We start from the raw sequence: 111,479 nt of genomic DNA, 5'->3' as shown, positions 1-111,479 counted from the left end.
CGATGCCCGGTTCCAGTGCCGCGATGAACCCCCTGTCGGCGTCGTCCTGGTCCGCGGTGTCGGCGAACGGAAGTTCCTGCGCCGCCGCGACGTTCTGTTCGATGATGCGCGATGAGGGCTGGGTCTGCTCCATATCGCAATAGTACCCACAGGCCCCGCCGAGCGATCACGAAAGCCGTTATCCCTCAAACGAGTTCATGGAGCCAGGGTAACCGCCGTTACCAAAATCAGTCGAGGTCAACCCGGATGGTCAGCAGTTCGGTGCCCACGGCACGGACCACCGCGCTATTGGCCGTCGGCAGCTGCCGCAGCCGCGCGCGAGCGTCATCTTCGGGAAGCAGGTACGCGGTGCCGGTGCGCCATTGGTCGCGGATACGCAGCCGCACCGCTGGGTTGGCTTTGATGTTGCGCACATAGTCGGAGTGATCGCCATGTTCGGAGACCAACCAGAACTGGTCACCGACGAGGCGTCCGCCGATCGCGGTATGACGCGGCTGTCCGGATTTGCGGCCGGTGGTTTCCAGCATCGCGACCGGCAGCTTTCGCCCCACCGGGTTGACGAGGTACCGCTGCGCGCCCCGAACCACCAGCCGCTTGATGGAGTTGAAATCTGCCACGCCACGCAGTCTGCTCCCATTCCGCCGACGATGCGAGGCGGCAAGTCTCAGAGCTCCTTGAGACGAGCTTTGAGCAGGCAGAACTCGTTACCCTCGGGGTCGGCCAAGACATGCCATTGCTCCTGGCCGGTCTGACCGATGTCGGCCGGCCGGGCGCCGAGCTTCAGGAGGCGTTCGAGCTCGGCGTCCTGATCGCGGTCGGTGGGGTTCACGTCGATATGCAGCCGCGATTTCCCGGAGCGCGTCTCAGCACTGAAACTCAGGAACAGCGTCGGCTGCAGGCCGCCGAACCCTTCGCGGGGTCCGATCTCCAACGAGCCGTCCTCCTCACGACTCAGCACGACGAAGTCCAGAACCTCGCACCAGAACCGTGCCAGCGCCTCCGGGTCGCGACAATCGAGCACGAGCTCGCTGATACGACAAGCCATCGGCCAAACCTAGCTGTTGTTGGCGGCCGCCTTCGCCCGTGAGCGATTGCGCGCCCGGGTGTTGGCATCCAGGTCAACCTTGCGCACGCGCACGATTTCCGGGGTCACCTCGACACATTCGTCGGCCGCACAGAACTCCATGGCCTGCTCGAGGTCGAGCTCGATGGGCCGCGCCAGGGTCTCCATGACATCGGCGGTCGACGAGCGCATGTTCGTCAGCTTCTTCTCACGGGTGACGTTGACGTCAAGGTCCTCGGCTCGCGGGTTGATCCCGACGACCTGGCCCTCGTAGGTGTCTTCACCCGGCTCCACGAAGAACTGCCCGCGGTCGGCGAGCTGGATCATCGCGAACGGGGTGATGCTGCCGGTCCGGTCGGACACGAGCGATCCGGTGTGCCGCGCGCGGATCTCGCCCGCCCACGGGCGGTAGCCCTCGAAGACGGCGTTCGCGATACCGGTGCCGCGGGTCAGCGTCAGGAAGTCGGTGCGGAATCCGATGAGGCCACGCGACGGCACGATGAAGTCCATGCGGACCCATCCCGCGGCATGGTTGGCCATCTCCTCCATACGGCCCTTGCGGGCGGCCATCAGCTGGGTGATGGCACCCACGAATTCCTCGGGACAGTCGATGGTCATGGCCTCGAACGGCTCATGCAGCTTGCCGTCGATGTGCCGGGTGACCACCTGTGGCTTGCCGACGGTCAGTTCGAAGCCCTCACGGCGCATCTGCTCGACGAGGATGGCCAGCGCCAGTTCCCCACGGCCCTGCACCTCCCAGGCGTCCGGACGGCCGACGTCGACCACCTTGATGGACACGTTGCCGATGAGTTCGGAGTCCAGCCGTGACTTGACCATGCGTGCGGTCAGCTTGTGCCCGGACACCTTGCCCGCCAGCGGCGAGCTGTTGGTGCCGATGGTCACCGAGATGGCGGGCTCGTCGACGGTGATGCGCGGCAGTGCGTGCGCGTGATCGGGGTCGGCGAGCGTGTCGCCGATCATGATCTCGGACATGCCCGCGACGGCGACGATGTCACCGGCGACCGCCTCTTCGGTGGGGCTGCGGTCAACACCTTCGGTGGCGAGCAGCTCGGTGATCTTCGCGTTGGTGATGACGGGGTGGCCATCCACTTCGCGCATCCACGCGATCTGCTGCCCCTTGCGGATCCGCCCGTTGTAGATGCGGATCAGCGCGAGCCGGCCCAGGAATGCCGAGGCATCCAGGTTGGTGACCAGGGCCTGCAGCGGTGCTTCGGGGTCGCCCTTGGGCGGCGGGATGTGCTCGAGCAGGACGTCGAAGAGCGGGTCGAGGTTCTCACCGTCCGGGTTTTCGCCGTTCGGGGGCTCGGTGGTGCTGGCGATACCGGCGCGGCCCGATGCGTACAGCGTGGGCAGATCGAGCGCCTTCTCGGCGGCCGCCTGTGCTTCCTCGTCGAGGTCAGAGGCCACATCGAGCAGCAGGTCGTGGCTCTCCTCGACGACCTCGGCGATGCGCGCATCGGGGCGGTCGGTCTTATTGACGACGAGGATCACCGGCAGGTGCGCGGAAAGGGCCTTGCGCAGCACGAACCGGGTCTGTGGGAGGGGCCCCTCGGAGGCGTCCACCAGCAGCAGCACTCCGTCGACCATCGACAGGCCGCGCTCCACCTCGCCGCCGAAGTCGGCGTGGCCGGGGGTGTCGATGACGTTGATGACCGTCATGGAGCCATCCGCGTGGTGCCGGTGCACCGCGGTGTTCTTGGCCAGGATGGTGATGCCCTTTTCCTTCTCCAGGTCACCGGAGTCCATCAGGCGCTCGACGGCGTCATCACCTCGGTGCGTGAGCGCACCCGATTGTTTGAGCATCGCGTCGACCAGGGTTGTCTTGCCGTGGTCGACGTGCGCAACAATGGCTACGTTCCGGAAACTGTGGGTCACGTCTGCCAATTCTGGCAGTGAGGACCCCTGTTCACGAAACTGGCGTTATCACGTGTGACGCCCGACATAGACGCAAACACAGCCCAAGACACATTTAGACCCAGAAGTAGGACCCTCAGTGAAGGCCAGCAAGGTCGCACGACTCAAGCCCAAAAAGAAGTGCTGTAAGAGCAAACCGCGCTGCATGAAGTGCCCTCTTGTGGTGCACAAGATGCAAAAAGCCGAGCAGCACGGGCTCTCCGATAAGGAGCTCAAAAAGGTGCTACACCGGGCGCGCGCCCACTAGCGCCGCCCGCAGCGCGGGGATCCATCCCGCGTCCGCGGCGACCCATTCCACGGTGTCGAGTTCGTCGGCGGTGACCCAACGCAGGGCCAGATGCTCATGCGGATGAGGGATGCCGCCGTCGTGCGAGCGTGCGCGATAGGCACGCAGCACGAGGTTCCCGACAACGACGTCCTCGCCGATGCGGGTGCCAACCTCGACATCGATCCCGAGTTCCTCGCGTAGCTCCCGGGCAAGCGCCTGCGGCTCCGATTCGCCCTCGGCGACCTTGCCGCCCGGGAGCTCCCATTGCCCGGCCAAATCGGCAGGTTTGGATCGCTGCGCAATGAGCAGCTTGTCGCCATCGATCACCGCGCCCGCGACCACTATCGCCATGGTGGTCGACGCTATACGTTGAGTTGATGGCCCTGCTCACCGATGACCAGATCAACGCAGCGCTCGCCGAACTTCCCGGGTGGACCCGCGAGGGCGACTCGCTGCGCCGCGTCGTCACGTTCGACGCCTTTCTCGACGGAATCGACGCGGTGCGCCGCATTGCCGAGCACGCGGAAGCTGCAGATCACCACCCGGATATCGATATCCGATGGCGCACAGTGACGTTCGTGCTGTCCACGCATTCCGAAGGTGGTATCACCGACAAGGATCTGGCGCTGGCCGAAACCGTTGACGCGCAGACCAGCCGCTAGGTCCGTGCCACATCGGCCCTGCCCGCCTCTATGCGACAAAACGTGTTACCGGCTCTGCACTGCCCTAGTTGTCGCATAGACGCGGGCAACAGGACAGTGGATGCCGAGGAACTCGGGCGCCGCGCAGCCTTACAAGATCGCGGTGACGTTGCCATGCAGCATGACCCGGTCCTCGCAGTGCCAGGCAACCGCACGCGACAGCACCAGGCGTTCCACGTCGGAGCCGAGTCGGACCAGGTCTTCGACGGTGTGCGTGTGGTCGACCCGGATCACGTCCTGCTCGATGATCGGTCCCTCGTCCAGCTCCGCCGTTACGTAATGCGCCGTGGCACCGATCATTTTCACGCCGCGTTCCCGTGCACGTCGATACGGCATGGCGCCGGTGAACGCGGGAAGGAACGAATGGTGGATGTTGATCAGCGGGCAACTGATCTCGTTGAGAAAATCCGGCGACAGGATCTGCATGTATCGCGCCAGGACCACCAGGTCGACGTTTCCCTGCAGCAAGTCCAACTGCTTGCGTTCGGCTTCGGCGCGGTTCTCGCGAGTCGCCGGGATGTGCACGAAGGGCAGCCCAAACGAGCGCACCTGCTCGGCAAGGTCGGCGTGATTGGAGATCACCATCACGATCGACATGTCGAGCTCGCCGCGACGGTTGCGCCACAGCAGGTCCAGTAGACAGTGATCTGTACGTGACACCATGATCGCGACCCTCTTGGGCTTGGCAGCCTCACTGAATCGGTACTGGATGTCGAATTCTTCGGCGATGGAAGCGAATTGCTTCTCCATGTCTTCGCGCGCGGCGGTGAGTCCGGACCGGTGAAAGACGGTGCGCTGCATGAACCAGCCACCCTGCGGTTCCGTCGAATACTGCGCCAGCGAGATGATGCTCGCACCGGCATCGGCCAGGAACGCGCTGACGGCGGCGACCACACCGATCCGGTCCGGGCATTGCAGCAGCAGCCTGCCGATGTCCTTGGAGTGGAAGGCATCCGAGGATCCCGTGGGGTGGGCCCCTTGGGGAGATATGGGAAACATGCTCTATCTCACCTTCAGTCCGTGCATGCGCGCCAGGAACTTGAGGAACAGCCGAGCGGGCAGCAGCCGTTGTGCGGCCATGATGAGCGGAGCATTACTGCCCTTGGCGTACAAAGGCTTCGGATTCGGATTCAGTGCCACGTCCACAACCAGGCGCGCCAGCTCGTCGGTGGCCATGCCGTGCTGTTCCCGCGCCGCCATGGCCGCGTCGACCGTCTGGAACGCTTCACGATAGGCGGATCCCTCGGCCACGACACGGTTGCGCCGCGTCTCGATCCCTGTGGCGATGACGCCGGGTTCCACGGTGCTTACCGTGATCCCGAACGGCGCGACCTCGTACCGCAGGCAGTCGGCCACGGTGTGCAACGCCGATTTCGCCGAGCTGTAGGTGGACCGGAAGGGCACGTGCAGGGTGCCCGCCATCGACCCCACCATCACGATGGCGCCGCGGCGCCGTTCTCGCATCCCGGGTAGCACCGCCTTGGTAAGCGCCACGGGCCCAAAGACATTGGTGGTGTACAGCTTCTCGAAGTCATCGATGGAGATGTCTTCCAGCGCGCCGATCTGACTTTCTCCGGCGTTGTTGACCAGGATGTCCACCTCGCCCGCCTGCGCGACACATTCGGCGATGCTGGCCTTGTCGGTTTGGTCCAGCCGCAGATACTGCACCCCGGTGATGCGGTCGGTGATGGTGTCCAGATTACGGCTGGTACCGAAGACGCGGTGCCCGCGCTCGACGAAGATCCGGGCCGCGCTCGCGCCGATTCCGCTGGAGGCGCCGGTGACCAGGACGGTCCAGTGTTCAGACATGGCGCCACGGTAGCCGACCGCGCCGACCGCGCCGCACTGCGTCTAGGCGCTACGGATTCGCCGCCCCGTCACCGCCATCCAGGTCAACGTCGCCATTGCCGCCACAATGTCCACCAGCCCGGCCCATGCCAACGGCCAGGGCCGATCGATACGCCAGATGTCCGGTTGGGCGAAGCTAAGCAGCCAGGGCACCCCAACCAGCAAGAGCACCAGCCATCCGTACCCAAAGATCTTCGCGCCCAATTTTTCTCGCCAGGGCCCGTGGAGCAGCCACACCATGAACGGAACCATCCACACCCAATGGTGGGTCCACGAGATGGGCGAGATGAGCAGACCGAACATCTGCACCACGCAGATCCGCCCCAGCCTGTCGTCCACGGCCCGCCAGGCGAAAAAGGCCAGTACCGCTGTCACCAGGTACGCCGCCAGCACCAGTGCTCCCGAGCCCGCGTCGTGGCCGAGAATCCTGGAGATCCCACCCCGCCAGGACTGGTTGAACACGGTGGCGATCGGCCCGATCCGGTCCGGCTTACCCAACAGGTCGGTGAAGTAGTACCGGCCCTGCGCTCCGACGATCGCCACACCCACCAGCACGGTCAGCACAAAGACCACCGCGGCCCACATGGCGGTCGCCCAGCGACGCGCGCCCAGGAAGTAGAGGCCGGAGACCAAAGGGGTCAGCTTCACCCCGCTGGCGAGTCCCACCAGTGTTCCGGAAATCCACCAACGCGAGGAAGTCACCGCCAGCATGATCAGCAGCATCAACAACACATTGATTTGCCCGTAGTCCAGGGTCGAACGCACCGGCTCGGTCCACATGGTCACGGCCGTCCACACGGCGGCCCCGCGCGCGTCGTTGAATCCGAGTAACCGCTGACTCAGCCTGACCACCGCGTAGAGCGCGGCGATGGTGCCCAGAATCCAGCACACCCCGAGCAGGGTGAACGGAAGCAGGTGCAGCGGCCAGAACACCACGGCCGCAAACGGCGGATAGGTGAAGGGCAGCGGAAAGTCGGGCGTCTTGTCCGGATATGTGAACTCGTAGAGATTGCCGTGGCCCAGAGTTGCCGGACCGCTGACGTACACATGCAGGTCCACAAGGTCGGCGCCATGAGGAGTCAGGTACGCCCAGGCGAGGCGCACCGCGACGCTCAGCAAGAGCAGCCACGGACCCCATTCGCGGACACGCCGCCACGCCGACGCGCCGCGTGTCGAAACCTGGGGCTCGGCATTCGCCCTGGTCGGCTCTGTTCTCATCGGGGCTTCGATAACCTCGCTCACTCGTTTTGGTAACGGTTCCATCTACGCCACACGCGTCACTTGAGTAACACGCGTAACGGATTACCTTGGCTTTTAACACCAGTAATCACGTCTAGCGAAACAGCATTGGAGTTCAATATGTCACGGATCACCAACGTCTTCATGGGCGCGTCGATCGCGGCCTTCGCGTCGGCCGGCCTGGCGCTGGGCCTGGCGTCGACCGCCAGCGCTGACCCCATCCCCGCCCCGGGGCCGAACCCGACCAACCCCGCCGCGATCCTGGGCCAGGCAGCTTCGGGCTTCGGTAACGCCCCAGCAGCCGCACCGGTTGCTCCCGCGGCACCCGCCGCCATCGCCGCACCGGCCGCACCTGCACTGCCCGCCGTCGCTCCCGCGGCGCCGGCTGCTCAGGTTCCGGGCCTCGCTCCCGCGGCACCGGCCGCTCAGGTTCCGGGCCTGGCCCCCGCAGCACCGGCGCTGCCTCCGGCTGCCGCTCAGGCACTGACCCCTGCGGCCGCCCAGGCGCTGTCCCCGGCGTCTGTCCCCGCAACCAGCAGCGTGCCCGGCGTTTCGCAGATACCCGGTGCAGACGGTGTCACCCAGACCGTTGATCTGTGGGCCACCAACCTGCCCAAGCTGCTGCCCGCCGGCGTGCAGCAGACGCTGATTCCGCCGGCCCTGGTCAACGGAATCCCCGCCGCCGCAGCGGCTCCCGTCGCCGGGCTGCCCGCCGCCACCGCCCCCGGTGTTGGGGTGGTCCCGTCGGCACCGCTGTTCGCGGCGCTGCCGTAGTTCACGACACAAGCGAGGCGGTCAGGGCTTTATGCCTTGGCCGCCTTTGCTTTTGCCGCAGCCTTCATTTCCTTCTTATGGGCGCGCACCAGCCCGAGCGACTCGCCATCGACGACGTCCGCAACCGATAGGTGGGTGTCCTTCTCGCCATAGTTTCCGGCGGCCTTGCGCCAATCCTTGGGCTGAACTCCGTACTGCTTGCCAAGCAGCGCCACAAAGATCTTGGCCTTCTGCTCACCGAAGCCGGGCAGCGCCTTGAGCCGCTTGAGCAGCTCGGCCCCGTTCGGATCGCCGTTCTTCCAGATGTTCTCGGCGCGGCCGTCGTACTCATCGACGATCTCCTGCGCGAGCACCTGGACACGCTTGGCCATCGAGCCGGGAAAGCGATGGATCGCGGGCCGTTCGGAACATAAGGCCACAAATTTGTCGGGGTCGTACTCCGCAATCTGGTGCGCGTCGATACCGCCGATCCGGTCGGCGATCTTCTTGGGCCCCGCGAATGCGACTTCCATCGGAATCTGTTGATCGAGGAGCATGGCGATCAGAAGCGCTAGCGGATTCTCCTCCAGCAACTCATCGGCGGCCGGGTCTTGCGCAAGCTGCAATTTCGCCAATGTGACATTCCTTCCTTCTGAACTTTGACAACGCCAGCGGTGCTACGCTACGGCAACTTGGGCGACCAAGATCACAGTGTTCGGGGAGGCTGCCGCTGTCAGGCCAATTGGACGTTGATCTAGAGGCGTTGCGCAAGCTGTCGCCGGAATTACGAGAACAGGCCCACAAACTGTGCAGCCGGGCCGATAACCCCACGAGGGTCGAAGCAGGGGATGCTCCATCGCTGACGGCAGTCAGGCGACTGGTCACCGAAGTCATCCCCGAGCTACAGCGCATGTTCGCGGCTCGCTGCGTCAACATGGCCGACCTGTCCGAGCAAGCACAGACCCGGTTCGGGGATACCGAAGAGTACGTGCGCCAGACCATCCTTTCGGCCGCGTCCCTGTCGAGGCCGCGATGAAGTCGGATTACTCGGCCAGAAGGTTGTTGACCAACCATCCCGAACAGTCGATCGTGCCGTTGCGCCTGGCGATGCTGACCGCCACCGAGCTGCAACATCGCGCCCAGGACTACAAGCATTCGGTCGACATGCCCGGCGGCCTTCCGTGGGACGGTGAAACCGCGCGCGCGATCCAGGACACCGCGGCCAGCGACGAGAAAACGATCTACCTGGCCACCCAGATGCTGCTCGATGATGCCCCGAAGGCCTTGGTCACCTTGGAGTTCCAGTCGATCGAGTACCGCCGCGAGGCTGTCGACCTCTACAACGAGGCCAGCGACCATGGCTACACCGTCGCCGAGGACCTCACCGTCAGCTGGAACACGCAACCCCATGCCAGCGCCGAGGTCATCGAGAAGGCAAACCAAACCGCCGCCAAGTTCACGCGGATGATGCGCAAGGCGTACGACAAGTGGTGGGCCGCCGAACTGGAAGCCCAGCAGCAGATCGACGCCATCTGCGATGAGTTGGCGGCCTCGTTCAACCCCTTCTGCGGACTGACTCCCGCACAGGGAAATCTGGACGGGGAGCATTTCCAGGCGGACAACCAGCGAGATCAGAGCGTGTTGAGCAGGGTCAACGCGGCATCGCTCTTGGATGATCGGCAGCTCAAAGATCTCGCCGCGGGTAAGAGCGTCACCATCCCGTCCAACCAGCTGCAGTACCTGTACGAGTTCGCGCAGTCCTTCGATGGGAAGTCCGCCACCGAGATCGCCGCGATCAAAGCAGCGCTGCCCGAGGAATCGTGCGACGCGATGACGCGGGCATTCGATCTGGTTTCCAATAATCAGGTCAAGTCCGGCGTGCCGTTCACCGATGGCGCCCTGAAGAACTTCATCCCCGACGTCGGCTCCGAGCCGCGCCTGCCCGACGGCATCGTCAGTGAAACAATCCACCTGCCTCCGGTCGAGCCCACCGATGCGGAGAAGTTCTTGCGTGCGGTCAACCAGCAGTACGGGGATGAATCAGTACACCGGAGCGTGTGAGCCGCGACTCTTGTGGCTCGTCAGGTGAACACCTGACAAACCAGCGCCGGAAACCCCACCGCTGTGACTCAGCTCTCATTACACTCTCCCAGCACCCTTACAGGTACCCATAAGGAGCCAGCGTTGACCGCGATCGATCCTACCGAGCTGTCCACCGAACGAGCCCTGGAGATCCAGAGCAGCCCGGAATTTCAGGAGCTTCGGAAAACATTGCGCCGCTTTGTTTTTCCCATGACCGCATTCTTTCTCGCGTGGTACGGCCTGTACCTGGTGCTGGGTGCGTTCGCCCATGACTTCATGGCGATCAAACTCGTCGGCAACATCAACGTGGGACTCGTGCTGGGCCTTGGCCAGTTCCTCACGACCTTCGTCATCACCGGACTCTACGTACGGTTCGCCAACCGCGAGTTGGATCCGAAGGCCGCGGCGATCCGTGCCGAGGTGGAACAAGCATGACCACCACATCGACGCTGGCGGCTGAAACCGTCGGCAATCCGGCCACCAACATCGCGATCTTCACCGTCTTCGTCGCCGTCACCCTCTACCTCGTCATCCGGGCCAGCGGTAGCAACAAAACCGCGGAGGGCTTCTTCACCGGCGGCCGCGCCTTCTCCGGTCCGCAGAACGGCATCGCCATCGCCGGCGACTACCTTTCCGCCGCAAGCTTTCTCGGAATCGCCGGGGCCATCGCGGTGTACGGCTATGACGGCTTTCTATACTCCATCGGGTTCCTGGTGGCCTGGCTGGTGGCCTTGCTTCTCGTCGCCGAATTACTGCGCAACACAGGCAAGTTCACCATGGCCGATGTGCTGAGCTTCCGGCTCAGGCAGCGCCCGGTGCGACTGGCGGCGGCCACCTCCACCCTGACGGTATCGCTGTTCTACCTACTCGCGCAGATGGCAGGCGCCGGAGGCCTGGTGGCGCTCCTACTCAACATTCACAGTCGGTGGGGCCAATCGATAGTGATCGGCGTGGTTGGCGTGCTCATGATCGTCTACGTCTTGGTGGGCGGAATGAAGGGCACCACCTGGGTGCAGATCATCAAGGCGGTCTTGCTGATCAGCGGCGCCGCACTCATGACGGCCGCGGTGTTCGCCAAGTTCGGTTTCAACTTCTCCGACATCCTCGGCGCGGCGCAGCACGCCGTCTCCGACAGCCACACCAAAGATGTTGCGTCTCGCGATGTTCTGGCGCCAGGTGCCCAGTACGGCGGCTCGCTGACATCGAAGATCAACTTTCTGTCACTCGGACTCGCGCTGGTTCTGGGCACCGCCGGTCTCCCCCACGTCCTGATGCGCTTCTACACCGTGCCCACCGCCAAGGAAGCACGTCGGTCGGTGGTGTGGGCGATCGGACTGATTGGCGCCTTCTACCTATTCACCCTGGCACTGGGCTACGGAGCTGCGGCCCTCGTCGGACCCGATCGCATTCTGGCGGCGGCAGGTGGCCAGAACTCGGCCGCACCGCTGTTGGCCTTCGAACTCGGCGGCGTCATCCTGTTGGCGGTCATCTCGGCGGTGGCCTTCGCCACGATTCTCGCGGTGGTGGCCGGGTTGACGATCACCGCATCGGCATCCTTCGCGCATGACATCTACGCCTCGATCATCAAGGGCCACAACGTCTCTGAAGCCGAGCAGGTCCGCGTGTCACGGATCACCGCGGTGGTGCTGGGCGTCATCGCGATCGGGCTCGGCATCCTGGCCAACGGGCAGAACGTCGCGTTCCTGGTGGCACTGGCCTTCGCGGTCGCAGCGGCGGCCAACCTGCCGACCATCGTGTACTCGCTGTACTGGGCGCGGTTCAACACCCGTGGCGCGCTGTGGAGCATGTATGGCGGCCTGATCTCCACCATCGTGCTCATCGTCTTCTCCCCCGCCGTCTCCGGCGCGAAGACCGCGATGATCCCCGGGGCCGACTTCGCCTGGTTCCCGCTCGCCAATCCGGGCATCGTGTCGATTCCGCTGGCCTTCCTGCTCGGCATCATCGGGACGCTCACCTCCGACGACAAGGGCGATCCCGGGTTGAACGCCGAGATGGAAGTGCGCTCCCTGACAGGCATCGGCGCGGAAAAGGCGATTGCCCATTAATCGCGCCGGAATGAGATGGCCCGCCGCCGACTTACAGTGAGTTGTGATTGCTCGCTTGCGCCGCTCGGCCGCGTTCATCCTGCTGGCGTTCAGCTTCTCGGCAGTCATGATCGGCACCACAATGCCGACCCCCATGTACGCGTTGTACTCGCAGCAGATGCATTTTTCCGTACTCACCACGACGGTCGTCTACGCCACCTACGCCGCCGGCGTGCTGTTCGCGCTGCTGCTGTTCGGCGGCTGGTCCGATGTTCTCGGCCGTCGCCCTCTGTTGCTGACCGGTGCCGGATTCGCCATCCTCAGCTCGGTCATCTTCCTGTTCGTCGACTCGGTTCCGCTGCTGTTGATCGCCCGCATCGTCTCGGGACTGTCCGCAGGGTTCTTCACCGGCGCGGCTACCGTCGCCGTCATCGAAGCAGCACCCGAGCAATGGCGGGGACGGGCCGCCGCCGTGGCCACCATCGCCAATACCGGCGGCCTTGGACTGGGGCCCTTGGTGGCCGGCGTTCTCGTTCAGTACGCGCCCTGGCCCACACATCTGGCCTTCATCGTTCATATCGGACTTGTGTCGATCGCCGTGGTCGCCCTGCTCTTGGCACCCGAGACCGCACCGAGGCACGGAAAGCTTGGTGTGCAACGCCTTTCGCTGCCTCCCGAGGTCCGAGTGACATTCGCGGCAGCGGCGACGGCGGGATTCGCGGGATTCGCAGCGCTCGGATCCTTCACGGCAGTGGCACCCGGGTTCCTGTCCGGGGTGCTCGGCATCGACAACCACGCGGTGGCCGGGGCAAGTGTCTTCCTGACGTTCGGATCTTCTTGTGTGGCACAGATTCTGGTCCGGAAGGTGCCGGCGGCCAGGGCGCTGATCCTTGGCTGCGCAGTACTGCTGACCGGGATGCTGCTCGTTGTGGTGGCCCTACATACTTCGTCGCTGCCCTGGTATCTGGCCAGCGCTGTCGTGGTGGGCATCGGACAGGGCATCAGCTTCAGCCGCGGACTCGCCTCCATCGCCGACCGGACCCCCGAGGACAACCGTGCCGAGGTGACCTCCAGCTACTTCGTGGTTGCCTATGTGGGAATCGCCTTGCCGGTCATCGGCGAGGGTCTGGCCGCGCAAGCGTGGGGGCTGCGCACCGCGGGTGTCACGTTCGCACTCGCGGTGGCCGCCCTGGCCGCGCTGTGTCTGATCGCCGTCATCTGGCAAGAACGCCCGCGCCGGGTGAAACCGGCCGCACCGGTGAGCACCGGCTAATCAAGATCTGTTGCCGCCACACCCCATGACCACAGCTGCACCGCTGAAAAGGTTGGTAGCACAGCACAGTTCGCACACCCCCGCCTAGACACTCGGATCAGAAATCGTTCATACGATAGGGGTTGTCCGGGCTGTGGATCGGCGCTAAGTTGTCGGCGACCCCCGCCTACTTCGGGGTCGTTACCGGTCTTTTCAGAAGGAGTCGATGGGTCGTGCCTGAAGTCGTGCCGGATGAGGGCGAAGCCCCAGTCATTGTCAGCCTCGTCGATGCGGCGGTGCACATGTACGCCTCCGCCATCGACACCCTGCCCGAACCCAGCGACGCCGAGTACGGCGAACGCGTCGCCGTCGTCCTGAGCGGACTGCGCAAGCTTGAGGGCGCGATCTCGAAGGCCGCCGGCCGCAGCCGGGTGACGCCCTCGGTGATCGTCGCGCTGAGCGGGGTGCGCCATCGCTACGACGACCTGATGAAGGATGCGGCCAACAGCCCCAGCGCGACGCTGGGCCAGCGCCTCTACACCGCACGTCGGCGTGCCCGGCTCACCGCACAGGAAACCGCCAATGGCGCAGGGCTCAAGGTTGGCTTCCTGACGGCGGTCGAGTCCGAGGAACAGGTCACCGAGGACGAGGCCGCCAAGATCAAGGACCTCATCGCCGCGCTCGGCGGCTAGTCCTACGCGGCGGGCCCAGGGGAAACTACCTAGCGAGATCGCGTAGCGACGCGCTGTGTCGGCGATCGGCACTCGGCGACGCTAGGTGCATGACGATGACTCTGGGCCTGCCCACCGCCGATGAGGTGGGCGCCGCCACGGCGGCAACGCGCGACCGCGCACTTGACGTGATCCGGATCGTGTCGCTGGTCGGCGTGGTCCTCGGGCACACCGTCATGGCGGTGAGCGCCATCGACAACGGTGTGCTGCTGTGGGGCAACCTGCTCAACGGTCGCCCCGTTTTCCAGGCACTCACCTGGGTTTTTCAGATCATGCCGCTGTTCTTCTTCGCCGGGGTTGCCGCGAGCGTGGGCTCCTGGAAGCCGGGTACCAGCTGGGGATCCTGGCTCATGCATCGCTGCACCCGCCTGTACCGCCCGGTCTTTTACTACCTGGGCTTCTGGGCGGTGGCGCTGCTGATTCTTCGGCAAATCCTGCCGCTGCACGTATATGAGCCGGTCGCGGGGGTGAGCACCCAGCTCCTGTGGTTCCTGGGCGCCTACGTGCTGGTGCTGGCGGCGGTTCCGCTGCTTGCCCGCATCACGACCACGCGGAGCATGCTCGGCGCGCTGGCGGGGATCTATCTGGGTATCGCGGCAGTTGACGTGCTGCGGCTGGGGCTGGGGGCTCCCTCCGGCATCGGATACGTGAACTTCGTGGTGTGGCTGCTGCCGGCGGTTTTAGGCGTGGGGTACCGCCGGCAGCTGATCACCCAGAAGGCTGCGTTGATACTCGCCGCAGTCGTTTTCGCGATCAACATCGCGCTGGTGACGTTCGGCCCGTACACCATCAGCCTGGTCGGGGTGGCCGGCCAGAAGGTGCCGAACATGATCCCGCCGTCGCTGGTGTTGGCCGGGCACGCGATGGTCCTGTCGGCATTGGCCATCGCGGCTATGCCCGCCATCAATCGATGGGCTCAGCGCCCACGGGTCTGGTGGGCCGTGGCCATCGGCAACTCTGGCGCGATGACGCTGTACCTCTGGCACATGCCCGCACTGCTGGGCATGCACCTGGCGTTCGATTTCCTGGGATTCCCCCGATACGACACCACGGCAACGAATTTCGTCTTCTTGTCAGTGCTTCAGGTAGTGACGATGGCCATCCTGGTGACGGGGCTCTTCCTGGCCCTGCGACCGCTGGAGAACAACCCCTTGCCCGGCTGGGACGGCGGCTATGTCGCGCGCCCCGGTGTGCGCAGCGCGGCCGTCGGGATAGCGCTGATGGCCGCGGGCGGGTTCACCCTGGCTTCAGTGGTGTGGGGGCTCAAGGGCTTTGGCCTCGTGTGCTGGGTGGTGGTGCTGGCCGGGCTGATCATCGCCCGGTCACTGGCCAACCAGCGACGAGAGGCTTAACCGCTCTTACGGCGGAATTCGCGATGCGAGCCGGCCCGGCCATGTGCATGGGTCGGCTTGCTGGCGGTGTCCTTGTTGTCAGCGGCGGCGTTGGCCTTGTTGTTCTTGCGGTCAAGGGCCTCGCGGAACTTGCGCTTGGCATCATCCGCGGCCGAGTCTTCGCCCGCCTTCGATTCGGTCATACCGGTCAGCCTAACCAAGGGGCAGTCCTATCGTCGCCCCATTTCACTAGCATCAGCGTCATGACCGAGTCTGATGCTCTTCGCCCAAGTGGCTCATCGAGGATCAGCGGAGACAGCCTGGAGGGCGTCTCGGCTACCACCCTGTGGACGCTGCACAACCGCGGAACCGAAGCCAAGCGGGCGGACGGTGTGATCAAGGATCCGCTGGCCGCAGAACTCTTCGATGCCATCGAGTACGACTACCGCAAGTTCGGGCGCCCGTCACAGTCCCACGGGCTGCGGGCCCTGGCCTTCGACACGCAGGCACGTGTGTATCTCGCGACGCATCCGCGGGCGGCGATCGTCGCACTCGCCGAAGGCATGCAGACCAGCTTCTGGCGCCTCGGCGGGGCGGAATCCACGGCTCAATTCACTTGGTATTCAGTCGATCTGCCGCCTGTGATGGAACTGCGCAACACACTGCTGCCCGAGAACCAGCGGATCATCGGGCTCGCGCAGTCGGCCCTGGACTTGAGTTGGATGGATCGGGTCGATGCCTCTGAGGGCGCGTTCATCACGGCCGAAGGCCTACTCATGTACCTACAGCCGGAGGAATCTCTCGGGCTGATCGAGGCCTGTGCCAAGCGTTTTCCCGGCGGCCAGATGATGTTCGACAACATCCCGCACTGGTTCAGCAGGCGCACCCTGCAGGGGCTCAAGTTGTCGGACCGCTACGTGGCCCCGCCCATGCCGTTCGCGCTGACCCCCGACGAGGGCGAGGCACTCACCTCAGTTCCGGGAGTGGTGGCCGCCGTCGACATACCGTTGCAGCCGGGCCGTGGCCTCTGGAAGTTCGTCAACTCGAAGCGTCTTGATCGCGGGTTTCTGCGTCGGACGCGTCCTTCCATGACGCTGCTGCAGTTCGGATAGCCGTGACCAGATACGCCGCCCTGCTGCGCGGAGTGAACGTTGGTGGCATCACGATGAAGATGGCCGATGTCCGTGATGCCCTCACCGCTGATGGATTCGCGGGTGTGACAACAATTCTCGCCAGCGGCAATGTGCTGTTGGACTCCACCGAGACCGCCTTCGCGGTCAAGGAACGGCTGCAGCAGGTACTCGGCGATCGCTTCGGCTACGAGGCCTGGGTGCTGGTGTATGACCTGGACACGATCGGTCGCATCATCGATGCGTTCCCGTGGGAACCCGATATCGAGGACGTGCACTCCTACGTGATGTTCTGCAGCGACCCCGCGGTGCTCACCGAACTGGCGGCCCTCGATAGCGAGCTCGATGACAGCGAACGCATCGCTGCCGGTGACGGCGTGCTGTATTGGCAAGTGCCCAAGTCGCAGACCCTGGCCAGCCCCGTCGGTAAGACGATGGGCAAGAAGCGGTACAAGTCGACGACGACCACCCGCAACCTGCGGACCTTGCACAAACTCGTTCGCTAGTACTGTGGCTGGCATGGCTGCCATTGATGCCCGCCACCTCGACGGGGTGTCGGAGACCGCGCTCATCACGCTGAATCAGCGGGCCACCGAGGCGAACCGGCCCGACGGCGTTCTTGAGGACCCGATGGCTATCGTGCTGCGCGACAGCCTCGACTACGACTACCACCACTTCGGTCGCACCCACCAAGGAATTGCGCTGCGGGCGTTGACCTTTGACAACGTTTCCAACGACTATCTCGCGGATCACCCGCGTGCCACGGTGGTGGCGCTGGCCGAGGGACTGCAGACCAGTTTCTGGCGTATCGACAACGGCGAGTTGAACTGGTTGTCCGTCGATCTGGAACCCATCGTGCGGTTGCGCCAGCAGTTGCTTCCGCCCTCCGATCGGCTCCGCTACATCGCGCAGTCCGCACTCGAGCACTCCTGGATGGACCAGGTCGACGACTCCAACGGCGTCCTGATCACCGCCGAGGGTCTGTTTATGTACCTGGAACGCGATGTGGTGTTCGATCTCATCGCCGCCTGCGCTAAGCGCTTTCCCGGCGGGTGGATGGTCTTCGACACCATCCCCTGGTTGATGAGCGTCTACTCGCAGCGGCGCGGTTGGAAGCTCAGCGAGCACTACACGGTGCCGCCCATGCCGTTCTCCTTCACCGCCCACCAGTACGGGCAGCTGCGGGCCCTTGACGGTGTGCGCGCGGTGCGTGAGGTGCGGATGCCTCCCGGACGCGGAAACTTCCTGAGGCTGGCCACGCCCCTGTTCTACGACCTGCCGTTCTCCGACCGGATCAGGCCGGCGATGACGGTCGTCGAATTCGGTTGATCCGCGGGCGCTCCCAGCGCGTCTGCGCTACGCGGGTTTGACCGCGCGGCCGATCACGATCGACGAGGACGGCATCGGGATTCCGAATATCTTCAGCCAGTCGTCGCGCCGTTCCTCGATCTCGAATCCTGCCCGCTCGAGCGCCGCCAGCGTGTCGCGGTGCGTATGACAGTTCCCGAACAATCGGGGCCAGAACGTCGCGTCGACCGCGCGCTGAGCCACTCCGAGCGCACCCCCATGGGCGACGTGCTCGAAGAAACGCACCTCACCGCCGGGCTTGAGCACTTCGAATGCCTGCGCGGCGGCACGATCGGGGTCGCTGACCGAACACAACACCAGCGAGCACACCACCGCATCGAATCGGTCCTCGCCGGTGACGGTGAGATCCTCGAATACGCCTGCGGTCACCGTCACCGGGATCGCAGCGGCGGCGGCCGCATCCTCGGCCTGCGGACGCAGCCCGGATTCGGGTTCCAGGGCCGTTACCGAAGCCACGGTGTTCGGGTACAGCGAGAAGTTCGAGCCGGTGCCGGCACCCACCTCCAGGACGCGTCCGGTCAGGCCCCGCAGATTCTCGGCGCGCAGCTCCTTGATTTCTGGAGGTTCGCGCCGCGCGATGGCGGACCACGTTGCCGAGAAGAACCGGTTATCGAAGCTGACAGGCGTCGTCATGCCTCCAACCTAACCCCGCTGATGCAAACAGCACACGAACTCTGGAACACTGGACCCATGGCACAGATCACGTTGCGCGGAAACCCCATCAACACGGTCGGCGAGCTTCCCGCTGTCGGCTCTCCTGCCCCGGCATTTGAGCTGGTAGGCGCCGATCTCGGCCCTGTGACCAGCGATCAGTACCGGGATAAGCCGGTGATCCTCAACATCTTTCCTTCGATCGACACCCCCGTCTGCCAGACCAGCGTGCGGACCTTCAACCAGCGTGCCGCCGAAGCGGGCGCGCCGGTGCTGTGCGTGTCCAAGGACCTGCCGTTTGCCCAGAAGCGTTTCTGCGGCGCAGAGGGCATCGAGAACGTGGGCACCGCCTCGGCATTCCGTAGCGCATTCGGTGAGGACTTCGGCATCACCATCGCCGACGGTCCGATGACCGGGCTGCTGGGCCGCGCGATCGTCGTGATCGGCGCCGACGGCAATGTCGCCTACACCGAGCTGGTGCCCGAGATCGCTCAGGAGCCCGACTACGACGCGGTGCTCGGGGCACTGTCCTAAACCGGTGTCCAGCGCACCATTCGCCGACGAGCTGCTGGCGACCGTTCAGGCGTCGCCCGCAGCTGTCGGTGCACACGACAAGGACACCTGGGTCGGCCTCTTCGCCACCTATGGCCAGGTCAATGACCCGGTGGGTTCACGGCCTCATATCGGCGAGGCCGCGATCAGCAAGTTCTACGACACCTTCATCGCGCCCAACACCATCGTGTTCGAGGTCGAAAACGATGTGGTTGCCGGAATGTCGGTACTGCGCGATCTGACCATTCACACGACGATGTCGACCGGCGTCACCATGCACATCCCGATGCACCTGCGTTATGACGTGGTGGAGGACGGGCCCGCTGCATCGCTCAAGATCGACCGGTTGTTCGCGTTCTGGGAATTGCGTGCCATGATCGGCCAGCTGTTGGGCGCCGGTAGCGATGGGCTACTCGCAAGCGCAAAGCTGGGACCGCAACTGCTCAAGAACCAGGGACTCAACGGAGTGCTGGGGTTCATGCGCGGCCTCAATGGCGTTCGCGAGACAGGCAAGCAGCGCGTCCAGGAACTGGCGGGCGCCCTGGCTGCCCGGGACGTCCCGACGGTCACCCGGCTACTCTCCCCCGAGGCCTCCCTCTCCCTGGACGGCGTTGCCGACGCATCGCTGGCCGAGTTCGTCTCGGCAACAAGCTCATTGACCGTTGACAAGCTATTGGCCGCGGGCTCCTCGGTGTCGGCCACCGTGCATCTGGGTGATCGGCGCGGAGTCGGGCTCTTCGAGTTCTCCAACAACTCGGCGGCACCGGGCACATTGGCGTCGGTGCAGCTCTACTTCTGACGCGGCAGCACCGCGGTCAGGTCGACATCGCTGACCGCCTGCCCCAGGCAGGCCGCGCGTAATGCGTTGTCGGCGAACAGTTCCGCATCGCCCCACGGCAGATACGGTTTGGTGACCAACATCGAGGCCACCCCATGCGCTGCGGACCACAGCTGCAGACCCATTGCGACGGTGTCGCCGTCGGGGTAGAAACCTTCTTTCACGAGTTCTTGAACTCCCTTGTGCAAGTGCGCAAATGCCGCACTTACCAGCGTTTCGTCCAGTTCGCTGTCATCGCGGGGCGGCGCCGAGGTAGCCAGCCGGTACATCAGCGGGGTCGCGACAGCGAAGCGCACGTAGGCCATACCTTGCGCGTGCAGGCGCTCCAGCGTGGTCTGCTGATCAACGGCCGCCGCCACCATCTCATCGTCCAGCCGCTGGTAGTACTGCCCGCACACCGCGTCCATCAGCTCGTCCTTATCCGCGAAATGCAGATAGATCGACGGCGGGGTCACACCGATCTTGCGGGCCACCTCACGGATCGACGGCGCGCGCAGCTCCTTGGCCTCCAGGACAAGTTCAATCGCGGCGTCGATGATTTCGTCGCGCAGTTGGTCTCCTTCCCCGCGCGACGAACGCTGACGCTTAGTCACTGAATCCGATTCGGTCATGGAGTTTGACCAATGGCTTGGGAGCCCACCAGTTGAAGCGCCCGAGCATTCGCATGAACGAGGGCACCAGCAGCATCCGGATGATGGTGGCGTCGACCACGATCGCGATGGTCAGTCCGGTGCCGAACATACGCATGAAGGACACCTGCGCGGCCATCAGTGCGGCAAAAGCGATGGTCATGATCATCGCCGCGGCGGTGACCACCCGCCCGGTGCGGGCGACGCCGAGCGCCACGGATTCGTCGTTGTCGGCGCGGGTGCGTCCGGATGCCATCCAGTACTCGCGGATCCGGGAGATGAGGAACACCTCGTAGTCCATCGACAGTCCAAACGCGATACAGAACAACAGCATCGGCATGGTGGCGACGATCGTGCCGGTGACCTCGGTCCCGAATCCGCCCAGGTGTCCCTCCTGGAAAATCCAGATCAGCGCGCCAAAGGTCGCCGTCAGGGATAACACGTTGAGCACGAGCGCCTTCAGGGGCAGCACCACCGAGCCGGTCAGCAGGAAGAGGAGCGCAAAGGTGACGATCGCGATGATGGCCAGTACCAAGGGCAGCTTGTGCACGATGCCGTCGACGGCGTCGCGGTCCAGTTGAGCTCCCCCACCGATCTTCACCGTGGTCTCGCCCGGGCCGGGCAGGGCATGGATGGCGTCAAGCTGACGCTCCGCATCGGCCGTGTAGGGCTTGGCACCCGTTTGCACCGTGAAAAGCGCTGTGCCGTCTTTGATCCCGGTTGCACCCGAGGGTGGACCGACCTTCATGCCCCGGATGAAGGCGCCGGTGGGCGCGGCCACCTCCGTGACATCCTCGATCTTCGACAGATCCGTTGCGTACTGATCGATTCCCGACGGCGGCACCGCACCGATGCCCTCGGCGATCACGGACAGGTTGGTGGAGCTGTTGTTGTTGAAATTGCGGCGCATCTCGTTGCCGACCTGGTGGGCCGAGGCCGATGCGGGCAGCACCCGATCGTCCGGGAAGCCGAACTTGCCGTCGAGGAACGGTAGGCCGAGAACCACCAATGCCGTGACGATCACAACGGCGATCGGAATCGAGCGGGCCATAACGCGTTTGGTGTTCCGGTACCAGAACGTTTCGGTGACGTCCTTGGCCACGGGTTCTGGCCTGCCCAGGATCTTGCGGATGAGGCGGCGCACGTCGAGGGCGTCGATTCGATCGCCGAGCAGCGTGACCACCGCCGGCACGATGATGAGCGCCGCGATGGCTCCGACGAAGACCACAGCGACACCCGCGTAGCCGAATGACTTGAGGAAGTACATCGGGAACAAGATCAGCGCCACCAACGCGAGGGCGACCGTCAGCGCCGAGAACAGTACGGTGCGCCCCGCCGTCGTCATGGTGAGCACCAGCGCCTCGTCGCGAGGTTTACCGGCGTTCACCTCTTCGCGATAGCGGCTGATGATCAACAGCGAGTAGTCGATAGCAAGCGCCAATCCCATTGCGACGGCAAGGTTCAGCGCGAACACCGACACGTCGGTGACGTACGTCAGGCCCCGCAGGATCGACATCGCCCCGACGATCGAGAACACCCCGACCACCAGGGGCAGTAGCGCCGCGTAGAGACCGCCGAAGATCCAGACCAGCACCACGAAACTGATCGGAATCGCGATCGATTCCATGACCAGCAGGTCCTTCTCGGACTGCGTGACGATCTGGTTGTAGAGGGTGGCGACTCCTCCGGCCTTGACCGAGACTCCGTCGCGATCAACAGCGAGCGACTTGATGAGAGTGGCCGCGTGCTTCTGTGCGTCGTTCTCACCTCCGGTCAGTCCGGCGACGATCAGCCCGGACTTGCCATCCGTGCCGAGGAGGTCCTCGGCGACGGGAGGTGGGGCCGTCCACGCGGAGGTCAAGTTGAGCACCTCGCCGGATTCCTTGAGCTGGCGCTCCAGATCGCTTGCGACGGCATGCATCTGCGGGCTCTTTACGCCATGCTCACTGATGAGCATGAAGACCAGCGACTGATCGCTGATGCCGAACTTGTCGGCGAGAACCCGTGTCACATGGGCAGACTCGGAGTTGGGGTCCTGCTGCCCGCCCGCGGCGAGGTGCTTGGTTACCGGTACCCCGAAGATGGCGGCCGCTATGGCGACAAGTAGTGCCGCACCGAGTACGAGGCGCGGTGCCGCGATAACCGATCGAGCCAAACGTTCCAGCATCGCAACGCCTTCCTCCAGAGAATAACGGCGTTAAGTTATCAGCGATAAGTTAGGCGGTCAAGAGTCTGAGCGTCCCCGCCGACTGCATACCGCACGCAGGTCTTTCGGGCATTTCACCTGCGTACGGTATGCGCTCGGCGAAGGGGGCAGGGATCCCATATGCCCACTCGAGGCTCCCCCGGAAAAACATGGAACCAAACCAGCTCATCCGGCGTCAGAGGTATATGTAGGACAATCATGTCCGCTTGACCAGCGAGGGGAGCGTCCATGCCCGGAGAATCAGGGCTCGATATGAACGAGCTGCACCTGGCGCCCGGTGCCGCAACGAAGGTGTCACAGGAATTCAGTGCAGCGGTCGACAAGCTGGAAGCGCTGCGGAGGGACGCCGTCGGCAACTACCTGGATCTAGGCATGGGCTCGTGCGCCGAGGGCACCTCTTGGAACGAGGCGCTGAACGAGCTAGTAACTGCTGAATCAGACTCAGTCGTCGCTGTCATCGACGCGCACATCGAAACTGTGAAGACGTGGGCTGAGTGGGCCAAGGTTGCACAGAACGAGTACGACAGCACCGAACACCGGAACGCCGAGTCGTTCGAACAGCTCAGGGGTGACACCATCGACAGTAAAGGGCGGGGCGTCTACCCGCCACCCACCACCAGCTGACGCGTTAGGAATGCTCGAACAGATGAAGATGACATGGATCGCCGTTGTCGCCGCCTCGGCTGCGGTGGTCTCGGGGTGCGCACATGGCGGAATCCAAGGCACACCTACCCCAGGTTCCGTCTCCTCATCAAGTTCGTTTTCCTCATCCGCCAGTACGTCGTCTACGACAACAACAAGCACCAACAATCCTGCCCACGGGACCACCTTCGACGCGTGCACGGCCATCACCGATACAGATGTTGCGACTTGGGAGGTCAGCCCTACCAAGCGAGACGCCCATACCGCCGCTTTTGGTCAGAACGTTCGTGGATGCATTTGGGATGGACCCAAGTGGGGCGTCAAAATCTATGCGGTGGATGCGAACCTGGATCAGCTGGAACAACCTCAGAAGCGATTCGAACGTCAAGAGCGAGTTCAGGTCGGCTCACGATCCGGGTGGCTAGTCAAGACCAGTAACTCGATTGGTTGCGCGGTCGCTATCACTTCACAGCAATCCGTCGTAGCAGTCCAGGTTGATCTCAATCTGGACTTGACTCGCCAACGTTATGACCAATGCCCGCTGGCTCTGCAAATCATGAAGCAGATCGAGCCGAAAATACCTTAGAGCCAATAGTTTTCAGGAGGAGAAGACATGGGGAAGAAGCAGATCGAAAAGGAGCACTGGGAAGGCCACGACCACCAGTCCATCTACAACGCCGCCCAAGCGTTCCAAACGGGGAGCCCGCAGGCGGCCCAGGAGTCGATCAACAGCATCGCCGAACAACTGGGCGACATCATGCACACCCTCGGCGGCAAGGTGCAGGGCATGCTGGTCGAGGACTGGCGCGGCGCGGCCGCGAAATCCTTGCAGAACAACATGTCCGAGTACTTTCGGGCCTCAGAGCGAGGCATCATCAGCATTCGGCACGTGGCCGACAGGATGCCGCCCCTTGGCGACGCGATGAGCACCGCCAAACGGACCATCGAACCACCGATGTCCGACTCCCAGATCTCGCAGATGAAGAAGTCCGGATACTCCGACGCCGAGATCAAGCAGCGGAAAAACCAAGAACAGTTCTTCGCACGTATTCAGATGGTCGGCCTGTTCAGCGAGCCGGTTGTCCGCGAGGGCGACAACGTCACCGATGTCCAGCCACCGAAGGGCAACAACCCCGGCAACATCACGCTTCAGCAGCCCAGCAACGGAACCGAAACCGGTACCGGCGGTGGAGGTGGCGGCGGCCAGAACGGCGGCGGTGGCGGCCAAAGCCCCAACTCCTCAAACAATCTGGCGAACGGCCTCGCCGACAAAAACACCAAGCCCGCCTTCAGCGACGGTTCGGGCAACCAGAGCGGACAAGGCCAGGGCGCGGGTTCGGGCGGCGGCAGTGGCGCGGGCGGCGGCAGCCCCCAAAGCGGCTCCGGCGGTTCGGGTAGCGGCCTGGGCAACGCACTCAGCGGCCTCACGGGTGGCCTGGGCAAGGACGGCTCCGGCCTGGCACCCGGCAACACGACCGCAGCAGGTTTCGGCTCCCCCTCAGGCTCAGGATCGGGCTCGGGCACCGGAACCCTCAGCGGCCCAGGAGCATTGCGCGGTGGCGCGGGTGTACCCGGCCCGGGCGGCGCCGGAACCAACGCCGCCGGCATCGGCGGTGCCGGGGTCCGTGGTGGCGCAATGGGTATGGGCGGCATGGGCATGGCCCCCATGGGCGGCGCCCACGGCCGCGGCGGCAAGGGCGAAGACGACGACGAACACCAGACCCCGGAGTTCCTCATCAACTGGGACAACGGCAACGAGCTGTTCGGCGATCTACCCAAGGCATCCCCCGGCGTCATCGGCGACTGGTCCGAGCACGAACGTGCCGAGAAGCAGCGCCGCGAGTCGGAGAAACGCCGCTACAAGTCCATGGGCTGGAACGTCGACTTCGGCGACGAGAAGTAGCCGATATGCCCGACCGGCATCAAGCCATCGATGTGCTGGGACAGCTTGCGCCGCATGAAACTGCCCGCATGACAGGCGAATTAGCGCCCACAGTCGATGAGGCACACCCTCGACAACGTCTACCCCCTTCAACGACGTCGGCCTGGTCCCAGAACTACTCGCCCACCTGCAGCGCGTATTTCAGCCCCGCAACACCTTCGGCAAGCCGTAACTAGCCGTCGAGCATCGGCTGCAACCCGTCCGGCGCGTCCGTGATGTGAGTACGACGCTATGCCGCAGCGCCAAACCACCCACTCAGGAAGGTAGGCATTGAATGCCCACAACCCCACACAAACTAAGTGCGACCGTGACGGGCGTGCGTTGCGCGGACAGCCTGAGCCACATCAGCCGGATGATCGCAAGCATGCTTCTAGCGTTGGCTGTGGCGGCGACCGCAGGCAGCTGCACCGGGCATGAGGCGCCGCCCACCGCGACACACGAGGTGCAGTCCACCGCGCCGCCCGCCGTGACGGCATCTGCGCCGACAACGACCAGCCACGTTCAGATTGGCACCTTTCCGCAAGTGACCATTGCGCTGGCCACGGGGATCCAATGCGCTGTCAACGAAAGAGTCGCCGTGTGTACCGGCACTCGGCCGTTCACAGCCAAACGCTCCGGCGAGGCAGCCATGCAGACTCAGTTGGCAGTACTCGGAACCTACTCGCCTACTGCGGTGCTTGCCGGTGACCCAGTCGACATGAAGGGCATTCGGCCAGGCGACATCATCGAGAACTGGTCATCGGGGACGAGCCGTCTGCTCGTGGCCGTGGCGCCGGCACGGCTCCAGCCCGACTTTGATCTGAAGGTCGTCAACGACAGTGGTCGCATCGAAACGATCAAGGGGTCGATCGGAGCCCTTCGCCTACCTGTCGGACATCCGGTCAGTGACCTGGCAACGATCAACGACCCCAATGACGTACTCAGGGGATGGAAATTCACCGCATCCGAAGCCGGCGCAGTCGTGATCTCATCCGCCACTCGCTGGAGAACCGATGATCAGACCCTCACCATCAGCCTGCAAAGGTAACGACTTCGGCGACGACGACTAAGACCGGGACTGCGCTGCGGCCACCGCGTCCTTGGCGACGGCCACATCGAGTTTGCGCATGGTCATCATGGCCTGCATCGCGGCGTTACCGGTCACCGGATCGGAGTGGAAGATCAGGTCGATCAGCTCGCGCGAGACCACCTGCCAGGAGACCCCGAATTTGTCCTTGAGCCAACCGCATTGGGACTCTTCTCCCCCGTCCGCCGTCAGCGCCTCCCAGTAACGATCGACCTCGTCTTGAGACCCACAGTCGATCTGAAACGAGATCGCCTCATCAAATGTGAACTGGGGCCCACCGTTAAGCGCGGTGTACCGCTGCCCGTCGAGCTCGAACTCGACGGTGAGCACTGTGCCCTCCGGCATTGGGGTGTTCGGTCCGTAGTGGGTGACCTCGAGAATCCGGGAGTTCGGAAACACGGACACATAGAAGTTGGCGGCCTCTTCGGCGCGGGTATCGAACCAGAGGCATGGAGTAATCGTCGGCATATCTGTATCGACCCGCGCCGATGAGAAAACTCATCGCAACCGGACAGATACCTCGGTGAGCGCGTCGGCCAGTAGGTCTTCATAGTGATCGGCATCGGGCATCACCGCCGCACTGGTGTGCAGGCTCACCGTCACGGTGTCGCCGATGCCGTGCACTCCATGGGTCAGGCCCATCACCGGCGACAGCGCGGGGAATCCGGCGGTGAACACCACCCGCCCACCGCCTAACGTCAGGTCGGCGGCACCGCGCACCACGCTCGACACCACGGTGTTCCCCGCGACAGTGGGCGGCATCAGGTCGGTGTTGAAGGCGTTGACACCCGCCCACATCATCGGCGCGGGCAGTGCCGCACCTCCGGCACGTTGCGCAACCAGCACCGGGTGCACGGCGCGACGGCGCCTGCTCTCGATACCCTCCGCGATCTTCCGGGCCCGGGCGTGTAGATCCGTTTCGCCCCAGCACAGGTCAACGCCGACATTCCTGAAGTTATTGCGCGCCAATGATTCACCGGCGGCCGCGACGGTCACTTCCGCGCCCAGCCGCTCTGGAACCCACTGTCCGTGGTCACGCAGATACCGCGGCAACGCGATGCCGATAGCGGTGAGGACCGCGACGGTCACGCTCACATTGTCGGCGCGAAGTTCAGCGCGTGGCCGCACGATCATCCGGATCTCCCGATGCTCACCGGGCCGCGCATTCAGTGAAATCAGTGGGAATCCCTGCGGTTCCGGATCCAGCTCACCCGCCGCGACAAGCTCCTGCTGCTGACGGTAGGCCAGATACCCATCGCGGCTCGCGCTCAGCAGCCGACCCAGCTTCACGGGAAAGCCCGCCAACCCGCGCAGTGCGGCATACCCGGGCACTTCCGGCAGCGACCCGACCACCGCCCCCTCATCGCCGAACAATGCCCGTGCGGCTGCGGTGGCCCGCTGACCATCAGCCAACGCGTGCGACACCTGCAGTACCGCGACAAGGGCCGGACCCGCTGTACTCGGCGCGCCGTGCACCTCAGGGAAAAGATGAAGATGCCAAGGGCTTTCGCGGACATCGACGGTGCTCGTGAGTAGTGCGGCGATCGCGGATCGACAGTGCGTCCAGCCGGACTCCGGCAGCGTGTGCACCGTCAAAGGCACCTGGGATTCGTCACGCGGCGCCCAGTACGGGTAGTCGAGGTGTCCGGCGACATCGACCGCCCGCACCCGCAGATCCGCGATACGCCCTGCGCGCTCGGTGATCGTCTCCCGCAGGGCGGCAATATTCTGTGTCGGCGAATCGAAACAGAACAGCAGGAACTGATCATTCGGGATTCTGGTCGACATCCAGTACATCTGGGCGTCGCGGGGCGCCATCTGTTCGACGGATGAGCCGCCTACTTGTAGGTGCGCCACTGGTCCCATAGCTGTTGCCACGGCGCAATTCTGCCGTAGTAGCGGTAGACCTGTGTCTCGTCCTCACCGGGGGCGTGCAGCAGCTCGATTCGCTGCACCCCACGGAAGCCTTGGGCAAGTGCGGGATCCGGAGCATCCACACCGATGTACATCATGTCCGTCATGGATTCCGGCGGCGCCCCAAAGTAGTAGTACCCGCGGTGGAAGCTATAGGCACGGGAGACTCCCTCACGTCCGGCTTCGACGTCATAGGCGGCGGCCATGGGATAGATCTGCAGCACCAGAGCCGTACGGTCGCGCACGTCCGGCGGCATCGAATCGTAGGTGTCGCGGGCCACCTGGCGCAGGCCCTCCGTGGAGTGATCGCCGCCGGCAAGCATGGTGGGCCCCATCTCGCCCGCCCAGGAAAACCAGCGTGCGGCAGTGGTTTCGGCCACGATGGGCAGCCTGATGATCGCCATGAGCACCGATGCGGCCGTCACCACCCCGATGAGCCCGTAGACCACGTCCCGCACCGCGGCCCGGGACGGGCGCCACCGGGAAAGTCCCACCGCGCCCGCGGCGATCAGCAGGGCGTACAACCCCATGGCGTAATAGGCACGTCCATGCGAGGCGAACATGAACGCTCCTACCAGCACGGCGGCCACGCCCAGGTATCGATACGCGCGCAGTGACGGCGCGGCTAGCAGCGCCACGACCCCGGCCAGCAGCAGCACCAGGCCGATGAACACCGAACCGATGAGCATGCCCGCCAACAACGCCGCCCCGCGTTCGGACTCCGCAGCCACAATCCCGGCCATCCGCAGGTATGGCCAGCCGTGGGTGGCCTGCCAGATCAAGGTCGGGATGGTGGCCGCGACGGCCAAAGCCGCCCCGATCCACAATTGCCGACGACGCCACAGCACCCGCGGGCCGAGGACCGCCGCGCTCAGCAGCACCGCAAGCCACAGCGCCGGGATCAAGAATTTGGTCTGCATGCTGATCGCGGTGACGATTCCCGCCCACAGCAGCAGCCGATCATCGGGAAGCCGCTCCCGGAGACTGCGGGTCCAGCGCACCAGCAGCCAGCACACCACCGACCACAGCGCCGGATCGATGGCCGGTGTCTGCAGCCAGTGGGCCAGGATCTGGAACATCGCGGTGGCGTACGCGATGGCCGAGAGGGATTGCGTAAGGCGGCCACCGCCGAGCTCAGCGGCGATCAGCCCACACATCAACGTGCCGATTGCCACCGCAGCGGTCGCCGCCATGCGCAGCACCCATAAGGACCCGGGCGCGATGTTGTCGGCAATGCCCGCGATGAAGGGCACCAACGGGGGCTGGTCAAAATATCCCCACGACAAATGGTCGCGGCCCGCGACGACGAAGTAGGCCTCGTCGAAGAAGTACCCATACCCCCTGCTGGCCCACCCGAATACGAGAGCGGTGATCGCGGTGATCGCTGTCAGTTCGGCGCTCGCCACCCGCACGGACGGTATGCCGGGGATGTCGTTGCCGTCGTCATACCGGGAATGGACCGCCGCCATAGCGAATTCACCATAGCCCTCATGCCATAGACTTCCCGCGTGCCGAGCACCAAGCAGTACAGCGATCCGTTGACCCGCAACGATATTGGACTCTTGGTCCTGCGTGTCGCGGTGGGAGTGACGCTGTGCTGGAGTGGGCTGAACATCGTGTTCGCCTCCGAACAGTTCGCACAATTGGGCTCGTCTCCGATCCTCGCGCATCCCGATACGGCGGCTCGTGTGCTCGCGGGTATCTACAGCATCGGGGGCGCCATGCTGGTCGCCGGACTTCTCACTCCCTTTGGCGCCAGTGCCGTGCTGGGTTCGATGCTTTACGTCGCAACCCAGACCTATGTGGCGCGAAACGACCTGTTGCAATCAGGCACGGCCGTGCAGTTCCCCCTTGTGCTCGGCGCGGCAGCCATGGCGCTGCTGCTGCTGGGCCCGGGACGCGTCTCTGTGGACGGGCGTTTTGACCGTGACGAGTGGCCTTCTGCGGTCTCATCGGTGCTGCTCATCGCCGGAATCGGGGGCGCGATCGCCGCGTGGGTGCTTATTAAGGGCACCAACCCGTTTTCTTAAGAGTTCAGCAAGGTCGCTCATGGTCTATGACCTGGGCCGATGCGTCTAGCGAAAATTGCCAGACTTTTCCGATTCGTGACTCAATGATTTCTTAATAGTGACCCCTACTGTTCAGTACATGACGAACGAGGAATTCGGTGCCACGGTCATCGAGATCGACTTCGAAGCCATCTACAGCGGCGAGATGCTGGTTGAGGGCGACAACTCGGAGCAGACCGATGAGTGGTTCCCGCTAGCCGTATAACGGCAGGTAGGCGAACCCCATAGGGGGGACGCATCGGCGAGGCGCGTAGCGCATCGCATGCCGGGCCAAGTCCCGGATGTTTCTCACTCACCCATTCAGTTCTAGAGCGAGGGCAGTCACACCGACTGCCCTCGCTTTTTTATTGAGGATTGAGCCCCAGCGGGCTACTCAAGCTCTTCGGCCAGTTCCATCCACTGCACCTCGGCCGCGTCCTTCTCGGCGACGACGGCATTGAGCTCGGCGGTCAGCGTCACCACCCGGTCCGGGTCGGTGGCATGTTCGGCGAGCCGCTCATGCAACACAGCTTCTCGCTCCCCCAGCTTGGCAACGGATCGTTCGAGTCGTCCGAGCTCTTTTTGTGCAGCGCGCAGCGCCGCGCCATCACGACCACGATCGGGTGCCGGTTTGGTGGGGGCCGCGGCGGGTTGGACGTGCCGGCGCAGGTACTCCTCGATGCCGCCGGGCAGATTGGTCAGCTTGCCGTCACCGAACAGCGCCCACGTCGAATCACACACCCGCTCGATGAGATACCGGTCGTGGCTGACCACAACCAGGGTGCCCGCCCAGCCGTCCAGCAGGTCCTCGACCTGCTGCAGGGTTTCGATGTCCAGATCGTTGGTGGGCTCGTCGAGAAGAAGCACGTTCGGCTCGGCCATCAGCACCCGGGTCAGCTGCAGGCGGCGGCGCTCTCCACCGGAGAGGTCGGCGACCGGCGTGCGTTGACGTGCCGGGCTGAACCCGAGCATCTCGGCAACCTGCGAGGCGGAAAGCTCTTTGTCCCCCAAGATGATCCGCAACGCGATCGACTCGATCGCATCGAGCACCCGGATGTCACCGGGTAGGTCGTCGAGTTCCTGGCGCAGCCAGCCGATACTGACCGTCTTGCCTTCCTTGCGGTGTCCGGCCGCCAACGGCACCGCACCGGCAAGCACGCGCAGCAGGGTCGTCTTTCCGGATCCGTTGACGCCCACCAGACCGATGCGCTCACCCGGAGCCAGGCGCCAGGTCAGATCGTGCACCAGTTCCTCACCGGCGGGTGTCGTCACCGTCGCGTCCTCAAGCTCGATGACGATGCGCCCCAGACGACGACGCGCAAATGCGCTCAGCGCCACCGAGTCTCGCGGCGGCGGCACATCGGCGATCAAAGCCTCGGCCGCCTCGATCCGGTATCGGGGCTTGGACGTGCGCGCGGGTGGACCGCGCCGCAACCAGGCCAGCTCCTTGCGTGCAAGATTGCGGCGGCGCGCCTCCGCGGCGTCCGCCTGCCGTCCCCGTTCGGCACGGGCGAACGTCCAGTCGGCGTAACCACCTTCATACGATTCGACGCTGCCGTCGACAACCTCCCAGGTGCGGGTGGCCACGGTGTCCAGGAACCACCGATCGTGGGTCACGACCACCAGCGCGGTGCGCCGCGCCAGCAGATGCTCGGCGAGCCATTGGACGCCTTCGACGTCCAGGTGGTTCGTCGGCTCGTCGAGAATAAGCAGGTCCAGGTCACGAACAAGGGCGGCGGCCAGCCCCACGCGCCGCCGCTGGCCTCCTGACAGTTCATCCACGCGTCGATCGAGGCCGAGGGCCGCCACTCCAAGCCCTTCGAGGATCGAACGGATGCGCGCATCCCCGGCCCATTCGTGCTCGGCGACGCCCAGGGGCGCGATCACGACGTCGAACACCGTCGTGCCTTCAAGATCGTCGCGCTGGGTGACGACGGCTTGGCGCAGGTCACCGGTCCGACTCACTCTGCCCTGATCCGCCGGCTCGACACCGGCCAGCACCTCCAGCAGCGTGGTCTTGCCGCCACCGTTGAGGCCCACCACCCCGATGCGGTCTCCCGCTTGCACCCCCAGGCTGACGTTCGAGAGCAGCGGCTTGACGCCGTATGACTTCGAAACACTCTCGAGGTTGACGAGGTTGATGGGTTTAGCGGGGCTGGTCATGGCCTCCACAAACTACTCAGGCATTGGCAGCCTGCGCCACTTCCCTGCCCTGGTCCAGCAGACCTGCCCGCCGCAACGCGAACAGCGCCGCGGCGCACACCAGCCCGATCCCGGTCAGCGATACCCATAACAACGCCGGCTTGCCGTGCTGCTGGGTGTAGCCGAATATCGATCCGGTCAGCAGGTTTCCGGCCAAGATGCCGACGCCGACAATCGTGTTGTACAGGCCGTAGTGGGTGGCCACCAACCTGTTGCGCGCCAACCTGACCACGGTGTCCATCTCGAATGGGAACGTCGCGATGGTGCCTACGGCCAGCAGGGCCGCCGCCAGCAGTAGCGCGCCGACGGCAGCAAGTTGCCCTGCCGACGCCGCTGTGGGTAGCAGCATCAGCGGCACAAAGGCCGCCGCGATGACCAGCATTCCGAGCACCAGGCTGCGGCTAGGGCCGAATCGCGCGGAAAGCCAGCCGGTGAGTCGCACCTGCCCGGCGATGGCCACCAATCCGGACACCACGAAGATGCTTGTCACCAACACCGTTTCGGACTTCTTGTCGCCGGTCAGCAGGGCCGCCTGGAACGGCAGCGCGAGGTACACCTGGAATGTCAGTACGTAGGAGCCGATCATGGCGCCGGAGAACAGCAGGAAGGCCCTGTTGGACACCACCGAACGCCAGTCGGCGAGCACCGGCTGGCGTTCTGCCTCCTGCTCGACGCGGTTCGGCGGCAGCGCCATCAACTGGATCACCGTCAGGACCGCGAAAACCGCTGCGGCGACAGCGCAGGTGACCCGGAAGTCCCATGCCGTCAATGCCAGTCCGACGATCGGCCCGAACAGGATTCCCGCCTGGTAGAAGACGTTGAAGACGGCGAAGGCCTCCACCCGACGCTCCCCGGAATCTGCCGCCAGGTAGGCGCGCACCGCGGGGTTGAACAGAGCGCCCGCGAAACCCGTTGCCGCCGAGGCGATCAGTATCGCCGGCAAGGAGCCGACAAAGGCCAACATCAGAAATCCACCGGTACGCAACAGACATCCCGCCACGATCAGCGGCTTGTATCCGAACCTGTCGGCCAGGGTGCCACCGACCAGAAACATCCCCTGCTGAGAGAAGTTTCGGACGCCCAGCACCAGCCCCACCATCCACGCGGCCAAACCCAATGGCCCGGCCAGGTATCCGGCGAGGTAGGGCATCAGCATGTAGAAGCCGACGTTGATGGCGAATTGGTTCACCATCAGGATCTGGCTGGGCCGATCGAAAGACCGGAACTGGCGGAAGGTTTCGATCACGCCATTCTCCCGATCGGGTCGATCACGCGGGTCAGCCTGGTCCATCGATCCACCACCCGATCCGACGGATCGTCGATCACATCGGGATCCTGCGCCGGTGGGCGGTCCAACAGATCGTGGCTGCGGCAGTAGTCGTCATCGTAGATGGTGCCGTGGTAGCGCATCGGACCGTCGGGGAAGATCGCCGCGACACGCGATCCGGAAGCCGAGGTCCGTGCCACCCACCCCGCGACCAATGCCACCGCCCCGACGCTCCATCCGCCGCTGGCGTGGTACGCGGCGGCCAGGGTCCGAGCCGCCCAGACGGCCTCATTCGGTGCCACCCAATGCGCTTCGTCGAATGCGGCGTAGTCGACATTGCCCGGATAGATGCTCGAACCGAGGCCGCGCATCAGACGTGAGCTGGCGGGCTGCCCGAAAATCGTGGAGCCGATGGTGTCGACCCCTACCAGTCGCAGGTTCGGGTTGTGTTCCCGCAGTACACGTCCCACACCCGAGGAATGTCCGCCGGTTCCCACCGAGCAGACCAGGGTGTCCACGGTTCCCAGCTGGTCGATCAGTTCTTCCGCGAGCCCGCGGTAGGCATCGACGTTGTCGGGGTTCTGGTATTGGTCGGGGCACCACGAATCCGTTTCGGCGGCGAGTATTTCGGCGACACGATCCTTACGCGCCTGCTGCCACCCTCCGATCGGATGTGGTTCTGTGACGATCTCGACCCGAGCGCCGTAGGCGGTCAACATACTGCGCACGATGGGCTCCAGGCCCGGGTCGGTGACGAGGGTGACCGGGTGCCGGTAGATGATTCCGGCCAGGGCCAGTCCCAGCCCCAGCGTCCCGCTGGTTGATTCGACGATCATGGCACCGGGCTTGAGTTCTCCGCGCGCCCTGGCCTGTTCGATCATGTGCAGCGCGGGCCGGTCTTTCATGCCGTTGGGGTTATGACCTTCGAGCTTGGCCCAGAAGCCGGTGCCCGGCGTCGCGAACGGCTCCGATACCCACAGCACCGGGGTGTTGCCCACCAGCGTGTTGGGGTCGTGGAACTTAGGTCCTAGGTGTGTGCAGCTACGACGAGATGACAGAGCAATGCTGTTGTTCATTGAGAATCCCTGCGTGGGGGCCGCATGAGACGGCCGGGAAGCTGATGACGGCGTGCGGGCACGGCGGAATTCCGCTTTGCCCGAGGAGCCGATCAGCGCCGAATGACGCAGAGTTTGGTGAGAATGTCGCGGCCCGTTCGGGCCCCGTGATATCCGGCAGCACGTGGTGGACCGCGCGAGAGTTGGGCGGCCACGGGCCGGAACACCAGCATGGCGAGAGCAAACGCGGCCAGCACGAAGAGAATCCGCAATGGATTGAAACCCCGGGCCAGTGCGACCAGCCCGTCCGCGGTCTGACATGCCATCTCATGGATCGCGTTGTCGAGGTGTGCATGGGTAGCCGACGGCCCGTGCCCCTGGAGTGCGGCGTGCGTCGCCTTATGGTGCGGCGCCTCGCCGCCACCGTGACCGACGGACACGCAGTGCAAGATCGGCAGGGTCGCGACCGTTACGACGAGGACCGCGACCAGCCACAGCCGCCCACTGCGACTCGTGCGGCGCGCTCCGGTCAGCATGACGCGAGGTTAGCACGATTTAACATACCCTCATGGGGTATGTGACCTGATCGCTATCTAACCGTGGTCAGCACTCAACGCTGACATGCATGACCCGGTAGTCCAGCACCTGGACCAGCGGACTGGTGGGATCGGCCACACGGATGCGCTGCCAGCGGTACTCCGACCGACCCTCACGCACGGAGGTCGCAACACATTCGGTCAGCGGCGCGCTGCCGCGCCGATTGATGACGACCTTGTCTCCCCGGGCTTTCAGGGACGTGATGACAACGTCGGCGTTCCCATGGTTCTTCGGACCGGCGTCCGCACGCGGAGTGCCGACAGCCATGAGTGCACCAGCAGCGGCCGCGGCCACACAGAGGCCGCCGAAGCGGTGGAAGATGAGGCGTCCGTACATAACGATTCCCAACGTCTGCGCCACTTCGGTGTGGCGAGTCTTCACTGACAGCCGTATGCGGCAGAAAGATATATCCGCCGCAAGGAATTCATCAGCGCCGACTCACACAGATCTGCTGCAGACGGGCCCGGCCACCAACGACCGTGACACACGCACGACGACGCGGCGGCGCACGCGTGACCACCACCCGCAAATACAGTAGCGAAACAGCCAGGGTCACGACTAGCGCCGCCGCCCATAGCATTCGGAATGCGTTACCGGATCGGACTTTTCCAGCGATCACATCGAAGATCTGGCTGGTGAAGTCCTGGGCGGCCCGACCGATGTGTTGACCCACACCCGCAACCGCGTCGGACGCGGACGCAGCGAGCTGGTGCGAGACCACCGGGAGCGCCACATCGGCCATCACCGTGCAATGCAGTACCGGCAGCGCGGCGATCACGCCTGCGACAAGCATCGCAATCCATCGCGACCGCGACGGACCGCCGCTTTTCAGCACGTCGCCACGGCCAGCACACGGCCGCCCGACACGACGCGGACCCGCCACACCGGTTGCAGTTCACCACTGGACGGCAACACACCCCGACCGTAGCACGCAATTGGCTTTAAATACCCCTACGGGGTATACATACCATCATGACAACGGGCAATTCACCACTGCTTGGCCGCCGCGAGCTCCTCCGTCTGGGCATGACGGTGGCCGCAGCCGGGTTTCTCGCGTCCTGCACCAGGAGCCCCTCCGGAACCGCGACACCACAACGTGTTAACCCTGATTCAGCCCGAGTTGCCGCAGTGGAAGCGGCCCGGCGACCCCAGGGTGCCGCGGTCAGACAATTCGCTCTGAACGCCGGACCCACTCAGCTCGACCTCGCCGGAACCCAGGTGCAGACGTGGGCATACGGAGGGCGGGTACCCGGCCAGGAGATCCGTGTTCGCAAGGGTGAAATCCTGCGTGTGCAAACTGTCAACGACCTCCCGGCGCCCACCACCGTGCACTGGCACGGGCTCGCCCTGCGCAACGACATGGACGGCGTACCCGGCCTCACCCAGCCGGAAATACCGCCCACCGGAGTGTTCGATTACGAGTTCGCGGTGCCCCACTCGGGGACGTACTGGTTCCATCCCCATGTCGGTACGCAGATCGATCGCGGACTGTACGCGCCGCTGATCATCGAGGACCCCGATGAGCGCACCGAATACGACGAGGAGTTGGTGGTGGCGCTCGATGACTGGATCGACGGCACCGGCACCGATCCCGACCAGGTGCTGGAAGGCCTACGCGCCAAGGGCATGCCCCCGATGGATCATTCGATGATGGGCGGCATGGGAATGGACCCGACCGCGCCGCTGGGGATGGACGCCGGCGATGTGAAGTATCCCCACTATCTGATCAATGGACGGGTGGCCGCCGATCCGCAGGCCGTCACCTATCGCGCCAGACAGCGGGTGCGGTTGCGCATCGTCAATGCCGGCGGCGATACGGCGTTCCGGGTCAGCATTCCCGGCGTGCCGATGACGGTTACCCACACCGACGGCTTCCCGGTGCAACCCTTCAAGGCCGACACCATCCTGGTGACCATGGGCGAGCGGGTCGATGCCGTCGTCACCATCCCGGGTTCGTCGGTGCCGCTGGTCGCCGTACCGGAGGGCAAAGATGGCTTCGCCCAGCTGATTCTGCGTTCCGGCGATAGTCCGGTGCACGGGCGCGCCGACGATGCTGCGACGCTGATGAAGTCGCAGGTGCCGCTGGACACCGCGACGCTCAGCGCTGCCCCCGAGGTTCAACTGAGCCAGCGCAACGCGGACGTCATTCACGATGTCCGCTTGGCCGGTCCCGTCGGCAAGTACACCTGGACCATCAACGGCAAGACCTACGACCCACGCGACGGGCTGCCCGTGCGTGAGGGCCAACGGGCACGGCTACGTTTCGTCAACGACTCGATGATGTTCCACCCCATGCATCTCCACGGGCACACCTTCTCGGTCCGAGATGCGAAGGGGACGTACCGCGCCCGCAAGGACACGGTCCTCGTCGCACCCATGAAGACCGTCGAGGTGGACTTCGATGCCGACAACCCCGGGCAGTGGCTTACCCACTGCCACAACATCTATCACGGCGAAGCCGGAATGATGGCGGTCGTGTCCTACGTGCAGGATTAACGCGGCAGATTGTCCGACACACCACGAAGTGCCCAGGTTTGTGCGACAACTCCGGTTGGTCGGTCAACAATGAGCTGGTGACGAATCGTTGGATGGGGCTCACGATCGACTGTGCGGACCCTGCGCGGCTCTCGTCGTTCTGGGGTGCACTTCTGGCCCTCGCACCCACTGCCGAGCACGGTGACGATCCGGGATGGGCCACGCTGGGCACACGCACCGGCAATCAACCGCGACTCACCTTTCAGCGTGTACCGGAGGCGAAGACCTCGAAGGTGCGCCTTCATCTCGATGTTGAAGTCGACGACATCGATGTCGCACGCACTCAAGTCGAGCACCTCGGCGGATCGTGGTCAGGCGAGCGCCATGACTATGACGAGGGCGTGGTGCTCGTCATGCTCGATCCCGAGGGGAATGAGTTCTGCCTCGTCCAGTTCTACAGCTCACAGAAGGGCCGCCATGACTGACACGGATCTGCGAGGTGCGCTGGAAGCCCACTGGGCGGCCTCCGACACGAACGACTTCGACGCGGAGCATCGTGTCTATCGAGATGACGCGGTTCTCGAATACCCGCAGTCTGGTGAGCGAATTCGTGGGCGCGCCAACATTCAAGCCTCGCGTGAAGCTCAGCCGAACAAGAAACGTTTCACCGTGCGACGGATAACCGGTGGCGGCGATCTATGGGTCAGCGAGCTCGTCGCGACGTACGACGCGAAGCCGTTTCATGTTGTGAGCATCATGGAGTTCGAAGGCGGCGAGGTGATCCGCGAAACGCAGTACTTCGGTGAACCCTTCGAACCCGGACCATCTCGCGCTCAATGGGTTGAACCCATTGGGTGATCAGACGTCTGAGAACGTCAGAAGGTCCGCGACGTTGTCCGCTTCTCTCGTAGCGGCGCGGCGGGTCAAGACCGCCCACCTTGCTCTGCGTTCACTCACCCTTCAAGCGGTGACGGGTACCTGCCGACGCGCCCGTTTGTCCATGCCGTAATAGCCGACGAGAGATGTCGATAGATGTCCCAGTCGAAGGCGATTGCCGAATCCGGAACACCCTCATAGCCCCCGTACCCCGCTAGTTCCTCATCGTTGACGTGATGGATTGCATGGTTGAACTTGTCCCACAGCGGCGCTCCATTGAACAGAAACCAGAAGTAGGGAAAACTCGAGCGAACGGATGATGTTAGCTCTCGAAGATCTGCGGTTCCGGCATCAGTGACGTACTTCGGTGGCGCAGACTCGAAGAAACTTGCCACTTCGTCAAGAATTCCCGCAAGCAGATACGCAACATAAAGGGCTGACAATAGAATAGAGGCCTTTGTGTACTCCTGATCCATGCCGATTTCCGGCCGCCCGGCGTAATAGTTTGCCTTCTCGTGTAAGAGGCGAGCAGCATTATGTGTTGGATGAAGGAACTTTCCGAGGAAGGTGTAGTGCGCTTCAATGCGCGCAATAACGTTATCATCCGCAATCTCATTGAGCTCTAGACATTGCAGAAGTGCGTCATAGGACAAATAGAATCGGTATAGAGCCTCGGCATTCGCTCTTTGATCTTTCTGAACCCTTCTAGCCTCAGGTCCGGGTTTGTAGTACTCGAAATAGTCAGCATCTTTCAAACGCATCGTTTCAGGGTGGAACTCCTGGAAATGGAAGAAGTGCGCCGGTATGATGAATCCCTCGTCATCATTGCTCGAGAAGCCCTCGAAAACGTACATGAGATGCCGCTTACCGCGAGGATACTTTGCGATATAAAGGGCATCCGCGCTACCTGACTTCTTGTGCTCTACAAGATCTGTTTGCTGCTCAACCAGGTATCGAGCGAATTCTTCGGGAGTCTTGTCCTCAAGACTCTGCAGTCGAAAGTACTTCGTTCCACGACACATAAGTGTGAGCAGAAGATAGTTTTCCAGGAGTGATCGACTCAAGCCAAGGGAATCAGAGATTTTTCCATTTTCAATAAGACCTAAGCAGGAATCAGCGGTTTCGATGCGGAAATTGACGAACTCAATAATGTCGCTATAGACAGTATTGTGAGTACTGCCGAAGCTGATTTTGTCGTACCAATTAAGATACTCACCGACCATCTTACGGCTAAGGCTCAGCGCTTTCCTAATTTCATCGTAGATGTCAGACACACGCCTACTTTAATACGCAGACGGTTTAAGCCTGCCAATTTGGGCCGATAGACCGGTGCAATACCCCGAAAGGTCAGAGCCAAGGCGACCGATCAAGAGCCTAGTCCGCACTTGCTTTGTTTGCACCCACACTCAGTCATGCGAATTTGCCAGGATCTGATACACCGTTGCCCAACTTACCCCGAGCGCCGCAGCGATGGTCGACGCAACCTCCCCGCTCTCACACATCCGTTGCACCAAGGCGGCCTTGGCAGTGCCTTGGGCCGACCAAACGGACTGCCCATGCGCCCGCCGTGCGTCCCTTGATGCCGTGCGGCGTTCCTTGCCCTTCGCCGAGCGTCACGCTGAAGGCAGCTGGAAGGTTGTCGCAGACAGCTCTTAAGTCCACTGCGGACGGAGGGTCCCTAAATAACCATTGACCAGACGTTGAAGCGGAATTCGACGTCGTCGCAGCCGAACCTGATGCGCGAGACGGCATGATTACCGCCATGAGTGTCTTCGCTGCGATAGCCGCCGTTGTGGCCTTGATAATCAGTGTCGTCAATTTCGGGATGAGTTTCTACGACCGTAGACGGGCGACTGTACGGATCGACGACGCAGCAAGGCGCAGCGTGCGCATGGAGAACCGAAAGAAGCTGGACGCAGTACTCGAGCAAGCAAGGGAGGTTGTCGCCGAACTAAAGAAGGAGTTGGGAACGCCTGGCGCGCCGGTGCCGGAAGCCTTTCCTGAGCCCGATGAAGACAAGATGGATTCCGTGTCGGCGGGGTTCGCGGCTCACCAGACGGTGGTGAACCCCAATCTAACGGCACCGACAATCAACCTGCTTCATCCGCCTCTCTACCGTTTGAAGCGAGATTGGACGCGTGCTTGGACTGTTGCCCAGCGGGTCGGGCCGCATGAAACGAATTCGGATTGGGAGGAAGCGTCCGACAAGCTTCGCCAACGGTTAGGGACATGCAAGAAGGAGATAGACGACTTGCAGGTGTGGTTGGCCAGCATGGGCTAGGCAGTCGTCCGAGACCTGCCTACGCCTAGCCCTTCGATGTAGACGTTGATCCAAATCGGAATTCCAACAGGTCAGCGCCCATCGCGTAACCACCAGGCGTGGATCTGTCGTGCGAAATCGAGTTCCGCCAGAGCATTGTTCGACCGCAGACCGTAGTGACTGGCAAGTCGGCCAACGAGGCGCATGCTCAACTCCTCGGGGCCTGCATTGCCCTCCAACCACCCAAGGATCGGAACGACGAGGTCGTCGTATTCCTCGTCATCTGGCGGCGCCACATCACCCCGATATACGCCAAGTACGTCCCAGGCGCGGAGCATCTGCGCAAGGCGCAGACTCCGCTCGTCGAAGTCATCGCGCCGCCTGCGGCTCATTTTTCGATTGCGGCGCGCTACACGTTGAAGCGGAACTCCACGACGTCGCCGTCGACCATGACGTACTCCTTGCCTTCCATCCGGACCTTCCCGGCAGCCTTCGCCGCGGCCATCGAACCGGCTTCGACGAGGTCCTCGTAGGACACCACCTCGGCCTTGATGAAGCCCTTCTCGAAGTCGGTGTGGATGACCCCGGCCGCCTTGGGCGCGGTATCTCCCTGATGAATCGTCCACGCCCGCGCCTCTTTTGGCCCGGCGGTCAGGTAGGTCTGCAGCTTCAGCGTGTGGAAACCCGCATGCGCCAACGCATCCAGGCCCCGTTCGTTCTGCCCGATCGACTCCAGCAGCTCGGCAGCAGACTCCTCGTCCAGCTCCTGCAGCTCGGACTCGATCTTCGCGTCGAGGAACACCGCATCGGCGGGGGCAACCAGCTCCCGCAGCTGAGCGACCCGCGCGTCGTCACCGAGAACCGACTCGTCGGCGTTGAACACGTACAGGAAGGGCTTGGTGGTCATCAGGTTCAGCTCTCGCACCACCGACCAGTCCTGCCCGGTCGAGAACAGCGTCTTGCCGCTGTCGAGAACCTCCTGAGCGGCCTTGGCGGCGTCGGCCAGCGGCTGACGGTCCTTCTTGGTCTTGGCTTCCTTCTCCAGCCGCGGCACCGCCTTCTCCAGCGTCTGCATGTCGGCGAGAATCAGCTCGGTCTCGATCACCTCGATATCGGCGGCCGGATCGACCCGGCCATCGACGTGCACGACGTCGTCATCGGCGAACACCCGCACCACCTGACAGATGGCGTCGCATTCGCGGATGTTGGCCAGGAACTTGTTCCCGAGCCCCGCACCTTCCGAGGCGCCCTTGACGATTCCGGCGATGTCCACGAACGTCACGGTGGCGGGCAGGGTCCGCGCCGAGCCGAATACCTCCGCCAGCTTGTCCAGGCGCGGGTCCGGCAGCGGCACCACGCCCTCGTTCGGTTCGATGGTCGCAAACGGGTAGTTGGCCGCCAGCACGTTGTTGCGCGTTAGCGCGTTGAACAGCGTCGACTTTCCGACGTTCGGCAGACCAACGATTCCCAAGTTCAGGCTCACGAGATGGTGAGTCTACGGACCCCGGCAGATAAGAATGCTCAGGTGACCTTTTCCACCAAGCGGATCTACGAGACTCCCGACCCCTCGGACGGTTATCGCGTGCTGGTCGACCGGCTGTGGCCGCGCGGCGTGAGCAAGGCTGCCGCGCAGGTCGACCTCTGGTTCAAGGACATCGCACCGAGCCCCGACCTGCGGGTCCGCTGGCACCACGCCCCTGCTGAAGAGTGGAGCACCTACGCCGACGAGTACCGCGCCGAGCTGGCTACCAACCCGGCGGTGGAGACCGCGCATGAGCTTGAACGCGAACACGGCACCGTCACGCTGCTCTACGCCGCCAAGGACCCGGAGCACAATCACGCGATCGTGCTGCGGGATTTCCTCAGCACTTGATGTCGACGTTGACGACGCGATGCTGCAGCAGAATGCCACCCCAGGCCACTCCAGGGGTATTGACGACAGTCCCCGGATTGAGGAACCGGCCGGGGCGAACGGCAGTTGCCGTGCAATCGCTCATGGGACCGCTACCGACGCGGTTGACGACGACGATGTTGCCGCGCGCCTCCAAGTCGGCGATCACATCGGCGGCGCTCTCCCCATCGGGGCCTGCGTGCGCCGACGGCGCGGTGAGAAGTGTCGCTGCTACCGCCAGCGTGGGTACCGCAAAACGAGAAATCATGGATGCTCCTGTGTAGAACCGCGTTATCGCGGCATGACTGATACGGGGTCGGGTTAACCGACCCCCTCAGCACCGATTCACACAGCCTTTGAGTAGCACCACCCGGCCTGGTTGGCCGACAATCCGTTGCAGCACAGGCGATCCCCGTGTCGCGGTGAGTAACACGTAGCGCACCACTAACCCCAGCACCAGCACCAGCACCATCGCCCCTACGAGAACCCCGCGGCACATCTTGGCGATCTGCACCACCTGCGCGAAAGCATCGACCTGAGGTGCATCCGCCGGCGCCACACTCGCACCGTCCGAGTCGACGGCGTGCGTCATCGCCGTTGCCTGGCCCATGACACTTCCCGGATTCACTCCGACGAAGCACACGACACCCACGACAACGGCTAAGGCGATAACCCTTAGGGGGTAATCGTATGGCCGCATGTCCCGCACACTAGCTCATGATTTGCCCCTGTGCCGAGATCTATACACCCGGTGGTTACGAAAAATTAACTTAACGCCCGCCGCCGAGCTATTGCTCCCGTGGAATAAGCGCCCACAACACCAGGTAGGCCAGCACCTGCGGCCCGGGAAGCAGGATCGACGCGACCGTGAGCACCCGGACGATTGTCACGTTCCATCCGAAGCGCTGGGCGATTGCCGCGCACACCCCGCCGATCATCTTCCCCGCACGGGGACGTCGCAGTGCAGTAGTCATGAATTCACCGTAGACGGCCGAAACATCCAGGCGCATCAGGGAAGGCCCTGATCTTTCCCTGGTCTTCGCGGCTCAGCACGCCAGGTCCACGTAGTAGGTTCCGTGATCCAGCACCTTCTGAACCGACTTGCGGTGGGCGCCGACCGGATGCTCCTCTCGGTACACCGAAGTGCCCTGTCGCACCCCGGTCACCACGCAATCCTCCAATGGCCAAGTACCGGTTCGGTTCAGCATGACGTAATTTCCTTGTTCTTCAAGGGAACTGATCACGGTCTCGGGGTCGCCATAGTCCCGCGGGCGCGCCTGCGCGACGGCCGCCAGTGCCACCGCCGCAATCGGGAACATCACGAAGGCACCCAAAGCCTTTGTAAACAACACTGTTTTGGTCATACCCAACGCTATGGACCAAAGACCACGAAAGACATCAGGGATGGCCCCGATCTATCCCTGAACTTGAACAGACACTCGATGTACGACAGGGCGCCACAGCGGGGACCTAAGGTAACGCGCATGGCCACCTCGGTAGAGCCCCAGGACCTGACTCCCCCACCCGGCGTCGAGCTGCTGCGGACCGACCCCGACCTTCCGCCCGTCGGCGTGATCGACAACCGGGCACCCTCACCCACATCGCGCGTGGTGCTGGTGTTGGTGGCACTGCTGGGAGCCTTCGCCTGGACGATGATCGCGCTGTTGCGCGGGGAACACGTCAACGCGGTCTGGTTCGTGGTCGCCGCGATCTGCACCTACCTCATCGCCTACCGGTTCTACGCCAAGCTGATTGAACGCAAGCTCGTCAGGCCGCGCGACGACCGCGCCACCCCTGCCGAGACGCTCGACAACGGCAAGGACTTCGTCCCCACCGACCGGCGGGTGCTGTTCGGCCACCACTTCGCCGCCATCGCCGGAGCGGGCCCGCTGGTCGGCCCGGTACTGGCCGCGCAGATGGGGTATCTGCCCGGAATCATCTGGATTGTCGTCGGCGTCGTTCTGGCCGGGGCGGTCCAGGACTACCTGGTGCTGGTGATCTCCACCCGGCGCGGTGGTCGCAGTCTGGGCCAGATGGCCCGCGACGAGATGGGCACCGTCGGCGGTGTCGCCGCCATGGTGGCCATCTTCGTCATCATGATCATCCTGATCGCGGTGCTGGGCCTGGTCGTCGTCAACGCTCTCGGTGAAAGCCCCTGGGGCGTGTTCTCCATCGCGATGACCATCCCCATCGCATTGTTCATGGGCGTGTATCTGCGCTACCTGCGTCCAGGCAAGGTCAGTGAGGTGACCGTCATCGGTGTCGCACTGCTGCTCGCCGCGATCATCTCCGGTCGCTGGGTTGCCGAATCGGGCTGGGGCGAAACACTGTTCAGCCTCGACAAAACCACCATCGCCTGGCTGATGATGTTCTACGGGTTCGCCGCCTCGGTGTTGCCGGTGTGGCTGCTGCTCGCCCCCCGCGACTACCTGTCGACCTTCATGAAGGTCGGGACCATCGCGATGCTGGCCGTGGGCATCCTGATCGCCCGGCCGGTGGCACAACTGCCTGCGGTCAGCGAGTTCGCCTTCAACACCTCGGGCCCGGCCTTCGCCGGATCGCTGTTCCCGTTCCTGTTCATCACCATCGCCTGCGGAGCACTGTCGGGCTTTCATTCACTGATCGCCTCGGGGACCACACCCAAACTGCTGGAGAAGGAGAGCCAGGCCCGCTTCATCGGATACGGCGGCATGCTCACCGAGTCTTTCGTCGCCGTCATGGCGTTGGTCACCGCGGCGATCCTCAACCAGCACTTGTACTTTGCGATCAACGCACCCACCGCGGCCACGGGCGGCACAGCCGAAACCGCCGCCGCCTACGTCAATGCACTGCCGATCGGCGGTCCGGACATCACCGGTGCCCAGCTGACCCAAACCGCCAAGGACATCGGCGAGACGTCGATCGTCTCGCGCACCGGCGGCGCCCCCACCCTGGCCATCGGGATCTCGCACGTCATGTCGGATGTATTCGGCGGCAGCGGGTTCAAGGCGTTCTGGTACCACTTCGCGATCATGTTCGAGGCGCTGTTCATCCTCACCACCGTCGACGCCGGCACCCGGGTTGCCCGATTCATGCTGTCGGACTCCCTGGGGAACCTGGGTGGGCCGCTGCGCCGCTTCAAGGACGCCTCCTGGCGGCCCGGGGCGTGGATCTGCTCGGCGATCGTCGTCGGCGGCTGGGGTTCGATCCTGCTCATGGGCGTCACCGACCCCCTCGGCGGCATCAACACGCTGTTCCCGTTGTTCGGTATCGCCAACCAGCTGTTGGCTGCGATCGCCTTGACGGTGGTGTTGACGGTCGTCGTCAAACAGCGGCTCTACAAGTGGGCCTGGATTCCCGCCGTCCCACTGGCCTGGGACCTGATCGTCACCATGACCGCGTCCTGGCAGAAAATCTTCTCCTCGGATCCCGCGGTGGGCTACTGGACGCAGCACCAGCTGTACGCGGACGCCCGCGACGCGGGTCTGACGACGTTCAAGACCGCCAAGACGCCCGAGGCCATCGACGCCGTGATCCGAAACACGTTTGTGCAGGGGACACTCTCGGTTGTCTTCGCCTCATTGGTGTTGGTGGTCGTGGCGGCCGCAGCCTGGACGTGTCTGCGCGCGGTGCGGGCCGGAGGTCTGCCGACGACCGAAGACGACGATGTTCCGTCTCGGCTCTTCGCACCCAGCGGCTTCCTGCCCACCGATGTGGAGAAGGAAGTCGAGAAGCAATGGGCAGCACGTGAACTCGCCGGGACCCGGACATGAAGCTGATCAAGGGGCTGGTGTGGTGGTTCACCTCGGTCATGGGCGACCACGACTACCAGCGATATGTCGAGCACCTACGGCGCCGTCATCCGGGCGCTCCGGTGCCCACCGAAGCCGAATTTTGGCGCTCGCGGTACGCCGATGCGGACGCGAATCCGTCGGCGCGATGCTGCTGACACAAGCACGCTGACGGGCACCGTTACCGAACATCCGGCTCGGCACCGGTACCTTTCAACATGTGACAGGTCAACGCGCCCGCTCATCGGTGGAAGCCGATCACCGGTCGGCGCACCCCGATATCCCGGGTGTGCCATGGTGGGGCGCAATCCTGATCGCGGTCGCTGGAACCGCGCTTGGTTTCGCAATTGACGCGATGGTCAATGGTGAGAAGCTGACCGGCGCGTTCGCCGGCTGCTACGCAGCGGGATGCGTCCTGGCGGTTTTCGCGGTGCGGTATTCATCGATCTTCACCGCCATCGTGCAGCCGCCGCTGATCCTGTTCGCGAGCATCCCGATGGCCTACATGATCATGTCGAAGGGGCCGGCCGATGGCATCAGGAACATGGCCATCACCACCGGGTACCCGCTGATCGAACGCTTCCCGCTGATGATCAGCACCGCGTTGGGCGTGCTGATCATCGGAGTGGTGCGCTGGTACTGGGGAATGTTCACCAGTAAGCCCGCCAAAGAAAAGACGGCCAAGCCCAAGGCTGCGAAGACCACAAAGACCGCCAAGCCGAGGACGTCCTCACGGACCCGGGTACAGGCGCTGGTCGATGCCGAGGCCGACACCACGGGCAGGAGCGCAGGAAGCACCACCCGAACCCGCCGCCCCCGCCCCGACGAGGCCGCCGCGCGGACACGCCACGGAAGGCACGAGTCCGGCACGCGTCGCCGCCCCGCCCCCGATTCCGAACCCGTCTCGCGGCGGGCGTCGGCGGTCGGCACCCCGTGGGAGGACGAGCGCCCGATGCGGACCGAACGCCGTCCCGCACGACGGGCCCGCGACGAATACGACGACTACGGATACGAGCCGCGGCCCCGCTACCGGGAGCCCCGCGCGGAACCCACGCGTGAGCCGCACCGCCCTGCGGTCAGGTACAGAGATGAGCGTCCACCGGCTCCTCCACGGCGCCGTCCGGACCGATACGACGACGCCTGGGACTACGACCGCTAGCGCGAACTAGTGTCGCGCGGCCCGCAGTTCACGCGGCAGCGAGAACACCAACGTTTCATTGGCCGTGGTGACCGGCTGCACCTGCCCGTAGCCGTGCTCAGCGAGCCGCTCCAACACCCCGCGCACCAGCACCTCGGGCACCGAAGCACCCGATGTGACGCCGACCGTTGTCACGCCCTCAAGCCAGGCTGGGTCGATGTCCTCGGCGTAGTCGACCAGGTATGAGGCGTTGGAGCCGGCACCGAGGGCGACCTCGACCAACCGCACCGAGTTCGACGAGTTGCGCGAGCCGACGACGATCACCAATTCACATTCGGGGGCCATCGCCTTCACCGCGACCTGACGGTTCTGGGTGGCGTAGCAGATATCGTCGCTGGGCGGGTCCTGCAGCGTCGGGAAGCGCTCGCGCAGGCGCTGCACGGTCTCCATGGTCTCGTCGACGCTCAGCGTCGTCTGGGACAGCCAGATGACCTTCTTCTCGTCACGCACGGTGACCTTGTCCACCGAGCCCGGGCCGTCGACCAGCTGCACGTGGTCGGGGGCCTCACCGGCGGTACCGATGACCTCCTCGTGGCCCTCGTGACCGATGAGCAGGATGTCGAAGTCGTCGCGGGCGAACCGCTTGGCCTCCTGATGCACCTTGGTGACCAGCGGGCAGGTGGCATCGATGGTCTTCAGGTTGCGCGCCGCGGCGTCCTGGTGGACGGTCGGCGCGACACCGTGGGCGGAGAACACGACGATCGCCCCTTCGGGCACCTCGTCGGTCTCGTCGACGAAGATCGCACCCGCCTTGGCCAGCGTGTCCACCACATATCGGTTGTGCACGATCTCGTGACGCACGTAGACGGGGGCGCCGTGCTTCTCCAGCGCCCGCTCGACGGTCTCGACCGCACGATCGACACCAGCGCAGTAGCCGCGCGGCTCAGCCAGCAGCACGCGCTTGCTCGTCGCCGGGCCGACGACGGTGCTCACCATCCCCGGAGTGCCCATATCGACTGCAGCCATAGTCACCAGCTTACGGCCCAGCCTTTCGCTGCACGACCGACGTAAGGCAAGCTTGAACCTATGATTCGTCCTCCGTTCGGCGTCCGGTTGCTTCTTGGGGTCGCCGCCACCGTTCTTGAAGAGACCCGCAAGCTGCCGCAGGCGGTGCTGACCTATCCCATGACGGCCGCCAGCCAGACGGTGCAGAACTTCATGCGGTTCCAGCAGACAGTCACGGAATTGGCCATCAAGGGCGACGAGACCTGGGAAAACATCTTCCCGCCCACCGAGGAGCAGCCGGAGTGGGCGACCTTCGACGAGGACATCGACGAGCTCGATGCACCCGAACCCGACGAGTCGCAGGCCAACGCCGTCTACGAGGACGCGGCCGAACGGATGACCCAGGGACGGTTTGCGCTGTACTCCTCCGAACCCACAGCGCCGTCGGCTCCCGAACCCGAGGCGGCCGCACCGGCCCCCGAGGACACGCCCGTAGCCGCGAAGGCCGCGCCGCGTAAGGCGCCGGCGAAGAAGGCAGCCGCCAAGAAGGCCCCGGCCAAAAAGGCGGCGCCGGCGGCACCCGCGGAGCCTGCAGATCCGAACGCTCCCGATGTCGTCGTCGAGCTCGGCTACCACGACCTGACACTGGCGCAGCTGCGGGCGCGGCTGCAGTCGCTGTCCGTGAGCGAGCTCGAAGAGCTGCTGACCTACGAAGACGCTCACAAGGCACGCGCGCCGTATCAGACCTTGCTCGCGAACAGGATCACCCGCGCCGCTGCCCGTGGCTGATCCGGGGACAAGCCCCGAAAACCCGTGGCCGGTCCGGGCCGTTGCCACCCGGGTGGCCAAGTGGATCGACCGCCTGGGCCAGGTGTGGGTGGAAGGTCAGCTGACGCAGATCGATGTCCGGCCCGGCAGCAAGACCGTGTTCATGGTGCTGCGCGACCCGGCCGCCGACATGTCGCTGACCGTGACCTGCCCGCCCGACATGGTGCGCAACGCACCGGTAAAGCTGACCGAAGGCACCCAGGTGGTGGTGTGCGGTAAACCCACCTTCTACACGGTGCGTGGCTCATTTTCATTGCGGCTCAGCGAAATTCGCGCGGTAGGTATCGGCGAGCTGCTGGCCCGGATCGAGCGGCTGCGGCAGCTGCTGGCCGCCGAGGGACTGTTCGACGCGCGACTCAAGCGCCCGGTTCCATTCCTGCCGTCCCGCATCGGCCTGATCACGGGCCGGGCCAGCGCCGCCGAGCACGATGTGACGTCGGTGGCGTTGGCACGTTGGCCCGCAGTGCAATTCGCGGTGCGTAACACTCCCGTACAGGGCCCGCACGCGGTGGCCGAGATCGTCGCCGCGCTACAGGCGCTGGATGCCGACCCCTCAGTGGATGTGATCGCGCTGGCCCGCGGCGGTGGCAGCGTGGAGGATCTACTGCCGTTCTCCGATGAGACTCTGTGCCGCGCGATTTCGGCGTGCCGCACCCCGGTGGTCAGCGCCGTCGGGCATGAGCCGGACAACCCGCTCTCCGATCTGGTGGCGGACCTGCGCGCGGCGACACCCACCGACGCGGCCAAGAAACTGGTACCCGATGCGGCCGCCGAGCAGGCATTGATTATGGACCTGCGGCGGCGTTCGGCTCAGGCGTTGCGCAACTGGGTGCAGCGCGAGCAGCGCGGCCTGGACCAGGTACGCAGCCGGCCGGTGCTGGCCGATCCGCTCCGGATGGTCACCGTGCGCCAGGACGAAATCGGCATCGCGCGAACGGCATTGCGCCGCGATATGAGGCGACTGGTGGAATCCGAATCACAACGGGTAGGCCACTTATCGGCGCAGCTGGCCACACTGGGGCCGGCCGCTACCCTGGCCCGCGGGTACTCAGTGGTGCAGCGCGTGCGCGACGATGGCACGGTGGAGGTGCTGCGAACGGTGGGCGATGCACCCGCCGGGGCATCGCTGCGTGTGCGCGTTTCCGATGGTGCCGTAACCGCAACCGTGACAGGAGAATCGTCATGACCAATCCCGCCGAACTCGGTTACGAGCAGGCGCGCGCCGAGCTGATCGAGGTCGTGCAGCAGCTCGAACAGGGCGGCCTGGATCTGGACACTTCGCTGGCGCTCTGGGAACGCGGTGAGGCACTGGCCAAACGCTGCGAGGAGCATCTGGCGGGCGCACGCAAGCGCATCGAAGACGCCCTCTCGGAATAGGCGTCTGGCAAGGCCCTACGCGGTGTCCGACGCGGATGCGGGGGTGACCAGGCCCGCCAAAAGCTCGGAGAACATCGATTCGATCGTCGCTTCGATCGACACGGCCAGCGTGTCATGAACCGAACTGACGGAGTATGTGCGCAGTTTGACTAGCAGAGTGAGCAATTCGCGGATCTGTGCATCATCGAGCTGCTTCCCGCCCGATTCGAGGCGTGCCGTCACCATCTGCGCACCCGACTCCACCAGGATGCGACTGATCTCCTCGATATGCGGCAATACCTTTTCGTACACATCGATCTGCTGGCCCAACCCCATCCCGTACTGGCGGATGTCGTTGAAAGCCTCGATGAGTTTCGGACGGGTGATGGTGGCCGTGTCACCGGTGATGCGGATCAGCCCCAGCGCCGCCAGGCGCTTATGTGCCGCCGGGTCATCGACCAGTTGCTCGGCCTCGGCGCGCGACACCGTGCTAGGCCTCTCATCGGCCCAGGTACCGACGAGCGCGGTCTCGATGCCGAGGATGTCGCCGAGGTCCTTGCCCTGCTCCCAGGCGGTCAGCATCTCCTGCAGGTGGGCCAGGTTGTAGCCGCGATCGAGCATCGACGTGATGAGCCGCAGCCGCGCCAGGTGCGATTCGTTGTAGATGGCCAATCGCCCCACTCGCGCCGGCGCGGGCAGCAATCCCCTATCGCGATACACGCGGATATTGCGGGTGGTCGTACCGGCAGCGCGTGCCAGATCATCGATGCGGTACTCCTGCGGTGAGAGCGCGCTGACCGCACCCGGGTCAACGGGAGACTGCGCAATAGTCGTAAAAAGCTGTTCAACAACAGCTTTCACGGCATCTCGTGACTGCCGCCGGATCTGCCGCGGGGCGCGGCGCAGTCCGGCGAGTATCGACGTGATCGGTGTGGCCGGCCCCGCGTCACTACGCGGAGGCGCGGCGGAGCGTCGTGTCGGCATGGTGGACCTTGTCGGTGGGATGCGGTTCTTACGTGGCTATGTTCGCATTCGCCGCAGGAGTGCTGTGCGTGCGCCGCGCGGACGGATCAGCCGATGTCCGTGCTCGTCCGCGGAACGAGTAGTCATCGAGGTTGAATCGCCGACTGCGGATCGCCGATTCCAGCGTGGTGGTCGGACGCAACGGCACATCGCCGTTCTTGTCGAAGTAATAGCTGTTGGCGCTGGCACAGCTGTCTTGCCAGAAGATCTGGTTATGCCGTCTGCTCAGCATCTCCTGGAAGAAGCGATCGTTGGCCTCCTGGGTCACCTCGACACGCTCGGCGCCCACCTTGCGGGCGTGCGAAAGGACCCGAATGATGTGCGCGGTCTGCGCTTCGATGAGCGCGAAGTAGGACGATCCGTTGTACCCGTACGGGCCGAAGATGTTGAAGTGATTGGGGAATTGCGGTACCGAGACACCTTCATAGGCCTGCAGACGCTCATTCGACCACTTCTCCCGCAGGCTCAGGCCGCCGACACCGCGCAGCTCATAGGTGGGCATGTTTTCGGGGTCCATCACCTTGAAACCCGTAGCCAAGATCAGGACGTCGAGCCGATGCTGGGCCCCGTCCGAGGTGTGCACGGCATTGGCACCGATCTCGGTGATCGATGCCGTCTCCAGCAGGACGTTGGCGCGGTTGAAGGTGGCGAGGTAGCCGTTGTGGAAACTGGGCCGCTTGCACCCCAGCCCATATTGCGGGGTGAGCTTGGCACGAACCTCCGGATCGCGCACCTGTGACCGCAGATAGGCGCGGCCCAGCTTCTCGGCGAGCGGTCTGATCCGCAGAATCCGGTCGTAGTGCGCGGGAATGGGAAACGTCGCTTCGACAAACGCCTGGCTCGCAAGCCGCGTTGCCTGCTGTGCCCCGGGGACGCGGCGCAGCGCCCAACGGAATGGCGCGGACAAGGCGAAGTCGGGTTTGGGCATGCACCAGATAGGTGTGCGCTGAAACACCGTGAGGTGTTCCACATCCCCGGCAATGGACGGAATGATCTGCACCGCAGAGGCTCCGGTCCCGATGATCCCGACGCGCTTACCGCGCAGATCCTGATCATGATCCCAGCGCGCGGTGTGCATCTTGATACCGGCGAACGCCTCGACCCCGGGAATATCGGGGTTGTTGGGCCGGGTCAAGACGCCGGACGCACTGACCACGTAACGGCAGGTGCGCTCGGCGCCGTCGGCAGTGGCGACGCGCCAGAGGTTGGCAGCGGCATCCCAGCTGGCAGACACCACACTGGTACCGAACTGGATATGTTGGGCCAAGCCATATTTGGCCACACACTGCTCGGCGTAGCGTTTCAGCTCCTGCCCGGGCGCATAAGAGCGCGACCAGTCACGGCGCTTCTCGAACGAGAACTGATAGCTGAATGACGGGATGTCCACCGCAATCCCCGGATACGTATTCCAGTGCCAGGTCCCACCCGGCCCGTCGGCCTCGTCCAGGATGACGAAATCGTGAAACCCCGCCTCTTTGAACTTGATCGCGAATCCGATACCGGCGAAACCCGCGCCGATGACGATCACGTCGCTGTGCAACCCGCCTCCGGTGGGCAGTGCAGCGTGGGCCGGTCGGTCAATAGTTGTCACGAGAGTTTCTCCTGAAGGGTGGTTGGTACGGCGCGGCTGCTGACCGCATCGGCAATCGCGACACGAATGATCTCGGCAACTCGCGCCGGCTGGTCGTACTGAGGGCAATGCCCCGAACCGTCGATGAACTGGAGCATCGCATCGGGATGCCTGTCACGCAAGGCTTTTGCGCCTCGCGGCGGGCACACCCAGTCTTTGCTTCCCCATACCGCGGTGACGGGTGCCGCAAACCGCCCGCCCGCCAGGGCATCGGGACGGCTCAATTCGACAATGGTTTCACCGCCCAGCAGCAGCTGGCGGCGCAGATCTCCGGGGCCCCAGTGCGATGCGTACTGTGCTTTGGCTTCCTCGGTGAGACGACCCGCCGCGACCGCACGCGCGAACCCCGCACTGATCAACGCCGGTGCCGTGACGGTACCCCGGAAAACTGGTCGAAGAGGCAAGCCAAGTATCCAGTCGGTGGCCGGCCGCACACGCCGCACCAGTCGCATCCACCACGTCGTGTGTAGCCCGGCGGGACCGATCGCCACCGCAGCGACCAGCGGCAGATCCGCGCACTGTGCTGCCCGCAATACCGCCAGGCCACCCACCGAATTACCCACGAGCACAACGCCATCCCCGCGATCAAACTGACGCACCGCGGCCGCGATGAAATCATCGACAGCAGACAGATAACCGGCCGTTACCGGCCGCGCCGCGCGCCCGAAGTGCGGTAAGTCGACCGCCACGCAGCGGTGGCCGTGCTCACCGAGCATGTCGAGCACCGACCGCCAGCCGTCGGCCGATTCGGTGAATCCGTGGATCAGCAGGATCGTGGGACCGCTGCCGTCGACGTCCAGGACGCGGGTCCGCACGGCGCCGATCATGGCCACCTTCGTATTGCGCTGCGCGCGTTTACGCACCTGTTCAGTCGTGGTGCTCATAGCCGTGCCACCAATCCGTTGAGCACCGGCATCAGGCGCAACGCGTGATAGCCCAGTTGCGTTTCGAAGCCGACCGACACCATGGCACGGTCACGCGCGGCCGCCGTGGTGACGGCCTTGGCAACCGCGTTGGGCGAGTGGCTGATACTGAATACCCTGGAGAGTCGATCCTTTTCAGAGATGGCCGTGCCACGCAGGCGGGTGTTGTAGAGGATCGGGGTATTGATCACACCGGGGCAGATCACCGATACGCCGACCCGTTGGGACGAAAAATCGGCGCGCAGACTTCGCGAAAATGCGACCACGGCGGCCTTTGAGGCGCAATACGTTGCCATTCTGCGGTTCGGCAGATAGGCCGCGCCAGAGGCGATGTTCACGATCTGTCCGCGCCGACGGGCTGCCATCGTGGCGCCAAACGATCGACAGCCGTGCACCACTCCGTCGATGTTGATGGACCGTAACCATGTCCAGTCATCCTCGGTGGTGTCCAGGAACGGTCCGCCGACTCCGACCCCGGCGTTGTTGACCAAAATGTCCACGTCACCCACCTCGGAGTTCACCGATTTCGCCAGTGTGGCAACGGCTTCACCATCAGCGACGTCACACTGATAGGAGTAGGCCTGCGCTCCATGCCCGCGGCAGCGCTCGGCGGTGTCCTTGGCGGTGGTCTCGTCGATATCGCTGGCGACCACCACCGCACCCAGCCGCGCGAAACGCTCGGCGACCGCCGCACCGATCCCGCTGCCCGCACCGGTGACGACGACCACCGCGCCCCGGGGCTCGATGCCGCTCATAGGGCGACCTCCCGCCGCCGGGCGATCATGGGCAGTCCGAACTTCGGCCGCAGGGTCAGGGTGGCCTCGGGCTCAATGGGATGCCCGGGCACCAAGTCGAAAACATAACGCTGGCTGAGCATTGCGGTGATCAGCACCGATTCCATGACGGCGAACCCCTGCCCGATACAGCTGCGCTTTCCACCGCCGAAGGGCAGGTACGCCGAGCGCGGCCGGTCCTTACCCGCCCCCGGCATGAACCGGCCGGGATCGAACTCTTCCGGATTTGGCCACCACCGCGGATCGTGATGGATCAGATGCGCGGGCACGATGATGGTGGTGCCCTTGCGCACGTGGTGACCGCCGATGACATCGTCGCGCACCGCGACGCGTGGGATGGCCCATGCGGGCGAGAAGAATCGCATCGATTCCATGAAAACCGCTGTTGTCCATGGAAGATTGGGCAGATCGTCGGCCGTTGGGGTACGTCCCGCCAGCACGGTGTCGATTTCCTCGAACATCCGGTCGCGGGCACGCGGATTCAGCGCCAGCAGGTACCACATCCACGACAACGCGTTGGCGGTTGTCTCGTGTCCGGCGAGCATCAGCGTGATCGCCTCGTCGCGCACTCGCTTGATCGGCATGCCTCCCTTCTCGTCGGAGGCATTCAGCAGATGGTTCAGCAGGTCCGGCGTATCAACCGGGTTCTCCCGCCGGTCGTTGATGACCTGCCACACCGCATTGTCGATCAGCGTGACGATTCGCTGGATGTCGCGAAAGGGGGGCGGCAACGGCAACGGGGTGAACGCCACCCGTGCCAGGCCGCGCCACACGATCGGCGGCGGTGCGGCCACCATGAACACGCGTAGCAGGCGTTCGCCGAAACGCAGCCCGCCCGTGACCATCGGTGACATCCCGGTGGCGACGGGCCCGAACTGTTGGCTGAACAACGAATTGCCCACCACGTTGAGCGTGAGTTCGACCATCTCCGAGACCATGTCGACCTCGATACGCCCCTCGCGCTGCTGCAGTTCGTTCAGCAGTTCGTCAATCGGTTCGATCATCAGATCGACAAGCCCGTTGAGGTGCCGCTTGGCGAACATCGGGGACAGCATGGTGCGGTAGCGCTGCCACGACTCTTCTTCATCGGTGAACAGGCTGACACCCAGTAAGGCGCGCAGCAGTTCATATTCGAATGACTTGTAGTAGTTGAGCCGCCCCGCGTGCAGCACGTGGTCCACATACTCGGGGTGGCAGAGCGTGATGAATCGCCTGGTCCCCGTACGGAATCGAGCGATGTCGTGCCCCCCGCACCCGATCGACCCAACCCGACCGGTAGCTCAGCCCGACCAGAAGTGCATCCCTGATCATGGGTGCTGCGGGGAAATGGGCAGCCGGTTCAACCGCCTCGGCGGTGGGCGTGCGCCCCGCCGGGCATACCCCCTCGGATTGCGGTACTGGCTCATGCACTGTCGTCATTGACAATTCTCCTCACCGGCACGCCGCCATTGGCGCTATCGGTAAGACAACAGTCAATGTTGCCATTTGTCAATGACAACATTGACTGTTGTATTTATTGCCGGGAGAGCGGTGTAGGAGGGTCCGGACGCTATTTGCGCAGGTAAGGAGTGAGTAGCGCTTCCCACCCATCGGCCATCTGGGTGTACTCGGCGGCGCAGCCCTCTGCACGGTCGCTGTCGAGTGAGCCCTGGTCGACGAGGTACTGGAAGGTCTTCGCGTCGGAGCCATAGACGTAACAGAGGAAGTTCACCGCCCGCTGCTGGTCGAGGGAGTGCGTGTCGGCGAATGCGGAATCATCGGGAGCTTCGGATTGGTTGGCGTGCAATGCATATGAATCCGCGGTGGTCAGCAGATACTGCTTCGAATCGTCGTCGCCGGTGAGGATGTAGGCGGCCAGCTGATCGGCGACATCTTCTTCCCTTCCGGTGATCTTGAGCCCCAGTTCGCCGATCAAGGCATGACCCAGCTCGTGATACAGCGTGGCGACCATGCTTTCGTACACCTCGGTATCAAGTTCCCGACCCGAGTCTCCCGCTGTGGAAAAGACCTCGCGCTCATCTGCGGCAAGCTCGTAACACACCTCGATGGTGTGCTCATCGGGCACGTAGAAGGCGTTGGACTCTCCGCAGTCCTGAGCGATGACGTGCACGTCGCGAGGCATCCGCACATAGGCATTCATGTGATCCGCGAAATCTTCCAGGACTCTGCGGTTACGGAGAAACGTCTCCTCGCCGGCCGTCGCCGGGCCCCCTGACGGCTTGTAGGCAACCGTAAACCGGCCGCTCACCGGCGCCTCCGTGGTCACCGCTGTCGTGCCCTCAACGGGCGCAGCAGTGGAGCCGCACCCCGCAACCAGAACCGCAGCCAACGCGCCGGCCAGTGCCGAGCGAACCCAAGACCCGACATCCATCGTGATGTTTCTCCGTCTCATTGTGGAAGATGCATTCCCACAATACTTTTGGAATCAGCCGGCCGGGCCGCTCGGGTTCGCAGTCTCGCTCCAGTAGTGTCACGGCATGTCTGACACGACGCAACCTTGTGGTCTGGACGATATCGACACCCCTTTCCTGGCCATCGATCTGGCGGTGATGGACCGCAACATCGAACGGCTGGCCGCACGCCTGCGCGGCACCGGGGTCCAGCTGCGGCCACATGCCAAGAGCCACAAGTGCGTTGAGATAGCACAACGCCAGATCGACAGCGGAGCCATTGGCCTCACCGTCGCCACCATCGGCGAGGCGGAGGTGTTCGCGGATGCGGGGTTCACCGATCTGTTCATCGCCTACCCGCTGTGGCTGACTCCGCAGAAGGCCGACCGGATACGGAAGGTGACCGCCCGCGCGCAACTGCGGGTCGGGGTCGATTCCATCGCGGGTGCCCGGCAGTTGGCCGAGTATCTCGCCGATCTACCCATCACCGTCGTCATCGAGGTCGACTCCGGCCATCACCGCACCGGGGTCGCTCCGGCCGAGGCCGGTGACGTTGCGGCGGCAGCGCGCGCTGCCGGACTGAATGTCGTGGGTGTCTTCACATTTCCGGGCCATGGCTACACACCGGGCCACCGCGCAGAGGTCGCCGCCCAGGAATCTCACGCGCTTGGAGCGGCCGCCGACAGCCTGCGTGCACGGGGGATCGAGCCCGCGGTGATCAGTGGCGGCTCCACCCCCACCGTCGATGCCGCCGACAACACGGTGCTGACCGAGGTGCGCCCCGGCGTCTACCCGTTCAACGATGCCCAGCAGTTCGAGTTGGGAGTCTGCACACTCGACGACATCTCGCTGAGCGCCGTCACCACGGTGGTGCACACCCGCGACCGGACGGCCGTCGTGGACGCGGGCAGCAAGGTCCTGGGCGCCGACCGGCCGGGCTGGGCCACCGGTTTCGGACGGGTAGTCAGCGATCCGGATGCGCGCATCGTCGCGCTATCCGAGCATCACGCAACCATCGAGTTCCCCAGAACGGCACCGGCTGCCGGAACCCGTCTGCGCATCGCGCCGAACCATCTCTGCAATGCGGTGAACCTGGTCGACACGCTGGTCGTGGATACCTCGGACGGCCCGCGTCGCTGGTCGGTGGCGGCACGGGGCGCCAACACCTAGATGCGCGGTGCTAGCGCGGCAGTGGCTTAGCGGTCTGTACCGCCCGCGCGACGGTCCGGAAGTCTTCGGTGTTTCCGGACCCGGTGAGCGCGACCGTCACCGAGTTGTCCAACCGGGTCGCCCACAGCGGCTCCGTACCCTCGCCACCCTCGTATGCCACCCAGCTCACGCCGTCGACACTCTCCGGACCGCGTGGCACTAACCCACTGTTGAGCTTGGGAACCAACTTCTCCTCGGGGGCACCGCTTTGCACCACTGCCATGTACGTACCGGTCGGACTCAGGTAGCCCACCTTGGACAGCGGCATCCCCTCGACGCTGTCGCGCCCGCCGGAGTTGGCCCGCCAACCCGTGGGTAGCGACGGCTCCCGGACCGGGAACGAGAACTGCCGGGCATCGGCCTGCAGCGCGGCGTGCGCGTCATACGACGGAGGCTCACCGACCGTCGGCCCATTAGGAGTGAAGGAACACATCCCCAGCAGTCCGGCCAGCACAATGCACGCGACCACCAGCGGAGCCATCGACCAGAACATGTCCCGGCCGTCCTGAAACAACCGCGGCTTGGCCGGACGGGGTGCGGGCACGGCGATGCGATCGTCGGGTCCGGAATCTTGGTCCGGATCTGGTGCGCCTCCCACGCCCCCATCCTTGCAGGCGCCGCTTGATGCTCTTCGCGCAAGCGGCTCATCGCGCCATGAAACAATGCAACCCATGAGCCCGTCGCGCAGAGAAGCCCCGGACCGCAACCTGGCGTTAGAGCTGGTCAGAGTGACCGAGGCGGGTGCCATGGCCGCAGGTCGATGGGTCGGCCGCGGTGAAAAGGAGAAGGGTGACGGCGCCGCCGTCGACGCCATGCGCGAGCTGGTCAACTCCGTTTCCATGCGCGGTGTGGTCGTCATCGGCGAAGGCGAGAAGGACAACGCCCCGATGCTCTACAACGGCGAGGAAGTCGGCAACGGCGACGGCCCGGACTGCGATTTCGCCGTGGACCCGGTGGACGGCACGACCCTGATGAGCAAGGGCATGCCGAACGCGATCTCGGTGCTCGCGGTCTCCGAGCGCGGCACCATGTTCGATCCCTCAGCCGTCTTCTACATGGAGAAGATCGCCGTCGGCCCCGACGCCGCCGATGTCATCGACATCACCGCTCCCGTCTCCGAGAACATCAAGCGCGTCGCCAAGGTACGCAATTGTTCGGTGTCCGATATCACTGTGTGCATCCTGGACCGGCCCCGCCACGGCGAGCTCATCCAGAACGTACGGGAGACCGGCGCCCGCATCCGCCTGATTTCCGACGGCGACGTGGCCGGCGCCATCTCCACCGCCCGCCCGAACTCGGGCACCGACATGCTGCTGGGCATCGGCGGCACCCCCGAGGGCATCATCGCCGCGGCCGCCATGCGCTGCATGGGCGGCGCCATCCACGGCAAGCTCGCCCCACGTGATGACGAGGAACGCCAGAAGGCCATCGACGCCGGGTACGACCTGGACCAGATCCTCACCACCGAGGACCTGGTGTCCGGCGAGAACGTCTTCTTCTGCGCGACCGGCGTCACCGACGGCGATCTGTTGCAGGGTGTCCGCTACTTCGGCGGCGGCTGCACCACGCAGTCCATCGTGATGCGCTCCAAGTCCGGCACCGTCCGGATGATCGAGGCGTACCACCGTCTCACCAAGCTCCGCGAGTACTCCGCGGTCGACTTCACCGGCGACGACGACGCCACACACCCCCTCCCCTAATTCCATCATCGACGACGAGAAGGAAGACCATTGTCTGAACAGCAGTACCGCATCGAACACGACACCATGGGCGAGGTTCGCGTACCCGTGGAAGCACTGTGGCGCGCGCAGACTCAGCGCGCCGTCGAGAACTTCCCCATCTCGGGGCGCGGCCTGGAGCGCACACAGATCCGTGCGCTCGGCCTCCTCAAGGGCGCCTGCGCGCAGGTGAACAAGGACCTGGGTCTGCTGGACCCGGCCAAGGCTGATGCCATCATCGCCGCCGCCGCCGAGATCGCCGACGGCAAGCACGACGACCAGTTCCCCATCGACGTGTTCCAGACCGGCTCGGGCACCAGCTCGAACATGAACGCCAACGAGGTGATCGCCTCGATCGCCGCCAATAACGGCGTGACGGTGCACCCGAATGACGACGTGAACATGTCGCAGTCCTCCAACGACACCTTCCCGACGGCTACTCACCTGGCCGCGACGGAAGCCGCTGTGCGCGACCTGATTCCCGCGCTGGATTACCTGCAGCAGGCGCTGGCCACCAAGGCCAAGGCCTGGAAGACCGTGGTCAAGTCGGGCCGCACCCACCTCATGGACGCGGTGCCGGTGACCCTGGGCCAGGAATTCGGCGGCTACGCCCGCCAGATCGAGGCCGGCGCAGAGCGCGTCAAGGCGACGCTTCCCCGTCTCGGTGAGCTGCCCATCGGCGGTACCGCCGTCGGCACCGGCCTCAACGCCCCCGATGGCTTCGGCGCCAAGGTCGTCGAGGAACTCAAGAAGTCGACGGGCCTGTCGGAGCTGAAGACTGCCGCCGACTCGTTCGAGGCGCAGGCCGCTCGCGACGGGCTGGTCGAGGCATCGGGCGCGCTAAAGACCATCGCCGCGTCATTGACCAAGATTGCCAACGACATTCGGTGGATGGGCTCCGGGCCGCTGACCGGCCTGGGCGAGATCCAGCTCCCCGACCTGCAGCCCGGCAGCTCGATCATGCCCGGCAAGGTCAACCCGGTGCTGCCCGAGGCCGTGACCCAGGTGGCCGCACAGGTCATCGGCAACGACGCCGCCATCACCGTGGGCGGACTGTCCGGGGCCTTCGAACTCAACGTGTACATCCCGGTGATGGCGCGCAACCTGCTGGAGTCGTTCACGTTGCTGGCCAACGTGTCTCGTCTCTTCGTCGACAAGTGCGTGGACGGCCTGGTGGCCAACGAAGAGCACCTGAAGACGCTGGCGGAGTCCTCCCCGTCGATCGTCACCCCGCTGAACTCGGCCATCGGCTACGAGGAAGCGGCGGCCGTCGCGAAGGAAGCGCTCAAGGAGCGCAAGACTATTCGCCAGACCGTCATCGATCGCGGCCTCATCGGCGACAAGCTGAGCATCGAGGAGCTGGACAAGCGTCTGGACGTGCTCGCGATGGCGAAGGTGAAAGATTAATTAAGGCTCGGTTCGTCCGTCTGGTCCTCGTCATCGCCGGTATCTATCAGGCGGTGACGGGGACCTGGGCGATTGTGGCTCCTGAATCGTTCTTCGACACGCTCGGTGCGTTCGGCGTGCGAAACGACCACTACCTGTTCGACTTCGGGTCCTTCGCGGTCCCGGTGGGGCTGGCGCTGCTGGCCGCGGTGAAGTGGCCGTCGTGGCGGGTACCCGCGCTGGCCATTGCCACCGGTCACTGGGTGCTACACACCGTGAGCCACCTGGTGGACACCAACCATCACCAGGGCCAGACTCTGGGACTCTTCGAAGGGCTCGGCCTGTTGGTGACGGCGGCGCTCATGGCACTGGCGCTGTGGTTCGCGGCATCCGAGGAATCCCGGGCGGATTAGCGCGGCCTCGATATCGTCACCGTGGACACCGCCTCCTTGGCGACGTCGGCGTCGGTGAAGGCCAACGGGCGCAGCTGTTCGGCACTGAATGCCTGGGCGCCCGCGTAGTAGGCGGGGTTCCTGGAATCGTCCGGGTTTCCGTAGACCAGAAGGCCTTTCGCATCCGGACCGTCGGGACCGTATTGCAGGGCCATGATGAAGCTGTCGCCCTCCTGGATCGGGTACCCGTTGAGCACCCCCGACGGGCTCGGGATGGCGCGCAGCTCCGTGCCGGGTTCCAGGCGTTCACCGGGACTGGGTTGCGGCTCGGAGCTGGTGCCCCAGGAGCAGCAGTCCACGATGTTGGCGGCGCCTTCGATGTCGGTTCCGCCACCGATCGGCAGCAGCCGTCCGGTGTGCACCTCGCGTTGCAGGTCCCCCAACGGCGCATCGACCGGAATGCCGGCGCGCTGCAGCAGCCGCACGGCGGTCGCCAGTTCGGTCAGCCACGGCCCGACATCGGTGGCCGGAACCGAGGGCGAGCCAATCGGATTGGCCGGGTTGAACCCGTCGGCGAAAAGCCTGCCACGGTCCTTTCGCTCCTCAGGGGTAAAGCGGGAGAGCCATTCGCGGAACACGGCGGCACCGCGCGCGGTCTTGGTGAATCTGCCGTCCCAGGCGGCCAGCGCATAGCATGCCGGGGCCAGGTCCACGCCGTCGACAACCTTGGTCGCCGTGCACGCCCGTACCAGCGGTATACGCAGCTGATCGGCAAGGATCGCGCGGTCGGAGAACAACGCGGCGCCCACATCGTCGATCGTCCACTTGCCGCTGTTCTCGGCGAGGAGTCGCGCGTTGGTCTTGGTGCGGGGCGTCAGCATCCACCCCTCGCCGCCCTGCTGTGGCTGATAGCCGGTGAGCAGCTGATCCGGATGAGCAAGCCACATACTGTCATTGGCGTTGAAGACATAGTCTCGCCGCTCGAGCTGTGGCATGTGGTCGTACCCGATGAGCCCGGGCGCCGCGGCGTTGTCATCGTCGGCCCAGTCGAAGAGTGACCGGGAGCCATTGAGCACCACCATGCCCGCGGAGCGATACGCATCCCGGATCAGGCCCGGCTTTTCGCGATCCACCGCCCACGCGGCGAGCGCCTCCCTGGACAGGTTGGGGGTGGCCGAGCTGTCGACAATCCAGGCACGTCCGTCGGCGCTCGTCGAGACGGTGTTCATCCATGGCACACCGCGATTGGCCCGGAACACATCCTGGAAATCATCCATGGATTTCGCGGTGGCCATGCCCAGATACTGGGTCAGCGTGGTGTTGGTATCGGCGTTGGCGTCCGCCATCGCGATGGCCTGCGCCCGCGTCCAGCCCACGGTGTCCACGTCGGCCACCGGTCCGTGCTTGGTGGAGTAGAGGGTGCGGCTCATCGGCGAGATGCCCTGTTCGCCCGCTACTTCGATGGTGATCGGGTCGGGCGACATCACCCGGCGCCGCCCGTCAACGTAGTACGCGGTGGGGTCGGATGGATCCAGGTCGTAGCGATACAGCGCGAAGCGGCGCCCGGCCGCCACGGTGGCCGTCCACGCCACCGCATCGGTGAATCCGAGTTGCACCAACGGCATTCCGGACAATCCGACGCCGTAGACGTTGAGCTGTCCGGGAATGCTCTGATGCGCCTCCCAGAGACGGTTCTCGCCCGTCCAGGGGTAATGCGGGTTGGCCAGGAGCAGGCCACCGCCGGTACTGGAGCGTTCCGACCCCAACGCCCAGCCGTTGCTTCCCATCCGTGGCTGGGCGGGCAGCGCACCCGGGTGCGGCGCCGATGCACCTGAAGGCGGCTGCGCTCTACCGATTTCGGTGATCATGGAGATGCTGGACACCGTCATCACGACATCGGAGAAATGCGCATACAAGTCCTGCGCCGTGATCGGGCCGACCCAACCCGCACCGTCGCACCAGCCACCGTTCACGCCGTTGAGCGACAAGGACTCGTTGAACCCGGCGACGTACCCGTCGACGAGCTCACGCACTCTGACCGGCTGATCGGCCCAGCGTTTGGGCGCGTTCTCCCACAGTTTCAGGTGGCGGTAACCGAAGTCCATATCGACGTTCCGATAGTCGGCGCCGGGCCCCAGCCACTTGCTTCGCTCGCCGCGGACCTTGATGATCTGGTCGATCAGCGTGCAGGCACGGTCCTCTGCGAACGCATACCCGGTGCCGTAACCCAGTGAGCCCCAATCATCCGCGCTGACATGCGGGACACCGCGTTCGTCTCGGCTGATCGTCGCGACGTAACGCTGGGGAGCGGGAAGTACGACGCTGGCGGGTCCGACAAGCAATGCCGTGATCAACGCCAAGGCGACGAGTCGCACCACTACTGCCCGACGGCCGGTCCACCCGCACCCTGGTTGGGCAGGTCGGTGATGGGGATGTTCGTCGCGGGCAGCGGCGACGGAGTGTTCGGCAACGGCGGAATCTCCGACTCCGGAATATCTTTCAGCAGGTTCACAGGTGGCCCGTTATCGCGGCTGCCGTAACTGCTACCGGGTTCACGCGGACCGAGCAGCTTCGTGACGGTGACCGCGTGGTATCCGTTGGCCCTGAGCACCGGGAGAAACTGCTCAACCAGATCCACTGTGCTGGAGTAGGTGTCGTGGAAGAGCACCACAGATCCCGGCTTGATCTGTGACATCAGGATGGCGCGGGTGGCATCGGTGTTCGCGTCGTTGGCCCAGTCGAACGGGATGACATCCCAGTTGATATCGGCCAGCCCCTGCTTCTTGGCCTCGGCCAGCACCTGCTCGTTGATCAGGCCACCGGCGGTTCGGAACAGCTTGGGGCGCTTGCCCGTGGCCGCTTCGATCGCATCACTGGCCTTACTCAGCTGGCTCGCGATCGCCTCCGGCGGAATCGTCGTCATGTTGGGGTGTTCCCAGGTATGACTGCCGAGTTCCATCCCGGCATCCACCACACGTTTGGCGCCCGCCGGATCACGCTGAACCTTGTTGCCTATTTCGAAGAAGGTCGAGTGCGCACCGTTGGCTCGCAGGACCTCCAACAGCCGGTCGGTGAACGGGCTGGGCCCGTCATCGAATGTCAGCGCCACACACTTCTCGCGTTGGCAGTCCACCGGCTCGGCGAGGGCGCGCTGCTTGTCGGTGACGACGATCGCGGCCGCGATCAAACTTCCCACAGCGGCCGCGACCATCGTCCACCGAAAGACATCACGCTTGGATAGCACGCTCCACAGCGTAACCGTCAGTTCAGGAAGAGAGCCCGGGGCCGAACTCCTCCAGCATCTCTGTGACCAGCGCGGCGATCGGTGAACGCTCGCTGCGTACCAGCGTGACGTGCGCGAACAGCGGATGACCCTTGAGCTTCTCGATCACCGCAGCGACACCGTCGTGACGACCGACACGCAGGTTGTCACGCTGCGCGACGTCGTGGGTGAGCACCACCCGAGAGCCGGTGCCCAACCGCGACAGCACCGTCAGCAGCACGTTGCGTTCCAGAGACTGCGCCTCATCGACGATCACAAAGGAGTCGTGCAGGGACCGCCCGCGGATGTGCGTGAGCGGGAGCACCTCCAGCATGCCGCGCGACAACACTTCTTCGATGACCGCCGGCGACGCCAGACCTTCGAGGGTGTCGAAGACGGCCTGCGCCCACGGGCCCATCTTCTCGCTCTCGCTGCCCGGCAGATAGCCCAATTCCTGACCGCCTACCGCGTACAGCGGACGGAACACCACGACCTTGCGGTGACTGCGACGCTCCAGCACCGCTTCCAGTCCGGCACACAGCGCCAGCGCCGATTTACCGGTGCCCGCCTTGCCGCCCAGAGAAACGATGCCTACCGACTCATCGAGCAGGATGTCCAGTGCCACACGCTGTTCCGCGGAGCGCCCGCGCAATCCGAAGACCTCGCGGTCACCGCGCACCAACTGCACCCGCTTCTCCGCGTTGACTCGGCCAAGAGCGCTCGAGGTGCCGCCGAGAAGCCGGACTCCGGTGTGGCACGGAAGATCTCGTGCCGCCTCCAGATCGGCCTCGCCTGCCTCGAAGAGCGAGTCGATGACCTCGGCGGTGGTGTCCAGTTCGGTCATGCCCGTCCAGCCCGAGTTGACCACGTCCTGGGCCCGATACTCGTCGGCGGCCAAGCCCACCGCACCGGCCTTGACACGCAACGGGATGTCCTTGCTCACCAACGTAACCAGCTTGCCCTCGGCGGCGAGGTTGAGTGCGCACGCCAGAATCCGAGAGTCGTTGGAGTCGGTGCGGAAGCCCACGGGCAGCACCGAGGGGTCGGTGTGATTCAGCTCGACGTGCAGCGAACCACCCTGTTTCCCTACAGGAATGGACTGATCAAGGCGGCCATACTCCAACCGCAGATCATCCAGCATCCGCAACGCAGTGCGGGCGAACCAACCCAACTCGTGATGGTGACGCTTGCCTTCCAGCTCGCTGATCACCACCAACGGGATCACTACCTCATGTTCGGCGAATCGGTTTGTGGCCCAAGGGTCAGACAACAACACCGAGGTGTCGAGCACATAGGTACGGATTGTCCCAGGGTTCATTGAAGCAGTCACCGAGCGCTCCTGACATCCGTGCGGCACCACACGCGATCTGTCGTGGACGCGGTCGGTACCGTGTGTGGACGCCTCGTGAGACCGTCCACATCAGGACCGGGGCCGGTCCTGTCGTTTTCGCCACGATCAGTACCTCCCGGATAGCAAAGCATGTCGCTAGCCATCGCTTTTGACGCTACTCGCACCTACGCGCAGATGCCGCGCACCGAATCGAGCGTGTTGACTAACACCGGGTTAACGCACATTTCGCGTGAGTGTCGAGTTGTCACACAGAAAACGCGAGTGTCCCCCGCGACAGGTCGACACTCGGCGAAAGATCAGAGCCGCTCGGTGACGCCCCACTTGTCGGTGAGTTCGCGGACCACGTCCTGCACGGTGACCTCATCGATGATTCCGGCGTCGGCCACCGAGGCGACCTTGTCCTCGTAACCGTCGATATCGGCGCCGATGACCTTCAGTTCCGCAGCGCGCGCCTTGATGGCGGCGATGGTGTCCTCGGGGTGAAGACGAAGGCATTCGAGCACGATGTTGCTGTAAATCTGCTCGTGGCGACGCTCGTCCTTCTCGATGTTGGCGAGCAGGCCCTTGAGCACGGCATCGTCGGCCTGCGCGGCCAGGTTCTGCACGAACACCGCGTGCATCTGCTCGAAGAACGCGTTGAACACCAGCGTCTCGATCTGGTTGTACGAGTCGGCCCGGTAGCCCTTCATGACGTGAGCCAGCCGGGTGTCCTCGTCGCCGTTGGGGTCGGCGTTACGGGTCACCACGAGGTACTCGCGCAGCGCGATGGCGTGCAGGTTCTCCTCGGCGGTCCAGCGGCCGATGAAATCGGCCCACGGGATGATCTCCAGCGAGAAATGCTCCACCATCTCGCGGTGGTAGCCCGCCAGGTTGTCCTTGGTGATCAGCAGGATCTGGATGGCGTCGACGACGGCCTTGGGCAGCTTGACATCAGAGGGCTCCCAGTCGCGTCCGCCCAGGAAGGCGAAGTTCTCACCCTCGTCGTAGGGGACGTGCTCATGGGCGTACCAAAGCTCCGCGGTGTCGCGGTGGCGATCGATGTTCTCGGCGACGACATCCGTCAGCTCAAGAGTCAACGCATTGGGTACAGGTTTCTGTGCCATGCGGTAACGGTAACCGGACGAATCAGAAATGGGAAATCGCCGCGCGGCCCTTCGCGCGGAGACACTTAGTACCGCAAAACCCCAGTAAGGGCGGGTACTAAGCGTCCGCTCGCGGTGACTAAAGACCCTAGAGAGTGAGGCCCGGATATAGGGGGTTGGCGGCCAGCAGTTCGGCCGAAGCGGCCTTCACGCGATCCGCGACACCATCGGCAAGTGTGTACTTCGCCTTCGAGGTGCCATCGGCCTCGGTGTTGGACAGTACGTCGACCACGAGCTCGGCGACCTTGTCGAACTCGTCGGCGTCGAAACCGCGGCTGGTGAGCGCCGGGGTGCCGAACCGAATGCCGCTGGTGTACCAGGCGCCATTGGGGTCGGCCGGGATGGCGTTGCGGTTGGTGACCACGCCGGCATCCAGCAGGGCCGACTCGGCCTGCCGCCCGGTGAGCCCGAAGGACTGCACGTCGAGCAGCACCAGGTGGTTGTCGGTTCCGCCGGTGACCAGGCGTGCGCCCCGCTTCAGGAAACCCTCGGCGAGGGACTTGGCGTTGTCGGCGACGCGCTGTGCGTATGACTGGAACGAGGGCTGACGTGCCTCGGCCAGCGCGACGGCCTTGGCGGCCATCACGTGCGAGAGCGGTCCGCCCAGCACCATCGGGCAGCCCTTGTCGACGGCATCGGAGTACTCGGCCGTGGCCAACACCAGGCCGCCGCGGGGTCCGCGCAGCGACTTGTGGGTCGTGGTCGTGGTGATGTGCGCGTGCGGCACGGGGTCCTCGTCGCCGGTGAACACCTTTCCGGCGACCAGGCCGGCGAAGTGCGCCATGTCGACGAACAGGGTGGCGCCCACCTCGTCGGCGATCTCACGCAGCTTGGCGAAGTTCACCCGACGCGGGTAGGCGGAGTAGCCACCCACCAGCACCAGCGGCTTGAACTCGCGTGCCGCTGCGGCCAGCGCGTCGTAGTCCAGCAGGCCGGTCTCCGGGTCGGTGCCGTAGCTGCGCTGGTGGAACATCTTGCCCGAGATGTTCGGGCGGAAGCCGTGGGTCAGGTGGCCGCCGGTGTCCAGTGACATACCCATCAGCCGCTGATTGCCGTACTGGTGGCGCAGCTCCTCCCAATCGGTCTCGGAGAGGTCGTTGACATTGCGCACCCCCTTCTCGGCCAGCGCGGGGGCCTCGACGCGTGTCGCGAGGATCGCCCAGTAGGCGACGAGGTTGGCATCGATACCCGAGTGCGGCTGCGCGTAGGCGTACGGCGCCCCGAACAGCTCGCGGGCATGCTCGGCCGCCAGCGCCTCGACGGTGTCGATGTTCTGGCAACCGGCGTAGAAGCGGTGGCCGATGGTGCCCTCGGCGTACTTGTCCGACAGCCAGGTGCCCATTGTCAGCAGCACGGCCGGCGAGGCGTAGTTCTCGCTGGCGATCAGCTTGAGCGAATCGCGTTGGTCAGCAAGCTCTTTACGGGTCGCATCCGCGATCCGCGGCTCGATGGTCGCGATGACTTCCAGGGCCGATCGGTAGGCGGCGCTGGCGGTCTCGGCGTACTGCGCGCCCTGCGCGATATCACTGGATGCTGAGGTCGTCATGGCCATCAGCCTAGTCGGCGGCTATGTCAGCGTGGACGCCACCAGGGGCTCGTCGAGCAGCCGCCCGAAGCGGGTCGTGAGGGACTGTTCCGGGGGGCGACGGTCCAGCCACCCCTTCAACAATTGATAGCCCTCGACGTAGGTGGAGATGTACGCCCGCCACAACGGCGAGGACAGGAATTTGAGCATGTGCCGGGCACGTTCGTCGGAGACCAGCAGCCAGCGTTTCAGGAATGCGATGACGTCCTCGACGTCACGGTGCTCGTCATGCAGCATCAGGGCCGCGTCTTGGCGGACGTTGATCAGTCCGGCCCGCGCCCGCCCGACGGCCTGAGCCTGTTCGCCGTCGAAACGCAGCCCGAGATCGGCGTAGATCTCCTGCGCCCACAGCCCCCAGTCCTCGCCGATGGCGGCGTACAGGGCGAGGTCGGCGAGCCCCTCTGCCATCAGGCACTGCGGTGTGTTCACCAGGAAGATGGTCTGCTCCTGCTGGTCCCCCAGGTGCACCAGGCCCGCCTCCTTGCGGCAGTGCTCGGTGTGGTGCCCGGGGTAGGACTCGTGGGCGATCAGGGCGGGCACGTTGTTCAGATATTGCTTGAGATCGGAGTTGATGGCGACCGTCGAGCGGTAGTTGCCCTCGTAATAGTTGAACCCCGACCAGGGTTTGTCGCTGACTATTTCGTAGGTGATCGTCTCGGTGTCGGGCAGCGGAAACTCCGCGCGCACTCGGTCGCGTAGCGCACTGGAGAAGGCGTCCACGCATTCCTGCAGGCGGTTCGGGTCGATTTCCTGGGACCGGTCGTAGGCGGTTTTCCGCTCCAGCAGCGAACCCCCCTCCGGCAGAACGCTTTCCAGCGCCTCATGTGATTCCCGGTAGCGCTCTTCGTCGCCCTTCGCGATGCGCACGTCGAAGTAGTCATGCACCTCGTCGACAAATCCGATGTTCTCGCCCGCGAACTTGCGGCCGGCGCAGGCCAGCGCCTTCAAGTGCGTATCGATGAAGGCCTTGCGCGCGGCATCGAGGTCACTCGCGGCCAGCTCAGCCCGCAGGGCCACAGCCTGGCGGGCCAGCTCTGCCGGATCGGGGGTGGGCTCGTTCTCGACACGCTGCCGCAGCGTGGGATCACCGGTGAAGGAGTCCACGTATCCACTCTCGATACGGTCAAATCGCAGCCCGAGCAGCAAGTATTCGTCGACGAGGCTGTTCTCCGACCGGCCGCTATCGCCCATGTCACACAACCCTAGTGCCGCGTTCACGAATGGTTCCTGCAAGACTTGCGCCTATGTCGTCGGTCTGCGCGCGAGCGGCTCATCCATGCCGCGGCTGAGCGAGCCGAGCCCCTATGTGGAGTTCGACCGGAAACAGTGGCGCGCGCTGCGCAAATCCACGCCGCTGGTCCTCACCGAAGAAGAGCTCTTCGGCCTGCGCGGCCTGGGTGAACAGATCGACCTGATCGAGGTCGCCGAGGTCTATCTGCCGCTGGCTCGTCTCATCCATCTCCAGGTGGCCGCCCGGCAGCGTCTCTTCGCCGCGACCGCGACCTTCCTCGGCGATCAGCATCCGGACCGTCTGGTCCCCTTCGTCATCGGGGTGGCCGGCAGCGTCGCGGTCGGCAAGTCGACGACGGCCCGCGTGCTGCAGGCGCTGCTGGCACGATGGGACCACCATCCCCGCGTGGACCTGGTGACCACCGACGGATTCCTCTACCCCAATGCCGAACTGTCCCGGCGGAACATCATGCACCGCAAGGGCTTTCCCGAGAGCTACAACAGGCGCGGACTGCTGCGATTCGTGACCGAGGTCAAATCGGGGGCCCATGAGGTCACCGCCCCGGTGTACTCGCACCTGCTGTACGACATCATCAAAAACGAGAAACACGTTGTGGAACAACCCGATATCTTGATTCTCGAGGGCCTGAACGTATTGCAGACCGGCCCGACGCTGATGGTCTCGGATCTGTTCGATTTCTCGATCTACGTGGACGCCCGCATCGAAGACATCGAACAGTGGTACATCTCCCGGTTCCTGGCGATGCGCTCCACGTCGTTCGCAAATCCGTCCTCGCATTTCCACCATTACGCCAAGCTGTCCGATAAGCAGGCAACCCTTGCCGCACAGGAGATTTGGCACTCGATCAACTTGCCGAACCTGCTGGAGAACATCCTGCCGACCCGGCCACGGGCGACGCTGGTGCTACGCAAAGACGCCGACCACTCGATCAACCGGCTGCGCCTGCGCAAGCTGTAGATCAGCTTGCGCGAAGTAGACCGAATGGTATATTCGCCGCATGATCAACGACGTGGTTGAAACCTGGCACGGCATCATCTCCGGCGCGAACCCGGAAGCGCTCAACGACCTGCTGGCCGAGGACGCGGCCTTCTACTCCCCCGTGGTGTTCACCCCGCAGCAGGGTAAGCAGATCACCGCCATGTACTTGTTGGCAGCCTTCGCCACCCTTGCCGGACCGGATAACAACTTCCACTACACCAAGGAAATCCTGGACGGGAACACCGCTGCGCTCGAGTTCGAGGCCACCGTGGACGGCAAATACATCAACGGAATCGACATCATCACCTGCGACGATGCCGGAAAGATCGTGGAGTTCAAGGTTATGATCCGTCCGTTGCAGGCCATCAATCTGCTGCACGAGAAGATGCGCGCCGCATTAGCCCAAGCGCAAGCCTGATTTCACCCCACAGCTCACGACCAACCAGTAGGTTGACCGCCATGGACTATGACTACGACGTAGTCGTCATCGGGTCCGGTTTCGGTGGGAGCGTTGCGGCCCTCCGCCTCACCGAAAAGGGCTACCGAGTCGGCATACTAGATATGGGAAAACGCTGGAAACGCGAGGATTTTCCCCCGAATAACTGGCACGTTCGCAAGGCGATGTGGGCACCCGCGCTCGGGTGCTTCGGACCGCAGCGACTTACCGTGCTGGGCAAGACCTTCATCGCCAGCGCGGTGGGTGTGGGCGGTGGATCGCTGATCTACGGCAACACGCTGTATGAACCGCTGGAGCAGTTCTATACCGATAAGCAGTGGGCGCATATCACCGACTGGAAGTCCGAACTGGCGCCCTATTACGACCAGGCCAGCCGGATGCTCGGGGTCGCGCAGACTCCGCACACCACCCCGCCCGATGAGGTGCTACTGGCTGTCGCCAAGGACCTCGGTGTCGAGGACACCTACCACCCCACCAACGTCGGCGTCTTCTTCGGCGATGAGCCGGGCAAGACCGTGCCGGATCCGTTCTTCGGCGGTGCCGGCCCCGAACGCTCCGGCTGCATCGGCTGTGCCGCCTGTATGACCGGTTGCAAGCACAATGCCAAGAACACCACCGAGACCAACTACCTGTATCTCGCGGAACACGCTGGCGCAGAAATACATCCGCTTACCGAGGTGCTTGATGTGCAGCCCCTGCAGGATCGTGAGGGCTATGCGGTCAGCACCAAACAGACCGGGCGGCTGGTACGCAAGAAGAAGCGCACGTTCACCGCACAGCATGTGGTGTTCTCGGCGGCATCGCTGGGCACCCAGCGGCTGCTGCACAAATTCAAGGATTCAGGGTCGCTGCCCAACCTGTCGGATCGTCTGGGCGAACAGACACGCACCAACTCCGAATCAGTGCCCATCGTCTATTCCCCCACCCGCGATGACTTCTCGCAAGGCGTCGCCATCACCTCGTCGATCCACCCCGAACCCAACACCCATGTCGAGGTGGTCCGATACGGGGAAGGCTCCACCTTCCTGAGCATGTTGGGCACCAACATGGTTGACGGCGGCCCATGGCGTTTCGCGCGCACCTGGCTGGCCAACGTGCGGCACCCCGCAATGGTGCTCCGATCGATGTTCCCCTACCGCGCCGCGCAGCACTCCATCATCGTGCTGGTGATGCAGTCGTTGGACAACTCACTGACCACCTATCTCAAGCGCGGACTTTTCGGCAAGAAGATGACCACCAAACAGGGCTCGGGAGAACCGAACCCGGACTGGATCCCGGTCGCGCACGATGTCGCACGGCGGATGGCCGACAAGGTCGACGGATACGCGGGCAGCACCCACCTGGATTCGATGAACATCCCGCTGACGGCGCATTTCATCGGTGGCTGCCCCATCGGTGATTCCCCCGAGACCGGCGTGATCGACCCGTACCAACGGGTTTACGGATATCCCGGGCTGTATGTCTCCGATGGTTCGGCGATCTCGGCCAACCTGGGGGTCAATCCGTCATTCACCATCACCGCCCAAGCCGAACGCGCAATGGCGTTCTGGCCCAACAAGGGTGAGCTCGATCCACGGCCGGCGCTGGGCTCTCCCTACAAACGCGTCTTCCCGGTGCAGCCCAACCGTCCGACGGTTCCGGAGTCTGCGCCCGGCGCGCTGCGCTTGCCGCTGACCCCGGTCTAGACGTGAAGGTGCCGGGCCACCCAGTGGATGGCCCGGCACCGGCTCACCTTCAGAACGAGGCGAGCATGTGGGCGGCTACGCCGAGCGCAGGCGCCGTAGTCCGAGGAATTGGATGTCCGCCATGACGGCGGTGTAGATGCCGAACGCGACGGAAAGCGCCACCCCGGCGGTGGTCAGCGGTACCCATTTCATGACACCCGCCGCCACATAGAGCACGGTGGCCAGCAGGTTGCCGGCGATGTAGGCGACGCCGATTGTTCCGAGCTTGGACCTGTCGGCCCGGCTCAGCACGAAGGCCAGTACCCCGTATCCGATGAGAGCGGCGGCATGCGCCACCTGAAATCCCAGCGAGGGACCAAGCGGCTCGACAAGCCATTTCGCGGCGATCAGCAGGACGACAGCAACCGAACCGGTAGCGATGCCGTCGAGGCCGATTCCGAATCGCAGGAGCGATTCGGGTTGGGCGAATCGTGTGCGAAGTACTGAGGCGTTCTCTGAAGCTATGGACATTGGGGACTCCTTGTGTGAAAGCTCCGGGCGAAAGCTGACACCACTGACATTCCTCGGGATGTACTGCCATCTCGACATTCGGCACTGCCAATCCCTGCCAATTCGCTGCGGGGTGTGCCATCATCTAAGGATGACAACAGTGGATGTCATCTCTACCGCACCCGGCGCACAGCTCGGCCGTCATTCACTTTTATGGCGCTGGGCTGGCGATATGCGCATCGCCTTCACCGGCGGGACTGCCGGGCTCCTGCAAACAATGGACCCCGCCATCGGTTACGCACTGATCGAGCACTCGAATTTCTTCGCAGACCCCGTTGACAGGGTGTTCCGCTCGCTGCCACCGATCCTGGGCACCGTGTACGACGATCCCGCCGCCGGCACAGGCGTGAAGGTGCGGGACTTTCACCGCGATATCAAGGGAATATCCAGCCCGACGGCGTCCGGTATCACGCGCTGAACCCGACAACGTTCTGGTGGGCTCACGCCACGTTCCAGGTGATGGTCGAACAGACCATCGACAGGTACTCCCGCCATCGACTGTCCGACGCTGAACGTGAGCAGCTCTACCAAGAGGGTGTCGAATGGTATCGCCGGTACGCGATGAGCGAGCAACCGCTGCCACCGAATAGGGCGGCGTTCCAACAGGAATGGGACCGGTACTGCGACGAGGTGCTCACCCCCAACCCCGCGGCAGACTATTTGATGAAGGTCATCGAGGGACGCGCCGTCCCCGATATGAGCAAGTCTCCTTACCTACCGGTGGCCTCCTATTTGAAGCCCGCCGCACGACTTGCATTGCCCACCACACCGATGCGGATGGCGTTGGCACCTCCGCTGCGGCTGACCATCTATGGCGGATTGCCACCCCAGGTTCGCAAGCGTTTTGGGATTCGGTGGAACCTGGCCGACGAGACCGCCTATCGCGCGCTGGGCCGTGCCGTGCCGCTGGCGTGGCCGTTCATCCCGACATCGTGGAGGTGGCATCCGGGCAGCCATGCCGGATGGCGCCGGGAACGGGGACGGCTACCGCGGAACTGGTGACGAACCATTGGTGCGCACACCATTCGGCATGGCGACGGTCTGCACGCGCAGATCTGCGGCGATGAGTTTGGCCGCGGCATTCTGCCAGTTGTGCAACGAACGCTGCGGCACCTCTGTGACCAGCCATTGCCACGCCTGACGCGATACCGGGTCCAGTCCCGCAGCCGTCGCGCCCTGGGCGTATGCCCGCACACCCATGACGTACGGGAAATACAGGGCGTTGTAGTACCGCCACTGATCGGTGGTGCCGAAATCCCCGTCGTCCCGGGGTTTGAGCCGCGAGATGGATTCGGCGAGCACCGCTCTGAGTTCGTTGGCACGCTCGACGGGCTGATCGGACGCACCACGATCGGTGAGCCGTTCATCGATGGCGGGCAGCGACGTCAGCGGGCTCGCGACGAGTTTGGCGAGATCTCCGTAGTGGCTCAGCGCCCGGCGGGTCAAGCGGGTGAACGTCTCGTCGTCCACGCCGTCGATGGGCGATGCCGATTTCAGCGGCAACGCCGCCTCGGTGTTACGCAGCTCGGAACGCTCGTGGCGCAGCTGCGGGGAACGCGAGAAGGCCAGGCGGTCAAGGAAGTCGGCGAAGGGGCCCGATTGCACCTGAATGCAGATGGCCAGGCCCACGCTGGTGAACAGCAGGACCACCAGCGCAACCGACTGCCCGACAACAGCGATGCCGACCATGGCCTGGGCACCGAACAACGCCCCGACAAGGATCGAGGCCACAAAGGAACGCAGCATGTCGCCGCGCAACGCTTGTCCTTCGTCGAAGGCATCCCAGAGCGCCACACCCAGACCGAGTAGCACCAGGTCGAAGCCTGTCGACGCCAACGCCAGCCAGCTCGGAAGAATGCCGAGCGGAATGATCAGCTGCGCATCGCCAAGGGTGAAGAACATGGTGGCGACCAGGACGACACCCCGCGCCGAACCGGGTATCGAGGCACGTCGGCGGAACAACAATATGGCCGCACCGATGGCGGCAGTCCCATTGGCACAGAACATGATCCAGTGCCCCGGTTGGGCGGGACCGGCGATGGTGCCGGCCAATGAGGCGCCCACGAGCAGCGCGATGGCCAGGACCGCACCGGGTACGGCCATCGCTGCGCGATCACGCCACCGGTCGCCGGTGTTGGTGAGTTCAAGCAGCACCAGCAGCCACGAGACGCTCGGAATGATCGCGGTGAACACTTCGATACGGCCCAGGAGATCGGCATCCGAACCCGGGGTGACGCGGATGGCATCGAGTGCGACGACTACGGAGTAGCCGATCAGCCCGATGGCCGCGAGGACCAGGACGGGCTTACGGGGATTACGCGCGAGCAGATACAGACCCAGCCACCAGCTGAGTCCGAAAACCAGTGCCGACATCGCCACCATTGGTAACAGTGTGACAGGTGACCGGTTGACGAGTCACGCGTGTCTGCCGATACTTGCCCTACACGACTGAGGGGTTGCTGATGGGGGAAGCTGACGGGTTCACCGTCGATTTAGAAGAGCTGAACAGCGTTGTCACAGAGCTGCAACAGTTCACACAGCACGTTCAGGACGGGCTCGATCAGTTGGCCAGGCATACTGCCAAGCTCCATCTCGATTGGTCAGGTGCCGCTGCGGAGGCTCATCGGCAGGCGCATGACGAGTGGACAACCGGTGCACAGGAAATGGCCGAGGGACTCGACACCATGCGCAAATCTGCGAGAAACGCCCACAGCTCATACCAGTCGGCTGTCGATGCGAACACCGAGATGTTCCGATAGTGGTAGCCGTTAATCCAGTCGATTACTACGCAGTCGGCACTGCCCTGAAGGACTCTGGCCTCAAGATCAATGAAGCCCTCAACACACTCATGGGCACGCTTGGAAGCACCGGCTCGATGGCCGGAAGCGACGAGGGCGGAAAGGACTGGGGCCAAGACTACGACGGCGCGGCCAGCGACCAATTCATGACCGTGTCCATCATTCGAAATGCCGGCCTGAATTTTGGTGACCTTGTCCAGCAGGCTGCGTACAACCACGCGGTGGCCGATCACAGGGCCCGCTTCGGACAGAACAGCCAGGGCCCATACGCCGTGCCGGAACCCACCGGCCCCCCGTTCTACCAGTGCGTCGCCTTCCCGCCATCCTCGGTGGGCGACAGCGGTGCAGGGATTCAGGATTTCATCGAACTACTGGACGCCATCGACGTCCCTGTGCCCAACGGCAACGTCGACAATCTTGGCAACGCAGCCAGCGCATGGGACAAGTTCGCCGAAGTGGCCAGCGCGCAGTCGCGGTCACTAGCCGAGAAGGGCACGAAGCTCGACGGCATCGAATCACCCGAGATTCAAGACGTGCGTGGCCACTTGGCCTCAATGCGTGAACAGTGTGATGCGCTGGCCGAGAACGCAAAACACATAGCGCAGTCGGCTCGAGACCACGCCGACGAACTACGGAAAATGCGCGACGAGCTCAAACAAATCGCCATCAAAGAGCTAAAAGGACTTCTAGCCGAAGCTGCTATCACCGCTGCGGTGACGTTTCTGACTGCCGGTTTGGGCGCGGCATTGGGCACCGCGGCGATGGCCGCGAAAATCGCGTCGGTGGCCAACAAGATTCGAGAGCTGATCGACAAGCTCAAGGAACTTCTTAAGCTCAAGAAGGCCAGAGCCAAACTCAAGAAGCTGTCCGATGCGTCCAAGAAGAAGCTTGAAGACCTCGCGAACAAGAACAAGAAGTCCATCGACGACGCGCCAAAGAAGCCAGACGAGCCAACCCCTCCTCCGAAGCCCCAACCTCCGAAGTCGGTCAAAATCGGAGCACCTAAAGAGTTTGATCCCCAATCGGTCAGAGGGATGGCTCCCGATGATCTCCGGTCAAGCATCCCATCAAACTGGGAGCGCGCTCCGTCTAAAGCTGGCGATGGTGAGGTTTTTCGGGATCCTGCCAACCCAGGGCGCCAGATCAGAATCATGCCCGGCTATCCGGCCGGCTCTCGACCCGATCCGTTGACTTGCGGTCCGTATGCTGTGATCTCACAAAACGGCGTCACAACAAAAATTCCGCTACTAGGGAATCCGACACTATGACTGAGAATGTAAACAGCCAGCTAGTTCAAGACATCGAGGACTTGCTGGACGCTGGGGCTGTTGGCCTATATGAGTTCATATGGACGCTGCGCAGCGAGCTGCCAGATGCGCCGATCGACCGGCTCCGAGACCTGGCCGCCGCCGCACTTCAGCATCTCATCAAAGCGCGGGAGGTCGACACTGTTCTGCTGGTTTGGCCACACTCAGATCCGATAGGCACCTTCGACGCAAACAACCTGACGGTCACGGTATGGGACGACCCTGTTGAGAATCAGCCGTACCCGGCCCTCATTCTCAAGGAAAACGCCCCACTTCCAGAGAGCGGACAACAGTGACGCGATTCGATGTCACACCCGAAAGGCTCTTGGAGGCCGCCAAATTCGCGCAGGACACGGCCGATGGGTTGATCGACCGGCACCAGCGCGTATCCCAACAGGTAACCGCGCTGCTCGATACAGGATGGACCGGCCAGGCAGCTGACGCGTATCGCAAAGGCTGGAGCGAGTGGGATCAAGGATTCCGCAAGGTTGTCACCGGACTTCTACATAAGGTGTACATCATGCAGAACAACGCGGCCAGCTTCGCGAACCTCGACGTCAATAACGCCGCCAACATGAATGACGTGGGGCGCAACCTATAAGGCCAGTCGGCCGCCGCACGAGGCGGTACCCAGCCAGGTGTGCGGATTGCGGTCCCAGCACCACCCGAGTTTGGGGCGCCGATCGGATATCCAGATCGCAGGCACTCGCTGTCCTTTTCCTCGCGAGGCCGCGAGCGAGAAGCACTTGTTCTTGCGCAACATGTCCGGCCGCAACAGAACCAAGGCGATGCCCTCCTCGATGGTGAGCGGGGTCCGTCCTCGTCCGGTGATCGTCTGCAACGCTGTCTCCGGTGTCACGTTGCAGAACTCGCTGCCGGTGTCGATATCGGTGAGCAGGTAGGCCCGATCCGGAATGCCCAGAATCGGTCGGTACGCGTCCACGTCGCCGTCATCCATGACATGAAAGCCTTGCGCCCATTCAGGCTCATCAACGGCGCCGTCTGCTCATAGCTGGTCCCGGTGGCAATGAGAATGAACGGGATGTGATCGCCGGAGTCGACCACGGACTGCGGAAGGTCGGCGACTCGGGTTCGAAGCGGACTGGCGCCGTCGCCGACCGGGTACCCCAGTTCGGTCAGGTGGGAAAGCTGGCGGTCGAATTCATCCTGAGCTGCGGGCATTGACCGTCAACGCTGCTATTGGTCGGCAAGTTCCCGCCAGAGCCAATCAGGCTGCACGGGCGATATCGCGCCATAACTCCCGCTGCGCACGATGCGGGTCCATGTCGATACGCCGCTGCTGGTCGAACACCATGACGGCGTGCTCGGGCTCTGTGTAGGCGGGCCATTCGATGCCCGGGATACCCGTTCGTGCGAACGCGAGCCATCGGCTCTGGATGTCCTCGGTCAGCGCCAGCGCCTCAGGCATATCGCGTTTCCCTGCCAACGCGGGCCAGCGCTTGAAGAGGCCAAACACCGCGAACAGCTCCGTCGCGTGCGCGGCCCCCGGCCCAAAACGCCGCAGCGGACGCGGCGCATAGTCGTACCGGTAGAAGTAGACCGACGCATGCCGGCTGTGCGCCCGGGCCACCCGCCAGGCCTCCGAGCTGAACATCGCGTCCCCCATCAGACGCACCAGCGCAGCCTTGGACGGATAGCCCTCGTAGGAATCGATCACCCGTTTCGCGGCCTCGGGGCTCAACGCATTGAGAGTGCCCGCGACGGCATGGGCGTCGAACCGGGACACCGACAACACCCGGGTCAGCAGTCGGTTGAACAACCGAACCTCTTCCGCGTTGTATCCGATGATGAGTGGGACCCGTTGCGCCTCCCCGCGTTCCATCATCGCAATCGGATCATCGGGCACAACGTCACCGTCGATGCTGGGGCCCACACCTAGCGAAAAGGCCGACTCCCGAGTCTTCGCGGTGAGCAGCCGATGTGTCGCCCGCACGAGATCGCGCGGCCCGGCATTGATGACCGCCTCGGCGGGGTTACGGACATCGACACCGAGATACTCGACGAGCCGGCGCGCGTTGGCCGCCGCCTCATCTCGGGTATGGATCATTCCGCTGGCCGTGCTCTGGCAGATCGCGTGCTGGAACAACCCGGCAGCCGTCGGAACGGCCAACAGCATCTGAACGCAATGCGCCCCCGCGCTTTCGCCGAAGATCGTGACACTGCCCGGATCTCCGCCGAAGGCAGCTATGTTGTCGCGCACCCACTGCAGCGCCAGCACCAGATCGCGCAAGTACAGATTGCTGTCGATGGTGTGCCGATCATCGGACAGAGACGACAAATCGATAGCCCCATAAGCCCCGACTCGATAGTTCACCGAGACGAAGACACAACCGCGTCGCACAAGGTCGGCGCCGTCATACAAGGCCAGCGCGGAACTCCCCAAAACATAGGCGCCACCGTGGATGTAGAACATCACCGGCAGAGCCTCCGAGGACGGCTCATCCGGCGTCGTCACGTTCACCGTCAGACAATCCTCGCTGACCGCCTGGAACCTGTTGAGCGAGAGCGGCACGTAGATGCGTTTCTGCGGTGACGCCGATTTCCAGGAGTCGCAGGGCAGCACCCCGGCCCAGGGCCTGGCGGGCGCCGGGCTGCGCAGACGCAGCGCGCCAACCGGCGGCTCGGCGTACGGTATGGCCCGAAACCGGCGCACACCGCGATCGTGGAAGCCCTCCACCACGCCGTTGGCGGTCTGCACCCGCACCGGAACCCGGACAACGTATTTCGAGCCTTTTGTCATCGACGCCTCAGACCACGGTCAGCGGCAGCGACTTGCGCGGCTCGAAGACGAACCGAGATCCCCCACTGACATTGGCGATCATGACTTCGGGCAGCTGCTTGTCCTCGCCCTCATGCTCAACGAATGAGGCCACCCATTCCTGCGTATCTCCCGAAATCTCCACGCCGATATGCGGATCGACCGCCGTCGCGATGGCCTGAAGCGGCCGCGTCTCGGCTGCACCGCACAGCGAGATCCAGGCGTGGTCCTCGTGTGCGGGCGACTCCCACACATGGAGCTGGCCGCCGGAGATTTCGGCATTCACGTATCCGACCGGACTCAACAGTGGGTGCACCTGAAGTACCCGCAGGACACCTTCGATCCCGTCGGGCACCTGCAATGCGTGTTTGATCCGCGCCGCCGCGACACCCGCCAGCCCGATCAACTGCTGAGTGCACACGGTGCGGGCCAGCTCCGCATCGGCCGCCCGCTTGTGCACTGCGATGGAGAATCCCAGGAACAGCAAGTGCATCTGCAGGCAGATCTCGTCGGCAATCCGCACCAGTGCCGAATGCGAAAAGGCACCGAAGTCCAAGTCCGACAGCAGCGGTCCGGCGTAGTCGGAGGCGCCCACATCGGCCGTATCGATTCCGTCCAATTCCCAACCGGCGGCTATCGATGCGCCGACGACGTCCAGGGCCGGGATTCCGGACACCGCCGGATACGACTCGTCGATGGTCACCGTCCACGCACAATGCGGATGCCGGTCGGCGGGCGCGCGCGGCGGCCGGTGAATCGGGCGAACCTGCGCATGCGGATTGGTGGCAAAGGCCGTCGCATCGAAGGTGGGGTCTTCGATGTCGTGGCACATACCCGTCACGTAGTCGGGTCCGAGCGGCTCGACGTCGAGCAGCGCGCCGCAGTGGTCGAGATGAAACTCCCCGTGCCACTTGTCGTGCACGGTGTACCGGAAGTCCATGAACTGGGGCGGCGCGCCGATGTCGAGCTGCATACCTTTGAAGATGGTGATCACATCGTCGCCCTCGAACCGCAGCGCCTTCTGCATACGCCGGGTATAGATCGGACTAGATGACGCCCACTCTTCGATGGCGACCTGCAGCATCTCCTCCCTTCCGAAATGCTGTATGCAATAGGCCATTCCCGAGCGGTCGATCAGCTGACCGATGAGCAGCAGCTCGGGAACCAGGACCGCCAACTGATCCCGGGACAGCTCGGCGAATCGGCTAGTCACCGGAGGATTCCGTGTCTTTCTTGGCACGTTTTGCGATGGCCATCTCGACATGCTTGTTGACCCGTTGCCCCAGCGGCCACCCGACGTAATGGGTGATGAACAGCGCGACCTCGCGCAGCTCGGCATCGGTGAGCTCACCGTTGGCCAGTGCGGCCCCCGTCTGGATCTCCAGGATCTCGTCCAGCCCCAAGGCACTTACCGCACCCAGGAGCAGCAGTCGGCGATCACGCATCGACAGCTCTGGACGATCCCAAATGGTGCCGAAGAGATGCTCGGCGGTGTACTTGAAGTAGTCACCGGGCAGATCGGGCATGTCCCAGCCGTAGACCTCTTTCATCTTGTCCAGGCCCTTGCGGCGCAGCTCATCCATTACTTGCCCCTTCCTCGTGTGGCACACCAAGACTCGCGGCCAGCCGCTCACGGGCCAACGAGGCAAGCGGCAGCTGGACGGACTTCTCTTCGCCCAGCGCCAGGGCCAGGCTCAAGTCTTTTTCACCGAGACCTCGCACATGGGTGAAGATGGGGCGCCAAAAGCTGTCCGACGACACCGGCTCGGTGGTATCGCGCAACATGATGGCGCCCGGGCCACCGGTGATGGCGTCCGTATGACGCACCACCTTGCCCAGGTCGGTGATGTCCAGGCCGCAACTTTCGGCCAGCCGCTGCGCCTCCCCTGCCGCGGTGAAGGCGACGAAATGTAGGAGGTTGCGCGCCAGCTTCATTCGCGTGCCCGCTCCCGGAGCACCGGCATGAATCACCAGCGACGCCCACTTCGAGAAGGGCTCCTTGATCCGTGCGAACGTCTCGTCGTCGGCGCCGACCATGGTGGCGAGCTCACCCTTATGGGCACCGGGGGCGCCACCGCTCACCGGCGCGTCGATGACGTGAATCCGTTGGGGCGCGAGTTCATCGGCGAGCTGCACCGCAGTCGCGTCACCGATGGTGGAGTGGATCGCGATGATGGTGCCCGGCTTGACCTTCGGCGCGAGTTCCCCGACTACCTCACGCACCTGCGCATCATCCAGCACGGTGACGCTGATGAGGTCGGCATCGGCGAAATCGGCGAGGTTGTCCGCCGCGCGCGCGCCGGCCTCGACGAGTGGCGCCATGGTCTCGGCTCGCAGATCGAAGACCGTCAGGCCGCCGGGCCAGTCGACAAGCCGCTGGGCCATGGGCGCACCCATGTTCCCCAGACCGATGTACCCCAGTGTGAGGGCCGATTGCGTCATGACCGAATGATCTGTCCGCCGTCGACGTTGAACACCTGACCGGTGATCCAGGAGGCCTTGTCCGACAGCAGGAAAAGGCACATGCCCACCATGTCGTCGACGGTGCCCATGCGGCTCAGCGGGATGTTCTTGACGAGCTCGCTGCGGAACTGCTCCGGCACTGTGCCGCGGGTGGCCTCGGTGTCGGTGGGCCCCGGCGCAATGGCGTTGATGCGAATCTTCTGGCCGCCCAGCTCACGCGAGAGCTGCTGCGTCAGACCGTTGATGCCTACCTTGGCCAGCCCGTAGAACCCCGAATACAGCCAGGCAGCCGTGGAAGATTGGTTGACAATGGCACCGCCACCACGCTTGGCGATGTGCTTGTACACCGCGCGGGTACACACCAGGGCGCCATCCTGGTTCACGCTCATGAACTTCTTGTAGTAGTCCCACGGCACCGACAGCAGCAGGTCCAGCTTCATGCCGCCGTAGATGGCAGCATTGTTCACCAGGTAGTCGATACCGCCGAACTCCGCGACCGCCTTGTCGGCCATGGCTATTGCCGAATCGGGGTCTGATACATCAACACTGACGAAGCTCGCGGTCCCGCCGTCTGCCACGATCTGCTTGGCGACACCCTCCCCCAACTCGGCGTTGATATCGGCGACCACCACCGCCGCACCTTCGCGGGCCAACGCATGCGCGTAGGCCTCACCGATGCCCTGCGCGGCACCGGTGACGATGGCGACCTTGCCCTCAAACTCTCCCATGAGATCTCCTCTATTTCACAGCCGTTGCAATGACTTTGGTTTCCAGGTACTCCTCGAAACCGGCGACGCCCATTTCTCTGCCGTTACCCGATTGCTTGTAGCCGCCGAAGGGCACGTCGGCGGAATACCAGACACCGCCGTTGACGTTCACCGTTCCCACCCGCAGCCGGGATGCCACTCGCGCCGCGCGCTCATCGTCTCCGCTGAACACCGTTCCGGACAGTCCGTACGATGAGTCGTTGGCGATCCGCACCGCGTCGTCGTCGCCGTCATGGGCGATCACCACGAGCACCGGTCCGAAGATCTCTTCGCGCGCCACGCGTGCGTCGTTGGTCAGTCCGGTGACGACGGTGGGTTCGATGAAGAATCCGCGATCCCTGCCCTCCGGCCGCCCGCCTCCACAGGCGAATGAACCGCCCTCGGCAACAGCAAGATCCAGGTACGACTGAACCCTGTCGCGCTGGCGGGCCGAGATCACCGGACCACAGATCGTTCCCGGTTTGGTGGGATCCCCCGGCTTGAGCGAGCCCATCGTCGCAGCCGCCGCCTGCACCGCGTCGTCGTATTGTGCGCGCGGTACGACAAGCCTGGTGGTGATGGCGCATCCCTGTCCGGCATGCATCGCCGCGGTGAATGCGGAGACCGAGCAGGCCGCAGCGAGGTCGGCGTCGTCGAGCACGATGAACGCCGATTTGCCGCCGAGTTCCAGGAACACCTTTTTGACGGTGGTGGCGGCGTCGGCCATGACCGCACGCCCGGTCGCCGTGGAGCCGGTGAACGACACCATGTCCACCCGGGGATCCGTCGACAGCTGCGCACCGATGCGGTGGTCGCTAGAGGTGACGATGTTGAAGACGCCCGGTGGAAAATCGGTGTGCTCGGCGATGATTTGGCCAAGCACCGCCGCACACCAGGGGGTATCCGGAGCAGGCTTGAGTATCAGGGTGTTACCGGCGGCCAGTGCCGGACCCACCTTGGCGAGGTTGATCTGATGCGGGAAGTTCCACGGCGTGACCGCACCGACCACGCCGACGGCCTCGCGCGCAAGCGTGCGTCGAGTCTTGATGCCCATCGGTGAGGCAACACCGAGATCGGCGTTCCAGTCGAAGGATTCCGCGGTATCGGCGGCGAATCGCAGATCGTCCACCGGTCCCTCCAGCTGCGCACCGGCGGTCAGCATCCGAGGCGCCCCCACCTCGGCGATGGTCAGGTCGCGCAGCTCCTCGATATTGGCCCTCATGCCATCCCGCAGCTGTCGCAGGCACCGCACCCGCAACTGGACATCCCGTGACCAATCGGTGTCGTCGAACGCACGACGCGCCGCCTCGATGGCATGGCTCATGTCATCGACATCGGCGTCCGCCGCGGTTCCGAGCACCTCCTCGGTGGCCGGGTTCACCGTCGGGAACCGTCCGGCACCGCCGGGAATCAACTTTCCGTCGATGAACAGATCACTGTCGCCATCGGCCAGAAGTGCCATGTCACCTCATTCCAAGAATCTGGACACATGTCCATTCCCTACCTGTGAAACATAACCATCTAAATCAAGCCATGGCAAGAGCTCATCCGGTTACTACTCAAAAACTAGTGTTGGACAGTATTTTTCATGAACCGTATTGCCCAGGAATCACACACACGCTAATCTGGACAGGTGTCCAGTGAAGCTGTGGTGACCCTGACAAGCGAATCGCCGCGAAACCGGCGGCAAGAAGAGACGATCCGCAAGATCGTCACCGCGGGCCGGGAGATGCTCGGCGAGACGACATATGCGGATATGACGATCCGCGGCGTGGCCGCGCGGGCAAAGGTAGCCCCCGCGACCGCGTACACCTACTTCTCCTCCAAGAGTCACCTGGTGGCCGAGATCTACCTCGACCTCATCCATGAGGCGCCCTACTTCACCGACGTCAACGACGGCCAGACCGCGCGGGTCACCAAGACGCTGCGGAGCCTGGCATTGGTGGTCGCCGACGAGCCCGAGATCGCCACGGGGTGCACGACCGCGCTGCTGAGCAACACCGACGAAGCCGTGCGCGCCGTCCGCGACAAGATCGGGCTGGAAATCCATCGCAGGATCCGCTCGGCCATGGGGCCCGATGCCGATCCACGCGTGGTGTCGGCCCTCGAAATGACCTTCTTCGGCGCTCTCATGCACGCGGGCAGTGGCACCTTCACCTATCACGAGATCGCCGACAAGCTGACCTTCGTGGTGGACCTCATGCTGGGAGGCAACGAATGACGGCAGCCTCGACGTCCTCTGTGGTTTTCGATCCGTACGACTACGACTTTCACGAGGACCCGTACCCGTACTACCGGCGCCTGCGTGACGAAGCACCGCTGTACCGCAACGACGACCTGAACTTCTGGGCGCTCTCGCGTCATCAGGATGTACTGCAGGGCTTCCGGAACAGCGAGGCACTGTCCAACTCCAACGGCGTCTCGATGGACAAGGCCTCCTTCGGCCCACACGCCAAATTGGTGATGTCGTTCCTCGCGATGGACGACCCCGAGCATCTTCGGCTTCGCACGCTGGTGTCGAAGGGGTTCACCCCCAGACGAATCCGTGAACTTGAAGGACGGGTCGTCACGCTCGCACGCACACACCTGGACAACGCCCTGCAGTCGGAAAGCTTCGACTTTGTCGCCGACTATGCCGGCAAGCTGCCCATGGATGTCATCTCGGAGCTGATGGGTGTGCCCGAGCCCGACCGCACCCGCATCCGGGAGTTGGCCGACGGAGTCATGCACCGCGAGGACGGCCTCGCCGACGTGCCACAGAAGGCCATCCAGGCCTCCATCGACCTGATGACCTACTACATCGACATGGTCAAAGAACGTCGTCGGCGCCCAACAGAGGATCTGACTTCCGCTCTCCTGCAGGCGGAAATCGACGGCGATCGGCTCACCGACGAAGAGGTGCTCGCCTTCCTGTTCCTCATGGTGATCGCCGGCAACGAGACCACCACCAAGCTGTTGGCCAACGCCGCGTATTGGGGTCACCGAAACCCGGACCAGCTCGCCGCCGTCCATGCCGATCACGAGCTCATACCGCTATGGGTGGAGGAGTCGCTGCGGTATGACACCTCAAGTCAGATCCTCGCGCGCACCGTGGCAGAGGATATGACCTTCTACGACACCACAGTTTCCGCCGGTGACATCCTGCTGCTGCTGCCCGGCTCGGCGAACCGCGATGACCGGGTGTTCGACAACGCCGACGAGTACCGCATCGGACGCGAGATCGGCGCCAAGCTCGTGAGCTTCGGCAGCGGTGCCCATTTCTGCCTCGGCGCACACCTGGCACGCATGGAGGCCAAGGTGGCGCTGACCGAGCTGTTCACCCGAATCAAACATTACGAGATCGACGAAAGTAGCTCCGTACGTGTGCATTCCAGCAACGTCCGCGGATTCGCGTATCTGCCCATCACCGTGGAGGTCCGCTGATGCCCCGCTTTGAGCCCCACCCGGATCGACGCCCCTCGATCATCGCCGGAGCCTCCTCGGGCATCGGCGCGGCGACGGCAATCGAGCTCGCGGGCCGCGGATTCCCGGTGGCGCTCGGCGCCCGCCGCGTCGATAAGCTGACCGAACTCGTCGAGAAGATCCAGGCCGACGGCGGCGAAGCCGTGGCCTTTCCTCTCGACGTCACCGATGCGGACTCGGTGAAATCGTTTGTTGCGCAGAGCATTGATGCGCTGGGCGAGATAGACCTGCTGGTGTCCGGCGCCGGTGACATGTACCCCGGCCGGGTTCATGAAATGAGCGCCGACACCTTCGCCGCGCAGATTCAGGTGCACCTGTTGGGTGCCAATCGGCTCGCCACAGCGATCGTGCCCGACATGGTGGCTCGGCGGCGCGGCGACGTGGTCTTCATCGGCTCCGACGTCGCACTGCACCAGCGTCCCCACATGGGCGCCTACGGAGCAGCCAAAGCGGCCCTGCTCGCCATGGTGAACACCATGCGCATGGAGTTGGAGGGCACCGGCGTTCGGGCCTCGATTGTGCACCCCGGGCCGACCCTGACCTCGATGGGCTGGCAGCTCTCCGCCGAACAGGTCGGCCCCATGCTGGAGGACTGGAAGACGTGGGGACAAGCGCGGCACTCCTACTTCCTGCGCCCCTCGGATATCGCACGTGCGGTCACCTTCGTCGCCGAAACTCCCAGGGGCGCCCATATCGCCGAGATGGAAGTGCAGCCCGAAGCACCCCTGACGGACGCACCCGCCGACAAACAGAAACTCGAGCTTGGTGAGGAAGGAATGCCATCATGACCACTCCCACCGTTCCGCGGGTCTCCGGCGGTGAGGACCAATACGGCCACCTCGAGGAATTCCGCACCGATCCCATCGCGCTGATGCGGCGCATTCGCGAGGAATGCGGGAACGTCGGCACCTTCCAGCTCGCCGACAAGCAGGTCGTGTTTCTCTCCGGTGCAGAGGCCAACGAATTCTTCTTCCGCTCCAGCGACGACGACTTGGATCAGGCCGAGGCGTACCCGTTCATGACGCCGATCTTCGGCAAGGGTGTGGTGTTCGACGCCGACCCGGAACGGCGCAAGGAGATGCTGCACAACGCGGCGCTACGCGGCGAACAGATGAAGGGCCATGCGGCAACCATTGAAAACGAAGTCCGGCAGATGATCTCGCAATGGGGCGAGAGCGGCGAGATCGATCTTCTCGAGTTCTTCGCCGAGCTGACCATCTACACCTCGTCGGCGTGCCTGATCGGCAAGAAGTTTCGCGATGAACTCGACGGCCGGTTCGCGCACCTCTACCACCAGCTTGAACAGGGCACCGACCCGCTGTGCTACGTGGACCCGTACCTGGAGATCGAGAGCTTCCGGCAACGCGATGCCGCGCGTGAGGGCTTGGTGGCGCTGGTCCAAGAGATCATGAACAGCCGGATTGCCAACCCGCCCAACGACAAGAGCCAGCGCGACATGCTCGACGTGCTGATCATGATCAAAGACGAGGATGGCAATCCCCGCTTCACCGCCGATGAGATCACCGGCATGTTCATCTCCATGATGTTCGCCGGGCACCACACCAGCTCCGGAACAGCCTCCTGGGTTCTCATCGAACTACTCCGGCACCCCGCTATCCAAACGCAGGTCATCGACGAGCTGAACGAGCTGTACGCCGATGGCAGCGAGGTGAGTTTCCATGCGCTGCGCCAGATCCCGAAGCTGGAGAATGTACTCAAGGAGACCCTGCGGCTGCACCCGCCCTTGATCGTCCTGATGCGGGTCGCCAAGGGCGAATTCGACGTAGGCGGTTTTCCCATCCACAACGGCGACATGGTGGCGGCCTCCCCCGCTGTCTCGAACCGCATCGCCGAAGACTTCCCCGACCCGGACGGATTCGTGCCCGACCGATACGAGAAGCCCCGCCAGGAAGACATCGTGAACCGCTGGACCTGGATACCGTTCGGCGCGGGTCGGCACCGCTGCGTGGGCGCCGCGTTCGCCACCATGCAGATCAAGGCCATCTTCTCGGTGTTGTTGCGCGAGTATGAGTTCGAGATGGCGCAGCCCGCCGACTCGTACCACAACGATCACTCCAAGATGGTGGTACAGCTGGCGCAGCCCGCCAAGGTTCGTTACCGGCGCCGAGGAGCCTGAGGAATGCCTTTCAGGATCGAGGTCGACAGGGACCTGTGCCAGGGGCACGCCATGTGCGAACTGGAGGCTCCCGATTACTTCCGCGTCCCCAAGCGCGGCACCGTCGAGATCCTGAATCACGAACCACCCGAGGACGCCCGCGACGAAATCGAGCGTGCAGTCGAAGAATGTCCGGCCCGAGCTTTGTTCATCACAGAGAAGAACTAGGAGTACCGACTGTGCCCGAATTCCCCCGCCAGGAACTCGACGATGTCGTCGCGGACTGGCTACAGGCCAATCTGGATGCCGAGAAGGCCGGCGACTGGAAATCATTGGCGCGCTTCTATACCGACGACGCCACCTACGGCTGGAACATCGGCCCCAAGGAAGACGTGATGTGCGTCGGCATCGATGAGATACGGGATATCGCCCTCGGCCAGGAGATGGAGGGCCTGGAGGGGTGGACGTATCCGTACCAGAAGGTGATCGTCGACGACAAGCAGGGCGAAGTCATCGGATTCTGGAAACAGATCGCCACGGACTCCAACGGCAGTGAGTCCGAGATCTATGGCATCGGGGGCAGCTGGTTCCGGTACGCCGGTAATGGCCAATGGAATTGGCAACGCGACTTCTTCGATTTCGGTCATGTGTCCGCCCTGTACATGGACCTCATCAAGGCGGGCAAGCTCAGCGAGGGCATGCAGAAACGCATTCAGCGCGGCCTGTCGAGCGAGAAGGTGCCCGGCTACTACCCACTTGGCAAGACCCCGGTCCCCCTCTGGTGAACAGTGGGCTTCCCCACCCACCGCGCCGAGTGTCGGGTTTCTGCGAAGAAGTGCGGGTAGCGGGCACAAAAAGTCGACACTCGGCCGGATATGGAGGTGTATGGCAATGAAAAGCACTACCGAGCTTGGACTTCCGGAAGGCTTCGATTTCACCGATCCGGGGCTGTACGGGGAACGGATGCCACATGCAGAGTTCGCGACCCTGCGCCGGGAGGCGCCCGTCTGGTGGAACCCACAACCACGCACAGTCGGCGGATTCGCCGACGACGGCTACTGGGTGATTTCCAAACATCGTGACGTGCGTGAGGTTTCGCTGCACACCGATATCTTCTCGTCGGGCCGCAAGGGCGCCATCCCCCGCCTCGAGGACCACATCAGCCCCGAGGAGTTCCAGGCCACGCTGTCTGTCCTCATCAACAAGGATGCACCCGAACACACCCAGCTGCGCGGGCTGGTGTCGCGCATGTTCACGCCGCGCTCCATCGCGGCGTTGCGCATCACCCTGGAGGAGCGCGCGGAACGCATCGTGCGGGCCGCCCTCGAGGGTGGACACGGCGAATTCGTGCGCGAGGTGGCCAGTGAGCTGCCCATGCAGGCCATCGCCGAATTGATCGGCGTCCCAGAGGAAGACCGCGTCAAGCTCTTCGAGTGGAGCAATCAGATGACGGGGTACGACGAGGCCGATGTCGAGATCGATCCCCGTATCGGCGCCGCCCAGATCCTCGGGTACTCCTATCAACTCGCCGAACAGCGCCGGGACTGTCCGGGCAACGATGTGGTTTCCCGTCTGCTGACCGGGACGGTGGACGGTGAGCAACTCACCCCCGAGCAGTTCGGGTTCTTCGTGGTGATGCTGTCGGTCGCGGGCAACGAAACCACCCGTAACGCAACGACCATGGGCATGATGGCCTTCCTGGAACACCCAGATCAGTGGGAACTGTTCAAACGGGCCAGACCTACTTCCGCCGTCGACGAGATCGTCCGGTACACCTCCCCGCTGATCTCGCAACAGCGCACCGCATTGCAGGACACCACGATCGGTGGGGTTCCCATCAAGGCCGGTGAGCGAGTGGTCATGCTCTATCCGTCGGCCAATTTCGACGAAGAGGTGTTCGAGAATCCGCATACCTTCGACATCACCCGCGACCCCAACCCGCATCTGGGCTTCGGCGGTACGGGAGCCCACTACTGCCTCGGCGCCAACCTGGCCAAGGTTGAGCTGGAGATCATCTTCAACAAGATCGCCGATCGAATGCCCGACATCTCGCGGATCGGCGACGCCCCGCGGTTTCATTCGGGCTGGATCAACGGCATCAAGAAGTTCGACACCGCCTACTGCCCCGTCTCGCACTGATGTCCTGATGGCCAATTGCATTGTCGTCGGCGGTAGCCGCGGAATCGGTCGGGCGGTGGCACAGCTGTTGGGTGAGCTCGGCGCGAATGTGGTTGTCAACGGCCGATATTCCGACGCCGTCGAGAAGACGGTCGCCACCATCACGTCAGCCGGGGGCGCGGCGGTCGCTTTCGTGGGGTCGCCCGATAACGAACAGACGGCCACGGATCTGATCGACACCTGCCGCACCGAGTTCGGCGGCCTCGACGCGTTGATCAACTGCGCGGGCATACCGGAGCCCGCCGGGTCGTCCATCCTGACCATTACCCCCGAGGACTTTCAACGGCTGATCGACGCGCATCTGGGCACCGTGTTCCACACCTGCCGCGTCGCCGCACCGCTCATGGCCGCCCAGCGGCACGGAGCCATCGTCAATACCGGATCGACTGCCGCCCTGGGCATCTACGGCGGCACCGGATATCCGGCGGGCAAAGCGGCCGTCCACGGACTCACCCTGGCCATCGCCGCGGAGCTGAAGCAAAGCGGTGTGCGCGCCAATGTGATCTGTCCGGGTGCACGCACCCGACTCTCGGAGGGCGGGGAGTACATCGCCCACCTGCGGGATCTGTATGCCCGCGGACTGCTCGACGAGATGACCCTGCAGGCATCGCTCGAACCGGCACCGCCGGAGTGCGTCGCACCGCTGTACGCCTACCTCGCCGGGGATCTCTCCACACGCATCACCCGCCAGATATTCATCGCAGCAGGCGGTTTCATCGGACGCTTCACACGACAGGTGCCGACGCCGCTCGGATACCGCGAGGCCCCGGTGTGGACCGTCGACGAGATCGACGAGCTGATGGGCCGCCGTTGACTACTGGCCGAACCGCCGGTTTCTCGCGGCGTAATCGCGCAGCGCACGCAGGAAATCCACCCGCCGGAACTCGGGCCAGTAGGCGTCGGTGAACCACATCTCGGAGTACGCACTCTGCCAAAGCAGGAATCCCGACAACCGCTGCTCCCCCGATGTCCGAATCACCAGATCCGGGTCGGGCTGTCCCGAGGTGTACAGGTTCTCCGAGATGGCGTCGACGGTCACCGCCTGTACCAACTGCTCGGCGGTGGCCCCGTTGGCCAGCTCCTTGTTCAGCAGGGTGCGCACCGCATCGGTGATCTCCTGCCTGCCCCCGTAACCGACCGCCACATTCACATGGAAGGCGGCATCCGCGGGCGCCGACTTCACGGCCTGACGCATCCGCTCAGCCACCGCATCGGGCAGCAGGTCGAGATCTCCCACACTGCGCACGCTCCACTTGTTCTGCGGGGCGCACAGCTCCTCGACGACGTCGGTGATGATCTCCAACAGCTCGCCGAGCTGATCGGGATCGCGGGTGAGGTTCTCGGCCGACAGCAGGTACACGGTGGCCATCTCGACACCCGCGTCCTGACACCAGCCGAGCATCTCGCCGATCTTGCGGGCGCCCATCCGGTACCCATGGCTGACGTCGGTGTACCCCGCCGACCGAGCCCAGCGGCGGTTTCCGTCGCACAGGACGGCGATGTGCCGTGGTTTCGCCGACTTGGCCAGCTCCTGGCGGAGCCGCATTTCGTAGAGCTTGTACAGCGGTTCCTTGAGCGTCGGCGGGATGATCTCCACGTATCCAGCCTAGCGAGCCGACCGCGCACCGGAGCAGCAGATATGGATCTGCACAGAACGTTCACAATCAGGGCCTGGACGGGAGGGGATACTGTGACGCATGCAGACCGATGAGTCGCTTGCACCGGAAACCCAAGGTTCTGAACATTCCCTACCGATGGCCGCATTCGTCGGCGGTATCGAAACTCTCCCGATCAAGCCCAAGGCGCGTGGCTGGATCCATTTCTATGCCTGCGTCACCGCCGTGGTCGCGGGAATCGTGTTGGTATCGGTCGCCTGGTCGGTGCGCTCAGCACAAGCGGGCCTGGCGACAGCCATCTACAGCCTGACGGTGCTGGGTGTCTTCGGGGTCAGCGCCGCCTATCACCGGGTGAACTGGAAATCCGAGACCACCCGCACCTGGATGAAGCGGCTCGATCACTCGATGATCTTCATCTTCATCGCGGGCAGCTACACCCCCTTCGCGATGCTTGCGATGCCACCGTCGGAAGGCAACCTGGTGCTCGCCATCGTGTGGGGCGGCGCGCTCGCCGGAGTGATTCTCAAGATGTGTTGGCCGACGGCGCCACGCTGGGTGGGAGTGCCCCTGTACCTGCTGCTGGGCTGGGTGGCCATCGGCTTCTCATCGACGCTCTTGCACGGCGCCGGCGTGCCGGCACTGGTGCTCCTGATCGTCGGCGGCGCCTTCTACAGCATCGGCGCGATTCTGTACGCCGTGAAATGGCCCAACCCGTGGCCCTTGCACTTCGGTCACCACGAGTTCTTCCACGCCGCGACCGTGATCGCCGCGACATGCCACTACATCGCCGTCTGGTTCGCCGTCTTCTGACAGCGAACCAGCAGGCGAATGGACCTAGAGCTGCTTGATGTCGTCCTGGGTCCAGAAGGCCCGCATCGAGCTGATCTTGCCCTCGTCGTTGAAGGTCATCACGTCGATCGGCGCGATAACCATGCCGCCGTTCTCGTGCTTGATGGTCAGCTCGAAGTGGAACGCGGCCTCGTTGTTGGTGGCCCGCACCAGCTTGAGGTCGCCATGACGGTCCAGCGGCTCGATGGCGGCGTAGAAGCCCTGGATCGCCTCACGGCCCTTGAGCACGTCAGCGCCCAGCGGATCCTCGACGGTCGCATCATCGGCGTAGAGGTCGGCGATCTGCGCCGCGGTGCCCGTGGTGAGCAGATCGCAATAGCTCTGGACAACGGCGAGAACTTGTTCGCGGGTAACGGTCATGCCCCGGACGCTACCTACCCAACGCGGCGTCTAATTGTTGGGTCCCGGTGACCGGGAGATCACACACGGTGCCCCGGCACACGTAGGCGGCTTCGACATCGCCCACCGGCCCTCTGTCGCGCAGCAGTTCGCTCGAATCCTTCACCCCGCCAACCACAATCGCTCCCCCAGGGGCCGACTGCCGGGCCTGCCGCAGCAGTGGTGAGTGCACCGGGTCGCAGGCCACCGCCACCTGGATCGGGCCCCGGACCGCGGCCTCGGCCACCGCCAGCCAGTGACCGGCCGATCGCGGAGCGCGCGCCAGCGCCATGGACGCCGCCGACAGCGAGGCGTGCGCGGCTTCCCGGTAGCGGGAGTCCTCCAACAGGTAACCGCCGGTGAGCAGCGCCTCGGTCACCGAGGACGCCCCGGATGGGGTCGCGCCGTCCAGGGGATCGCTCGGCCTCAGCACCAACTGCTCGGCATCATCGGCGACGTCGAACCACGCGCCGGGCGATTCCGGATCGGCGAAATGATCGAGCGCGGTGTCCAGCAGCGCAATGGCGGCCTCGCGCCAACGCCACTGACCGGTCACCTGATACAGCGACAGCAGGCCCGTCGCAAGGGTGCCGTAGTCCTCCAGCACACCGTCCCCATCGGAGACCTGCCCACCCAGACTCGCACGGCGCAAACGCCCCTCACACAGATGCAGATCCAGCAGCCTGGCAGCGCATCCCGCCGCCGCATCCAACAGATCGTCGCGATCCAGGGCGATCGAGGCTTCGACGAGCGCGGTGATGGTCAGCCCGTTCCAGGCGGTGACGGCCTTGTCATCACGGCCCGGTTGCACTCGCTGCGATCTCGCCGCCAGCAAGGCCACTCGCACGTTCTGCCACCGGTCAACGTCATGGGGGTCCTGCAGAAGCTGCAGCACCGAGCTGCCGTGCTCGAAGGTTCCCGCCGCGGTCACCTCGAAAAGCGTTGCCGCCCAATCGCCATCCTCTGCGCCAAGCACTTCGGTGAGCTGGTCGGGCGTCCACACATAGGTGGAACCCTCGGAGCCGGCGGCGTCGGCGTCCAGCGATGAGACGAACAGGTCACCCACGCGCAGCTCGTTCAGCAGGAAATCGGCCGTCTCGGAGGCGATTCGCCGCGCCAGGGCATCGCCGGTGCGGCGGGCCCAGTGCGCGTAGACCCGCAGCAGCAGCGCGTTGTCGTACAGCATCTTCTCGAAGTGCGGCACCACCCAGGCCGCGTCCACGCTGTACCGCGCGAAGCCCCCGGCCAGTTGGTCGTAGATGCCGCCACGCGCCATCGCCGTCGCCGTGCGGGCCACCACCCCGAGCACCGCCGCGTCCGCCGTGCGTTCGTATCCGCGCAGCAATGCCTCCAGCAGAGCCGACGGCGGAAACTTCGGAGCCCCACCGAATCCGCCGAAGCGCACGTCTTCCGCGGGCAGAATCGCCGCGATGGCGGTATCGCACAGCGCGACATCCACGCCGGGCCCGGCAGGCAGGCGGCCAGACATCGCCTGCAGTTGGCCGGTGATGCTCGAGGCCGCCTCTTCCACCTCGTCCCGGCGCTGCTCCCAGGTTTCACGAACCGCCGAAAGTAACTGCAGAAAACCCTGTTTCGGGTAGTACGTGCCGGTGTAGAAGGGCCGCCCGTCCGGGGTGAGGAAACACGTCATCGGCCAGCCACCCTGTCCGTTCATCGCGACGGTGGCGTTCATGTAGACGGCGTCCAAATCGGGACGCTCCTCGCGGTCAACCTTGATGTTGACGAAACCGGCGTTCATGACGGCGGCCACCTCATCGTCCTCGAAGGACTCGTGGGCCATCACATGACACCAATGGCAGGCCGCGTACCCGATCGACAACAGGATGGGCACATCGCGAGACTGCGCTTCCTGCAATGCCTCTGGCGTCCACTGCTGCCAATGAACAGGATTGTCGACGTGCTGGCGCAGGTATGGGCTGGTCGCCTCGCCGAGCCGGTTAACGGTCATCGCCCCGCTGATCGGCAGCACCCGAAGGCTTTTCGGGTTCCTCAGCGGCCGTTCCGACCGTGCCGTCGTCGACGGCCTGGTCGGGCTCGGGATGCTCGGGGTCGAACGTCTCCGGCAGCTTGCGCAGATGCGCGTTCATCGACCGAATCAGGAAGAAGGTGCCCACCAGCAGCAGCACCACCACCGTCAATCCGAACGGGCCCGCCTTGCCGAAATCCGGCCCGATGTTGCTCGGGCTCTTCTCGTCGGCGAGCACCAGCACGGCATCCATCAACATCATTTGGCCTCAACTCCTGCGAACAAATCGTCCTCGGGGGTGCTCGTCGGCACGCGTGATTTCGCGAGCTCGAAATCCTCGGTGGGCCACAGCCGCCGCTCGAACTCACGCGGGACCGCGAAAAAGCTACTGTCCGGCGGAATTTGAGACGCATGCGCGCGTAACGCGGCATCCCTGGCATCGAAGAAGTCGGCGCAGGGCACTCGAGTGGTCACCCGGCGATCAAAGACGTCGTCATCGGCCGGCCAGCGCTCAAGCCATTCGTCGAACGGCCCCTTGTATCCGTGCTTCTTGCACTCATCGTTGAGCAACTGCATGCGCGCCCGCATGAATCCGTGGTTGTAGTAGATCTTGCTGACGGTCCACGGCTCGCCGGCCTCGGGGAACTGCTCGGGGTCCGCGGCGGCCTCGAAGGCGGCCATCGACACCTCGTGACACCGGATGTGATCCGGGTGCGGGTAACCGCCGTTCTCGTCGTAGGTGGTCATGACATGTGGCCGGAACTCCCGGATCACCGCGACCAGTTTGGCGATCGGCTCCTCGATGGGCACCAGTGCAAACGAATCCGAGGGCAGCGGGGGCAGCGGATCGCCCTGCGGGAGGCCCGAGTCGACATAACCCAGCCAGCGGTGTTGCACACCCAGCTCGGCCGCCGCCTTGGCCATCTCCTCGCGACGGATGGTTCCGATGTTCGCGGCCACCTCGGGACGGTCCATCGCCGGGTTGAGGATGTCGCCGCGCTCGCCGCCCGTCAGCGTCACCACGATGACGTCGTTGCCCTCGGCGGCGTACCGCGCCGTGGTCGCGGCACCCTTGCTGGCCTCGTCATCGGGGTGGGCGTGCACCGCCATCAATCGCCGTCCGGTCACCCGTGCGCCCGCCTCTTTCTGTCAGCCGTCACTGTTCTCGCGCCCCCATCGTTTCATCCCGGGTATACCCGTCATACCGTTGACCCGTGCAGCGACCAGAGGACCGTTACGGCACCAAGCCCGCCAAGCCCAACCGCGGCCGCTGGATCGCGGTCGGACTGACCGCATTGGTCATCGTGGCCGGAGTCGCGATCGCCGCGATCGGATATGCCCGATTGGGCCCCGGAGACGTCAAGGGCGAACTTTCCGCGTACAAGCTCGTTGACTCGTCCACGGTTTCCGTCACGGCCTCGGTGGAACGGAAAGATCCGTCGCGGCCGGCTGTCTGCATCCTGCGCGCGCGGTCCATCGACGGAAACGAGACGGGACGACGCGAAGTGCTGGTGCCGCCGTCCTCACAGCGATCCGTGCCGGTCACAGCCCTGGTGAAGACCACCCACCCCCCGGTGACCGGAGACGTCTACGGCTGCAGCCTGGCCGTTCCGCCGTATCTGGTCGCGTCCTGACACCGATTTCCTGACGATCGGCGCCATCGGACGACGTCGGGGGCCGACAGACACACGTCGGCAACGTTCACATCGGGCAAACCTCGTCCAAAAATAGGCTGAACATCACAGCGACAGTGGTATGCTGGGCGGATACACGGATCCCTGCTGGGACCGTGTATTGCTGCATTTTGGAGAGTCAAACCCGCAGCAATGCACCCGACCCGGCACCCGATAGAGGAGCGCCAGTGGACGTTGCTGGCCTGAGACAAGGAGTACCTGCACCATGACCGACACCCAGGTGACCTGGCTGACCCAGGAGTCACATGATCGGCTCAAGGCGGAACTCGACCAACTGATCGCCAACCGCCCCGTCATCGCCGCCGAGATCAACGAGCGCCGCGAAGAGGGAGACCTGCGCGAGAACGGTGGCTACCACGCCGCCCGCGAAGAGCAGGGCCAGCAGGAAGCGCGCATCCGTCAGCTGCAAGAGCTGCTCAACAACGCGAAGGTCGGTGAGGTCCCGACGCAGTCCGGTATCGCGCTGCCCGGTTCGGTCGTCAAGGTGTACTACGACGGGGACAAGGACGACACCGAGACCTTCCTCATCGCCACCCGCCAGGAGGGCGTCAAGGACGGCAAGCTTGAGGTGTACTCCCCCAGCTCACCGCTGGGTGGCGCACTCATCGACGCCAAGGTCGGCGAGACCCGCAGCTACACCGTGCCCAATGGCGCCGAGGTCAAGGTGACACTCGTCAGCGCCGAGCCGTACCACGACTAAAAGTTCCATAACTCGTCGACCGAGCGCGAGCCTCACGCGGAAATCTGACCCGAAATCCGTGTGAGGCTCGCTCTCGTTGTTTGACTTGGCAGCTACCGCTCCTCGTGAACCGTCAGACCGGCCGCAACGATTGCGTCGAGAACAGCCTGGCGATGTTCTGGCCCCCGCGTTTCGACCGTCGCCAGTACATCCACCTCACCCAGACGCAGACGCTCGCTGTTACGCCAGTGAGTCACGTCGACGACGCTGGCACCTGACGCCCGGAACACGTCGAGAAGACCCGACAGACCGCCCGGCGCGTCCGCGACGGTCACACGCACCGTCAGATAGCGTCCCGCCGCCCGCAGACCGTGGGTGATGACGTGAGTGAGCAGCAGCGGATCGATGTTTCCACCCGAGAGCACCGCGCACACCGGGCCGCTAAGACCCAGTTCCTCGGCGGACAGCGTGAGCAGAGCCGCCACCGCGGCAGCGCCGGCGGGCTCGACCACCAGCTTGGCCCGCTCCAGGCATAGCAGCAGCCCGCGCGAGAGCGCCTCCTCACTGACCGTGACCACGTCATCGACCAGCGCGGCCACATGTTCGAAGGGCACCGCCCCCGGCTTGCCCACCGCGATGCCGTCCGCCATGGTCTCCATGGATTCCAGCGCCACCGGATGCCCGGCTTGCAGCGACACCGGCCAGGCGGCCGCACCCGCGGCCTGTACCGCGATGATCCGCACCTCGGGCCGGGACGCTTTGACCACCGCGGCGATGCCCGCGACCAGCCCGCCGCCGCCCGCGGGCACCACGATGGTGCCCACATCGGGAAGCTGCTCCAGAATCTCCAGCCCGACGGTGGCCTGCCCGGCCACGACATCCCGATGGTCGAAGGGGTGGATGAGTACCGCACCGGTCTCCGCCGCGAACTCCGTCGCAGCCAACAGCGCTTCGTCGATGGTCGTGCCGGTCAGGTGCACCGTGGCGCCATAGGCGCGGGTCGCGACGATCTTGGGCAGCGCGGCCCCTACCGGCATGAACACCGTGGACGCGATGCCCAGCGTGGTCGCGGCCCAGGCCACACCCTGGGCGTGATTACCCGCGCTGGCGGCCACCACACCGTTCACCCGCTGGTCATCGGGCAGCAGACTGATCCGGTTGTAGGCGCCACGCGGTTTGAAAGATCCTGTGCGTTGCAGGTTTTCGCATTTGAGCCGTACCTCGTGGCCGCAGCGTTCACTGAGCGCCCGAAAGGCCACGACCGGTGTGCGCCGCATCACAGGAGCGAGGCGCTCAGCCACCTCCTGGATCTCCTGGACCGTCACCAACCCTGTTGCTCCCGCTGCCTGGATGCCCATGCCACGCATCATGTCACCAGTTCTGCCGCTATTGTCCCCTCATGCCACAGATTGCGGAGGACCTCCTGCTTCTGTTGCTGAACAATGCCTCCGGTCGGCCGCTGCTGGACAAGGATCGGCGCACGCAGGCCCTCGCCGCCGCGATCATTCTGGATCTTGCTCTGGCACAACGCGTCCGACCGGCCACCCACGGTGAACCGGGGAAAGCCGGCGATCTGCTGGTGCTGCAGGCGCCCGATATCGGGGACCCCGTGCTCGACAGGGCGGTGCACCGACTGCGACGACGGCCGATGAGCCCGACCGAGGCGATCACCAAGGTTGGTCGCGGCGTCAACTCCCAGATGCTGCACAGGTTGGAGATCACCGGGGATATCCACACGGTTCGCATGGGCAGCCGGCTCTTCCCGGAGAAGTACTGGCCGGTGACCAACAACGAGCGTGCCAATGCGGTGCGACAGGGCGTCACGGATGTGTTGTTCCACTACGCCCCGCCCGCTCCCAGCACGGCCGCGATCATCGCAGTACTGCACGGGGTCAACGGATTCGACGCGATACTGAGCCTGGATCCCGTCGGCAAGCAGCAGGTGTCCCGGTGGTCGCAGACCATCGCCGACGGCGGCTGGTCGGCCCAGGTTCGCGACAACCGCGGCCCGGCGGTGAATCTCGCCGTGACCGGCGCGGTGATTTCCGCGGCCCTGCACTCGATGAACTAGACGCAGCGCGCGCCTAGCGCAAGGCTTGTTCGAGATCGCCGATCAAGTCGCCAACCTCTTCGATACCCACAGACAACCGCACCAGGTCCTCGGGTACCTCCAGCAGCGATCCGGCGGTCGACGCGTGCGTCATCGCACCTGGATGCTCGATCAGCGACTCCACGCCGCCCAAGGATTCAGCGAGAATGAAAAGCTCTGTTCGCGAGCACAAATCGAGTGCGGCCTGCCGCCCGCCGGCAAGGCGCACGCTGATCATGCCGCCGAATGCGCGCATCTGCTTGGCGGCCACCGCATGTCCGGGATGGCGGTCGAGGCCCGGGTAGATGGTGTTCGCGACCGCGGGGTGCCCCGCCAGGAACTCGGCGACCGTTTGAGCGTTCTCACTGTGTCGCTGCATGCGCAAGGCCAGCGTCTTGATACCCCGATAGGTGAGGTAGGCATCGAACGGTCCCGGCACCGCGCCCGAACCGTTCTGCAGGAACGCAAAGGCGGTATCCAATTCCTCGTCGTTGGTGAGCAGGGCGCCGCCCACCACATCCGAGTGTCCGCCAATGTATTTGGTGGTGGAATGCAAAGCGATATCGGCACCGAGATTCAGCGGCTGCTGCAGCGCCGGCGATGCGAAGGTGTTGTCCACCAAGAGCTTCACGGAGTGCTCGGCGGCCACCTGGGCGACGGCCGCGATGTCGGCGATGCTCAGCAGCGGATTGGTGGGTGTCTCCAGCCAGATCAGCTTGGTCTTGGGGGTGATGGCGGTGCGAATGGCGTCGACATCGGCCACCGGAACAGGTGTGTGGCTAATTCCCCACTGCGAGAACACCTTGTCGATCAGCCGGAAGGTGCCGCCGTAGGCATCGTTGGGGATGATCAGGTGATCGCCGGGGCGCAACAACGCGCGCAGCGCGCAGTCGGTGGCCGCCATGCCCGATGCGAACGCCCTGCCGAAGTGGGCGTCCTCCAATGCGGCCAGCGAGGATTCAAGAACCGCTCGGGTGGGGTTGCCGGTGCGTGCGTACTCGAATCCGCCGCGCAGCTGGCCGACGCCGTCCTGGGCGAAGGTCGAGCTGGCATAAATCGGCACGTTGACGGCACCGGTCTGCGGATCGGCATGGAAACCGCCGTGGATGGCCCGTGTGGAAAACCCTTGCCACCGAGACGCGTCGGCGGCGCTGCGCTGCTCACTCATCGGGTCCGAGCCTATACGGACCTCGTGACGTGAGACAGCCCAACGCCGCCAAGCGGGTTACTTCTACTTGGGAACGACCACGGTCTTCACTAGCATGTCGGCGATCGTCTGCCGCTTGGCCGTGAACAGCGGCAGCAGGAAGCCGATGTAACAGATGACCGCGTCCAGGAAGTGCGCGATCTGGCGGACGACGGACATGCCGAATCCGATCGGCTGGCCGGTTGCCTCACCCAGGACCCGAATACCGAGCAAGCCCTTGCCGATGCTCGATCCGGTGGTGCCCTGCTTCAGGCCCCAGTTCCATACCGCGAACGCGATCGCCGCGAGGGTGAACAGAATGTAGGCGGCCCAGCCCACGCCGGTGTACTCCGGCTGGCAGCTGATGTAGCTCATTCCGCCGGTCATGGGGTCGCCGTAGGAGTCGCCGATGCAATCAGCGGTCGTAGCGGTTCCACCCGCGATTCCGCCGCCGATACCGCTCAGCAGAGCCACCGGGATGACGTCGATGATGTAGGCACCGACACGCCGGATCCAGATTTCGAAATTGCCGCCCGGTAGAGCTGGTGCACCGGCCGCCGGCGGAGGCGGCGGGTAACCGCCCGGATCCTGCGGCGAGGGTGGTGGAACTTCAGTCACGGTTGTCCTCCAGTTCGTATGGCACGCATGAGCGTCGAGCAACAGAGCACATTACGCTTTCAGCGTTTCCACAGGTTGGCTTCTGCGAAACGATTTGGGACCAAATTCAGTGCCGCACGCTTCTGCCGGAGGACACGAATCCGAGCAGGTCATGGCGGGTAATGACACCGACGGGCTTGCCTTCGTCGATGACCATTACCGCATCGGTGTCGCGCAACATGGACCCCGCGGTGCTCAGCGGTTCGCCGGCACCGACCAGTGGCAACGGCGGACTCATGTGCTGGGACACGGCATCAGCCAGTTGCGCCCGGCCCTCGAATACCGCTGACAGCAGCTCCCTTTCGGACACCGACCCGGCGACCTCGCCGGCCATCACGGGCGGCTCGGCGCCGACGACGGGCATCTGCGACACCCCGTATTCGCGCAAGATCTCGATGGCGTCGCGCACCGTCTCCGACGGGTGGGTGTGCACCAAATCCGGTAGCGCACCGGACTTTCCACGCAACACATCGCCGACGGTCGGTTCGGACTTGCTGCCATCGAGGCGACTGCGCAGGAACCCGTACGAGGACATCCAGGAGTCGTTGAACACCTTGGACAGGTATCCCCGCCCCCCGTCGGGCAACAGCACCACGATCACGGCATCGGGTCCGGCCTTCTCGGCCAGTCGAATTGCCGCCACCACGGCCATGCCGCAGGATCCGCCGACCAGCAACCCCTCTTCGCGCGCGAGTCGACGTGTCATCTCGAACGAGTCGGCATCGGATACCGCAATGACCTCATCGACCACGCTGGGGTCGTAGGCGGTGGGCCAAAAGTCCTCTCCCACACCCTCGACGAGGTAGGGGCGGCCCGTCCCGCCGGAGTACACCGATCCCTCCGGATCCGCACCGACGACCTTCACCGCGCCCCCCGAAACCTCCTTGAGGTACCGGCCCGCACCGGTGATGGTCCCTCCGGTCCCCACTCCGGCGACGAAATGGGTGATCTTGCCGTCGGTGTCGGCCCAGATCTCCGGGCCGGTGGTCTCGTAGTGGCTGGCCGGTCCGTTCGGATTGGAGTACTGGTCGGGCTTCCAGGCGCCCTCGATCTCACGTACCAGACGGTCCGAGACGTTGTAATAGCTGTCCGGGTGCTCCGGCGGTACGGCCGTGGGGCACACGACGACCTCGGCCCCGTAGGCCCGCAACACATTCCGCTTGTCTTCGCTGACCTTGTCGGGGCACACGAACACGCAGTGATAGCCCTTGCGCTGGGCCACCAGCGCCAGTCCGACGCCGGTGTTGCCCGATGTGGGTTCGACGATGGTGCCGCCGGGCTTGAGCAGGCCCGCTTCCTCGGCCGCCTCGATCATCTTGACGGCGATGCGGTCCTTGGAGCTACCGCCGGGATTGAGGTACTCGATCTTGGCCGCTACGACCGCGCCACCCTCGGGCACCACCGAGTTGAGCTGGACAAGGGGGGTGTTACCGATCAGATCGGAGACATGCTGGGCAATGCGCATACCGGTAACGCTATTAGACCGGCGGCCGGCCCGCGCACAGGGGAGCTAACCGAGGGATCAAACCGCCGCGGGTGCGACGAACTCGGCCGAGGAAGTCTCGGGCACCGCGTCGCGGATGTACTGGCCGATCTGCGCCAGGGACCTCTTGGCCTCGGGCACGACCTTGGTGGCCACCTGGAAGACGTGCATCTGACCGGGCCAGACCTTGATCTCCACCGGCACACCCTGCTCGGCGAGGCGCTGCCCCAGCAGGCGCGCGTCGTACAGCAGCACCTCCGAGCCGGAGCAATGCACCAGAGTCTGCGGCATCCGGCCGTCGACCTTGTCGATGATCTCCCGTGGCGGGATGCCGCCGCCGGCCTTGGTGAGGATCTTCTGCAGCGCCTCAAAGCAGTTGGGCGGCAGCATCACATCGGTCTTGGCGTTCTCATGCGCGACCTTGGGTGCGGGGTCCAGCTCGATGAGCGGCGAGATGAGGGCCAGCGCGGCAGGCGCCTCGCCGTCCTCTGCGAGCAGCCGCTGGGCCACCGCTACCGAGAGAAAACCGCCGGCCGAATCGCCCGCGAACACGATCTGCTCCGGCGCGTACCCCTGCCCGCGCAGCCAGCGGTACCCGTCCAGGCAGTCGTCGATGGCCTGGTCCAAGGAGGCCTTGGGCGGCATCCGGTAGTCGACCAGCAGACACGGTGCGTCGGCGTGCTGGGAGATGGTGGACACCAAGGCGCTGTGAGTGTTTGGACCGCCCACGATGAAGGCGCCGCCGTGCAGGTACAGGACCACGCGTCCGGTGCCGTCCACCGGACCGACACCCTTGGCTCGAATCAACCGCGCATTGGTGTTCGGCAGCGTCACCGTCGCCTTGACCGTGCCGCGCGGGGGAACCAGGAAGCGGCCCAGCTCCTCGATCAGTCCAAACGGGTACGGGAGCGTGGGGGCGTGGCTGCCGATCTGCAGCACCGTGCGCACCGTCATTCGGACACCGAATCCGAGGAGCCGTGCGGCCAGACTCGCCGCGTCCTCGATCACTTCGACTGCGGCGCCATCGCTCATCGGAAAGGCGCGTACCAGCGTGTTCAGGGAAGATCCCATCGACCCTGCAGGCGCGTATTCAGGGGCGCGCTTCGGTGCGGTCATCTGTTCAGGCTCCTTTGCCTAGCCAGTGTCCTGTGATGCTTCAGACTGCTAGCTGCCAGCTAGCGTCCGATGGACTATACCTATCAACAGGCAACGAACCGCTTTCGATACCGCATCGTCCACGCCTCATTTCGCGTGATGCTGGTCAGAGGACTGGCGCGGTGTGTCGCCTTCCGTGAAAATAGCCACCGTGAGCATCCTCGCCACACGCAGACGGACGATCTGGGCAGCCCTGAGCACCGGGGCCGCGGGCGCAGCGATGGGTACCGGGCTCTGGGGGGCGTACAGCTTCCTGAACGCGCAGGCCAGGCAGGTTCGCCTGGTGATCCCGAAGACTCACGACGCTCCCCCGGTTGCCGACGGCGTGTACGTACAGGGCGGCGGCCCGGTGACCAGGTACAGCCGCGGCGTGGAATTCGACCTGCACCTGGCGATTTTCGGAGACTCCACCGCCACCGGATACGGCTGTCACGTGCCCGACGAAGTACCGGGGGTGCTGCTGGCCCGCGGTTTGGCCGAAGAGTCCGGGAAGCGAATCCGGCTGTCCACCAAGGCGATATCGGGCGCAACGTCCAAGGGGCTGGCCGCCCAGATCGACGCCATGTCGATCATCGGCCCGCCGCCGGACCTCGCCGTGATCATGATCGGCGCGAACGACGTGACCTCGCTCAATGCGGTGCGCGCCTCCGCACAGCGTCTGGGCGACGCGATCCGGCGACTGCGCATGGCAGGCTCGGCCGTGGTGGTGGGTACCTGTCCCGATTTCGGGGTGATCACCGCCATACCGCAGCCATTGCGCGCAGTGGTGCGCTCGCGCGGGCTGCGCCTGGCCCATTTCCAGGCGGCAGCGGTGCGAGCCTCCGGCGGGGTGCCGGTTCCGCTTGCTGATCTGCTGTCACCGGAGTTTCTGCAGGCACCCGAAGAGATGTTCGCCGACGACCACTACCACCCCTCGGCGGCGGGATACGCACTGGCAGCGCGCCTACTGCTACCGGCAGTCGCACATGCCCTCGGCGAGTGGACGGGCGGCCCCATCCCCGATTTGCCGTGGGTGTCCGCTGCCGCGGAATCGCAGACCATGAGTGCCCGGATACGCGTTCTGGGACGGATCTGGCGGCGCAGCGCCGCGGAGATCGCCGTGGGTATGAACGAGCCCGCCGCCCGGGCCGACGACCTGCCCGCTGTATCCCTGCATTAGATTCCAGGGGAGTAGAACCAGTACTAATTCCCCTATATTCAGGAGTTTTCATGCCCGAAGCCGTGATCGTTTCCGTTGCCCGCTCCCCGATCGGGCGAGCCGGCAAGGGCTCGCTGGTGAGCATGCGGCCGGATGACCTGGCCGCGCAGATGGTGCGCGCCGCCCTCGACAAGGTGCCCGCACTGGATCCCAAGGACATCGACGACCTGATGCTGGGCTGCGGTCAGCCCGGCGGTGAGGCCGGTTTCAACATCGGTCGCGCCGTAGCGGTGCAGTTGGGCTACGACTTCCTGCCCGGTACCACCGTCAACCGCTACTGCTCGTCCTCGCTGCAGACCACCCGCATGGCGCTGCACGCCATCAAGGCCGGTGAGGGCCACGCCTTCATTTCCGCTGGCGTGGAGACGGTTTCGCGTTTCCCGAAGGGCACCTCCGACGGCTGGCCGGACAGCCACAACCCGCTGTACGCCGATGCCGAGGCCCGCACCGCCGCTGCCGCGCAGGGTGCCACCGAATGGCACGACCCGCGTAACGACAGCCTGACCCCCGATGTCTACATCGCGATGGGCCAGACCGCCGAGAACGTGGCGCTGCACACCGGCATCAGCCGCGAGGACCAGGACCACTGGGGCGTGCGCAGCCAGAACCGGGCCGAAAAGGCCATCGCCGACGGCTTTTTCGAGCGTGAGATCACCCCGGTGACTCTGGCCGACGGCACCGTGGTGTCCAAGGACGACGGCCCGCGTGCCGGCACCACCTACGAGGCGATCAGCCAGCTGAAGCCGGTTTTCCGTCCCAACGGCACCATCACCGCCGGTAACGCCTGCCCGCTCAACGACGGCGCGGCCGCGCTGGTCATCCTGAGCGACACGCGCGCCAAGGAGCTGGGCCTGACCCCGCTGGCTCGCGTCGTGTCCACCGGTGTGTCCGGGCTGTCCCCGGAGATCATGGGTCTGGGTCCGATCGAGGCCACCAAGCGCGCACTGGCGAACGCCGGCAAGACGATTGGCGATATCGACCTGTTCGAGATCAACGAGGCGTTCGCGGTGCAGGTGCTCGGCTCGGCTCGCGAGCTCGGTATCGACGAGGACAAGCTCAATGTCTCCGGCGGTGCGATCGCGCTGGGCCACCCCTTCGGCATGACCGGTGCGCGTATCACCGCCACCCTGCTCAACAACCTGACCACCTACGACAAGACCTTCGGCGTCGAGACCATGTGTGTCGGCGGCGGCCAGGGTATGGCGATGGTCATCGAGCGGCTCGCCTAGTTCGTCGTTCTGCTCCACACCGAGACCGAGGTTGTGGCGGGTTCGTCTCAGACGTTCCCGCCACAACCTCGGTCTCGTTGCCACTAAAGTTCAGTCGCGATGACCACTATCGGAACTCCCCTGTCACCGCGTGCGACACGGGTCATGCTGCTCGGCGCCGGTGAGCTCGGCCGTGAGGTGCTGATCGCCCTGCAACGTCTGGGCGTCGAGACCATTGCCGTCGATCGCTACGAGAACGCCCCCGGGCACCAGATCGCTCATCACGCGCGAGTCATCTCGATGACCGACCCCGAGCAGCTGCGCGCCCTGATCGAGACCGAGAAGCCCGACCTGGTGGTCCCCGAGATCGAGGCGATCGCCACCGCCACCTTGGAAGCCCTGGAGGCCGAGGGCACGGTGCGGGTAATCCCCACCGCACGCGCTGCCCGGCTCACCATGGACCGCGAGGGCATCCGGCGCCTGGCGGCCGAGACACTCGGATTACCCACCAGCCCTTACCAATTCTGTGACTCACTGACCGAGCTGCAAGCCGCGATCGACGGCGGTATCGGGTACCCGTGCGTCGTCAAGCCACTGATGAGCAGCTCCGGCAAGGGACAGAGCAAGCTCGACGGACCGGCCGATGTCGAGAAGGCCTGGGACTACGCGATGGCAGGCAGTCGGGTAACCAACAACCGCGTGATCGTCGAGGGATTCGTCGACTTCGATTATGAGATCACGCAGTTGACGGTCAGGGCACTGGGAGACAGCGGAGAGATCGAAACGAGCTTCTGCGAGCCGATCGGGCATCGGCAGGCCAACGGCGACTACGTCGAGAGCTGGCAGCCCCACCCCATGTCGGATGAAGCCTTGCGGAGTGCACAGCACATTGCACGGTCCGTCACCGAAAACCTGGGCGGGCAGGGAATTTTCGGCGTCGAGCTCTTCATCAAGGGCGATCAGGTGTACTTCAGCGAGGTGAGCCCCCGCCCGCATGACACGGGCATGGTCACCATGATCACGCAGTGGCAGAACGAGTTCGAACTGCACGCCCGCGCGATTCTCGGGCTTCCTGTCGACACGACGTTGAAGACCCCGGGTGCCAGCGCGGTGGTCTATGGCGGTGTCGACGCGGAAGGTGTCGTGTTCGACGGGCTCGAGGCCGCCCTGGCCGTGCCGCGTACCGATCTGCGGCTGTTCGGGAAGCCGGAGAGTTTCGTCACCCGCCGCATGGGGGTGGCCCTGGCGTACGACGAGAACGTGGAGACCGCGCGGCGCAATGCCGCCGAGGCCGCAGGCAGGGTCCGCGTTTCTCAGTGACGTGAAAAAGGGCGCCCCGCGAACGGGGCGCCCTTTTTTGTTGTCTACAACTAGTCGTTCTGGAAGTAGCTCAGCAGTCGCAGGATCTCGACGTAGAGCCAGACCAGGGTGACGGCCAGACCCAGGGCGATACCCCAGGCAGCCTTCTCCGGCGCACCGGCGCGCACCAGCTGATCGGCCGCGTCGAAGTCGACCAGGAAGCTGAACGCGGCAATGCCGATGCAGACCAGCGAGAAGATGATCGCGATCGGGCCACCGCTGCGCAGACCCATGTCGATGCCGAAGAACCCGAGCACCAGGTTGCCAAGCGCCAGCACCAGCACACCGACCAGACCGGCCAGCAGCATCCGCTGGAACTTGGGTGTCACCCGGATCGCGCCCGAGCGGTACACGAACAGCATGCCGATGAACACACCGACGGTGCCGAGGACTGCCTGACCGATCAGCGCACCCGCGCTGGCCCCTCCGACACCCACACTGGCCGGGATGACAAACGAAATGGCACCCACGAAAAGGCCCTCGAGCGCCGCGTAGCTCAGCACGATCGCCGGGTTGTCCTGCTTACGCCCGAAGCTGGCGATCATCACCATGATGAAGCCGCCGATGCCGCCGACCGCCAGGAACGGGAGCGCCAGCCCGGTGTTGGAGCTGATCAAGAAGAACGCGGCCGCGGCGACGGCGACGATCACGCCGAGGGTGATACCGGTCTTGGTCACCACATCGTCGATGGTCAGTGGCCGGGATACACCGGCCTGCGCCTCCGGGTACGCGGTGTAGGGGTCCTGCCGCAGCTGCTGGGCCGCCATGGCACCGGCACCTGCAGCGCCCGACCCGAACTGCGCATAGCCGCCACCCTCTTTTCCGGGCAACGACCGAAGAATGGGATTGCTGGTGGTTCGCACCGTCGTGATCCTCTCCTGGAAGTGCGGTGCCGCGATATGCGGCCTCCGCGGATGACGTCAAACAAGTCAACTGGACGTTTAACGAGCAGGCAAGTGCAAGAGTTCCATGCTTACGCCACTGGTTCCCGAACTGTCCGGCCACGTCGTGGGCTCACAGTACCGCCCGCGGCCTGCCGCTGTGGCAAATCCCTGTGAGATCCCTGTGAACAACAGGATTTTTAGCTGGAAGTCCTACTAGACATTAGATGGATGTCCAACTAGATTCAGGAGTGCCGACCTCCCGGATCTCCAACCGCTTCCCAAGGGGCTACACCATGAGTTCGTTACCTGATTCCCTGCCCAAATTGACACATTTCGTGGCCGGTAAGCACGTCCCCGGCACCTCGGGCCGCTATGCCGACGTCTACGACCCGACGTTGGGCAAGCCGGTACGACAGGTTCCGCTGGCAGACGTTTCCGAAGTCGAGGCGGCCATCGCGAACGCCGCCGAAGCTCAGCCCGGCTGGGCCGCCCGCAACCCTCAGCAACGCGCTCGTGTCCTCGCCAAGT

General features: G+C 64.4%; 122 protein-coding genes and 2 pseudogenes (2 of these 124 only partly in view). 60 read left to right on the top strand and 64 right to left on the bottom strand.

What is annotated here, in order from left to right:
• The 5 genes from MSTE_RS06325 to MSTE_RS06300 all read right to left on the bottom strand — a co-directional run.
• Positions 1-133, bottom strand: the 5' end (the start) of a protein-coding gene (locus tag MSTE_RS06325) for an alkyl/aryl-sulfatase (protein ID WP_096499830.1). 1,760 nt of this gene lie to the left of the window's left edge; only the first 133 of its 1,893 coding nucleotides appear in the window; the start codon lies at positions 131-133; its stop codon lies beyond the left edge, outside the window.
• Between the two features lie 94 nt (positions 134-227).
• Entirely contained in the window at positions 228-617 is a 390-nt protein-coding gene (locus MSTE_RS06320) for a nitroreductase/quinone reductase family protein (RefSeq protein ID WP_096499828.1), read from the bottom strand.
• A 47-nt stretch (positions 618-664) separates the two neighbouring features.
• Positions 665-1,045, bottom strand: coding sequence for a VOC family protein (locus MSTE_RS06315; RefSeq protein WP_096499826.1), 381 nt, complete (start codon positions 1,043-1,045; stop codon positions 665-667).
• A 9-nt stretch (positions 1,046-1,054) separates the two neighbouring features.
• A complete protein-coding gene (typA, locus tag MSTE_RS06310) occupies positions 1,055-2,959 on the bottom strand; it encodes a translational GTPase TypA (RefSeq protein WP_162291383.1) in 1,905 nt (634 codons plus the stop codon).
• 262 nt (positions 2,960-3,221) lie between these two features.
• Positions 3,222-3,617 carry a (deoxy)nucleoside triphosphate pyrophosphohydrolase gene (locus MSTE_RS06300; RefSeq protein WP_162291382.1) on the bottom strand — a complete coding sequence of 132 codons (396 nt, stop codon included), beginning with the start codon at positions 3,615-3,617 and terminating at the stop codon, positions 3,222-3,224.
• A 26-nt stretch (positions 3,618-3,643) separates the two neighbouring features.
• On the opposite strand from MSTE_RS06300, the gene MSTE_RS06295 reads away from it, so the two are divergent.
• Positions 3,644-3,928, top strand: a complete 285-nt coding sequence (locus tag MSTE_RS06295) for a 4a-hydroxytetrahydrobiopterin dehydratase (RefSeq protein WP_096499819.1) — start codon at positions 3,644-3,646, stop codon at positions 3,926-3,928.
• Positions 3,929-4,057: 129 nt separating this feature from the next.
• Here MSTE_RS06295 and purU read toward each other — a convergent pair whose 3' ends face one another.
• Genes purU through MSTE_RS06280 form a run of 3 tightly spaced genes read right to left on the bottom strand, consistent with a single transcriptional unit; the run spans position 4,058 to position 7,033 of the window.
• Positions 4,058-4,957 (bottom strand): formyltetrahydrofolate deformylase, encoded by a 900-nt coding sequence (gene purU / locus MSTE_RS06290; protein ID WP_096505525.1) that lies wholly within the window; start codon positions 4,955-4,957, stop codon positions 4,058-4,060.
• A 12-nt stretch (positions 4,958-4,969) separates the two neighbouring features.
• Positions 4,970-5,776, bottom strand: a complete 807-nt coding sequence (locus tag MSTE_RS06285) for an SDR family oxidoreductase (protein ID WP_096499817.1) — start codon at positions 5,774-5,776, stop codon at positions 4,970-4,972.
• 42 nt (positions 5,777-5,818) lie between these two features.
• Positions 5,819-7,033 carry a mannosyltransferase gene (locus MSTE_RS06280; protein ID WP_096499815.1) on the bottom strand — a complete coding sequence of 405 codons (1,215 nt, stop codon included), beginning with the start codon at positions 7,031-7,033 and terminating at the stop codon, positions 5,819-5,821.
• Positions 7,034-7,174: 141 nt separating this feature from the next.
• Here MSTE_RS06280 and MSTE_RS06275 point away from each other — a divergent pair, with 141 nt between their 5' ends.
• Positions 7,175-7,828, top strand: a complete 654-nt coding sequence (locus tag MSTE_RS06275; protein WP_046252878.1) for a hypothetical protein — start codon at positions 7,175-7,177, stop codon at positions 7,826-7,828.
• A 29-nt stretch (positions 7,829-7,857) separates the two neighbouring features.
• Here the strand turns inward: MSTE_RS06275 and MSTE_RS06270 are convergent, their stop codons facing one another.
• On the bottom strand, positions 7,858-8,433 hold the full coding sequence (locus tag MSTE_RS06270; RefSeq protein WP_193442078.1) for an HhH-GPD-type base excision DNA repair protein: 576 nt from the start codon (positions 8,431-8,433) through the stop codon (positions 7,858-7,860).
• Positions 8,434-8,549: 116 nt separating this feature from the next.
• Between MSTE_RS06270 and MSTE_RS06265 the strand changes: the two genes are divergently transcribed.
• The 7 genes from MSTE_RS06265 to MSTE_RS06235 all read left to right on the top strand — a co-directional run bounded on the left by MSTE_RS06265 (position 8,550) and on the right by MSTE_RS06235 (position 15,269).
• Positions 8,550-8,843, top strand: coding sequence for a hypothetical protein (locus tag MSTE_RS06265; RefSeq protein WP_046252876.1), 294 nt, complete (start codon positions 8,550-8,552; stop codon positions 8,841-8,843).
• Complete coding sequence (locus MSTE_RS06260) at positions 8,840-9,868, top strand: TPR repeat region-containing protein (RefSeq protein WP_096499811.1); 1,029 nt, start codon at positions 8,840-8,842, stop codon at positions 9,866-9,868. The genes MSTE_RS06265 and MSTE_RS06260 overlap by 4 nt, the downstream gene beginning before the upstream one ends.
• 132 nt (positions 9,869-10,000) lie before the next feature.
• Positions 10,001-10,324, top strand: a complete 324-nt coding sequence (locus tag MSTE_RS06255; RefSeq protein WP_408645909.1) for a DUF485 domain-containing protein — start codon at positions 10,001-10,003, stop codon at positions 10,322-10,324.
• Complete coding sequence (locus MSTE_RS06250; RefSeq protein ID WP_096499807.1) at positions 10,321-11,955, top strand: solute symporter family protein; 1,635 nt, start codon at positions 10,321-10,323, stop codon at positions 11,953-11,955. The genes MSTE_RS06255 and MSTE_RS06250 overlap by 4 nt, the downstream gene beginning before the upstream one ends.
• Positions 11,956-11,998: 43 nt before the next feature.
• Positions 11,999-13,207: an MFS transporter gene (locus MSTE_RS06245; protein WP_096499805.1), complete on the top strand. Its 1,209-nt coding sequence runs from the start codon at positions 11,999-12,001 to the stop codon at positions 13,205-13,207.
• Positions 13,208-13,488: 281 nt separating this feature from the next.
• Entirely contained in the window at positions 13,489-13,878 is a 390-nt protein-coding gene (locus MSTE_RS06240; RefSeq protein WP_030094748.1) for a hypothetical protein, read from the top strand.
• Positions 13,879-13,967: 89 nt separating this feature from the next.
• Complete coding sequence (locus tag MSTE_RS06235; protein WP_096499801.1) at positions 13,968-15,269, top strand: acyltransferase family protein; 1,302 nt, start codon at positions 13,968-13,970, stop codon at positions 15,267-15,269.
• Here the strand turns inward: MSTE_RS06235 and MSTE_RS06230 are convergent.
• On the bottom strand, positions 15,266-15,451 hold the full coding sequence (locus tag MSTE_RS06230; protein ID WP_096499799.1) for a DUF5302 domain-containing protein: 186 nt from the start codon (positions 15,449-15,451) through the stop codon (positions 15,266-15,268). The two genes, MSTE_RS06235 and MSTE_RS06230, sit on opposite strands and share 4 nt — an antisense overlap.
• Positions 15,452-15,511: 60 nt before the next feature.
• Between MSTE_RS06230 and MSTE_RS06225 the strand changes: the two genes are divergently transcribed.
• The 3 genes from MSTE_RS06225 to MSTE_RS06215 are packed head-to-tail and all read left to right on the top strand — an operon-like array spanning position 15,512 to position 17,707.
• Positions 15,512-16,360, top strand: coding sequence for a class I SAM-dependent methyltransferase (locus MSTE_RS06225; RefSeq protein ID WP_096499797.1), 849 nt, complete (start codon positions 15,512-15,514; stop codon positions 16,358-16,360).
• A 2-nt stretch (positions 16,361-16,362) separates the two neighbouring features.
• Positions 16,363-16,884, top strand: a complete 522-nt coding sequence (locus MSTE_RS06220) for a DUF1697 domain-containing protein (protein WP_096499795.1) — start codon at positions 16,363-16,365, stop codon at positions 16,882-16,884.
• Positions 16,885-16,897: 13 nt separating this feature from the next.
• Positions 16,898-17,707, top strand: a complete 810-nt coding sequence (locus MSTE_RS06215; protein ID WP_162291381.1) for a class I SAM-dependent methyltransferase — start codon at positions 16,898-16,900, stop codon at positions 17,705-17,707.
• A 27-nt stretch (positions 17,708-17,734) separates the two neighbouring features.
• Here the strand turns inward: MSTE_RS06215 and MSTE_RS06210 are convergent, their stop codons facing one another.
• Positions 17,735-18,379, bottom strand: a complete 645-nt coding sequence (locus MSTE_RS06210) for a class I SAM-dependent methyltransferase (protein ID WP_096499791.1) — start codon at positions 18,377-18,379, stop codon at positions 17,735-17,737.
• Between the two features lie 57 nt (positions 18,380-18,436).
• Between MSTE_RS06210 and tpx the strand changes: the two genes are divergently transcribed.
• Both tpx and MSTE_RS06200 read left to right on the top strand, forming a co-directional pair.
• Positions 18,437-18,931: a thiol peroxidase gene (tpx, locus tag MSTE_RS06205; RefSeq protein WP_030094739.1), complete on the top strand. Its 495-nt coding sequence runs from the start codon at positions 18,437-18,439 to the stop codon at positions 18,929-18,931.
• A gap of 4 nt (positions 18,932-18,935) precedes the next feature.
• Positions 18,936-19,748 (top strand): nuclear transport factor 2 family protein, encoded by an 813-nt coding sequence (locus MSTE_RS06200; RefSeq protein ID WP_096499789.1) that lies wholly within the window; start codon positions 18,936-18,938, stop codon positions 19,746-19,748.
• Here MSTE_RS06200 and MSTE_RS06195 read toward each other — a convergent pair.
• Entirely contained in the window at positions 19,739-20,380 is a 642-nt protein-coding gene (locus tag MSTE_RS06195; protein WP_096505521.1) for a TetR/AcrR family transcriptional regulator, read from the bottom strand. The genes MSTE_RS06200 and MSTE_RS06195 overlap by 10 nt on opposite strands.
• Positions 20,373-22,583 carry an MMPL family transporter gene (locus tag MSTE_RS06190; RefSeq protein WP_096499787.1) on the bottom strand — a complete coding sequence of 737 codons (2,211 nt, stop codon included), beginning with the start codon at positions 22,581-22,583 and terminating at the stop codon, positions 20,373-20,375. Before MSTE_RS06190 ends, MSTE_RS06195 begins: the two co-directional genes overlap by 8 nt.
• A 267-nt stretch (positions 22,584-22,850) precedes the next feature.
• On the opposite strand from MSTE_RS06190, the gene MSTE_RS06185 reads away from it, so the two are divergent.
• The 4 genes from MSTE_RS06185 (at position 22,851) to MSTE_RS06170 (ending at position 26,233) form a co-directional block, all read left to right on the top strand.
• Complete coding sequence (locus tag MSTE_RS06185) at positions 22,851-23,246, top strand: hypothetical protein (protein WP_096499785.1); 396 nt, start codon at positions 22,851-22,853, stop codon at positions 23,244-23,246.
• Between the two features lie 22 nt (positions 23,247-23,268).
• Entirely contained in the window at positions 23,269-23,850 is a 582-nt protein-coding gene (locus MSTE_RS06180; RefSeq protein ID WP_231897012.1) for a DUF3558 family protein, read from the top strand.
• 27 nt (positions 23,851-23,877) lie between these two features.
• Positions 23,878-25,167, top strand: a complete 1,290-nt coding sequence (locus MSTE_RS06175; protein WP_096499783.1) for a hypothetical protein — start codon at positions 23,878-23,880, stop codon at positions 25,165-25,167.
• A 403-nt stretch (positions 25,168-25,570) separates the two neighbouring features.
• Positions 25,571-26,233 carry a hypothetical protein gene (locus MSTE_RS06170; RefSeq protein ID WP_157997646.1) on the top strand — a complete coding sequence of 221 codons (663 nt, stop codon included), beginning with the start codon at positions 25,571-25,573 and terminating at the stop codon, positions 26,231-26,233.
• An 18-nt stretch (positions 26,234-26,251) separates the two neighbouring features.
• Here the strand turns inward: MSTE_RS06170 and MSTE_RS06165 are convergent, their stop codons facing one another.
• From MSTE_RS06165 to MSTE_RS06155, 3 genes are read right to left on the bottom strand one after another with little or no spacing between them, the layout of a single operon-like run.
• Positions 26,252-26,740 carry a VOC family protein gene (locus MSTE_RS06165; RefSeq protein WP_096499779.1) on the bottom strand — a complete coding sequence of 163 codons (489 nt, stop codon included), beginning with the start codon at positions 26,738-26,740 and terminating at the stop codon, positions 26,252-26,254.
• A 30-nt stretch (positions 26,741-26,770) separates the two neighbouring features.
• On the bottom strand, positions 26,771-28,138 hold the full coding sequence (locus tag MSTE_RS06160; protein ID WP_096499777.1) for a WS/DGAT domain-containing protein: 1,368 nt from the start codon (positions 28,136-28,138) through the stop codon (positions 26,771-26,773).
• On the bottom strand, positions 28,111-29,655 hold the full coding sequence (locus tag MSTE_RS06155) for an ArnT family glycosyltransferase (protein WP_096499775.1): 1,545 nt from the start codon (positions 29,653-29,655) through the stop codon (positions 28,111-28,113). The genes MSTE_RS06160 and MSTE_RS06155 overlap by 28 nt, the downstream gene beginning before the upstream one ends.
• 39 nt (positions 29,656-29,694) lie before the next feature.
• Here MSTE_RS06155 and MSTE_RS06150 point away from each other — a divergent pair, with 39 nt between their 5' ends.
• Together MSTE_RS06150 and MSTE_RS25660 are read left to right on the top strand one after the other, a co-directional pair.
• A complete protein-coding gene (locus MSTE_RS06150; protein ID WP_096499773.1) occupies positions 29,695-30,216 on the top strand; it encodes a DoxX family protein in 522 nt (173 codons plus the stop codon).
• A 118-nt stretch (positions 30,217-30,334) separates the two neighbouring features.
• Positions 30,335-30,460: a hypothetical protein gene (locus tag MSTE_RS25660; protein ID WP_044104255.1), complete on the top strand. Its 126-nt coding sequence runs from the start codon at positions 30,335-30,337 to the stop codon at positions 30,458-30,460.
• Positions 30,461-30,624: 164 nt separating this feature from the next.
• Here MSTE_RS25660 and MSTE_RS06145 read toward each other — a convergent pair whose 3' ends face one another.
• The 6 genes from MSTE_RS06145 to lpqS (MSTE_RS06120) all read right to left on the bottom strand — a co-directional run bounded on the left by MSTE_RS06145 (position 30,625) and on the right by lpqS (MSTE_RS06120) (position 36,148).
• Positions 30,625-32,406 carry an ABC-F family ATP-binding cassette domain-containing protein gene (locus tag MSTE_RS06145; protein WP_096499771.1) on the bottom strand — a complete coding sequence of 594 codons (1,782 nt, stop codon included), beginning with the start codon at positions 32,404-32,406 and terminating at the stop codon, positions 30,625-30,627.
• A 7-nt stretch (positions 32,407-32,413) separates the two neighbouring features.
• Positions 32,414-33,727, bottom strand: coding sequence for an MFS transporter (locus MSTE_RS06140; protein ID WP_096499769.1), 1,314 nt, complete (start codon positions 33,725-33,727; stop codon positions 32,414-32,416).
• A complete protein-coding gene (locus tag MSTE_RS06135; protein ID WP_162291578.1) occupies positions 33,679-34,704 on the bottom strand; it encodes a PLP-dependent cysteine synthase family protein in 1,026 nt (341 codons plus the stop codon). Before MSTE_RS06135 ends, MSTE_RS06140 begins: the two co-directional genes overlap by 49 nt.
• 167 nt (positions 34,705-34,871) lie before the next feature.
• Positions 34,872-35,294 carry a putative copper homeostasis (lipo)protein LpqS gene (gene lpqS / locus MSTE_RS06130; protein WP_231897011.1) on the bottom strand — a complete coding sequence of 141 codons (423 nt, stop codon included), beginning with the start codon at positions 35,292-35,294 and terminating at the stop codon, positions 34,872-34,874.
• Positions 35,295-35,361: 67 nt separating this feature from the next.
• On the bottom strand, positions 35,362-35,736 hold the full coding sequence (locus MSTE_RS06125; RefSeq protein WP_157997645.1) for a hypothetical protein: 375 nt from the start codon (positions 35,734-35,736) through the stop codon (positions 35,362-35,364).
• 46 nt (positions 35,737-35,782) lie between these two features.
• Entirely contained in the window at positions 35,783-36,148 is a 366-nt protein-coding gene (lpqS, locus tag MSTE_RS06120) for a putative copper homeostasis (lipo)protein LpqS (protein ID WP_096499763.1), read from the bottom strand.
• A 179-nt stretch (positions 36,149-36,327) separates the two neighbouring features.
• On the opposite strand from lpqS (MSTE_RS06120), the gene MSTE_RS06115 reads away from it, so the two are divergent.
• The 3 genes from MSTE_RS06115 (at position 36,328) to MSTE_RS06105 (ending at position 38,688) form a co-directional block, all read left to right on the top strand.
• Positions 36,328-37,851 carry a multicopper oxidase family protein gene (locus tag MSTE_RS06115; protein WP_096499761.1) on the top strand — a complete coding sequence of 508 codons (1,524 nt, stop codon included), beginning with the start codon at positions 36,328-36,330 and terminating at the stop codon, positions 37,849-37,851.
• Between the two features lie 77 nt (positions 37,852-37,928).
• Positions 37,929-38,315 (top strand): VOC family protein, encoded by a 387-nt coding sequence (locus MSTE_RS06110; protein ID WP_096505515.1) that lies wholly within the window; start codon positions 37,929-37,931, stop codon positions 38,313-38,315.
• Entirely contained in the window at positions 38,308-38,688 is a 381-nt protein-coding gene (locus MSTE_RS06105; protein WP_096499759.1) for a nuclear transport factor 2 family protein, read from the top strand. The genes MSTE_RS06110 and MSTE_RS06105 overlap by 8 nt, the downstream gene beginning before the upstream one ends.
• Before the next feature lie 95 nt (positions 38,689-38,783).
• On the opposite strand, the gene MSTE_RS06100 is transcribed toward MSTE_RS06105, so the two are convergent.
• On the bottom strand, positions 38,784-39,980 hold the full coding sequence (locus MSTE_RS06100; protein ID WP_096499757.1) for a hypothetical protein: 1,197 nt from the start codon (positions 39,978-39,980) through the stop codon (positions 38,784-38,786).
• Positions 39,981-40,112: 132 nt separating this feature from the next.
• Positions 40,113-40,217, bottom strand: coding sequence for a helix-turn-helix domain-containing protein (locus MSTE_RS25455; RefSeq protein ID WP_269458229.1), 105 nt, complete (start codon positions 40,215-40,217; stop codon positions 40,113-40,115).
• A gap of 251 nt (positions 40,218-40,468) precedes the next feature.
• Here MSTE_RS25455 and MSTE_RS06095 point away from each other — a divergent pair, with 251 nt between their 5' ends.
• A complete protein-coding gene (locus tag MSTE_RS06095; protein ID WP_231897009.1) occupies positions 40,469-40,987 on the top strand; it encodes a hypothetical protein in 519 nt (172 codons plus the stop codon).
• A gap of 71 nt (positions 40,988-41,058) precedes the next feature.
• Here the strand turns inward: MSTE_RS06095 and MSTE_RS06090 are convergent, their stop codons facing one another.
• Together MSTE_RS06090 and ychF are read right to left on the bottom strand one after the other, a co-directional pair.
• Positions 41,059-41,358: a hypothetical protein gene (locus MSTE_RS06090; protein WP_096499755.1), complete on the bottom strand. Its 300-nt coding sequence runs from the start codon at positions 41,356-41,358 to the stop codon at positions 41,059-41,061.
• 17 nt (positions 41,359-41,375) lie between these two features.
• Positions 41,376-42,449, bottom strand: a complete 1,074-nt coding sequence (ychF, locus tag MSTE_RS06085) for a redox-regulated ATPase YchF (RefSeq protein WP_096499753.1) — start codon at positions 42,447-42,449, stop codon at positions 41,376-41,378.
• 3 nt (positions 42,450-42,452) lie between these two features.
• Here ychF and MSTE_RS06080 point away from each other — a divergent pair, with 3 nt between their 5' ends.
• On the top strand, positions 42,453-42,839 hold the full coding sequence (locus tag MSTE_RS06080; RefSeq protein WP_162291380.1) for a DUF488 domain-containing protein: 387 nt from the start codon (positions 42,453-42,455) through the stop codon (positions 42,837-42,839).
• Here the strand turns inward: MSTE_RS06080 and MSTE_RS06075 are convergent.
• The 4 genes from MSTE_RS06075 to MSTE_RS06060 form a co-directional block, all read right to left on the bottom strand.
• Positions 42,829-43,125 (bottom strand): hypothetical protein, encoded by a 297-nt coding sequence (locus MSTE_RS06075; RefSeq protein ID WP_162291379.1) that lies wholly within the window; start codon positions 43,123-43,125, stop codon positions 42,829-42,831. The two genes, MSTE_RS06080 and MSTE_RS06075, sit on opposite strands and share 11 nt — an antisense overlap.
• A 66-nt stretch (positions 43,126-43,191) precedes the next feature.
• Entirely contained in the window at positions 43,192-43,557 is a 366-nt protein-coding gene (locus tag MSTE_RS06070) for a hypothetical protein (protein ID WP_096499749.1), read from the bottom strand.
• 88 nt (positions 43,558-43,645) lie between these two features.
• Positions 43,646-43,867 carry a PspC domain-containing protein gene (locus MSTE_RS06065; RefSeq protein WP_162291378.1) on the bottom strand — a complete coding sequence of 74 codons (222 nt, stop codon included), beginning with the start codon at positions 43,865-43,867 and terminating at the stop codon, positions 43,646-43,648.
• 36 nt (positions 43,868-43,903) lie between these two features.
• Complete coding sequence (locus MSTE_RS06060; RefSeq protein ID WP_096499747.1) at positions 43,904-44,221, bottom strand: hypothetical protein; 318 nt, start codon at positions 44,219-44,221, stop codon at positions 43,904-43,906.
• A gap of 120 nt (positions 44,222-44,341) precedes the next feature.
• Between MSTE_RS06060 and MSTE_RS06055 the strand changes: the two genes are divergently transcribed.
• The 3 genes from MSTE_RS06055 to MSTE_RS06045 all read left to right on the top strand — a co-directional run bounded on the left by MSTE_RS06055 (position 44,342) and on the right by MSTE_RS06045 (position 47,786).
• Positions 44,342-46,609 (top strand): carbon starvation CstA family protein, encoded by a 2,268-nt coding sequence (locus MSTE_RS06055; protein WP_096499745.1) that lies wholly within the window; start codon positions 44,342-44,344, stop codon positions 46,607-46,609.
• Complete coding sequence (locus tag MSTE_RS06050) at positions 46,606-46,785, top strand: YbdD/YjiX family protein (protein WP_046252840.1); 180 nt, start codon at positions 46,606-46,608, stop codon at positions 46,783-46,785. Before MSTE_RS06055 ends, MSTE_RS06050 begins: the two co-directional genes overlap by 4 nt.
• A gap of 62 nt (positions 46,786-46,847) precedes the next feature.
• On the top strand, positions 46,848-47,786 hold the full coding sequence (locus tag MSTE_RS06045) for a DMT family transporter (protein ID WP_193442055.1): 939 nt from the start codon (positions 46,848-46,850) through the stop codon (positions 47,784-47,786).
• Between the two features lie 6 nt (positions 47,787-47,792).
• Here the strand turns inward: MSTE_RS06045 and MSTE_RS06040 are convergent, their stop codons facing one another.
• Positions 47,793-48,791, bottom strand: a complete 999-nt coding sequence (locus MSTE_RS06040) for a 4-hydroxy-3-methylbut-2-enyl diphosphate reductase (RefSeq protein WP_096499743.1) — start codon at positions 48,789-48,791, stop codon at positions 47,793-47,795.
• A gap of 60 nt (positions 48,792-48,851) precedes the next feature.
• On the opposite strand from MSTE_RS06040, the gene MSTE_RS06035 reads away from it, so the two are divergent.
• From MSTE_RS06035 to MSTE_RS06025, 3 genes are read left to right on the top strand one after another with little or no spacing between them, the layout of a single operon-like run.
• Positions 48,852-49,559 (top strand): lipid droplet-associated protein, encoded by a 708-nt coding sequence (locus tag MSTE_RS06035; protein WP_096499741.1) that lies wholly within the window; start codon positions 48,852-48,854, stop codon positions 49,557-49,559.
• Positions 49,552-50,784: an exodeoxyribonuclease VII large subunit gene (gene xseA, locus MSTE_RS06030; RefSeq protein WP_096499739.1), complete on the top strand. Its 1,233-nt coding sequence runs from the start codon at positions 49,552-49,554 to the stop codon at positions 50,782-50,784. The genes MSTE_RS06035 and xseA overlap by 8 nt, the downstream gene beginning before the upstream one ends.
• Positions 50,781-50,975, top strand: coding sequence for an exodeoxyribonuclease VII small subunit (locus tag MSTE_RS06025; RefSeq protein WP_096499737.1), 195 nt, complete (start codon positions 50,781-50,783; stop codon positions 50,973-50,975). The genes xseA and MSTE_RS06025 overlap by 4 nt, the downstream gene beginning before the upstream one ends.
• A gap of 15 nt (positions 50,976-50,990) precedes the next feature.
• On the opposite strand, the gene MSTE_RS06020 is transcribed toward MSTE_RS06025, so the two are convergent.
• The 6 genes from MSTE_RS06020 to MSTE_RS05995 all read right to left on the bottom strand — a co-directional run bounded on the left by MSTE_RS06020 (position 50,991) and on the right by MSTE_RS05995 (position 57,695).
• Positions 50,991-51,938: a MerR family transcriptional regulator gene (locus MSTE_RS06020; RefSeq protein WP_096499735.1), complete on the bottom strand. Its 948-nt coding sequence runs from the start codon at positions 51,936-51,938 to the stop codon at positions 50,991-50,993.
• Positions 51,939-51,966: 28 nt separating this feature from the next.
• The gene (locus MSTE_RS06015) at positions 51,967-53,559 is read right to left on the bottom strand and encodes a flavin-containing monooxygenase (protein ID WP_231897073.1); all 1,593 of its coding nucleotides are present in this window, start codon (positions 53,557-53,559) and stop codon (positions 51,967-51,969) included.
• A gap of 5 nt (positions 53,560-53,564) precedes the next feature.
• Entirely contained in the window at positions 53,565-54,491 is a 927-nt protein-coding gene (locus tag MSTE_RS06010) for an alpha/beta fold hydrolase (RefSeq protein ID WP_096499733.1), read from the bottom strand.
• On the bottom strand, positions 54,488-55,285 hold the full coding sequence (locus MSTE_RS06005) for an SDR family NAD(P)-dependent oxidoreductase (RefSeq protein ID WP_096499731.1): 798 nt from the start codon (positions 55,283-55,285) through the stop codon (positions 54,488-54,490). The genes MSTE_RS06010 and MSTE_RS06005 overlap by 4 nt, the downstream gene beginning before the upstream one ends.
• Entirely contained in the window at positions 55,282-56,505 is a 1,224-nt protein-coding gene (locus tag MSTE_RS06000) for a cytochrome P450 (RefSeq protein WP_231897008.1), read from the bottom strand. Before MSTE_RS06000 ends, MSTE_RS06005 begins: the two co-directional genes overlap by 4 nt.
• 368 nt (positions 56,506-56,873) lie before the next feature.
• A complete protein-coding gene (locus MSTE_RS05995) occupies positions 56,874-57,695 on the bottom strand; it encodes a DUF4344 domain-containing metallopeptidase (RefSeq protein ID WP_096499729.1) in 822 nt (273 codons plus the stop codon).
• Positions 57,696-57,801: 106 nt separating this feature from the next.
• Between MSTE_RS05995 and MSTE_RS05990 the strand changes: the two genes are divergently transcribed.
• Complete coding sequence (locus tag MSTE_RS05990; RefSeq protein ID WP_096499727.1) at positions 57,802-58,884, top strand: alanine racemase; 1,083 nt, start codon at positions 57,802-57,804, stop codon at positions 58,882-58,884.
• A gap of 10 nt (positions 58,885-58,894) precedes the next feature.
• Here the strand turns inward: MSTE_RS05990 and MSTE_RS05985 are convergent, their stop codons facing one another.
• A complete protein-coding gene (locus tag MSTE_RS05985; RefSeq protein WP_162291575.1) occupies positions 58,895-59,467 on the bottom strand; it encodes a DUF4245 domain-containing protein in 573 nt (190 codons plus the stop codon).
• 127 nt (positions 59,468-59,594) lie between these two features.
• Here MSTE_RS05985 and glpX point away from each other — a divergent pair, with 127 nt between their 5' ends.
• From glpX to MSTE_RS05970, 3 genes are read left to right on the top strand one after another with little or no spacing between them, the layout of a single operon-like run.
• The gene (gene glpX, locus MSTE_RS05980) at positions 59,595-60,623 is read left to right on the top strand and encodes a class II fructose-bisphosphatase (protein ID WP_078297399.1); all 1,029 of its coding nucleotides are present in this window, start codon (positions 59,595-59,597) and stop codon (positions 60,621-60,623) included.
• Positions 60,624-60,653: 30 nt separating this feature from the next.
• The gene (locus tag MSTE_RS05975; protein ID WP_096499723.1) at positions 60,654-62,048 is read left to right on the top strand and encodes a class II fumarate hydratase; all 1,395 of its coding nucleotides are present in this window, start codon (positions 60,654-60,656) and stop codon (positions 62,046-62,048) included.
• Between the two features lie 53 nt (positions 62,049-62,101).
• Positions 62,102-62,440 (top strand): hypothetical protein, encoded by a 339-nt coding sequence (locus MSTE_RS05970; RefSeq protein WP_231897007.1) that lies wholly within the window; start codon positions 62,102-62,104, stop codon positions 62,438-62,440.
• Here the strand turns inward: MSTE_RS05970 and MSTE_RS05965 are convergent.
• From MSTE_RS05965 to MSTE_RS05940, 6 genes are all read right to left on the bottom strand, one after another.
• Entirely contained in the window at positions 62,437-64,794 is a 2,358-nt protein-coding gene (locus tag MSTE_RS05965) for a penicillin acylase family protein (RefSeq protein ID WP_096505503.1), read from the bottom strand. The two genes, MSTE_RS05970 and MSTE_RS05965, sit on opposite strands and share 4 nt — an antisense overlap.
• A gap of 2 nt (positions 64,795-64,796) precedes the next feature.
• On the bottom strand, positions 64,797-65,663 hold the full coding sequence (locus MSTE_RS05960) for a polysaccharide deacetylase family protein (protein WP_096499721.1): 867 nt from the start codon (positions 65,661-65,663) through the stop codon (positions 64,797-64,799).
• Between the two features lie 22 nt (positions 65,664-65,685).
• The gene (locus MSTE_RS05955; RefSeq protein ID WP_162291574.1) at positions 65,686-66,999 is read right to left on the bottom strand and encodes a PhoH family protein; all 1,314 of its coding nucleotides are present in this window, start codon (positions 66,997-66,999) and stop codon (positions 65,686-65,688) included.
• 329 nt (positions 67,000-67,328) lie between these two features.
• Positions 67,329-68,135 carry an acyl-ACP desaturase gene (locus tag MSTE_RS05950; protein ID WP_096499717.1) on the bottom strand — a complete coding sequence of 269 codons (807 nt, stop codon included), beginning with the start codon at positions 68,133-68,135 and terminating at the stop codon, positions 67,329-67,331.
• 127 nt (positions 68,136-68,262) lie between these two features.
• Positions 68,263-69,720: a glycine hydroxymethyltransferase gene (locus MSTE_RS05945; protein ID WP_096505501.1), complete on the bottom strand. Its 1,458-nt coding sequence runs from the start codon at positions 69,718-69,720 to the stop codon at positions 68,263-68,265.
• Between the two features lie 21 nt (positions 69,721-69,741).
• Positions 69,742-70,950 (bottom strand): DUF885 domain-containing protein, encoded by a 1,209-nt coding sequence (locus MSTE_RS05940; protein WP_096499715.1) that lies wholly within the window; start codon positions 70,948-70,950, stop codon positions 69,742-69,744.
• 85 nt (positions 70,951-71,035) lie between these two features.
• Between MSTE_RS05940 and coaA the strand changes: the two genes are divergently transcribed.
• The 3 genes from coaA to MSTE_RS05925 are packed head-to-tail and all read left to right on the top strand — an operon-like array spanning position 71,036 to position 74,131.
• Positions 71,036-71,968 carry a type I pantothenate kinase gene (gene coaA, locus MSTE_RS05935; protein ID WP_096505500.1) on the top strand — a complete coding sequence of 311 codons (933 nt, stop codon included), beginning with the start codon at positions 71,036-71,038 and terminating at the stop codon, positions 71,966-71,968.
• A 40-nt stretch (positions 71,969-72,008) separates the two neighbouring features.
• Positions 72,009-72,407: a nuclear transport factor 2 family protein gene (locus tag MSTE_RS05930; protein WP_096499713.1), complete on the top strand. Its 399-nt coding sequence runs from the start codon at positions 72,009-72,011 to the stop codon at positions 72,405-72,407.
• Between the two features lie 41 nt (positions 72,408-72,448).
• On the top strand, positions 72,449-74,131 hold the full coding sequence (locus MSTE_RS05925; protein WP_096499711.1) for a GMC oxidoreductase: 1,683 nt from the start codon (positions 72,449-72,451) through the stop codon (positions 74,129-74,131).
• 75 nt (positions 74,132-74,206) lie between these two features.
• Here MSTE_RS05925 and MSTE_RS05920 read toward each other — a convergent pair whose 3' ends face one another.
• Positions 74,207-74,641 carry a hypothetical protein gene (locus MSTE_RS05920; protein ID WP_096499709.1) on the bottom strand — a complete coding sequence of 145 codons (435 nt, stop codon included), beginning with the start codon at positions 74,639-74,641 and terminating at the stop codon, positions 74,207-74,209.
• Positions 74,642-74,771: 130 nt separating this feature from the next.
• Between MSTE_RS05920 and MSTE_RS05915 the strand changes: the two are divergent.
• Positions 74,772-75,682: pseudogene (locus tag MSTE_RS05915) on the top strand (oxygenase MpaB family protein).
• On the opposite strand, the gene MSTE_RS05910 reads toward MSTE_RS05915, so the two are convergent.
• The gene (locus MSTE_RS05910; protein ID WP_096499707.1) at positions 75,665-77,062 is read right to left on the bottom strand and encodes a hypothetical protein; all 1,398 of its coding nucleotides are present in this window, start codon (positions 77,060-77,062) and stop codon (positions 75,665-75,667) included. The pseudogene MSTE_RS05915 and the gene MSTE_RS05910 overlap by 18 nt on opposite strands.
• Positions 77,063-77,142: 80 nt before the next feature.
• Between MSTE_RS05910 and MSTE_RS05905 the strand changes: the two genes are divergently transcribed.
• From MSTE_RS05905 to MSTE_RS05890, 4 genes are read left to right on the top strand one after another with little or no spacing between them, the layout of a single operon-like run.
• Complete coding sequence (locus MSTE_RS05905; RefSeq protein ID WP_030094681.1) at positions 77,143-77,439, top strand: WXG100 family type VII secretion target; 297 nt, start codon at positions 77,143-77,145, stop codon at positions 77,437-77,439.
• Positions 77,439-78,746, top strand: a complete 1,308-nt coding sequence (locus MSTE_RS05900) for a WXG100-like domain-containing protein (protein ID WP_096499703.1) — start codon at positions 77,439-77,441, stop codon at positions 78,744-78,746. The genes MSTE_RS05905 and MSTE_RS05900 overlap by 1 nt, the downstream gene beginning before the upstream one ends.
• Positions 78,743-79,081: a hypothetical protein gene (locus MSTE_RS05895; RefSeq protein WP_096499701.1), complete on the top strand. Its 339-nt coding sequence runs from the start codon at positions 78,743-78,745 to the stop codon at positions 79,079-79,081. Before MSTE_RS05900 ends, MSTE_RS05895 begins: the two co-directional genes overlap by 4 nt.
• Positions 79,078-79,386 carry a WXG100 family type VII secretion target gene (locus MSTE_RS05890; RefSeq protein ID WP_096499699.1) on the top strand — a complete coding sequence of 103 codons (309 nt, stop codon included), beginning with the start codon at positions 79,078-79,080 and terminating at the stop codon, positions 79,384-79,386. Before MSTE_RS05895 ends, MSTE_RS05890 begins: the two co-directional genes overlap by 4 nt.
• Here MSTE_RS05890 and MSTE_RS05885 read toward each other — a convergent pair.
• From MSTE_RS05885 to MSTE_RS05855, 7 genes and pseudogenes are all read right to left on the bottom strand, one after another.
• Positions 79,381-79,967: pseudogene (locus MSTE_RS05885) on the bottom strand (DUF5701 family protein). The gene MSTE_RS05890 and the pseudogene MSTE_RS05885 sit on opposite strands and share 6 nt — an antisense overlap.
• Positions 79,968-80,013: 46 nt before the next feature.
• The gene (locus MSTE_RS05880; protein ID WP_162291573.1) at positions 80,014-81,510 is read right to left on the bottom strand and encodes a carboxylesterase/lipase family protein; all 1,497 of its coding nucleotides are present in this window, start codon (positions 81,508-81,510) and stop codon (positions 80,014-80,016) included.
• Between the two features lie 43 nt (positions 81,511-81,553).
• Complete coding sequence (locus MSTE_RS05875) at positions 81,554-82,777, bottom strand: hypothetical protein (protein WP_162291377.1); 1,224 nt, start codon at positions 82,775-82,777, stop codon at positions 81,554-81,556.
• Positions 82,770-83,147, bottom strand: a complete 378-nt coding sequence (locus MSTE_RS05870) for a carboxymuconolactone decarboxylase family protein (RefSeq protein WP_162291376.1) — start codon at positions 83,145-83,147, stop codon at positions 82,770-82,772. Before MSTE_RS05870 ends, MSTE_RS05875 begins: the two co-directional genes overlap by 8 nt.
• A complete protein-coding gene (locus MSTE_RS05865; protein WP_096499693.1) occupies positions 83,140-84,006 on the bottom strand; it encodes an NAD(P)-dependent oxidoreductase in 867 nt (288 codons plus the stop codon). Before MSTE_RS05865 ends, MSTE_RS05870 begins: the two co-directional genes overlap by 8 nt.
• Positions 84,003-84,755 carry an SDR family oxidoreductase gene (locus MSTE_RS05860; RefSeq protein WP_096499691.1) on the bottom strand — a complete coding sequence of 251 codons (753 nt, stop codon included), beginning with the start codon at positions 84,753-84,755 and terminating at the stop codon, positions 84,003-84,005. Before MSTE_RS05860 ends, MSTE_RS05865 begins: the two co-directional genes overlap by 4 nt.
• A gap of 10 nt (positions 84,756-84,765) precedes the next feature.
• Entirely contained in the window at positions 84,766-86,235 is a 1,470-nt protein-coding gene (locus tag MSTE_RS05855; protein ID WP_096499689.1) for an aldehyde dehydrogenase, read from the bottom strand.
• Between the two features lie 171 nt (positions 86,236-86,406).
• Between MSTE_RS05855 and MSTE_RS05850 the strand changes: the two genes are divergently transcribed.
• The 8 genes from MSTE_RS05850 to MSTE_RS05815 all read left to right on the top strand — a co-directional run bounded on the left by MSTE_RS05850 (position 86,407) and on the right by MSTE_RS05815 (position 93,343).
• Complete coding sequence (locus MSTE_RS05850) at positions 86,407-86,994, top strand: TetR/AcrR family transcriptional regulator (protein WP_096499687.1); 588 nt, start codon at positions 86,407-86,409, stop codon at positions 86,992-86,994.
• Complete coding sequence (locus MSTE_RS05845; RefSeq protein ID WP_096499685.1) at positions 86,991-88,196, top strand: cytochrome P450; 1,206 nt, start codon at positions 86,991-86,993, stop codon at positions 88,194-88,196. The genes MSTE_RS05850 and MSTE_RS05845 overlap by 4 nt, the downstream gene beginning before the upstream one ends.
• Complete coding sequence (locus MSTE_RS05840; RefSeq protein WP_030094668.1) at positions 88,196-89,023, top strand: SDR family oxidoreductase; 828 nt, start codon at positions 88,196-88,198, stop codon at positions 89,021-89,023. Before MSTE_RS05845 ends, MSTE_RS05840 begins: the two co-directional genes overlap by 1 nt.
• The gene (locus MSTE_RS05835; RefSeq protein ID WP_096499683.1) at positions 89,020-90,372 is read left to right on the top strand and encodes a cytochrome P450; all 1,353 of its coding nucleotides are present in this window, start codon (positions 89,020-89,022) and stop codon (positions 90,370-90,372) included. Before MSTE_RS05840 ends, MSTE_RS05835 begins: the two co-directional genes overlap by 4 nt.
• A gap of 3 nt (positions 90,373-90,375) precedes the next feature.
• On the top strand, positions 90,376-90,579 hold the full coding sequence (locus MSTE_RS05830) for a ferredoxin (protein ID WP_046252813.1): 204 nt from the start codon (positions 90,376-90,378) through the stop codon (positions 90,577-90,579).
• An 11-nt stretch (positions 90,580-90,590) separates the two neighbouring features.
• Positions 90,591-91,136: a nuclear transport factor 2 family protein gene (locus MSTE_RS05825; RefSeq protein WP_096499681.1), complete on the top strand. Its 546-nt coding sequence runs from the start codon at positions 90,591-90,593 to the stop codon at positions 91,134-91,136.
• A gap of 106 nt (positions 91,137-91,242) precedes the next feature.
• Positions 91,243-92,490 carry a cytochrome P450 gene (locus MSTE_RS05820; RefSeq protein WP_162291375.1) on the top strand — a complete coding sequence of 416 codons (1,248 nt, stop codon included), beginning with the start codon at positions 91,243-91,245 and terminating at the stop codon, positions 92,488-92,490.
• A gap of 7 nt (positions 92,491-92,497) precedes the next feature.
• Complete coding sequence (locus tag MSTE_RS05815; RefSeq protein WP_096499677.1) at positions 92,498-93,343, top strand: SDR family NAD(P)-dependent oxidoreductase; 846 nt, start codon at positions 92,498-92,500, stop codon at positions 93,341-93,343.
• On the opposite strand, the gene MSTE_RS05810 is transcribed toward MSTE_RS05815, so the two are convergent.
• Positions 93,344-94,126, bottom strand: coding sequence for an isoprenyl transferase (locus MSTE_RS05810; protein WP_096499675.1), 783 nt, complete (start codon positions 94,124-94,126; stop codon positions 93,344-93,346).
• A gap of 100 nt (positions 94,127-94,226) precedes the next feature.
• Here MSTE_RS05810 and trhA point away from each other — a divergent pair, with 100 nt between their 5' ends.
• Positions 94,227-94,955, top strand: coding sequence for a PAQR family membrane homeostasis protein TrhA (trhA, locus tag MSTE_RS05805; RefSeq protein WP_096499673.1), 729 nt, complete (start codon positions 94,227-94,229; stop codon positions 94,953-94,955).
• A gap of 24 nt (positions 94,956-94,979) precedes the next feature.
• Here the strand turns inward: trhA and MSTE_RS05800 are convergent, their stop codons facing one another.
• Genes MSTE_RS05800 through mca form a run of 4 tightly spaced genes read right to left on the bottom strand, consistent with a single transcriptional unit; the run spans position 94,980 to position 98,487 of the window.
• Complete coding sequence (locus MSTE_RS05800; RefSeq protein ID WP_030094660.1) at positions 94,980-95,354, bottom strand: nuclear transport factor 2 family protein; 375 nt, start codon at positions 95,352-95,354, stop codon at positions 94,980-94,982.
• Between the two features lie 10 nt (positions 95,355-95,364).
• The gene (locus MSTE_RS05795) at positions 95,365-97,341 is read right to left on the bottom strand and encodes a thioredoxin domain-containing protein (protein WP_096505496.1); all 1,977 of its coding nucleotides are present in this window, start codon (positions 97,339-97,341) and stop codon (positions 95,365-95,367) included.
• On the bottom strand, positions 97,331-97,621 hold the full coding sequence (locus tag MSTE_RS05790) for a hypothetical protein (RefSeq protein ID WP_096499671.1): 291 nt from the start codon (positions 97,619-97,621) through the stop codon (positions 97,331-97,333). The genes MSTE_RS05795 and MSTE_RS05790 overlap by 11 nt, the downstream gene beginning before the upstream one ends.
• Entirely contained in the window at positions 97,618-98,487 is an 870-nt protein-coding gene (gene mca / locus MSTE_RS05785) for a mycothiol conjugate amidase Mca (protein WP_096499669.1), read from the bottom strand. The genes MSTE_RS05790 and mca overlap by 4 nt, the downstream gene beginning before the upstream one ends.
• 86 nt (positions 98,488-98,573) lie before the next feature.
• Here mca and MSTE_RS05780 point away from each other — a divergent pair, with 86 nt between their 5' ends.
• On the top strand, positions 98,574-98,993 hold the full coding sequence (locus MSTE_RS05780) for a DUF4307 domain-containing protein (protein WP_030094656.1): 420 nt from the start codon (positions 98,574-98,576) through the stop codon (positions 98,991-98,993).
• A gap of 265 nt (positions 98,994-99,258) precedes the next feature.
• Positions 99,259-99,753 carry a transcription elongation factor GreA gene (greA, locus tag MSTE_RS05775; RefSeq protein ID WP_030094655.1) on the top strand — a complete coding sequence of 165 codons (495 nt, stop codon included), beginning with the start codon at positions 99,259-99,261 and terminating at the stop codon, positions 99,751-99,753.
• A 92-nt stretch (positions 99,754-99,845) separates the two neighbouring features.
• Here greA and ilvA read toward each other — a convergent pair whose 3' ends face one another.
• On the bottom strand, positions 99,846-101,009 hold the full coding sequence (gene ilvA / locus MSTE_RS05770) for a threonine ammonia-lyase (RefSeq protein ID WP_231897006.1): 1,164 nt from the start codon (positions 101,007-101,009) through the stop codon (positions 99,846-99,848).
• Here ilvA and MSTE_RS25445 point away from each other — a divergent pair.
• Together MSTE_RS25445 and MSTE_RS05765 are read left to right on the top strand one after the other, a co-directional pair.
• Positions 100,956-101,171, top strand: a complete 216-nt coding sequence (locus tag MSTE_RS25445; protein WP_231897005.1) for a hypothetical protein — start codon at positions 100,956-100,958, stop codon at positions 101,169-101,171. The two genes, ilvA and MSTE_RS25445, sit on opposite strands and share 54 nt — an antisense overlap.
• The gene (locus tag MSTE_RS05765) at positions 101,132-101,803 is read left to right on the top strand and encodes a GOLPH3/VPS74 family protein (protein ID WP_096499665.1); all 672 of its coding nucleotides are present in this window, start codon (positions 101,132-101,134) and stop codon (positions 101,801-101,803) included. Before MSTE_RS25445 ends, MSTE_RS05765 begins: the two co-directional genes overlap by 40 nt.
• A gap of 13 nt (positions 101,804-101,816) precedes the next feature.
• Here MSTE_RS05765 and MSTE_RS05760 read toward each other — a convergent pair whose 3' ends face one another.
• The 4 genes from MSTE_RS05760 to MSTE_RS05745 form a co-directional block, all read right to left on the bottom strand.
• A complete protein-coding gene (locus tag MSTE_RS05760) occupies positions 101,817-102,989 on the bottom strand; it encodes a cystathionine gamma-synthase (RefSeq protein ID WP_096499663.1) in 1,173 nt (390 codons plus the stop codon).
• A 63-nt stretch (positions 102,990-103,052) separates the two neighbouring features.
• Positions 103,053-103,625, bottom strand: a complete 573-nt coding sequence (locus MSTE_RS05755) for an RDD family protein (protein WP_096499661.1) — start codon at positions 103,623-103,625, stop codon at positions 103,053-103,055.
• 106 nt (positions 103,626-103,731) lie between these two features.
• A complete protein-coding gene (locus MSTE_RS05750) occupies positions 103,732-105,129 on the bottom strand; it encodes a cystathionine beta-synthase (RefSeq protein ID WP_070916531.1) in 1,398 nt (465 codons plus the stop codon).
• Between the two features lie 57 nt (positions 105,130-105,186).
• A complete protein-coding gene (locus MSTE_RS05745) occupies positions 105,187-106,263 on the bottom strand; it encodes an alpha/beta hydrolase (RefSeq protein ID WP_096499659.1) in 1,077 nt (358 codons plus the stop codon).
• Positions 106,264-106,453: 190 nt separating this feature from the next.
• Between MSTE_RS05745 and MSTE_RS05740 the strand changes: the two genes are divergently transcribed.
• The 3 genes from MSTE_RS05740 (at position 106,454) to purT (ending at position 110,028) form a co-directional block, all read left to right on the top strand.
• Positions 106,454-107,461 (top strand): SGNH/GDSL hydrolase family protein, encoded by a 1,008-nt coding sequence (locus MSTE_RS05740; RefSeq protein WP_096499657.1) that lies wholly within the window; start codon positions 106,454-106,456, stop codon positions 107,459-107,461.
• 50 nt (positions 107,462-107,511) lie between these two features.
• On the top strand, positions 107,512-108,729 hold the full coding sequence (locus MSTE_RS05735) for an acetyl-CoA C-acetyltransferase (RefSeq protein WP_096499655.1): 1,218 nt from the start codon (positions 107,512-107,514) through the stop codon (positions 108,727-108,729).
• A gap of 99 nt (positions 108,730-108,828) precedes the next feature.
• On the top strand, positions 108,829-110,028 hold the full coding sequence (gene purT / locus MSTE_RS05730; RefSeq protein ID WP_096499653.1) for a formate-dependent phosphoribosylglycinamide formyltransferase: 1,200 nt from the start codon (positions 108,829-108,831) through the stop codon (positions 110,026-110,028).
• A 50-nt stretch (positions 110,029-110,078) separates the two neighbouring features.
• On the opposite strand, the gene MSTE_RS05725 is transcribed toward purT, so the two are convergent.
• Positions 110,079-110,930 carry a Bax inhibitor-1/YccA family protein gene (locus MSTE_RS05725; RefSeq protein WP_046252798.1) on the bottom strand — a complete coding sequence of 284 codons (852 nt, stop codon included), beginning with the start codon at positions 110,928-110,930 and terminating at the stop codon, positions 110,079-110,081.
• 314 nt (positions 110,931-111,244) lie between these two features.
• Here MSTE_RS05725 and MSTE_RS05720 point away from each other — a divergent pair, with 314 nt between their 5' ends.
• Positions 111,245-111,479, top strand: partial view of a CoA-acylating methylmalonate-semialdehyde dehydrogenase gene (locus tag MSTE_RS05720; protein ID WP_096499651.1) — the 5' end (the start) only. The gene runs 1,283 nt beyond the window's last position; 235 of the gene's 1,518 nt are visible here — the first part of the coding sequence; its start codon is at positions 111,245-111,247; the stop codon falls past the right edge of the window.

The sequence above is a fragment of the [Mycobacterium] stephanolepidis genome (assembly GCF_002356335.1).
Taxonomy (GTDB): domain Bacteria; phylum Actinomycetota; class Actinomycetes; order Mycobacteriales; family Mycobacteriaceae; genus Mycobacterium; species Mycobacterium stephanolepidis.
This window is presented reverse-complemented; position numbering and strand designations above follow the sequence as displayed.

Bases quoted from the DNA above. Each gene is read 5' to 3' on its own strand.
- MSTE_RS05865 (WP_096499693.1), bottom strand. From the start codon at position 84,006: ATGACGCAATCGGCCCTCACACTGGGGTACATCGGTCTGGGGAACATG.
- MSTE_RS06090 (WP_096499755.1), bottom strand. From the start codon at position 41,358: ATGAGCCGCAGGCGGCGCGATGACTTCGACGAGCGGAGTCTGCGCCTT.
- MSTE_RS05760 (WP_096499663.1), bottom strand. From the start codon at position 102,989: ATGAGTGAGCAGCGCAGCGCCGCCGACGCGTCTCGGTGGCAAGGGTTT.
- MSTE_RS06250 (WP_096499807.1), top strand. From the start codon at position 10,321: ATGACCACCACATCGACGCTGGCGGCTGAAACCGTCGGCAATCCGGCC.
- MSTE_RS06235 (WP_096499801.1), top strand. From the start codon at position 13,968: ATGACGATGACTCTGGGCCTGCCCACCGCCGATGAGGTGGGCGCCGCC.
- MSTE_RS05790 (WP_096499671.1), bottom strand. From the start codon at position 97,621: ATGATGTTGATGGATGCCGTGCTGGTGCTCGCCGACGAGAAGAGCCCG.
- MSTE_RS06140 (WP_096499769.1), bottom strand. From the start codon at position 33,727: ATGGACCAGGCTGACCCGCGTGATCGACCCGATCGGGAGAATGGCGTG.
- lpqS (WP_096499763.1), bottom strand. From the start codon at position 36,148: ATGCTTGTCGCAGGCGTGATCGCCGCGCTGCCGGTACTGCATTGCACG.
- MSTE_RS06300 (WP_162291382.1), bottom strand. From the start codon at position 3,617: ATGGCGATAGTGGTCGCGGGCGCGGTGATCGATGGCGACAAGCTGCTC.
- MSTE_RS05955 (WP_162291574.1), bottom strand. From the start codon at position 66,999: ATGAACCCTGGGACAATCCGTACCTATGTGCTCGACACCTCGGTGTTG.
- MSTE_RS05840 (WP_030094668.1), top strand. From the start codon at position 88,196: ATGCCCCGCTTTGAGCCCCACCCGGATCGACGCCCCTCGATCATCGCC.
- MSTE_RS06025 (WP_096499737.1), top strand. From the start codon at position 50,781: ATGACCAATCCCGCCGAACTCGGTTACGAGCAGGCGCGCGCCGAGCTG.
- MSTE_RS06055 (WP_096499745.1), top strand. From the start codon at position 44,342: ATGGCCACCTCGGTAGAGCCCCAGGACCTGACTCCCCCACCCGGCGTC.
- MSTE_RS06280 (WP_096499815.1), bottom strand. From the start codon at position 7,033: ATGAGAACAGAGCCGACCAGGGCGAATGCCGAGCCCCAGGTTTCGACA.
- MSTE_RS05990 (WP_096499727.1), top strand. From the start codon at position 57,802: ATGTCTGACACGACGCAACCTTGTGGTCTGGACGATATCGACACCCCT.
- MSTE_RS06060 (WP_096499747.1), bottom strand. From the start codon at position 44,221: ATGACCAAAACAGTGTTGTTTACAAAGGCTTTGGGTGCCTTCGTGATG.
- MSTE_RS06180 (WP_231897012.1), top strand. From the start codon at position 23,269: ATGAAGATGACATGGATCGCCGTTGTCGCCGCCTCGGCTGCGGTGGTC.
- MSTE_RS05945 (WP_096505501.1), bottom strand. From the start codon at position 69,720: ATGACGACCTCAGCATCCAGTGATATCGCGCAGGGCGCGCAGTACGCC.
- tpx (WP_030094739.1), top strand. From the start codon at position 18,437: ATGGCACAGATCACGTTGCGCGGAAACCCCATCAACACGGTCGGCGAG.
- MSTE_RS06225 (WP_096499797.1), top strand. From the start codon at position 15,512: ATGACCGAGTCTGATGCTCTTCGCCCAAGTGGCTCATCGAGGATCAGC.
- MSTE_RS06050 (WP_046252840.1), top strand. From the start codon at position 46,606: ATGAAGCTGATCAAGGGGCTGGTGTGGTGGTTCACCTCGGTCATGGGC.
- MSTE_RS05920 (WP_096499709.1), bottom strand. From the start codon at position 74,641: ATGTCCATAGCTTCAGAGAACGCCTCAGTACTTCGCACACGATTCGCC.
- MSTE_RS06070 (WP_096499749.1), bottom strand. From the start codon at position 43,557: ATGCGGCCATACGATTACCCCCTAAGGGTTATCGCCTTAGCCGTTGTC.
- MSTE_RS06065 (WP_162291378.1), bottom strand. From the start codon at position 43,867: ATGCGCCTGGATGTTTCGGCCGTCTACGGTGAATTCATGACTACTGCA.
- ilvA (WP_231897006.1), bottom strand. From the start codon at position 101,009: ATGCGGCGCACACCGGTCGTGGCCTTTCGGGCGCTCAGTGAACGCTGC.
- MSTE_RS05800 (WP_030094660.1), bottom strand. From the start codon at position 95,354: ATGACCGTTACCCGCGAACAAGTTCTCGCCGTTGTCCAGAGCTATTGC.
- MSTE_RS06155 (WP_096499775.1), bottom strand. From the start codon at position 29,655: ATGGCGGCGGTCCATTCCCGGTATGACGACGGCAACGACATCCCCGGC.
- MSTE_RS06080 (WP_162291380.1), top strand. From the start codon at position 42,453: ATGGTGAGTCTACGGACCCCGGCAGATAAGAATGCTCAGGTGACCTTT.
- MSTE_RS05870 (WP_162291376.1), bottom strand. From the start codon at position 83,147: ATGGATGAGCTGCGCCGCAAGGGCCTGGACAAGATGAAAGAGGTCTAC.
- MSTE_RS06260 (WP_096499811.1), top strand. From the start codon at position 8,840: ATGAAGTCGGATTACTCGGCCAGAAGGTTGTTGACCAACCATCCCGAA.
- MSTE_RS06190 (WP_096499787.1), bottom strand. From the start codon at position 22,583: ATGCTGGAACGTTTGGCTCGATCGGTTATCGCGGCACCGCGCCTCGTA.
- MSTE_RS25660 (WP_044104255.1), top strand. From the start codon at position 30,335: ATGACGAACGAGGAATTCGGTGCCACGGTCATCGAGATCGACTTCGAA.
- coaA (WP_096505500.1), top strand. From the start codon at position 71,036: ATGCCGCGGCTGAGCGAGCCGAGCCCCTATGTGGAGTTCGACCGGAAA.
- MSTE_RS06230 (WP_096499799.1), bottom strand. From the start codon at position 15,451: ATGACCGAATCGAAGGCGGGCGAAGACTCGGCCGCGGATGATGCCAAG.
- purT (WP_096499653.1), top strand. From the start codon at position 108,829: ATGACCACTATCGGAACTCCCCTGTCACCGCGTGCGACACGGGTCATG.
- MSTE_RS06185 (WP_096499785.1), top strand. From the start codon at position 22,851: ATGCCCGGAGAATCAGGGCTCGATATGAACGAGCTGCACCTGGCGCCC.
- MSTE_RS05820 (WP_162291375.1), top strand. From the start codon at position 91,243: ATGAAAAGCACTACCGAGCTTGGACTTCCGGAAGGCTTCGATTTCACC.
- MSTE_RS06175 (WP_096499783.1), top strand. From the start codon at position 23,878: ATGGGGAAGAAGCAGATCGAAAAGGAGCACTGGGAAGGCCACGACCAC.
- MSTE_RS06115 (WP_096499761.1), top strand. From the start codon at position 36,328: ATGACAACGGGCAATTCACCACTGCTTGGCCGCCGCGAGCTCCTCCGT.
- MSTE_RS06095 (WP_231897009.1), top strand. From the start codon at position 40,469: ATGAGTGTCTTCGCTGCGATAGCCGCCGTTGTGGCCTTGATAATCAGT.
- MSTE_RS05815 (WP_096499677.1), top strand. From the start codon at position 92,498: ATGGCCAATTGCATTGTCGTCGGCGGTAGCCGCGGAATCGGTCGGGCG.
- MSTE_RS06170 (WP_157997646.1), top strand. From the start codon at position 25,571: ATGCTTCTAGCGTTGGCTGTGGCGGCGACCGCAGGCAGCTGCACCGGG.
- MSTE_RS05860 (WP_096499691.1), bottom strand. From the start codon at position 84,755: ATGGGAGAGTTTGAGGGCAAGGTCGCCATCGTCACCGGTGCCGCGCAG.
- MSTE_RS05930 (WP_096499713.1), top strand. From the start codon at position 72,009: ATGATCAACGACGTGGTTGAAACCTGGCACGGCATCATCTCCGGCGCG.
- lpqS (WP_231897011.1), bottom strand. From the start codon at position 35,294: ATGCTGACCGGAGCGCGCCGCACGAGTCGCAGTGGGCGGCTGTGGCTG.
- MSTE_RS05905 (WP_030094681.1), top strand. From the start codon at position 77,143: ATGGGGGAAGCTGACGGGTTCACCGTCGATTTAGAAGAGCTGAACAGC.
- MSTE_RS06240 (WP_030094748.1), top strand. From the start codon at position 13,489: ATGTACGCCTCCGCCATCGACACCCTGCCCGAACCCAGCGACGCCGAG.
- MSTE_RS06210 (WP_096499791.1), bottom strand. From the start codon at position 18,379: ATGACGACGCCTGTCAGCTTCGATAACCGGTTCTTCTCGGCAACGTGG.
- MSTE_RS06005 (WP_096499731.1), bottom strand. From the start codon at position 55,285: ATGAGCGGCATCGAGCCCCGGGGCGCGGTGGTCGTCGTCACCGGTGCG.
- MSTE_RS06075 (WP_162291379.1), bottom strand. From the start codon at position 43,125: ATGATTTCTCGTTTTGCGGTACCCACGCTGGCGGTAGCAGCGACACTT.
- MSTE_RS05750 (WP_070916531.1), bottom strand. From the start codon at position 105,129: ATGCGCATTGCCCAGCATGTCTCCGATCTGATCGGTAACACCCCCCTT.
- MSTE_RS06315 (WP_096499826.1), bottom strand. From the start codon at position 1,045: ATGGCTTGTCGTATCAGCGAGCTCGTGCTCGATTGTCGCGACCCGGAG.
- MSTE_RS05940 (WP_096499715.1), bottom strand. From the start codon at position 70,950: ATGGGCGATAGCGGCCGGTCGGAGAACAGCCTCGTCGACGAATACTTG.
- MSTE_RS05995 (WP_096499729.1), bottom strand. From the start codon at position 57,695: ATGGATGTCGGGTCTTGGGTTCGCTCGGCACTGGCCGGCGCGTTGGCT.
- MSTE_RS05765 (WP_096499665.1), top strand. From the start codon at position 101,132: ATGCCACAGATTGCGGAGGACCTCCTGCTTCTGTTGCTGAACAATGCC.
- glpX (WP_078297399.1), top strand. From the start codon at position 59,595: ATGAGCCCGTCGCGCAGAGAAGCCCCGGACCGCAACCTGGCGTTAGAG.
- MSTE_RS06275 (WP_046252878.1), top strand. From the start codon at position 7,175: ATGTCACGGATCACCAACGTCTTCATGGGCGCGTCGATCGCGGCCTTC.
- MSTE_RS06285 (WP_096499817.1), bottom strand. From the start codon at position 5,776: ATGTCTGAACACTGGACCGTCCTGGTCACCGGCGCCTCCAGCGGAATC.
- greA (WP_030094655.1), top strand. From the start codon at position 99,259: ATGACCGACACCCAGGTGACCTGGCTGACCCAGGAGTCACATGATCGG.
- MSTE_RS06020 (WP_096499735.1), bottom strand. From the start codon at position 51,938: ATGCCGACACGACGCTCCGCCGCGCCTCCGCGTAGTGACGCGGGGCCG.
- trhA (WP_096499673.1), top strand. From the start codon at position 94,227: ATGCAGACCGATGAGTCGCTTGCACCGGAAACCCAAGGTTCTGAACAT.
- MSTE_RS06040 (WP_096499743.1), bottom strand. From the start codon at position 48,791: ATGGCTGCAGTCGATATGGGCACTCCGGGGATGGTGAGCACCGTCGTC.
- MSTE_RS05855 (WP_096499689.1), bottom strand. From the start codon at position 86,235: ATGGCACTTCTGGCCGATGGCGACAGTGATCTGTTCATCGACGGAAAG.
- MSTE_RS05910 (WP_096499707.1), bottom strand. From the start codon at position 77,062: ATGGTGGCGATGTCGGCACTGGTTTTCGGACTCAGCTGGTGGCTGGGT.
- MSTE_RS06035 (WP_096499741.1), top strand. From the start codon at position 48,852: ATGATTCGTCCTCCGTTCGGCGTCCGGTTGCTTCTTGGGGTCGCCGCC.
- MSTE_RS06215 (WP_162291381.1), top strand. From the start codon at position 16,898: ATGGCTGCCATTGATGCCCGCCACCTCGACGGGGTGTCGGAGACCGCG.
- MSTE_RS06165 (WP_096499779.1), bottom strand. From the start codon at position 26,740: ATGCCGACGATTACTCCATGCCTCTGGTTCGATACCCGCGCCGAAGAG.
- MSTE_RS05735 (WP_096499655.1), top strand. From the start codon at position 107,512: ATGCCCGAAGCCGTGATCGTTTCCGTTGCCCGCTCCCCGATCGGGCGA.
- MSTE_RS05925 (WP_096499711.1), top strand. From the start codon at position 72,449: ATGGACTATGACTACGACGTAGTCGTCATCGGGTCCGGTTTCGGTGGG.
- MSTE_RS06295 (WP_096499819.1), top strand. From the start codon at position 3,644: ATGGCCCTGCTCACCGATGACCAGATCAACGCAGCGCTCGCCGAACTT.
- MSTE_RS05845 (WP_096499685.1), top strand. From the start codon at position 86,991: ATGACGGCAGCCTCGACGTCCTCTGTGGTTTTCGATCCGTACGACTAC.
- MSTE_RS05830 (WP_046252813.1), top strand. From the start codon at position 90,376: ATGCCTTTCAGGATCGAGGTCGACAGGGACCTGTGCCAGGGGCACGCC.
- MSTE_RS05745 (WP_096499659.1), bottom strand. From the start codon at position 106,263: ATGACCGCACCGAAGCGCGCCCCTGAATACGCGCCTGCAGGGTCGATG.
- MSTE_RS05950 (WP_096499717.1), bottom strand. From the start codon at position 68,135: ATGGCACAGAAACCTGTACCCAATGCGTTGACTCTTGAGCTGACGGAT.
- MSTE_RS05835 (WP_096499683.1), top strand. From the start codon at position 89,020: ATGACCACTCCCACCGTTCCGCGGGTCTCCGGCGGTGAGGACCAATAC.
- MSTE_RS06105 (WP_096499759.1), top strand. From the start codon at position 38,308: ATGACTGACACGGATCTGCGAGGTGCGCTGGAAGCCCACTGGGCGGCC.
- MSTE_RS06010 (WP_096499733.1), bottom strand. From the start codon at position 54,491: ATGAGCACCACGACTGAACAGGTGCGTAAACGCGCGCAGCGCAATACG.
- MSTE_RS05795 (WP_096505496.1), bottom strand. From the start codon at position 97,341: ATGACCGTTAACCGGCTCGGCGAGGCGACCAGCCCATACCTGCGCCAG.
- MSTE_RS05895 (WP_096499701.1), top strand. From the start codon at position 78,743: ATGACTGAGAATGTAAACAGCCAGCTAGTTCAAGACATCGAGGACTTG.
- MSTE_RS06160 (WP_096499777.1), bottom strand. From the start codon at position 28,138: ATGGGACCAGTGGCGCACCTACAAGTAGGCGGCTCATCCGTCGAACAG.